A 103,686-nucleotide genomic window follows, 5' to 3' on the forward strand; every position below is an offset into this window, starting at 1 on the left:
CCGTCCATGCTGGCGCTGACCGAGCCGGTCGCCTGCGTCGTGCGCGCCGCGCGCAAGGCCGACGTGCGCTTCGGCCAATCCGTCGTCGTCCTCGGCGCCGGACCGATCGGCAATCTCCACATCCAGATGATGCGGCTGGTCGGGGCGGCGCCCATCATCGTCGTTGAACTTTCTCCGGAGCGTGCCCGCCTCGCAGGGCGGGCAGGCGCCGACGCGGTTGTGACCGATCCCTCGGGAGTCAAGGACACTGTGCTCAAGATGACCGGCGGACGCGGCGCCGACATCGTCATCGAAAGCGTCGGCCTGCCGCAGCTCTATGCGCAGGCCTTCGACTTGATCCGGCCTGGCGGCCATGTCGCCGCATTCGGCATCACCGGCCCTGGCGACAGCATTCCGCTCGCGCTGCTCGACACCGTACTCAGGGAAAATTCGGTGAAAGGATCGGTCGCAGGCATGGGAGAGGACATGCACGACGCGCTGACCCTGCTGCTGCATGGTCGGTTCGATGTCGCGCCTTTCGTGGGCGCCACCTACGAGCTCAGCGCGATCCAGGATGCGTTCGAGACGCTGAAGGACCGGCTGGATGTTCTCAAGACGCAAATCGCGATCTGAGCGGCAGGGAGCGCGCGGCGGCGACGCTTGAAATAACCAAATAGTTACTTATAGTGCGATCGCGGCGACGGCCGGAGGAGAAATACCATGGATCATCAACCCGCCAATTTCTTGCTGCCGTCCGATCCACGGACATTCGGCTTCTTCGTCGACGGCAAGATCGTTGAGGCTGGCGCACGTCCGTATTTCGAGCGGCACAGTCCCGGCCACGGCGTTGCGGTCACCCGCATCCCAAAATGCACCAAGGAAGATCTCGACCTGGCGGTTGCAGCGGCACGGCGGGCCTTCGAGGACGGGCGCTGGTCGCGCATCCCCTCGGTCGAACGGGCGAGCGTGCTGCTGCGGGCCGCGCAGATCATCCGCCGGCGCGCCGAGGAGATCGCCCTTTGGGAAACGCTGGAAAATGGCAAACCCATCAGCCAGGCCCGCGCCGAGGTCGACGGTTGTGCCGGCATCTTCGAATACGCGGCCGGCGCAGCCCGCGCACTGCATGGCGACGCTTTCAACAATCTTGGCGACCGCCTGTTCGGGCTGGTCACACGGGAGCCGATTGGGGTTGTCGGTCTCATCACGCCCTGGAATTTTCCCTTCCTCATCCTGTGCGAGCGCGTGCCGTTCATTCTAGCTGCCGGCTGCACGATCGTTGCCAAGCCGTCCGAAGTAACCTCGGCGACGACGCTGATCCTCGCCGAAGTATTGGCGGAAGCCGGCCTGCCGGCGGGCTGTTACAATGTGGTCACCGGGTCGGGCAGCACGATCGGCCAGGCGATGACGGAGCATATGGACATCGACATGCTGTCCTTCACCGGCTCGACCTCTGTCGGCCGACGCTGCGTCCAGGCGGCCACCGGAAACTTCAAGAAACTCGGCCTGGAACTCGGCGGCAAGAACCCGCAGATCGTCTTTGCCGACGCCGATCTCGAGGATGCCGCCGATGGCGTCGCCTTCGGCATCGGCTTCAACACCGGCCAATGCTGCGTCAGCGGCAGTCGGCTGATCGTCGAGCGCTCGGTGGCGCGCGCGTTCGAAGAGATGGTCGCGGCGAAATTTGCCAAGGTAAAGGTCGGCGACCCGCTCGATCCGGCGACACAGGTCGGCGCCATCACCACCGCCGCGCAGAACGACACCATCATGACCTATATCGCCAAGGGCAGGGCGGAGGGCGCAAGGCTGGTCTGCGGCGGTGACCAGCTCGACTTCGGCCATGGCCACTACATCGCACCGACGCTGTTCGGCGACGTGACCGGCGACATGGCGATCGCGCGCGACGAGATCTTCGGGCCGGTGCTCAGCATCATGCCGTTCGATACGGTCGAGGAGGCGATCGCCATCGCCAACGACACCGTCTATGGGCTGGCGGCCAGCGTGTGGAGCAAGAACATAGACAAGGCACTGACAGTGGCGCGGCGCGTGCGCGCCGGACGCTTCTGGATCAACACAACGCTTGCCGGCGGACCGGAACTGCCGCTGGGCGGCTTCAAGCAGTCCGGCTGGGGGCGCGAAGCCGGCATATACGGTGTCGAGGAATACACCCAGATCAAGTCCGTGCACATCGAACTCGGCAAGCGCGAGCCTTGGGTGTCGTGACAAGCGAACGCGGATACGACTTCGTCATCATTGGCGGCGGCTCGGCGGGCTGCGTGTTGGCCGCGCGCCTGTCGGAAAATGCGGATGCGCGCGTGCTTCTGCTTGAGGCCGGCGGACGCGACACCAACCCTTATATTCACATGCCGGTCGGCTTTGCCAAGATGACCTCCGGCCCTTTGACCTGGGGATTGAAGACCGCGCCGCAGAAGCATGCCAACCAGCGCGAGATTCCCTATGCCCAGGCCAGGGTGATTGGCGGGGGGTCGTCCATCAACGCCGAGGTCTATACGCGCGGTCATCCCGCCGACTACGACCGCTGGGCGCGCGACGAAGGGGCCGAGGCATGGTCGTTCGCCGACGTGCAACCTTATTTCCTGCGCTCGGAAGGCAACACCATGTTTTCGGGCGACATGCACGGCACCGATGGTCCGCTCGGCGTTTCGAACATCCCTGACCCGCAGCCGACGACCCGCGCATTCGTGCAGGCGTGCCAGGAATTCGGCATGCCCTACAATCCCGATTTCAACGGCAAGGCTCAGGAAGGCGCGGGCATCTACCAAACGACCACCAGGAACGCACGGCGATGTTCCGCTGCTGTCGGCTATCTCAGGCCGGCTCAGAGACGCCCCAATTTGACCGTCGAGACCGGATGCCTGGTCGACCGCATTCTTTTCGAGGGGGTTCGAGCCACCGGCGTGGCGTATCGCCGTGCCGGCGAGATGCGTGTTGCGCGTGCCGACAGCGAAGTGCTGGTCACCGCCGGCGCGATCGGCTCGCCAAAGATCATGATGCTGTCCGGCGTTGGGCCGGCGGCGCATCTGAAAAAGCACGGCATCGAGGTCGTCCATGACCTGCCCGGTGTCGGTGAGAACCTCACCGACCATTATGGTGTCGATATCGTCGCCGAACTGAAGGGCCCGACCAGCCTCGACAAGTACAACAAGCTTCACTGGATGCTCTGGGCCGGCCTGCAGTACACGCTGTTCAAGAGCGGCCCGGTGACGTCAAACGTCGTCGAAGGTGGTGCGTTCTGGTACGGTGACCGGTCGTCCGCCATTCCCGACTTGCAGTTTCATTTCCTGGCCGGTGCCGGCGCCGAGGACGGCGTTCCGAGCGTCCCGTCGGGCTCCGGCATCACGCTCAATTCCTACACGCTGCGGCCGAAAAGCCGCGGCACTGTAAGGTTGCGCTCTTCCGATCCCGCCGACAAGCCGATCGTCGATCCGAATTTTCTTGCCGATCCCGCCGATCTGAGAATCTCGGCCGAAGGGGTGCGCATCAGCCGCGAGATTTTCCAGCAGCCGTCCCTGCAGAAATACATCCAACGCCTGCATTTGCCGGGCGAGGACGTCAGGACGCAGAAGGACTACGAGGACTATGCGCGCCGTTATGGCCGCACCTCCTACCATCCGACCTGCACCTGCAAGATGGGCGTCGATGCCATGGCGGTGGTGGACCCGAAACTTCGCGTCCGAGGGCTGGAAAACATCCGCATCTGCGACTCGTCGGTCATGCCCAGCCTTGTCGGCTCGAACACCAATGCCGCGACGATCATGATCGGCGAAAGAGCCTCAGATATCATTCGCGGTAACAGGTAACCGAAAATTTCTCCTGGCTAGAGCCTGTTCCATCCCGATGGAATCGGGATGGGGCTCTATCTCTTTGTTTGAGCATGATCTTTCCCGAAAACCGGATTCCACTTTTCGGGATCATGCTCTAGCGGCAGCCGCGCGGGCTGCCGTCTACGTTCCGAAGCTCGGTCGCCCTGTCAGTCCCAGTCGGGGGCCCATGGCACCAGGTCGGACCCAACTATGCGCTTGTTCGTATGGGTGAGCGCGTCGATGCGCACCATGTCGATGCTGGAAAGCGTGAAATCCATGATGTCGAAATTGGCCCGGATATTCTCAGGCTTGGTCGACATGGTGTTCACCGAAACACCTTTCTGCAGGATCCAGCGCAGCACCACCTGGCCGGCGGATTTGCCATAGGTTTTGCCGATTTCGGCGAACTGCGGATATTTGAAGACTTCGCCGCGGGCAACCGAGGTGAAGGACGACAGCGGAATGCCGGTCTCGTTGGCCGCTCGGATCAGGATGTCCTGATTGAGGAGCGGATGGAATTCGACCTGGTTGGTCACGATCGGGCCGTCAAGGATGTCGCGTGCGTCGCGCATCATCCCGGCAGTGAAATTCGACAGGCCGATATGGCGTGCCAGGCCCTTGTCCTGTGCGCTCTGGAGCAGCCTCAGGAGCGACGCGATGTCACCGTCAAGCGGCGGCCAGTGCAGAAGCAGCGCGTCGACATAGTCCAGCCGCAGATCCTTCAAGCTCTTTTCGACGGAGGCCAGGAAGAGCGCTTCAGCGTAATTGTCGGGATGGACCTTTGTGGTGACGCAAAGATCCTGGCGCGGCACGCCGGCCTGCGCGAGGGCTTCTCCGACCTCGGCCTCGTTGCCGTACATCTGCGCGGTGTCGAATGCCCGATAGCCGGCGTCCAGCGCCACCGCAATCGCGGCCATACAGGCGTCATGGCGTAGCGGGAACGTGCCGAAAGCCCTCTGGTGCGTCTTCTGGAAAAAGATGTTCACGACTTTGCCTCCAGCGTCGTCGATTGCTCTCAGTAAATAACTGAATAGTTACTTATATCACCTTGTGCACCATTGGCAAGATCGCCGGCCGCCGATCCCGAAGTGATTTTTGGTGCCCGCGCACGACCGTTGCCGATCGGTCTTGACCAAACTCGGAGGCATGGTAATAACTAAACAGTTACTTTACTCGATGCAGGCAGGCGGCTTCATGTCCAAGGTTACCAGCGCGGCGGACGCGGCAAGGGCAGTCAAGGACGGCGCGATCGTCGCGGTCAACTCGTCGAGCGGGCTATGCTGTCCCGATCTGGTCCTGAAGGCGCTTGGCGAGCGCTATCGTGATGAGCGCCATCCAGCCGGACTGACGATGGTCCACCCGATCGCGGCCGGCGACATGTTCGGCACGAAGGGCATCGACCATCTGGCGCAGGATGGCATGATCGACACCATCATCGGTGGGTCCTACCCGTCGGGACCGTCCTCGTCCGAGCCGCCGCTGATCTGGCAGATGCTCGGCGAAGACCGGATCGCTGCCTACAACGTCCCAAGCGGCATCATCTTCGACATCCTGCGTGAAGCGGCCGGACATCGCCCGGGCGTGATCACCAAGGTCGGCCTCGAAACATTCGTCGATCCCAGCCTGGACGGCTGCGCCATGAACACACGCGCACGGGCACGGCCAATCGTGCGCAAGATCGAGTTCGAGGGCGATGAATGGCTGTATTTCCCGTCGATCAAGCCGGATGTCGCGATCATTCGTGCCACCACCGCCGACGAACGCGGCAACCTGACGTTCGAGCATGAAGGCGCCTATCTCGGCGCGATGGAGCTTGCGCTTGCCGCGCACAATTGTGGCGGGGTGGTGATCGCCCAGGTCAAGCACGTCGCCCAGTCCGGCACGTTGCGCCCGCATGACGTGCGGGTGCCGGGCGTTCTGGTCGACATGATCGTCGAGGATCCCGAGCAGATGCAGACCACCGCGACATCCTACGATCCAGCCATTTCAGGCGAATTGTTCAGGCCGCTCGATACCTTCCGGCTGCCAGCCTTCGATGCGGCCAAGACGATGGCGCGCCGGGTTGCGATGGAGCTGCAACGGGGATGGGTCGTCAATATCGGCTTCGGCATTTCGGCCAACGTGCCGCGTATCTTCCTTGAGGAGGGCCGCCACGGAGAAGTGACCTGGGTGATCGAGCAGGGCGCCGTCGGCGGTATTCCTCTGCTCGATTTCAAGTTCGGCTGCTCGGCAAATGCCGAGGCCTTCGTCGCCTCACCGCACCAGTTCACCTATTTTCAGGCAGCGGGCTTCGACGCGTCCTTGCTCTCATTCCTGCAAATCGGTGCCGACGGATCGGTCAATGTCTCGAAACTGTCGGCGCGGCCGCACGTAACCGCCGGCGCCGGCGGCTTCGTGGACATCACCGCACGGGCGAAGAAGATCGTCTTTTCCGGCTATTTCAACGCCGGAGCAAAGCTCTCGGTCAGCAACGGAAAGCTCTCCATCGACAAGGAAGGCAAGGTGGCCAAGCTGGTGCCCTCCGTCGAGCAGGTATCTTTTTCCGGAAAGCGCGCAACGGCGCAGGGGCAGGATGTGACCTATGTCACTGAGCGCTGCGTGCTTCGGCTCATCGACGGCAAGGTCACGGTGACCGAAGTCGCGCCTGGAATTGATCTGAACCGGGACGTCCTTGCCCAGGCGGCGTTTCCGCTGGCGGTTGCCGACACCATTCGCCCGATGTCGGGACATCTTTTCATGCCCGATCGCATGGATGGCCATTTTCGTCTCGCCGTGGCTGCCGAGTGATGCCGGATAGCCGGATCGGCCTCGAGATCGACAGCCGGGTCGCGGTGGTGACACTCGACCGTGCCGAAAAGCGCAACGCGCTGGATGCGGCGATGATCGACGGGCTTGCAGCTGCCTGCAGGACCATCGAGCACGATGCGGCGGTCAGGGTCGTGATCCTCACCGGCGCGGGCAACAGGGCCTTTTCGGCAGGCGGCGACATCCAGGCCTGGAGCGGCAAGGCGCCGGATGATTTCGGCCGCTTCTGGCTGCGCGAAGGGCATGATGCCTTCGCGGCCGTCGCCCGGCTTCGGCAGCCGGTAATCGCCGTCCTCAACGGGGATGTGTTCGGCGGCGGACTGGAATTGGCAGTTTGCGCGGACCTCCGGATTGCCGAGCAGCATGTCAGGATCGCTCTGCCGGAAACTGGGCTCGGCATTATTCCGGGCTGGTCGGGTACGCAGCGCGCGGCGCGTCGTTTCGGCGCGCAACTGGTGCGGCGCATGGCGCTGTTCGGCGAGGTCTTCGATGCAGACGCAGCGCTTCGTCTCGGCATCATCGATCATATCGTGGAGAGTGGTGCGGGAATGGCCGCGGCACGGCAGATCGCCGCGCAGGTCTGCGGTCGCGCACCGCTGGCGACCGAACTGACAAAGATGCTCGTCAACGCCGCCGAAGGTGAGGAATCAGAACGCGTTCTCGAAGCGCTTGCCGGCATTGCGGCTGCGCGATCGGAGGACCTCCAGGAAGGGCTGGCCGCCTTCCGCGAAAAACGGCCTGCGCGTTTTTGAGAACGGCCAATTTGCCGGGCGGCAAATGCCTGGCCGAGACCAAGAAAATATCGTGACAGGGGAGACGAGTTCCGATGATCCGCCATTTTGTGCTGCTGCGTTTTCGCGCCGATGTGAGCGCCGAAACCAAATCCGGGCTCTATGAGGAATTGCGCCGCTTGCAGGATCATCTGCCGGGCATCGTCGCCTTTCACGGCGGACCGAATGTCAGCGTGGAAACGGACCTGATCCGCGGCAACCACGACGCATTCTGGGTCGATTTCGCCGATGAGAATGCGCGTGATGACTATCTCCGCGATAAAACGCACCAGGAGATCGGGGCGCGGATCGTGGCCCACACCGAAGGCGGCATTGACGGCGTGACGGTGGTCGATCTTAGATTCTAGTGGTAGGTCGACTGACCGGCGCGATACGACCTAGCGATAGACCATCAGCTTGTTCTCTCCGGACTGGACCGTTTCGCCGCGCTGGTTGGTGACGACGAAGCGCAGCGCCAGGATCCCTCGCGCTAAGTGCCGGGTCTCCCGTTTGTTCGCAACGACGATGCGTGCGTGGATCTCATCGCCGGCTAGGACAGGCGCCACGAACGTCCAGTCCCAGCCCAGCGAAGCGATTGCCCGAAACCCGGCCGGTGCCTGGTTCTTCAATCCGTCCACCAGCGACAGCACCAGCAATCCATGCGCGACGCGGGCCTGGAAGCCATGGCGTTGCGCGCCAGCCGTGCTCATATGGATTTCGAAACGATCGCCTGTCAGTTCGGCGAAAGCGTCGATCATCTGCTCCGTGACAGCCACGGCACCGGTCTCGAACCAATCGCCGACGGCGACCTCCCCATAGGACAGGCCTTGCACCGTGAGCTGGCGGCCCGGCGCGGTCTCTGCCGTCATGCCGGCACCGGGGCATCCTCCCGGATCAGCTTGCGCTGCTTTAGGTCGGCCCAGAACGCGGTCGGGATCGGATGGCTGAACCATGTGAGGTTCTGGGACAACTGCTCCACCGTTCGTGTGCCGGCGCAGAAGGAGGGAATAGCAGGGTGGGCCACCACGAATTGCAGTGCGGCCGCAGGCAAGGGCACGTCGTAGTCGAGGCAGACGGCCTCGATCCTGGCGACCTTTTCCATGACGGCTGCGGGCGCTGGCGCATAATTGTACTTGGCGCCCTCTACCGCGCCTGTCGCCAGGATGCCGGAGTTGAAGCCGCCGCCGACGATCACCGCGACGTTGCGCTCTTCGCAAAGCGGCAGGAACTCGTTGAGCGCATCCTGCTCCAGGAGCGTATATCGCCCTGCCAGCAGGAAGCAGTCGAAGTCGCGTTGCCTGAGCGCTTCGAGGCAAACCTCCCACTCGTTGACGCCAACGCCGATCGCCTTGACCAGGCCTTCCCTGCGTAGTTTTTCCAGCGCACGCCAGCAGCCGTCCATTGCTTGCCTGAACACTTCGGGCTGGGCGTCGCCACGCGTAAAGCGATCGATGTCATGGATGAACAGCATGTCGATGTGCTCCAGCCCCAGGCGCTGAAGCGAATCCTCGAACGACCGCATCGTCCCATCATAGCTGTAATCGAAGATCATCTCGTTGGCCGCGGCGTTCTTCCATGGCGAAAAGTCGATCTCGGATCGTTTCTTCGCCTTCAGCACGCGTCCGACCTTCGACGCGAGCACGAAATCCGAACGGTTCTTCCAGCGCAGCGAATGGCCGAGGCGCAGCTCCGAAAGTCCGTGGCCGTACATCGGCGCGGTGTCGTAGAACCGGACACCGGCGTTCCAGGCATGCTGGACCATGACATCGGCCGTGGTTTCGTCGATTTCCCTGAGAAAGTTCCCGATCGGCGCGGTGCCGAAGGCGAACGCCGTGACATCGAGATCGACCCGACCGAACCTGCGCCTGTCTGAAGGCTGCATCCGATTTCCTCCCGTTAGTAACCATCTGGTTATTTTTTATCGTAACTTCTCATGCTGGGCAAGTCGTTGTTGTAACGTTGATGGGACGCTTCGATTTTCCACGCTTGACGGAGAAGCTGGATCCGCGTTAGGAGTAACTAGATAGTTACAAACGATGGATGCGATGCTTATCACGGACACCCAGCGCCAGGTGCGGGACATGGCCCGCCAGTTTGCCGACGAGGTCATCAGACCGGCGGCCGAGGCCCTCGATCGTGACGAGCGATTCCCGGTGGAAATCTACGAACAGATGGGCGCGCTTGGCCTGTTCGGCGTCGGCGTTCCCGAGGAGATGGGTGGCCCTGGTTTCGACACGCTCACCTACGCGCTGGTAATGGAGGAACTGTCACGGGGCTACGCCTCGGTCGCCGACCAGTGCGGCCTGGTCGAACTGATCAGCACGTTGCTGGTGCGCCACGGCACGCCGTCTCAGCGCGAGCAATGGCTGGGTCCGGTGATGCGCGCCGAAACCAAGGTCGCCTACTGCATCACCGAGCCGGAAGCCGGCACCGACGTCTCCGGCATCCGCACCACGGCAACGCGTGATGGAGGCGGCTGGCGTCTGAATGGTGGCAAAATCTGGATCCACAACGCGCCGGTCGCCGATATCGGGTTCGTGCTGGCCCGCACCGACAAGGAAGCCGGGCATCGCGGCATGAGCATCTTCATCGTCGACCTGCATGCCAAGGGCATCGAGCGCGGCCCGAAGGAGCACAAGATGGGCCAGCGGGCCAGCCAGGTCGGCGCGCTCAATTTCGCTGATGTCATGCTCGGCGAAGAGGCCCTGCTCGGAGAGGAGGGCAAGGGCTTCCACATGATGATGAGCGTGCTTGACAAGGGGCGTGTCGGCATTGCTTCGCTTGCGGTGGGCATCGGTCAGGCCGGATTGGAAGCGGCCGTCGATTATGCCCAGCAGCGCAGACAATTCGGCAAGGCTATCGTCGAGTTTCAAGGCGTCCAGTGGCTTTTGGCCGACATGGCCAAGGACATCGAGGCAGCGCGCCTTCTGGTGCAGAGTGCGGCCGCCAAGATCGACGCCGGCGAGAATGCGACCAAGGCCTGCTCGATTGCCAAGTGCTTCGCCGGCGACATGGCTGTCGCCCGTACCGCGGATGCGGTGCAGGTCTTCGGTGGCTCCGGCTATATCAGAGGCTTCGAAGTCGAGAGGCTCTATCGCGACGCCAAGATCACGCAGATCTATGAAGGCACCAACCAGATCCAGCGCATGATCATCGCCCGTGAACTGCTGAAGCATGGGGCTCGGGCATGAGTGCCGCGCCGCGCCATGCGGTCCTGATCACCGGCTCGAGCCGTGGCATCGGGCTCGCCGCAGCGCTTGAACTGGCCAGGATCGGTTTCGCCATCGCGCTTAACGGGCCGGCCGACGACGACGAATTGCACGAGGCCGAGGCGACGGTCGCCGCGACCGGCGTCCCTGTGGTGCGGGTGGCTGGCGATGTCGGCGATCTTGCATCGCACGATGTGCTGCTCGACCAGGCCGAGAATGCAATCGGCCCGTTGTCGACCTTGATCAACAATGCCGGCGTGTCGGTGATGGATCGCGGCGACCCGCTCGACGTTTCGGAAGCGAGTTATGACCGCTGTCAAACGGTGAACGCCAAGGCGCAGTTCTTCCTCGGCCAGCGCTGGGCCCGGCGGCTGCTGACACGCCAGCGCGACGACGGCCGCTTCTACAGCCTCATCAACGTGTCGTCGTCCAACGCTTCCGCGGTGGCCGAGCCGCGCGCCGAGTACTGCGTCTCCAAGGCCGCGTCAGCCATGATCAGCAAGGTTTTCGCCGTGCGGCTCGGGCGCGAGAACATTGCGGTTTACGACATCCAGCCCGGCCTGATCGAGACGGCGATGACCAGGCATGTCTCGCAGACTTATCAGCGGCGGATCGATGAGGAAGGCCTGACCCTGATCCGCAGGCTCGGGCAGCCGCAGGATGTCGGCCGCATCATGGCGACCCTGGCGTCGGGCGCGCTGCCCTATACGACCGGCCACGTCATCTCGGCCGATGCCGGGATGCTGGTGCCGCGTTTCTGACGCGGGCTCCCGAGGCGGTGTGAGACAGGAGACGACCTGATGATGATCAGTCTTCCGGATGCAAAGGGCGCCTTTTCCGGCTATCGCATGAGCGGAAAAACCGTTCCGGTGGCCAGGCTCTCGAAGCGTTCCGCGCGCGTCGTCTTTTCGGCTGCTCATGTCGTCGCAGACCCCTTCACCGACAATGATCCGATGGGACCGGCCAGCGTGGACTGGCACGCCACCATGGCATTCCGGCGCTATCTTGCCGATATGGGCCTGGGCATCGCTGAAGCGATGGACACGGCACAGCGCGGCATGGGGCTGGATTGGCCCGGTGCGCTCGAACTGATCCGCCGCACCAGACAAGAGCTTCCTGGAGCGCTGGTGTTCAATGGTTGCGGCACCGATCATCTCGATCCCGCCGCCACGCGTTCGCTTGACGATGTGCGGCGTGCCTATTTCGAGCAGGTCGAGGCGATCCAGGCGCTCGGCGGACGCCTGATCCTGATGGCGAGCCGCGCTTTGGTGGCGGTCGCCTCCTGCCCGGACGACTATGTGTCGGTCTATCGCGACGTGCTTGGCCGATGCGACAAACCGGTGATCCTGCATTGGCTCGGCGACATGTTCGATCCGGCTCTTGCGGGCTACTGGGGAACGGACAGCTTCGAACAAGCGATGGAAACGGTGCTTGCCATCATCGCCGAGAACCAAAGCAAGGTGGACGGCATCAAGATCTCGCTGCTCGACAAGGGCAAGGAGATCCAGATGCGCCGCCGGCTGCCGGCAGGCGTCAAGATGTACACGGGCGATGATTTCAACTATCCCGAACTGATCGCTGGCGACGAGCATGGCTTTTCGCATGCGCTGCTCGGCATTTTCGACCCGTTGGCGCCGGCGGCCGCCTATGCGGTGGCAAAGCTCGGAGACGCCGACCTGAAGGCGTTCCGCGACACGCTCGACCCCACCGTGCCGCTGGCGCGGCTCATCTTCCGGGCGCCTACGCAACACTACAAGACCGGCGTGGTCTTTCTCGCCTGGTTGAACGGCTTCCAGGATTATTTCGTCATGCTCGGCGGTGCGCAGGCGAAACGTCCGCTGCCCTATTTCGTGGAGGCCTTCAAGCTCGCCGATGGCTGCGGGCTGCTGCGCGATCCCGACATGGCCGCCAACCGCATGCGCCGGCTGCTGGCGCTCTACGGCGCCTGAATCAGACCGATGCGCGATTTTTCGAACGATCATTCTGCATTGGCCCTCAACACAGCCACGCTTGGCCACAATGTCGACGGGCACGGGGCCGGCTGGCCGGTCGAGCGGGTCATCGATGCCTGCGCCGAGCGGGGCTTCGGCGGCATCGTCTTCTGGCGGCGCGAGATCGGCAGGCGGGCTGTCGAGATCGGCGATCGTGCCCGCGCGGCCGGGCTCGCCGTGGCAGGCCTCTGCCGGGCGCCGTTCCTCGTCGGTCCGCTGGCGCTGCCAACGAGATCCGCGATCATGGACGATTTCCGCGCCGCCATCGATATGGCGGCGGAACTCGGAGCTCCGGTCCTGACCATCGTGGCCGGCGGGGTCGAGCCCGGTACGCGCGGCGTTCCCGAAAGTCTGAAGCGTGTCGCGGATCGCGTCGCCGAGGCGGCCCCCTATGCAGCCCGACACAAGGTGAAACTGGCGCTCGAGCCTCTGCACCCCGTCTATGGCGGTGACCGCTCCTGCCTGGTGACCGTGCGCGACGCGGTCGATCTCTGCGATGCCATTGGGCACGCCAATGTTGGGGTGGCCGTTGATATCTACCATGTCTGGTGGGACACCACTCTCGGCGTCGAATTGGAACGTGCCGGTGCCGGACGCATCCTTGGCTACCATCTCTGCGACTGGCTGGCCGAGACGCGCGATGTTCTGGTCGATCGCGGCATGATGGGCGAGGGCGTCGCCGATCTGAAGGCGATCCGGACCGCCGTCGAAACGGCCGGCTACCAGGGTCTGTGCGAAGTGGAAATTTTTTCCGCCGGGAACTGGTGGAAGCGCGATCCGGCCGATGTGCTCGATGCCTGCGTCGAGCGCTTTCGAACGGTTTGCTGAAGAAATCCACGACGAGACTTGACCCCTTTGCCCGTAGATGGGGATGCCGCGTCACTTCCGCTGCCTAAATCGCGGCCTGCAACTGCTCGGCATCGACACACCTGTCGGTGACAGCAAGGACGACTTCGGGCTTGGTGCGCTGGCCGGCAGGCAGGCCGGGAAGAGTTTTCATCAGGCCGTGGGCTGCGCGCGCCTTGCTGCCCTTGTCGAAGCCTCACCGCGCGATAATTCCCTTGAAGGCGTGGGCGCTTCTCCCTCTCGACAGGAGCCAACCATGAAACATCAGACACTCGATCAACTGCATGCGGTCGCCAAGATTGAATCTTCGGCCGCATATTCGGCAATGACACGGAACCAGCGTATCGAGCGCTGGGCGGAACTTCTCGAGCAATATCCCGAGCGATGCCTTGCAGCGTTTGCAGGTACCGAATATCTGCCCCTGGAGGAACGTGCCGGCGTGCGTGGGGAAGGATCACCAATCGCTGTTGCCTTCGAAGACCCGGTGCTGCGCGCTTCGGGCCTGAAAGATGACACGTATGGCGAGGCCAAGCGCTTCTTCGAACTAAGCGACTGGCAACTGCACGAGATCGTCTGCGATTGCCATGCAGGTGCTACCATGAAAGCGCGTTGGGCTGCCGCACGAGTCCGCGCAACAGTTCGAGGGAATGGATTTTTTGCATGGCTGAGGCAAAGGATCATGTACTGAATTGGCCGGCTTGAGGTGAGGATCGTTGCGTGTCTGTGACCGCGATATGATCCCCCCGGACCCCGGTTTGCAGAGTGAAGTCGATGCATGCCCTCGCGCTCGCGGCCAACAAGCTCGCGAGCCCTTCAGCCTTGTGCCCTGAAGTTCCCGGTTTCCCGGTCGACTTATCACATGATGCCGAAGGTCCTGTACGCTTCGACCGCGCTCATGCCCTCCCGGATCGCCTTGGCGACCAGCCGTTCACCGCGCACTTTTTCGAGGGCCAGCCGAACCACGCGGCCGCGAAAATAGTTGGTGACGTGGGCAACGATGTGGGTAGCACCAGCCTGCCGGGCGAAGCGGAAATTGTCTGGGGTCAGCGACTCCCGGTAAAGGCCAAGACCGATCTTCATGGTTCTACTTCACGCCAATGCCGGCGGTCAGGCCGCCATCGATCTTGTAGTCCGCGCCGGTGCAGAACCCGGCTTTCGCCGAACACAGGAATGCGATGAGTTCCGCCACTTCTTCCGGCTCGCCGATGCGACCGATGGGATGCGCTTCGCCGAAGCGCTTGTAGGCGGCCTCGACATCGGCATCGCTACCATTGTCGCCGCGCGCGGCCTTCTCCAGGATCGGGGTGCGGATCGAACCCGGGCTGACGGAATTGACGCGGATGCCGGAGCGCGCATGGTCGAGGGCCAGAGCGCGCGTCAGCGTGTGGATGGCGCCCTTGGTCGTGGCATAGGCGGCGACGTTCTGCTGGCAGGCGAAGCCCTGCACCGAGGCCACGTTGACGATGGCGCCGCCGCCTCGGCGGCTCATTGCAGGAATGCCGAAATGCGCGGTCAGATAGATCGAACCGACATTGACCGACATCGCCTTGTTCCAGGTTTCGAAATCGGTGCTTGTCGCCGTTCCATACGGATGGACCGCCGCCGAATTGACGATGATATCGAGGCCGCCGAACCGTTCGACGCCGGCCGCCAGCGCGTCGCGAACCTGATCAGGCACGGAGACATCGGCGCCTATGATCAGCGCCTCGGCTCCGGAGCCTTCCAGTTCCGCTTTCATCGCCGCGTTTGCCGCGCGGTCGATGCCGCAGGCGATGATCGCGGCACCCCCCGACGCAAGGCGTCTGGCGGTTGCGAGTCCGATCCCGGTCGTCCCCGTAACCAATGCCACCTTGCCGTCGAACTCCTTCATTGTCGGAACTCCTTCATTGACGATTGGAAGCCGGCTCTTCCGGCAGGAAACGCAAGGCGAAATCGAGATGGCGGCTCATCAGGTAGGCGTAAGCCAGCCTGTCGCGCGCGCGCAGCGCCGCAATGATCTCGCCATGTGCAGCCCTTGTATCGGCCAGCACCGGACGCATTTCCTTGCCGATGGTCATGATCCGCAGGATCACGGGGGAAAGGAAGGAATACATGTCCGTCAGCATGCGATTGTCCGCCAGACTGATCAGCGCCATGTGGAAATTGAAATCGTTCTCGGCGGCCTCTTCGATCGAGCGGCTCGCAATGATCCGGGCGTTGATTTCGTCGAGCGCCTCGATCCGCTCGTTCGAGGCATGCAGGATGATATGGTCGCCGATGCCGACTTCGATGATGCGCCTGTAGCCCTGTATGTCGGCGAAGGACGAGCGCGAAATGTCCATGTGCGCGGCGAAAAAATTCTGGATGGCGATGCTCTGCCCGTTGGCCAGGACGGCGCCGACGCGGGGCTTTGGCTCGATAAGCCCATAAGTGCGGATGGTGCGCAACGCCTCGCGCACCGTATTGCGGCTGGCCCCGGTGAGCTCGCTGAGCTCACGCTCGGTCGGCAGCACGTCGCCGACATTCAGCTGCCGCACGCGGATGAGATCAAGAATCCGCCCGGCCGTCGTGTCCACCGCGGACCGGCCGCTGACGCGCCGCGCGGCGGCATTCTCGCGTACGGCTTGAGAGTCTTTCAACGTCACGCTTTCCTCTAATTGTTGGACCAACATATCGCAGACTTCGCGGAAAACAACCGATTTTGGCCTTTGTTCTTCAGATTTATGATCGGGATGGACAAAACTCTCAAGAGTTTGTGCTCGAATTTTTAGTTTGACTCCCATTGTGGTCCAACAATAGATTGCCGACGTCTCGCAGAAGGAAAGTCGCAATGGAACAGTGCTGGCGCTGGTATGGACCGGACGATCCGGTAACGCTCGATCATGTCAGGCAGGCAGGTGCGACAGGCGTGGTCTCGGCCTTGCACGATATCTATGACGGGCGCGCCTGGCCGCTCGAGAGCATCCTGGAGCGCAAGCGGATCATCGAGGCGGCAGGGCTGACCTGGTCGGTCGTCGAGAGCATTCCCGTCCATAACTCGATCAAGATCGGCTCGGCGGAAAGGCTTCGCTATGTCGGCTGGTACAAGGAAACGATCCGTGCGCTTGCCAAGGCCGGCATCGCGACGATCTGCTACAATTTCATGCCGGTGGTCGACTGGACCCGCACGGATCTAGCCTATCGGCTTCCGACGACCGGTTATGCGCTGCGTTTCGATGCGATCGACTTCGCCGCCTACGACCTGTTTGTGCTGAAGCGCAGGAATGCCGAGGCCGGCTACACTGCCGCCCGTATCGCCGAGGCGGAATCGCGACTGAGGGAACTGAGCGACGAGAACATCGACAGGATCGAGCGCAACCTCATCGCCGGCCTGCCGGCGACCGAGCGCAGCTACAACCGTGACAGTTTTCGCGAGGCCCTGGCCGAATACGATTCGATCGGGCCGAAGGAATTGCGTGACAACCTTGCCTGGTTCTTGCGTGAGATCATTCCGGTGGCCGAGCAGGAGGGGGTGCGCATGTGCATCCATCCCGACGATCCGCCATTCTCGCTCTATGGCCTGCCGCGCATCGTCTCGACCGCCGAGGACGCGCGGTTCATCCTCAATGCCGTCGACAGCCCGGCCAATGGCCTGACGTTCTGCACCGGTTCCTACGGCACGCGCGCCGACAACGACATTGTCGGCATGGTCAAGGAATTCGCCGACCGCATCCATTTCGTCCACCTGCGCAACATCACCATCGAGGATGACGGCTCGTTCCATGAAGCCGAACATCTCGAGGGTGGCACCGACATGGCGCATGTCATTCTCGCCTTGATGCGGGAAGAGGCGCGCCGTCGCGGCGAAGGCCGTGCCGACTGGCGCATTCCGATGCGACCAGACCATGGCCATCTGCTCGCCGACGATATCGGCAAGACCAGGATCAATCCCGGCTACTCGCTGATTGGCCGGCTGAAAGGTCTCGCCGAACTGCGCGGCATCATGCGCGCCGTGGAGCGGTTCGGGCTGGCCTAGGGGCGCCAGGCGGACGAGGGATCGCTGTTTTCGCCTCGTGTCGTGCTCTGTCTACGAAGGCCCCATCTCCAGTGATGTATATGCCGACGGGGACATCCCGTTGGATCCTCATGCTGCAGGCTGCATGGCCGCCCTCAGCAGCATGCCGAACAGGTCTCGAGGCTCGTCGGGGTCAGCGAGCAGATCGAGTTCCTCATAGAGGCCTGTGGCCTGCAACTGGTCACGAACATACCGCAGTGCCGAAAAGTCCTCGATCGCGAAGCCGACCGAATCGAACAGCGTGATCTGCTTGGCGTCCCGGCGTCCTTGGGCCTTGGCGGCAATCACTTCCCAGAGCTCGGTCACCGGATGGTTGGGATCCAACTGCTGGATTTCGCCCTCGATGCGTGTCTGTGGCGGGAACTCGACGAAAATATCGGAGCGCAGCAGGATGTCCTTGTGCAGTTCGGTCTTGCCCGGGCAATCGCCCCCGACGGCGTTGATGTGGACGCCGGAGCCGACCATGTTGTCAGTGAGGATGGTGGCGCACTGCTTGTCGGCGGTAACGGTGGTGATGATCCCGGCACCTTCAACCGCTTCCTGCCCGGTCCCGCAGATGGTGATGTCGAACCCCATGCCAGCAAGGTTCCTCGCGCATTTCAGCGAGGCTGACCGGTCGATGTCGTAGAGCCTGAGCCGGTCGATGCCGGTCAGCGCCTTGAAGGCGATCGCCTGGAATTCCGATTGGGCGCCGTTGCCGATGATGGCCATGGTGCGCGCGCCGCTCGGCGCCAGATACTTGGCCGCGACAGCAGACGTAGCGGCGGTGCGCAGCGCGGTCAGGATGGTCATTTCGGTGAGCAGCATCGGGTAGCCGCTGCCAACATCGGCGAGCACGCCGAAGGCGGTGACCGTCTGCAAACCCTGGCGCATGTTCTTGGGGTGCCCGTTGACATATTTGAAGCCATAGAGGCGTCCATCGCTTGTCGGCATCAGTTCGATGACGCCGTCGTGGCTGTGCGAGGCGATGCGAGGCGTCTTGTCGAAGAGTTCCCAGCGACGGAAGTCTTCCTCGATGTAGCCGGCGAGTTCAGTCAGGAAGCGCTCGACACCGATGGCAATCACCAGCTTCATCATGCGGTCGACGCTGACGAAGGGGACGATGTTCAGTTTTGCCGTGGTCATGATCAAAAGCTCCCGGAATGGCTACGAGTCGGGCGTTCCATGATGCGACGTCCCATCAGGCTCGCCGTCAGGTCGACCATCAGCGTCGCGGTTCTGCCACGCTCGTCCAGAAAAGGGTTCAACTCCACTAGGTCCAGGCTGGAAACAAGGCCGCTGTCGGACAGCATCTCCATCACCAGATGCGCTTCACGGAACGTCGCGCCGCCGGGAACCGTGGTGCCGACCGCGGGCGCGATCGACGGGTCGAGGAAGTCGACGTCGAGACTGACATGCAGCAGCCCGTCTTCGGCAGATACCCGCGCCAGGAAGGCGCGCAGCAGCGGCGCGATGCCATGCTCGTCGATGGCGCGCATGTCGTGCACGGTGACCCCCGCCTGGTTGAGCGCGTTGCGCTCGGCCGGGTCGACGCTGCGCAGGCCCATGGCGCAGATGCGCTTGGGGTCGACCGCTGCCGGCAGATCTGGGAAATAGCCACTGAAACCCGGCTGACCGCTGGCATAAGCGAGCGGGACACCGTGCAGATTGCCGCTGGCGGTGGTGTCGAGCGTGTGGAAGTCCGGATGCGCGTCGAGCCACAACACGAACAGCGCGCGCCCGGCCTCTGTGGCGCGGCGGGCGAGACCCGACAAGGTCCCGGCCGAGATCGAATGATCGCCGCCGAGAAAGATCGGCATGCCGTCCTTGCTGGCTGCGTAGGCGGCCTCCGCAATGGCGGATGTCCAGGCCGATACCTCGGGCAGGGCCTTCAGCGCCAAATTGCCATGCACAACGCGCCGCACCGGAATTGCCTGGACGGCGCCCATATCCTCGACAGAGTGGCCGAGGCCGGACAGCACCTCGGCAAGTCCGGCGGTCCTCAGGGCACTCGGCCCCATCTCGCATCCCATTCTGCCAGCGCCGTCCTGCACGGGCGCCCCGACGATTGTGCAACGCATTGTTTTTCCGCGGCTCAAGTTGAATGGCGCGAGGGAACCATGGCGAGCCGGCGATATGAACAGGCACAATTGGCAATTCGAAAAGCCTACTTTATCATAATGGCACCACAACTGATCAGATTGGTAAGCCTCCATGGATGCGCTGGACGAACGGCTCGTGACCTTGCTGCGGCATGATGCGCGTCGCAGTGTGTCGGACCTCGCCGTCGATCTCGGCGTCTCGCGCGCCACGGTCAGGGCGCGTATGGAGCGCCTGGAACGATCCGGCGAGATCATCGGCTACACGGTGGTGCTGCGCGCCGACGCCGTCGATCAGCGCATCCGCGGGATCATGCTGATTGAGATAGAGGGGCATGCCGCCGACCGCGTGGTTCGGGCGCTGGGCGGCTTCCCCGAAGTCTCGACCATCCATACCACCAATGGCCGCTGGGACCTGGTGGTCGAACTCGGGACCGCCTCATTGACGGATTTCGATGCCGTGCTACGGCGCATCCGGCTCATAGCCGGCATAACGGGCAGCGAAACGAGCCTGCTCCTGGCCACGCCGCGCACGACGCGGGCACGACTGACCTAGCTGCTGCGAGACGACGAAGACTGACGGCCGACTCGAAAAGCCGAACACGAAGCCTATGGAACGATGATAGGTGGGGACCTCCTGGGGAAACACCCACGCGGCCAGAAATCGTCAATACGGCCGCATTTTCCCGCCAGACCGCCTTTGACTGCAATTCGACCCCGAGCCGGCTCCGCCATGGGATCACCACTCGGCGAAGGAGCCGTCCTTGTGGCGCCAGATCGGGTTACGCCAGCGGTGTCCTTCCTTGGCGCGCTCCTTGACATAGTCCTCGTCGATCTCGACACCCAGGCCCGGGCCATCAGGAATGGCGACATAGCCATCCTCGTAGCGGAAGACATCCTTGTTGGCGGCATAGTCGAGCAGGTCATTGGCGCCGTTGTAGTGGATGCCGAGGCTCTGCTCCTGGATGAAGCAGTTATAACTGACCGCGTCGAGCTGCAGGCATGCGGCAAGCGCGATGGGCCCGAGCGGGCAGTGCGGCGCCACGGCCACGTCATAGGCTTCTGCCATCGCCGCGATCTTGCGGCACTCGGTGATGCCGCCAGCATGCGACAGGTCGGGCTGGATGATGTCGACGACGCCTTCCTGGAACACGGATTTGAAGTCCCAGCGGCTGTAGAGCCGTTCGCCGAGCGCTATCGGCGTCGAACCAAGGGCGGCGATTTCCTTCAACGCCTCGCGGTTTTCGCTGAGCACCGGCTCCTCGATGAACATCAGCCTGTAGGGCTCCAGTTCCTTGACCAGGATGCGCGCCATCGGCCGGTGCACCCGGCCGTGGAAGTCGACGGCGATGCCAATGCCGGGGCCGACCGCCTCGCGCACCATGGCGACCCTCTCGACCGCCGCATCGATCTTGTCGTGGCTGTCGACGATCTGCAGTTCCTCGGTGCCGTTCATCTTGAGCGCCAGGAAGCCCCGCGCCACCATTTCCTTCGCACCGGCGACGACCTCCGCCGGCCGGTCACCGCCGATCCAGGAATAAACCTTGATAGAATCGCGCAGCTTGCCGCCGAGCAGCTCATGCACTGGCACGCCGAGCGCCTTGCCCTTGATGTCCCACAGGGCCTGGTCGATGCCGGCGATAGCGCTCATCAGGATCGGCCCGCCGCGGTAGAAGCCGCCGCGATGCATCAGCGTCCAATGGTCCTCGATCAGGCGAGGGTCCTTGCCGATCAGATAATCGCCAAGCTCCTTGACCGCCGCCTCGACGGTCAGCGCCCTGCCTTCGACAACCGGCTCGCCCCAGCCGGTGACGCCGGCATCGGTCTCGATCTTCAGGAACAGCCAACGCGGCGGCACGATATAGGTGGTGAGCGAGATGATTTTCATGCGGTCTGTCTGTCTCAGTTGTTCTTGAGTTTTTTTGCGCTGACGAGGTCGCGCGCCGCGAGGTCGAGAATTCGATTGGCCGCGCCGCGCGCCGCTTGGGCATCGCGCATGCGCAGCGCCTCCACCACCTCGCGGTGCGCCGCCACCGCTTCCATGCGCCGCTCGAGCGAAATGGTCGCCGTCGCTTCCAGCGAGAATTTAAGCCCGGTGTCGATCAAATTGCCGATCTGGCGAAAGATCGGGTTGTGGCTCGCGGCATAGACGATCTGGTGGAAGGCGATGTCGGAGCGCGAGAACATCGCGAGATCCTCGCCGGCGCCTGCCATGCCTCGCCAGGCCGCTTCGAGATCGGCGATCTCCTGCAGTGTTGCGCGCGTGGCGGCAAGCTCGGCGACCAGCGGCTCGATGGCGCGGCGTGTTTCGAGGATGGCGTCGAAAAGCTTGTCGTCCAGCGCATGCGGTGCGTGCCAGGCGAGCACTTGCGGGTCGATGATGTTCCAGTCGTCCTCATTGCAGACGATGGTGCCGACACGCGGCCGTGACAGCACCAGTCCCTTGGCGGCCAGCACCTTCAGGGCTTCGCGGATGACGGTGCGGCTGACGCCATACTCGACGCCAAGTTCGTTTTCGGTCGGCAGGGAGGACCCGGCCGGGTAGCGTCCGGAAAAGATGTCCGAAGCAATCGCCTTGGTCACGTCGGGCATGACGCGCGGGCGACGGATGACCGCTTCGCCCTGTGCCTTCTTCAAGATATCGGTCACCTCGGCCCTCCTCCAAAGGCGGCGAATCCGCTGGTTTCGCACAATCTGTCCGGCCTTAACGGATGCGGATCAATTGCGCCAGCGATCGCTGGTCCGAGCATGTACATTAATTATCATACCAGATCAATTGACGAGTATGATAAAAGCGAATAAACACTCCGGCACCCGGGCTGAGCGCCCGGTCTATCGCTGGGAGGTAATCATGCGACTTTTGAAAACCGCGCTCGTCGCGGGCGCGCTTGCCGTGCTGTCCGTCACGACGATCGCTTCTGCCTATGCTCAGGACACCAAGATCGGTTTCATCGTCAAACAGCCCGAGGAGCCGTGGTTCCAGGACGAATGGAAGTTCGCCGACCAGGCCGCCAAGGAAAAGGGCTTTACCCTGGTCAAGATCGGCGCCGAGGACGGTGAGAAACTGATGTCGGCGATCGACAATCTCGGCGCCCAGGGCGCCCAGGGCTTCATCGTCTGCACGCCGGACGTGAAGCTTGGCCCCGGCATCGTCGCCAAGGCCACCGCCAACAATCTCAAGCTGATGACCGTCGACGACCGCCTGGTCGGTGCCGACGGCAAGGCGCTGGAAGACGTGCCGCATATGGGCATCTCGGCAACCAAGATCGGCGAGGCCGTCGGCCAGGCGATCGTCGACGAAATGAAGGCGCGCGGCTGGAAGGCCGACGAGGTTGGCGCCATCCGCGTCTCCTATGACCAGCTGCCGACGGCGGTCGATCGTGTCGAAGGCGCCATCTCGGTGCTGAAGGCGAACGGCTTCAAGGCCGAGAACATCTTCGACGCCCCGCAGGCCAAGACGGACACCGAAGCCGCGCTGAACGCCGCGACGGTCGTGCTCAATGCCCATGCCGACATCAAGAAGTGGGTCTCCTTCGGCCTCAACGACGAAGCGGTGCTGGGCGCCGTGCGCGCCTCCGAGAGCGTCGGCATTCCGGCCGACGGCATGATCGGCGTTGGCATTGGCGGCGCGGATTCGGCAATCAACGAGTTCAAGAAGCCGACCGCCACCGGCTTTGTTGGCACGGTGATCATCTCGCCGAAGCGCCACGGCTATGAGACGGCGCTCAACATGTACGATTGGGTTGCCAACAACAAGGAACCGGAGAAGCTGATCCTGACCTCCGGCGCGCTGGCCAAGCGCGACGATTATCAAAAGGTCCGGCAGGGCCTCGGCATCGAATAATCCTCCCTGTACAAACAGGCGGCGGCTCATCCCGCCGCCTGTTTGGCATGGCACAAGAAGGATCGGCGCGGTGTCCTTTCTCGAATTCTCCCACATCACCAAGACCTATCCGGGCGTCAAGGCGCTGTCGGACGTGTCGTTCGGCGTCGACAAGGGTGCGGTGCATGGCCTGATGGGCGAGAACGGTGCGGGAAAATCCACCCTGATCAAGATTCTTTCCGGCGACCAGCATGCCGACGAGGGCGAGATACGCATCGAGGGCAAGGTCCAGACCTATGCCTCGACCAGGGATGCTTTCGACAATGGCGTCATCGTCATCCACCAGGAACTGCAGCTCGTTCCTGAACTCACCGTTGCCGAAAACCTCAGCCTTGGCCGTTTTCCCGCCAGCGCCGGCATCATCGCCGGCCGCCGGATGCTGGACGATGTCGGCGCGAAGCTGAAATCGGCCGGCATCGACATCGAGATGCGCCGCAAGGTCAAGACGCTGTCCATCGGCGAACGCCAGATGGTCGAGATCGCCAAGGCGATCATGCTCGACGCCCGCGTCATCGCGCTGGACGAGCCAACCTCGTCGCTGTCGTCGCGCGAAAGCGAAATCCTGTTTGCCCTGATCGACCGCCTGCGCGGCGAAGGCAAGGTCATCATCTATGTCTCGCATCGGCTCGACGAGGTGTTCCGCCTCTGCGACAGCCTGACCGTGCTGCGCGACGGCAAGCTCGCGGCGCACCACGTCTCGCTGAGAGGTGTCACCCGCGACCAGGTCGTCGCCGAGATGGTCGGCCGCGAAATCTCCGACATCTGGGGTTTTCGTCCGCGTCAGGCCGGAGACGTTCGCCTGAAAGTCGACACTGTCGCCGGGGCAAAGCTGAGGGCGCCGGCAAGCTTCGAGGCGAGGGCCGGTGAGATCGTCGGCTTCTTCGGCTTGATCGGCGCCGGGCGCTCCGAACTGATGCGGCTGGTTTTTGGCGCTGACCCGCGCTCGGGCGGCACCATTACCGTCGACGGCAAGGTCGTTCATGCCACCGATCCACATGACGCGATCCGGGCCGGCATCGTGCTGTGCTCGGAAGACCGCAAGCATGACGGCATCATCCAGGGCCGTTCGATCGAGGAGAACATCAACATCTCGTCACGGCGCCATCACACGCGCTTCGGCGTGCTCAACCGCGCCAGCGAGATCGCGACCGCCGAGACCTTCATCAAGAAGCTCAAGGTGCGCACCCCCTCACGCAAGCAGGACATCATAAACCTCTCCGGCGGCAACCAGCAGAAAGTCATTCTTGGCCGTTGGCTGTCGGAACAGGGCGTGCGGGTTCTCATCGTCGACGAGCCGACGCGCGGCATCGATGTCGGCGCCAAATCGGAAATCTACGAACTGCTCTACCAGCTTGCCGAAGACGGCATGGCGATCGTCGTCGTCTCCTCCGAATTGCCGGAGGTGATGGGCATCTGCGACCGCATCCTGGTTATGTGCGGCGGGCGCATCAGCGCCGAACTCGTGCGTGACCAGTTCGCCGAAAGGGCGATCCTGGCCGCCGCTCTTCCCGACACGAAAACCCCCGACGCGATCGCATCCTGAGGACTTCTGCCGATGACCGACCAGTTGAAGAAAATCCTGCTCGGCGAACAGGGGCTCGTCGTCATCTTTCTCGTCGCTTTCGCGCTGGTGTCGGTTCTGGTGCCGAACTTCCTCACCGACCGCAACATGCTTGGCCTTTTGCAGTCGGTGGTCACCGTCGGCATCGTCGCCTGCACCATGATGTTCTGCCTTGCCGCGCGCGACTTCGACCTCTCGGTCGGCTCGATCGTCGCCTTTGCCGGCATGGTCGCGGTGATGGCGTCCAACGCCACCGGGTCGATCCTGCTTGGGCTTCTCGCGGCAATCGCTTGCGGCGCGTTCGTCGGTTTCATCAACGGCATCGTCATCGCCAAGTTCCGCATCAACGCGCTGATCACGACGTTGGCCACCATGCAGATCGTGCGCGGCCTGGCGCTGATCGCGTCGGACGGCCGCGCAGTCGGCATCAACAGCCCGGATTTCTACCAGCTGGCACTATCGAAATTGCTCGGCATACCAACGCCGATCTGGGTGCTGGCCCTTCTGTTCGGCATCTTCGGCTTTGTGCTCAACCGCACCGTCTTCGGCAAGAACACGCTGGCCATCGGCGGCAATCCGGAGGCCTCGCGGCTGGCCGGCGTCAATGTCGACAGGACGCGCATCTGGATCTTTACACTGCAGGGCGTCGTCTGCGGCATCGCCGGCATCCTGCTCGCATCGCGCATCACTTCGGGCCAGCCCAACGCGGCGGTCGGGCTCGAGCTCTCGGTCATCTCGGCCTGCGTCCTCGGCGGCGTCTCGCTCGCCGGTGGCCGCGCCACGATGTCGGGCGTCATCGTCGGCGTGCTGATCATGGGCATTGCCGAGAACGCGATGAACCTGCTCAACATCCCGGCCTTCTACCAGTACATCGTGCGTGGCGTGATCCTGCTGCTCGCCGTGCTGCTCGACAATCTGCGTTCGTCGGCACTGGGGCGGCGTTGAGCAAGGGCAGGGCATGTCGGTCCGCAGCCGCGCTATAAACGGCGCACGGCGCAAGATTTGAAGGACCGTCGTCGACCGGAGTGAGAACCATGACTGAGCGCCTGTCCGGCAAACGCATCTTCCTGACGGGCGCGGCGCAAGGCATCGGGCTGGCCATTGCCGAGGCCTGCCTTGCCGAGGGAGCAAAGCTGTTCCTGGTCGACCAGGACGGCGCGCTGCTGGACAAGACCGTCGCCGGCCTTGCCGCACCGCAAGGCCATGTCGGGCATGTTGCGGCCGACATCAGCGACGGCGCCGCGATTGCCGCTGCCGTCGGACGGGCAGCCGACGAAATCGGCCCGATCAACGCGCTGATCAACAATGCCGGAATGAATGTGTTCTCGACGCCGCTCGACACCAGCGAGGAGGAGTGGAACCGCAATTTCGACGTCAACGTCAAGGGTGCCTGGAACTGCAGCAAGGCGGTGTTGCCGGGCATGATCGCAAGCGGCGGCGGGGCCATCCTCAACATCGCCTCGACGCACAGCTTCACCATCATTCCGCACACATTCCCCTATCCAGTCGCCAAGCACGCGCTGCTCGGCCTGACCAAGTCGCTGGCGCTCGAATATGCGGGGCAGGGCGTTCGCGTGAATGCGCTGGCGCCCGGCTATGTCGAGACGCAGAAGGCCATCGACTATTGGAACAGCTTTGCCGATCCGGCCGAGGCGCGCGCCAAGACGATGGCGCTGCACCCCGGCGGCCGCATCGCCTCGACGCGCGAGATCGCCTTGGCCGCGGTATTCATGATTTCCGACGAGAGCCCGTTCATGAACGCGGCCTGTCTCGTTGTCGATGGTGGGCTCAGCCAATTGCAGCACCCTGCTTGATTGCGGTCGAGGAACACCATGGCCTCACGATCTCGCAAAATCGCTCCCTCCCAGGGCCGCAATTGGTAAGGTCCACTGAGGGCGCGTCGATCGACGGACATCTCATCCAAACCGGCTGGTCGGCGTGCCTCGAACGCCCGTCCGCACCGCGAACAATCCGCCTTCGTGCGGGTTTGCCTGCAAGTATCCAACAGTCATGGTAAATCGCGCCGACGTGACGAAGAGAGTATCGAGGTTCTCGCCACCAAATGCGCAACTCGTCGGCCAGCTGCAGGGAAGTTCCACGACCTTGTCGAGAACGCCATCGGGAGAAATGCGGACGAGGCAGCCGCCGCCCGCAACGCGACAATTCCAGACATAGCCCTCCGCATCCATGCACGACCCATCCGGCAGACCGCGCGGAAAACCCGAGAAGAAAAGGCGCCTGTCGGTTATTCGCGATCGCACTCTATCCCAGCGATAGCGGAAGATCTGGTTCTTCGTCGTGTCCGCCGTGACGAAGGTATCATCCGCCGCCCAGACCATCGTGTTGGTGATACCGAAACGATCGGCGCTGAGCGCCTCCACGATGCCGGTCGTGTCGACACGATAGATCCGCCCCGCATCTCGCGAAATATCGCGCGGAAGATCGTCCGGGCCGATGTTGTTTTCCATGGTCCCGACCCAGAATGAGCCGTCTGGGGCGACCACGCCCTCATTCAACCGTGTGTCCGGGCTATCCGGTTCGATCTTCGCGATCGTCCTGAAAGTTTCCCCGAAATCCCACAGGGCTACGTCCTTTCGCAGCCCTACGATTGCGCCGCCGTCGTTGCGGAGGCCGATCGAGGTTGCCAGGTCCGGTGCTTGCCAGCTCTGGTGATCGAGAGTGTCCGGATCGAGCTGGTGGATACGCCGCCCGATGATATCCACCCAGATCAGTGTCTTCCTGTTTTCGTCCCAGATCAGGCTCTCCCCGACGACATCCCTGGCATCGAACACGAGAATTGCCTGCATCTCTCCGCGATCCATTCGTTCCCTCGTTTGTGCTGTCGACTTCACTTGACAGACAAAATTCCACAAAGATATATGCATTTCAAGAAAACATGTCATACAGGTTTGGGGCAAATGGTGAGCGATCGCAGCATGACACCAGAGGAGACCAATCCCGGCCTGGTAAGCGCCGCCATTCAGGCCATCACTCAACACATTCGCGTCGAGGGACTCGGCCCTGGTGACCTTTTGCCCAGTGAAGCCGACATGACCCGCAAGCTCAGCGTCTCGCGGACTGTGGTGCGGGAGGCGTTTCGATCGCTGTCTGCGATGCGTCTGATCGATATGAGCGCCGGTCGGCGCGCCAGCGTCGCCAAGCTCGACATTGGTGCCATGTCGATGGTGATCGAGCACGGCGTCACCACCGAACAGATCAGCGTCCACCAGGTTTATGATGTGCGCCGCACCATCGAAATGCGCACCGTAGCGCTCGCCGCACTGCGGCGGAGCGAAGCCGAGGCGACTGAGATACAAGAATACGCGCGACTGATGCGCGAGAACTGTCGTGCGCCCGAGATCGTCATGGAGCACGACATCGCATTCCATGAGGCGATCGCGCGAGCCTCCCACAATCCGGTGTTCTCGTTGATCATCAACGCCTTCAGCGGTGTCACGCGACGCACCTGGGTGATCGGCTGGCGCACGCGCGCCACCGAGGAAGAGCAGATCAAGATGATCGAGGGTCACGGAGACATTGCTCGGGCAATCATCGCGGGGAATCCGCAGCTTGCCGCCGAACATATGGCCGCGCATTTCGACAAAAGCGTCAAGGCGCTGATCGATGCGGGGATCGCATGAAAATCCGCTCGATCGAGACCATTCGCATCGAAGAGCGGCCCAATCTGCTCTGGGTCGAGGTGCATACCGACGAAGGCATCACCGGCCTTGGCGAAACCTTCTTCATGGCGCGCACGGTCGCGGAATACCTGCACGAATATGTTGCGCCACGCGTAATCGGCCGCGATCCTCTGCAGATCGATCTGCTTTCCGCGGATCTGGTTGGCTATCTCGGTTTCCGCTCAAGCGGCGCCGAGGTTCGCGGCAATTCCGCTTTCGATATCGCGCTCTGGGATATTTTCGGCAAGGCGACAAACCAGCCGATTGCGCAGCTTCTTGGAGGCTTTTCGCGACAGTCGATCCGTACCTACAACACCTGCGCCGGCACCGAATATATCAAGGACGGCAAGGGACAGACCACCGCGAACTATGGTCTCGGCGCAAGGCAGGGTTATGACGATCTGAACGGGTTTCTTCATCGCGCCGACGAATTGGCGGCGGAACTCCTTGAAGACGGTATCACGGCCATGAAGATCTGGCCCTTCGACCATGCCGCCGAGAAAAGCAGGGGGCAGGATATTGCCGCCGCCGACCTCAAGGCCGCGTTGCAGCCTTTCGAGAAGATCCGCAGGGCCGTCGGCGACAGCATCGACATCATGGTCGAGTTCCATTCGATGTGGCAGCTCCTGCCCGCGATCAAGATCGCCAAGGCGCTCGGACCCTATGGCACATACTGGCACGAGGATCCGATCCGCATGGACAGCCTCGCCGATCTCAAGCGCTATGAGGCCGCGAGCCCGGCGCCGATCTCGGCGTCGGAAACTCTCGGCAGTCGCTGGGCATTCCGGGATCTGCTGGAGACTGGTGCCGCAGGCATCGTGATGCTGGACATTTCCTGGTGCGGCGGACTTTCGGAAGCACGCAAGATCGCCGCGATGGCGGAGGCCTGGCATTTGCCAGTCGCCCCGCACGACTGCACTGGGCCAGTGGTTCTGGCGGCGTCCACGCATTTGTCCCTCAACGCGCCCAACGCACTCGTACAGGAGAGTGTGAGGGCATTCTACCGGACCTGGTACCGGGACCTTGTGACCGCGCTGCCGGAAGTCAAGCACGGCATGATCACCGTGCCTCCCGGTCCGGGCCTCGGGCTGGAACTCAATCCCGACCTCGGTCGGGCCTACACCGTCCATCGCCGCGTCTCCGACAAGGCGGACATCTGAAGAACACTCAACGGGAGGAATAGTAATGAAACGACTGACTGCAACGCTTTTGCTCGCTACGACGCTGTTCGCCGGGCCTTCCATCGCCAGCGCCGACGGGCTCAACATCGTCTTTACGCACCATTCGTCGGCCTCGAACACCTTCTGGCAGGCGGTGAAGAAGGGCTTTGACGATGCCTGCGGCAAGGTCGAGGCCAAGTGCAACATGATTTTCACGCAGACCGAAGGTTCGGTCGAACAGCAACTCGCCAACATGCGCGCAGCACTGGCCGCCAAGCCGGATGCCTTGCTGACCTCGATCGTCGACAACAAGGCGTTCGACGACGTCATCAAGGAAGCGCGGGACGCCGGCGTATTGGTGATTGCAGTCAATGTCGATGACACCGAAGGCGCCAAGGGCAATGCCCGGCAGGCCTTCATCGGGCAAGGTTTCGTGCCGGCGGGCTATTCGCTCGGCAAGGCGATTTCCGAGAGCTTCCCGAAAGAAGGGCCAATCAAGGTTCTGGTCGGCATTTCCGCACCAGGCCAGAACTGGTCGGAAAGTCGCGGCGCAGGCGTGATGAAGTTCCTTGAAGAGTACAAGGCCGCCCATCCCGACCGCCAGGTCTCATGGGAGCGGATCGACAGCGGAACAGACCTTGCGGTCACATCCGATCGTGTCGGCGCCTATCTCAACGCGCATCCCGACACCACCGCCTATTTCGACACCGGCTTCTGGTGCGCGGGCGTTGCGCGGTCCCTGCAGGATCGCGGTGTCGCGCCCGGCAAGGTCCTCCTTGGCGGCTTCGATCTGGTGCCGGAAGTTCTGCAGCAGATGCAGAAGGGCTATGTGCAGGCCTTGGTGGACCAGGAGCCCTACATGCAGGGCTTCATGCCAGTGATGGAAGCCTACCTGAACAAGAAGGTGGGTCTGGCACCCTCCGATATCGATACGGGCCAGGGCATCGTACGCCCGGACCAGGCCGACGCGATCATGACGCTTTCCGCGCAAGGTCTGCGTTAGGCCTGCACGCGCCATGTGTTCATCCGGCGGCGCTCGCGCCGCCGGGTGGCCCCTCGCCTCGAATTCCTGGAGCCTGCCTTGAAACGCCTCTTCAAGACCTATCTGGAAAAGCCGGAATTGGCGGGACTGATCCTGCTGGTGCTTCTGGTGGTGATTTTCGAGATCCGCTCGGATGGCGTGTTCCTGAACCAGGACAACCTTCGTGGCATACTCGGCATTCTGCCGGAAACGGGCCTCGTCGCCATTGGAGTCACGATCTTGATGATCAGCGGCGAGTTCGACCTTTCGGTTGGATCGGTGTTTGCGCTGATGCCGATGTCCATGGCCGTCCTCATGGTCGAGGGGGTCCCTTTCCCTCTTGCCTTGCTGGCCGGCCTGGTCGTCTGCGCGGTGATCGGATTCATCAACGGCTATGTCACGATCTGGTTCGAGATACCAAGCTTCATCACCACGCTCGGCATGCTGTTCATCGCCCGGTCGCTGACGATCGTCGTCTCGGGCGGGTTTCCGCCCCTGCTTCCCGTCGATCTGCCGAACTGGCTGTTCACCTCGTTTGTCGGTCCCGGCCACATGTTCCGCATGTCGTTCCTGTGGTTTGTCGGAATTGCCGTGCTGTCGTCGCTGATGCTTTCCCGGACCAATTTCGGCAACTGGATAAAGGCCACCGGCGGCTTCCATCCCGCTGCCGCCTCGATGGGCATTCCGACCGCCAGGGTGAAACTCGCATGCTTCATGCTTTGCTCGATGCTGTCCGGTTTCGCCGGCATGTTGCAAGTGCTGAGACTAGGCTCCCCTTTGCCATCCATCGGCGAGGGTCTGGAACTCCAGGCAGTCGCCTCGGCTGTCATCGGCGGTGTTTCGCTCGCGGGCGGCATCGGTACGGTCGCAGGCGGTATAATCGGCACGATCCTCATCCGCATCATCGACAACGGGCTTGTGCTCTCCAACGTTGACGCAAACTGGTTCAAATTTGCGATCGGCTTCCTGACTATCTTCGCCGTCGTCGCCAACGCCTGGATGCGCAAGCGCGCCAAGGCGATCAAGATGGAGGGCTGAGGCATGGACGACGCAATCATCTCCGTCCGCAATCTTCACAAATGGTACTCCGGCGTCCATGCGCTGAAGGGCGTGAGCCTCGACTTCAAGCGGGGCGAGGCACTCGGGCTGATTGGTGACAATGGTGCCGGCAAGTCGACGCTCATCAACATTCTGTCTGGCGTCCATACAGCCGATGAGGGCGAGATACTGGTCGACGGCAAGCCGGTGCGGATCGCCAGGCCGCGCGATGCGATGAACCTCGGTATCGAGACCATCTACCAATACAATTCCATGGTTCCCACCATGTCGATTGCCAGGAACCTGTTTATCGGCCGGGAACCCACGCTGTTTTCCGTATTCGGCGTGGGCATCCTCGATCAGAAGAAGATGGGCAGCGAAAGCATCAAGGCGATCGCCAATGTCGATCTGCATCTGCGCTCGCCCGATGCGCTGGTCGGTGAACTCTCAGGAGGCCAGCGGCAGGGCGTCGCCATCGCGCGCGCCATGCACTTCAAGTCGAAGGTGATGATTCTCGACGAGCCCACCAACCATCTGTCGGTCAAGGAGACGCAGAAGGTGATAGGCTTTGTTCGTGGCCTGAAGGAGCAGGGTGTCACCGGCGTTTTCATCAGCCACAACATGCACCACGTTTTTGACTGTTGTGATCGTGTGGTCGCGATGGCGCGCGGCGAGGTCGTGCTCGATAAGCGCATCGAGGAAACCTCCATCGACGAAGTCCACAACGTGCTTTGAGAAGCGGGGAATGGTGATGACGGACCTTTCCGGCAAAGTTGCACTCCTGACGGGCGGTCTGGGTTCGCTCGGCCGTGCGCAGGCTGCCGCGCTTGCTCGCGCCGGCGTTCGCGTGCTTTTGCTTGACCGCCCTGAGAATGTCGAAGGCCCCAGGATCGCAGCTGAATTGGCGGCGGCAGACAAGGGTGCGGTCGTCTATATCGGTTGCGACTTGAACCAGTTGGCCGAAGCCGAAGCGGCGGTCAAGGCGCTCGCCGACGAAGAGGGCGCGATCGATATTTTGATCAACAACGCGGCGCTTATCATCAACCGTCCGTTCGAGGAATTTTCGCTCGCCGAATATGAGGACCAGATCCGCGTGAATTCCTCGGCTGCCTTCGCGCTGGCGCGCGCCTGCGCTCCTGGAATGAAGAAGAAGGGCCACGGGAGGATTGTCAATTTTTGCTCGGTGACGCTGAACGGCCGCTGGGAGGGTTACGTGCCTTACGTCGCGTCGAAGGGCGCCATGCTGGGTCTCACGAAGTCGCTGGCGCGGGAACTGGGCCCGCACGGCATCACCGTAAACGCGGTGTCGCCGGGTGCCGTCGTTTCCGAGGCGGAAGTGCGCGTTTTCGGAGAACGGCTCAAGGAATACAACGACTGGATTCTGACCAACCAGAGCTTGAAGCGTCGCATCGAGCCGCGGCATGTCGCCGATCTCGTGCTGTTCCTTGTCTCCCCAGCGTCGGACATGATCAGCGGCCAGAACATCAGCGTCGATGGTGGCTGGTAGCCGTGGCGCTCGCAGACAGTGATGCGGTCGAACTTGCCGACGGGCGCGCAAGCCTGGTGGTGAGCCCTCGCGAGGGCGCCGCCATCCTGCGCTACGACGCACTGCGCCCCGGCCGGGCGCCCACGCCGCTCATCAAGCCCTCGACGGGCCTGCTGAAGTTCGGGTCTCAACTGCTGATTCCGTGGTCGAACCGTATTTCCGGCGGAGGCTTCGAGTTCGAAGGACGCTTCCATGCGCTCGAACCCAATGTCGAAGGCGAGCCGTTCCCGCTCCATGGCGACGGTTTTCAAAGACCGTGGCGGCTGACACGGCGAACCAGCACTGAAATGGAGCTGGTTTTGGAAGACGGGGCAATCGGGCCCTATCGTTACCATGCAAGCGTCCGCTACGCGCTGGAGGATGGCGCGCTGGCCGCGGTCCTGACGGTCGAGAACCGGGCCACTATCCGCCTGCCCTACGGGCTGGGCTTCCATCCGTGGTTTCCGCGCAGCCCGCGCACCTTGCTCCAGGCATCGGCGAGAAGGGTCTGGCTGGAGGACGAACGCCACCTGCCGACGGCGGTGGTGTCGCTCACCTCCCGCCCGGACTGGGATTTTTCGCAAGCTGCGCGCCTTCCCGACACCTGGGTCAACAACGCCTTCGAAGGCTGGGACGGCCGCGCCTCGATCGCCCAGCCGGATGACGCCATCATGGTCATGGTCGATACAGTGTCGACGCTGGACGTCTTCGTGCTCTATTCGCCCGCGCGAGATGCCGATTTCTTCTGTTTCGAACCCGTTTCGCACACGGTGGACGCCCATCACACCGGTGGCCTGGCCACACTCGAGCCGGGTGGGTCGATCACCGCGCATATGCGTATTGGTTGGAGTGATCTGTAGCATCGGTCGGCAAGCGCGATGCGCCAGGATCGGATTTGTGGTGTCGAGCAGCGATCCAGGATCGCAGGGGCAGGTTCTGCAGGATCTGTCAGTGCTAGATAATTTCTGGGGCTCTAAGCGCCCCAGACGACTGCCTGCTCATGGCGCTTGATGAGATGCTTGAGATTGTCGAAGCTCTGGCGGATGTGCCGGGCGAAAGCATCCACGGCCGGCGCACGCGGCGTATCGGCTAGCCTGAGCAGACCGAGTGCCCGCTCAGGATGCGGAATGGCCACCGGAAGCGCGGTAATCGACTTCTCCTTGCGAAATGCGAAGACGACGCTGTGTGGAAGCACGGTCAGCGCGTCGGTTTCCTTCATGTAGTTGATGGCGCTGGTCAGCGATCCCCCGGAATAGCGGATCTTGATCTCCGTGGCGCCAAGTGACAGCAGCAGGCTGCGCAGGTCCTCCAGCAGCGGGCTGCCGGGCGGTGGCGCGATCCAGGGATAATCGAGCAGGTCGCCGGTCTTCAGCTTGCGACGCAGCAGCAGCGGATGCGTTGCGCGGCAGGCAACGACATTGCGGCCGGGCAGGATCTCGCGGAATTCCATGCCCGACCCTTCTTCCAGGATGTCGATCGGACACACGGCAAGATCGATGCGGTCGGCATTGATCGCGGCGCGCAAATCCGAGAGATAGCCGTAGCTCTGGTCGACGCGTACATCCGGATAGGCGTTCTGGAAGTCGGCGATCATGCCGGAGATCAGCGCGTCCATGAAGAACGGCGTGCCACCGACCCGCACCACGCCGGAGCGGCCCTGGCTGAAATTGGCCACGATGTCGGAGGCTTTGCGCGATGCCGCCAGCATCACTTGGCCATGATCGGCCAGTGCCCGGCCAAGCGGCGTCGGCTGCAACGGTCGGCGGCCTCTGAGGAACAGCGGTTCACCCAGCCGCTTCTCCAGCATCGACAGCGTGCGCGACACCGCTGGCTGCGACAGGCCGATCAGGGCCGCCCCCTCGGTGACGCCGCCGGCCTGCACCACGGCCGCCAGCTGGATCAAATGTCTTTCGTCGAGCCTCATAACGATATGATATATTAAACCAGGCAGAAATCATCAATTTCGTGTCCGGCCTGCGGTATTGTTCCTCCGTGAGATGAAACCGGGGAGGAACATGTCACAGACCGGCATACCGTCGTTCAACGAGGCCAACTCTGCGGAGATGGTCGCCCAGCGCCTGTCGAAGGCCAAGGCCGGGCCATTGCCGCGCTTCCTGGCAACCGTCGTCGACCATCTCCATCAGATCGTCAAAGAGACCCGCCCCACGGCTTCGGACTGGCGCCAGGCGATCGCCTTCCTCACTGAAATCGGCCACGCCAGCGACGACAAGAGGCAGGAATGGGTGCTGCTGTCGGATCTGCTCGGCGTCACCGCGCTGGTCGAGGACATCAATTCCCGCCGCCCGAATGGCGCCACGCCCAACACGGGGCGCGGTCCGTTCTATCGCGCCGATGCGCCAAGGCTGCCGCTCGGCGCCAACATTTCGCTCGATGGTGTCGGCGCGCCGCTCACCGTGTCGGGGCGGGTCATCGATCTGGATGGCATGCCGATACCAGGCGCGACGGTCGAAACCTGGCAAGCCAATGCGCAAGGATTCTACGAAAACCAGCAGCCCGACCTGCAGCCGGAATTCAACCTGCGCGGCGTCTTCATCACCGACAGAGACGGCCGTTTCCACTACCGCACGGTCAAGCCGACCGGCTACGGTGTGCCGGATGACGGCCCGGTCGGGCAGATGCTTGGCCGGCTAAATTATCCGCTCAGCCGTCCGGCGCACCTGCATTTTCTCATCCGCGCCGACAATTTCGAGACGCTGACCACGCAAGTGTTCGAGCGTGGCGACCCGCGTCTCGGCGAAGATGCGTTGTTCGGTGTCAAACCGGAACTGGTCGGCGACATCAAACACGTCGGCGACGGCTGGTCGCTCGACTTCAGCTTCGTCATGGCGATGGCACGCAAGGGGAACTGGGCTGCATGACGAGGCAATTCACCTACTCCGGCAGCCCGGCCCATATCGTCTTTGGCAACGGTGCGTCATCCGAGGTCGGCACATGGGTCGAGAAGCTCGGCTGCAAGCGTGCGCTGGTGCTGTCGACGCCGCACCAATCGGCCGATGGCGAGGCGCTGGCGAAGCGGCTTGGATCCCTGGCGGCAGGGGTCTTCTCGGGTGCGGCCATGCATACGCCGGTCGAGGTGACCGAGGCTGCATTGGCCATGGCGCATGACGTCGATGTCGACTGCGTCGTCGCACTCGGTGGCGGCTCGACCACGGGCCTCGGCAAGGCGATCGCGTATCGCACCGACCTGCCGCAGATCGTCATCCCGACGACCTATGCCGGCTCCGAGGTGACGCCAATCCTCGGCCAGACCGAGAACGGCGTGAAGACCACCGTGCGTGATGCAAAAATCCTGCCGGAAGTGGTGATCTACGACCCGGAACTGACCGTCGGTCTGCCAGTGGCGATGAGCGTCACCTCCGGCCTCAATGCCATGGCGCATGCCGCCGAGGCGCTCTACGCGCAGGATCGCAACCCGGTTTCGACGCTGATGGCGACCGAAGGGCTGCGCGCGCTGAAGGCGGCACTCCCGGTGCTGGTGCGGGAGCCGAGGAATCTCGTCGCACGCGGTGATGCGCTCTACGGCGCCTGGCTGTGCGGCACCGTGCTCGGCACGGTCGGTATGGCGCTGCACCACAAGATCTGCCACACGCTGGGCGGTTCGTTCGACATGCCGCATGCCGAAACCCATGCTGTGATGCTGCCGCACACGATCGGCTTCAATGCCGTCGCCGTGCCCGAATTGCTCGAGCCGGTCGCCGACATTCTTGGTAACGGCGCCGGTAGCGGTCTGTACGATTTCGCCAAGTCCGTCGGGGCGCCACTCACATTGCAGGAGCTCGGCCTCAAGCAGGCCGATCTCGATCGCGCCGCCGAGATTGCCACCAAAAATCCATACTGGAATCCGCGGCCCTTCGACCGCGCCGCAATCCGCGCCCTGTTGCAGGACGCGTGGGAGGGAAGACGCCCGCAGGACTGAAGACGAACAAAGCTGAAGGCAACAAAGGGAGGAACAGTAATGATCACCAGACGCGAATTCATCAGGAATACCGCCGCGACCGGCATGCTTGCCGGCACATCCGGTTTAGCGATGCCGGCGATCGCGCAGAATGCGCCGATCAAGCTCGGCTATGTCAGCCCGCAGTCCGGCCCGCTGGCGGCCTTCGCCGAGGCCGACAAATTCATCATCGACGGCTTCCTGGCGGCCACCAAGGCGGCTGGCCTCAACTACGAGGTCGTGGTCAAGGACAGCCAGTCGAACCCCAACCGCGCGGCGGAAGTCGCCAAGGAGCTGATCGTCAACGACAAGGTCAATCTGATGCTTGTCGCGTCGACGCCGGAGACCACCAACCCGGTCGCCACCACCTGCGAAGCCGAAGAAGTGCCGTGCCTGTCGACCGTGGCTCCATGGCAGCCCTGGTTCATCGGCCAGCAAGGCAATCCCGGCGACCCAGCCTCTTGGAAGCCGTTCAACTACGCCTATCATTTCTTCTGGGGGCTGGAGGACGTCATTGCCGTCTTCACCAACATGTGGGCGCAGGTCGAGACCAACAAGAAGGTCGGCGGCCTCTTTCCCAATGACGGCGACGGCAACGCGTGGGGCGACGGCACGGTCGGCTTCCCGCCGGTGCTGGCCAAGGGCGGCTACGGGCTGACCGACACCGGCCGCTACCAAAACCTGACCGACGATTTCTCGGCGCAGATCAGCGCCTTCAAGGGCGCATCGTGCGAGATCATCACCGGCGTGATGATCCCGCCCGACTTCACCACCTTCTGGAACCAGGCCAAACAACAGGGCTTCACGCCCAAGGTGGCGTCGATGGGCAAGGCGCTGTTGTTCCCGCAATCGGTCGAGGCGCTCGGCAAATCCGGCCACAATCTGTCGTCGGAAGTCTGGTGGACGCCGAACCATCCGTTCAAGTCGTCGCTGACCGGCGAAAGCTCGGCGCAGGTGGCCGCGGGGTTCACCAAAGCCACCGGCCGCCAGTGGACGCAGCCGATCGGCTTTGTCCATGCCTTGTTCGAGATCGCCGCAGATGTCATGAAGCGGGCGGGCGAGGCTGGCGACGGCGACAAGGTGGCGGCGGCGATCGCCGCGACCAGGCTCGACACATTGGTCGGACCGATCGCCTGGGACGGCGCCAAGCTGCCGCCCTTTGCCGCCAGGAACATTGCCAAGACGCCGCTGGTCGGCGGCCAATGGCGGCTGAAGGACAGCGGCGGCTACGATCTCGTCATCACCGACAACAAGACCGCGCCAAACATCCCGACCGGCGGCAAGATGGAAGCGATCGGATGAGTGGGACGGTAGAAACAGCGTCCTTCTCCCCGTTCACGGGGAGAAGATGCCGGCAGGCAGATGAGGGGCGGAGCCAGCCCAGCAGAAGTCCGCGCTGCCCCTCATCCGGTCCTTCGGGCCACCTTCTCCCCGTGAACGGGGAGAAGGAAGTGCGGGCTTTCTAACCATGCCCATCCTCGCGCTCTCCAACGTCTCGAAACGCTTCGGTGCCCTGACGGTCGCCGATGCGGTTTCGTTCGAGTTGCGGCAAGGCGAGGCACTCGGCATCATCGGTCCGAACGGCGCCGGCAAATCGACGCTGTTCAACCTGATCACCGGCAACATCGCCGCGGACGCCGGCACCATCGTCTTCGGTGGTCGAGACGTGACAAAACTGCCGCCGATGCAACGCTGCCTTGCCGGCGTCGGCCGCTCCTTCCAGATCCCGCAGCCATTCGAGAAGCTGACCGTGTTCGAAAACCTCCTGGTCGCCGGCGCCTTCGGGGCGAGAAAGACCGAAGCCGAGGTTGGCGACCGCTGCGCCGAGATCCTGGTCGAGACCGGGCTGATCGGCCGCGCCAACCATCCGGCCGGCGGCCTGAGCCTGCTGCAGCGCAAGCGGCTGGAGCTTGCCCGCGCACTGGCGACCGAGCCCCGGCTGCTGTTGCTGGATGAGATCGCCGGCGGCCTGACGGAAGACGAATGCGGCATGCTGGTCGACACCATCCGCACCATTCACGGAGCCGGCATGTCGATCATCTGGATCGAGCATGTGCTGCATGCGCTGAACTCGGTCGTCGAGCGGCTGCTGGTGCTCAATTTCGGCAAGATCATCGGCATGGGCACGCCCGATGCCGTCATGGCGTCGCGCGAGGTCCGCGAAATCTATCTCGGGATCGAAGTCTGATGGCCTTGCTCGAGACCAAGGGGCTGACTGCCCGTTATGGCGACTTCCAGGCGCTGTTCGGCGTCGACATCGCGCTGGACCCAGGCGAGACCATCGCCATCATTGGCGCCAACGGTGCCGGCAAGACGACGCTGATGCGCTCGATTGCGGGCATTCTCACCAACCAGCCGAAAGCAGTGCTGTTCGACGGCGAGGAAATCGGCGCGCTGCCTGCCCCCGACATCGTCGCGCGCGGCATTGCCATGGTGCCGGAGGGGCGAAAGCTGTTTCCTTCGCTCAGCGTCGAAGAGAACCTTCTCATTGGCCGCTATGGCCGCGCCGTTGCCGGGCATTGGACCCTCGAAACGGTCTACGAGCTGTTCCCGATCCTCAGGGAAAGACGCGCCAATCCGGGCACGGCGCTGTCCGGCGGCCAGCAGCAGATGGTCGCGATCGGCCGCGCGCTGATGTCCAACCCGCGCGTACTTTTGTGCGACGAGATCAGTCTTGGCCTGGCACCGCTCGTCATCAGGGATATCTACGCCGCCTTTCCGCGCATTCGCGACGCGGGCGCTTCCATCGTCGTGGTCGAGCAGGACATCGGCCAGGCGCTGAAAGTTTCTGATCGCGTCTACTGCATGATGGAAGGCCGCATCACGCTTTCCGGTGCGCCGGCTGCGCTGACGCGTGAAAAAATCCACGCCGCCTATTTCGGGGTGGCCTGACATGGCCTGGCTCGACACCATCATCCAGGGCATTCTGCTCGGCGGTCTCTACGCCCTGTTCGCGGCGGGCCTCAGCCTCGTCTTCGGCATCATGCGGCTGGTCAATCTGGCGCATGGCGACCTCATCGTGCTCGCTGCCTTCCTGATTCTGGTGCTGGTCTCGGCCCTCGGTCTCAATCCGTTCCTTGCGGCCCTGTTGGCGATGCCGCTGATGTTCGCCATCGGTTGGGCGTTGCAGTTCTTCCTGCTCAACCGCACGCTCGGCACCGACATCCTGCCGCCGCTGCTGGTTACCTTCGGCCTCTCGATCGTCATCCAGAATGGCCTGCTGCAAGGCTTTGCCGCCGACAGCCGCCGCATCTCGGTTGGCGGACTGGAATCCGTGTCCGTGGCGCTTGGCCCGATCAATGTCGGCGTCATGCCGCTGCTGACACTCGCCTCGGCCATCGCCGTGATCGTCGGCCTCAACCAGCTCTTCTACCGCACATCGCTCGGCCGCGCCTTTCGCGCCACCTCCGACGATCCGGTCACCGCCGGGCTGATGGGCATCCAGCCGAAACGAATCTTCGCCACCGCCACCGGCATCGCCATGGTGGTGGTGACGATTGCAGCACTCTATCTCGGCACGCGCGCCAATTTCGATCCGACTATCGGACCGGCGCGGCTGATCTATGCCTTCGAGGCGGTCATCATCGGAGGCCTGGGCTCGCTCTGGGGAACGCTATTCGGCGGCATCGTCATCGGCATCGCGCAGACTTTTGGCGCCGCGATCAACCCGGAATGGCAAATCCTGGCCGGGCATCTGGCCTTCTTGGTCGTGCTCCTTGTCAGGCCGCGCGGGCTCTTTCCAAGAGCGGTGGATTGAGCGCCATGACCGACCTCACACTCACACGCTGGAAGGTTGAAACCCGGACGAAAGCATCGACTGCTTTCGCCATCGTCGCCGCACTCATCATCCTGCTCGCCTTGGCCGCACCGCTGTTCCTCTCGCGCAGCGTGCTGCAGGATCTGTTCTTCATCCTCACCATGCTGGTGCTGGCGCAGAACTGGAACCTGCTTGCCGGCTATGCCGGGTTGGTCTCGGTCGGCCAGCAAGCCTTTGTCGGCTTTGGCGCCTACGCCATGTTTGCCCTGGTGATCCTCGGCGGGGTCGACCCACTGGCCGCGATCCTGCTTGCCGGCATCGCCAGCGCCCTGCTCGCGATCCCGACCGCCTTCTTCCTGTTTCGCCTGCAGGGCGCCTATTTCGCCATCGGCAGCTGGGTTATCGCCGAAGTGGTTCGCCTGGCGTTGGCGCAATGGAAGATGCTGGGCGGCGGCACCGGCACGTCGCTGCCGCGCGAGGCGACCCGCGATATGCCGGCGCTGAAGCTCATCGGCGAGCTGTTCGGCGTCAAATCCTCGGGTGCCGGCGACATCCTGACCTACTGGCTGGCGCTGCTCCTGGCCATCGCCACCATCGGCCTCGTCTACCGCCTGCTGCGCTCCAAGCAGGGACTGGGGCTCGCCGCCGTGCGCGACAACCAGGAAGCAGCACGCTCGGTCGGCGTCGACGCGCGCCGCATGAAGACACTGGTCTATCTGGCCGCGGCCTTCGGCACCGGGCTCTGCGGCGCGCTGATCTATGTCCAGAAAGCCCGCATCTCGCCGGACGCTGCCTTCTCCGTCATCGACTGGACTGCCTATGTCATCTTCATCGTCGTCATTGGCGGCATCGGCACCATCGAAGGGCCGATCGTCGGCGTTATCGTCTTCTACATCCTGCAGAACCTGCTGGCCGACTACGGCTCCTGGTATCTTCTGATCCTCGGGTTGATCGGCATCGTCATCATGCTGTTTGCGCCGCGCGGCCTGTGGGGCCTGTTTGCCGAGCGCACCGGCATCCAGCTTTTTCCGGTTCGCCGCCGGTTGACCGGCGGACCTGTACCAGTAGCCAAAAAGGGAGGGCCGCATGGCTGACATTTCTACCGACGTGCTGACCATCGGCACCGGGCCTGCGGGCTCGGCGACGGCAGCGCTGCTTTCGACCTATGGGGTCGAGAACATGGTCATCAACCGCTATCGCTGGCTGGCCGCGACGCCGCGCGCGCACATCACCAACCAGCGCACCATGGAAGTGCTGCGCGACCTCGGCAAGGATGTCGAGGCGGAAGCCTACATGCACGCCACCGAGCAGGATCTGATGGGCGAGAACGTGTTCTGCACATCGCTCGCCGGCGAGGAGATCGGCCGCATGCGCAGCTGGGGCAAGCACCCGCTCAGCCGCGCCGAGCATCTGTTGTCCTCGCCCTCGCACATGAACGACCTGCCGCAGACCTTCATGGAACCGCTGCTGTTCAAGACCGCCTGTTCGCGCGGCACGCAGTCACGCATGTCGATGGAGTATCTGTCGCATGTCCAGGACGCCGACGGCGTCACCACAACCTGCCGCGACCGCTTGACCGGCAAGGACATCACCATCCGCTCGAAATACCTGGTCGGCGCCGATGGCGGCAATTCGCTGGTCGCCGAACATGCCGGCCTGCCCTTCGAAGGCAAGATGGGTGTCGGCGGCTCGATGAACATTCTCTTCAAGGCGGATCTGTCGAAATACGTCGCCCACCGCCCCTCGGTGCTCTACTGGGTCGTGCAGCCGGGCGCCGATGTCGGCGGCATCGGCATGGGCCTGGTGCGCATGATCCGGCCGTGGAACGAGTGGCTGATCGTCTGGGGTTACGACATCAATCAGCCGGCGCCCAAGGTCGACGACGCCTTCGCCAGGAAGGTGGCGCGCGACCTCGTCGGCGATCCGGAACTCGAGATCGAGATCCAGTCGGTGTCGACCTGGACCGTCAACAATATGTATGCCACGCAGACTTCCAACGGTCGCGTCTTTTGCATGGGTGATGCCATCCACCGCCACCCGCCGTCGAACGGGCTCGGCTCCAACACCTCGATCCAGGACGGCTTCAACCTCGCCTGGAAGCTCGCCCACGTCATCAAGGGCAAGGCCGGCCCGAAACTGCTCGACAGCTATTCGCAGGAGCGCGCGCCGGTCGCCAAACAGATCGTCTCGCGCGCCAACAAGTCGATCGAGGAATTCGGTCCGATCTTCAAGGCGCTCGGCCTGCTCGATTCCATCGACCCGGTGAAGATGCAGTCCAACATGGATGCGCGCTGCGACGACACGCCGGCGGCCGAAGCACAGCGCGCCAGGATCCGCGAGACCATCGCTTCAAAAGTCTATGAGTTCGACGCGCATGGCGTCGAGATGAACCAGCGCTACAAGTCGAACGCCATCGTCACCGACGGCCAGAAGGAGCCGGCCTTCGAGAAGGATGCCGAACTGCACTACCAGCCGACGTCCTGGCCAGGCGCCCGGCTGCCGCATGTCTGGGTTCACCCCGACAAGGGCGACAAGGCTTCCACGCTGGACCTGACCGGCCACGGCAAGTTCACCGTTTTGACCGGCATTGGCGGTCAGGGCTGGCTCGACGCGGCCAGGACGGTCGGCAAGGAACTGGGCATCGACATCACTGGCCATCTCATAGGCCCGCGCCAGCCCTGGCAGGACTTTTCCGGCGACTGGGCGCGTGCCCGTGAAGTGCGTGACAGTGGCATTCTTCTGGTGCGCCCGGACCAGCATGTCGGCTGGCGCAAGGATGCGATCAGCAGCGACCCGGCAGCCGACTTGCGCCGGGCTCTGACGGCAATTCTGGACAGGTGAGGGCGGATATGGAAGCGCACGAGAAAGGCTTCTTCACCGAAGAGAATTCGGTCGAGGTCGTCACCGGCCGCAACAAGAACGCGAAGAGCGAACGGCTGAAGACGGTGATGGAGGTCATCACACGGAAGCTGCACGAGGCGGTCAAGGAGATCGAGCCGACGCAGGATGAATGGTTCGACGCCATCCAGTTCCTGACCAGGACCGGGCAGCTGTGCACAGACTGGCGGCAGGAGTTCATCCTGCTCTCCGACGTTCTCGGCGTCTCGATGCTGGTCGACGCCATCAACAACCGCAAACCGTCTGGGGCTTCGGAATCGACGGTGCTCGGGCCCTTCCATCTCGCCGACGCGCCGGAACTGCCGATGGGTGCCAACATCTGCCTCGACCACAAGGGCGAGGACATGTTCATCCATGGCCGCATCCTTGATACCGAAGGCAAGCCGATCGCCAACGCCGTGCTCGATGTCTGGCAGGCCAATGACGAAGGTTTCTACGATGTGCAGCAGAAGGGCATCCAGCCCGACTTCAATTTGCGCGGCGTCTTCCGCACCGGCGCCGAGGGCCGCTACTGGTTCAGGGCGGTGAAGCCGAAATTCTATCCGATCCCAGACGACGGCACCGTGGGCAAGCTGCTCCACGCGCTCGGCCGCCATCCCTTTCGGCCCGCGCATCTGCACTACATCCTCAAGGCCGACGGCTTCGAGACCCTGACCACCCACATCTTCGACCCCGACGACCCCTACATCAATTCGGACGCGGTGTTCGGCGTGAAGGAGAGTCTGTTGGCGCAGTTCAAGCGCATCGACGATCCGGCACGCGCCAAGAGCCTCGAATTCGCCAATCCTTTCTGGGACGTTGAGCACGATTTCGTGTTGGCGGCAGAAGGAGCCTAGACGGGGCACTTTCGCACAGCTTGACGGTCAGGTTCTCTGCCGCCTCACTTGCTACAGAGGCGTGGATTTTCGGGGGCAGCACCGAACTCCGACCCGTCCCGGGCGCCTCGGCCTCATCCATTCGCCGCGCGCTTTTTCGGGATGGCACCAGCCCATGGCCTGGTCGGTGCGTGAGCTGGCGAAGGCGGGACGCGAGGATAAGGATGCCTGGACTCGACGGTGTGGCTTGCGCAGTAAAGCTGGCAGAGGGTTTGCCGGAGATTGGCCTAAAGACTTCCAAGTTGCGCGGCTATGCCAGGCCTTGTCGAAGGGATATGAACTTCGGCGGTCATGGTCGAGCTGCAGAACATCCAGTTCTCGAATCGGAAATCGCTCCTTGACCACGCAGCTCTACATAATTCTGACCGCGCAAGCGTTGTGATACTTGATGGTCCGGCCGTAGGGTGGCGAGATCGTCGGCTCCATGGTGGCTACCCGGGAGATCGTTGGCTGGTTGAAGCTCGGCCGGTATTTCCGTCCGCATGGTACGAGGAGGCGACACGTTGAGTCACGAGCGCATTGGGTGTGACGGACTACGCAGCAAGATAACGAGCGCGGAACACGCGGCCTCGTTTATCGATTCCGGCACCACCGTCGGAATGAGCGGGTTCACGGGGTCCGGCTATCCCAAAGCCGTTCCGCTCGCGCTTGCCGCGCGGATCAAGGCCGAGCATGCGGCCGGAAACCCGTTTCGCATTCGTGTGTGGACCGGCGCCTCGACCGGGCCGGAACTCGATGGTGCCCTTGCCAAGGCGGACGGCATAGAATTCCGCCTCCCCTACAATTCCGATCCGGTCGCCCGCGAGATGATCAACCGCGGCGAAATGGAGTATTTCGACATGCATCTGAGCCAGGTCGCGCCGATGGCGTGGCAAGGCTTTCTCGGGTCGCTCGATACGGCAGTGATCGAAGTCGCCGGGATCAGGCCCGATGGCTCGCTTGTTCCGTCCTCCTCGGTCGGCAACAACAAGACTTGGCTCGACCGCGCGCGGCAGGTGATCCTGGAGGTCAACAATTGGCAGAATGCCGCCCTCGAAGGCATGCACGACATTTACTACGGCACCGCATTGCCGCCCCACCGCCTCCCCATCCCACTCGTTCGCCCCGACCAGCGCATCGGCGAGCCTTACTTCCGCTGCGATCCTGAAAAGATCGTCGCTATCGTCGAGACCCACGCGCCGGACCGCAACCTTCCTTTCGCGCCGCCGGACGAGGCGGCTCGGTCCATCGCCGGGCATCTCCTGGAGTTCTTCCGTCATGAGGTGGCGAAGGGAAGACTTCCCGCATCCCTGCTTCCGATTCAGTCGGGTGTCGGCAACATTGCCAATGCCGTGCTTGGCGGTCTCGTCGATGCGGCGTTTGAGGACATGACCGCCTATACCGAGGTGATCCAGGACGGCATGCTGGACCTGCTCGAGTCCGGCAAGCTTCGCATGGCTTCCGCCACGGCGTTTTCGCTGAGCCCCGAAGCCGCGGCACGGCTCAATGCCGACATGGCGCGCTTCCGCGACAAGATGATCCTTCGGCCCCAGGAAATCAGCAATCATCCGGAACTGATCCGGCGTCTGGGCTGCATCGCGATGAACGGTTTGATCGAGGCCGACATCTACGGCAACGTCAATTCCACGCACATCATGGGGTCGCGGATCCAGAACGGCATCGGCGGGTCGGGAGATTTCGCGCGCAACGCCTATGTTTCCGTCTTCATGACTCCCTCGACGGCCAAGGGTGGCAAGATTTCCGCAATCGTGCCGCAAGCGAGCCACGTGGATCACATCACCCAGGATGTGCAGGTGATCGTGACCGAACAGGGCCTCGCCGACCTGCGCGGTCTCTCGCCCAAGCAGCGCGCCGAGGTCATCATCGCCAATTGCGCGCATCCTGACTACAGGCCGGCATTGTCCGACTATTATCGGCGGGCCAGGGAGCATTCCTACGGTCAACAATCACCGTCGCTGCCCGGTGAAGCGCTTTCCTGGCACCAGCGGTTCATCGAAACGGGAACCATGTTGGCTTGAAACCGCAACATGGCGGGTCGGCAACAATGGTCCCATCATTGACAACCGGCAGCCAAGCGTGGCCGATGCCTCGGCCTGCGATCTGCCGCTGATCGTGGTAGAGCTTTCGCCGAGACCCTGTTAGAGTTCCCGACACGACAGGTCGGCATCGCGTCGTACCTGCCAAGGATCTTCTCCCAGCAAAGCGGCGAAATGTTCAGGAGCGGGTAGTTGCCTGGGCTGGGGCAGAACCAGAAGGGACCGGGGGCACGAACATGGCTGAACGGAATTACACCCGTCAGCTGGCGACAATCATTTCTATCGACGCCGTCGGATTCTCGCGGCTGATGGGTCTTGACGATGAATCGGCTGTCGCCGCATTCGAGGAACGGCGCGACATCATCGCCGACAGCTGCAGCACTTTTGGCGGCCGCACCTTCGGTGATGCCGGCGACAGCATCATGGCCGAATTCGGCAGTCCGATCGAGGCGCTGCGCGCGGCGTTCGATTTTCAGGACCGCATTGTCGCGCTCAATTCATCGGTCGCCGAAGCCATGCGCATGCCCTTTCGCGTCGGCATCAACACCGGTGACGTCATCGTTCGGGACGGCCGGCTCTACGGTGACGACGTCAACATCGCCGCCAGGATCCAGGAATTCGCGCCGCACGGTGGTCTCGCCGTGTCGGAAACAACCTGGCACCACGTGAAGGACCAGACGGCGGCCGAATTCACCGATCTTGGCGAATTCATGCTCAAGAACATCGCGCTGCCGGTGCGCGTTTTGATCGCGGGGCGCATTGGCAGCGGGTTGTCATCCGCGCCGTTGGTCGCGGCCGTGCCGCCCGTCAATGGTCAGCAGAAGCTGTCGTCCAAAGGTCCGCCCGCGATCGCCGTGCTGCCGTTCCAGGGCGATGGAGGCGAGCGCGACGTCGGTTATATGGCCGACGGCATAGCCGAAGACATCATCTACGGCCTTTCCAACAGCAAATGGCTCTCGGTGATCGCCAAGAGCTCCAGCTTCCAGTTTCGCGATGACACTTTGGGAACGCGGGTAATCGGCAACGCCCTTGGTGCGCGCTACATCGTCAGCGGCACGCTGATGCGCAATGGCGGTCAGATCCGTCTGAGCACCTCGCTTGCCGACGTCTCAAACGGGCGATTGGTGTGGTCGCAGCGCTTCGATCGCAACCTGGTCGACATCTTCAGTCTGCGCGACCAGATCGGCGCGGAGATCGTCTCGATCCTCGACAAGGAGGTCGACCGCGCCGAACAGGCACGGACCTTCCAGGTGCCGTGGGAAAGCCTGGAAACATGGCAATTGGTGCGGCGCGGACGCTGGCATATGAACCGGCGTACGCGCGGCGACACGGAAATCGCGCTGGAGTTCTTCGAAAAGGCCTACCGGGAAGACCCGAATTCGAGCGCGGTGCTGAATGAACTGGCATGGTGGTATTTCTGGCGGGCCTGGCTGCGGTTCGGCGACAGCGACGATCTGGACAAGGTCCAGCAATATGCGCGCAAGGCCTTGCTGATGGACAGCCTGGATGCCCGCCCGCACGCTCATCTCGGCGTCACCGACATCATGAGGGGACAGCCCGGATCGGCGGTCGATCATCTCGAGGAAGCGCTCCACATCAATCCCAGCTTCGCCTTTGCGCGCTCGGCGATGGGCAGTGCGCGCCTGCTGCTCGGCGATGCGGCCGGCGCCATACCGTTCTTTATCGACACGGAGCGGCTGAGCCCCTTCGACCTCTACCGGTTCCACAATCTGGGGGAATTGGCCGCGGCTTACAGTTTCGTCGAGGATTGGCCATCCGCGATCTCCACGGCGAACCGATCGCTCGATCTGTCGCCCGGCTATTTCTATGCCCGGGTCCTGAAGATCGGCGCCTTGGCGAGAAGCGGGCGCAAGGAAGAGGCCAAGCGGGAGCTGGCCATATTCACGACGAGACATCCGGATTTTTCGGAGCAAAGGGTGCGCTGGATACCGTTCGCGGACAAGGCGGCAAACGAATTTCTCTTGGCCAATTTCGAACTGGCCAAATAATGTGCCGCGAGCGATGCGCAATCGAGGTGGCCGAAGACCGATAACTGTGAAAATATTCACATACGCGGAACGGCTGCAAACCTAGGCCATGGGTAGCCGGCATCGCAATGACGTGGACAGCCGGGGGGCCTGAACGCGCATGATCAGGATAAAGTATTTCGACGCCATCCGCGCGGCAGAGAAAAGCCAGCGTCCGCTGTCTGAAATGCCGCCATTCGACTTGGGGCGTCTCCGCTCCAAGGGCGTTGCGTCGCGCATCGCCGGCTTTCTCTTCAATGATCCGCGCTGGGCGCTGGCGCTACTGCGCCGGTTCTGGCCCAATCTCGCCATAGGCAATTTCCTGCTCGTGACCAGGAATGCCGACGTTCGCGACATATTGGAGCGCGGCGATGAATTCGAGACGCCGTACGGGCCGGAGATGACCGAACTGGCGCGCGGATCGAATTTCATTCTCGGCATGCAAGATGGCGCCGACTATCGGCGCATGAAATCGTCGGTGCTGAGCGCTTTTCCACCGGCGGAAATCGAGGCCCTGGTCAGACCGATTGCCGCGCGGCATTCACAAGAAATCATGACGCGCGCCAGCCCCGGCTTCGACGCGATCGCGGACCTGATGAAGATCGTTCCGGTGCGCATCTGCCGCGATTATTTCGGCCTCGAGATCGACGACGAATCCGAGTTTGCCGACTGGGCCATAGCATTGAGCGCGCTGTTTTTTTCGGATCCGACGGCGAGCCCCGCCACGCGCCAGCTGGCGGTGGTGGCTGGCGACCGGCTGATCAAGGTCATCGACCGCTCCATCGACGCGAACCGGGAGAGGGGGGCCAAGGATGAGCAACCGCTGGCAAGGCTGGTCCGTCTGCTGGACCAGGATCGCCTGTCGCTGCCCGACATTCATTCGATCATGCTTGGCATGATCGCCGGCTTTGTTCCAACCAATGTGCTCGCCGGCAGCAACTGCCTCGACGTGATCCTGTCACGATCCGATGCGCGGCAAGCTGTCGACAAGGCCCTGGCCAACAACGACACGGGCAGGCTGGACAAGGCGATTTTGGAGGCCATGCGCTTCAAGCCGATCTGGGTTGGTCCCTGGCGCTACACCGCGCGCGACGCAACCATCGCCAGGGGAACGCGCCGCGAGCGTCTGGTGAAGGCCGGAACCGTCGTCATGCCGTCAACGCTGTCGGCGATGTTCGATCCCGAGGCGGTGCAAAGTCCCAACCGCTTCGACACGTCGCGCCCGCATCGCGACTACCTGGTCTTCGGCTACGGCATTCATCAGTGCATCGGCGCTGAAATCGCCAGGATCCAGATTGGCGAAAGTCTTCGCGCCCTGTTCCAGAAGCGCAATGTCCGCCGCGCGCCCGGCAGAGCCGGGAGGATGACGCAGGTCGGCGCTTACCCGGACAGCCTCAAGGTCGATTTCGATCGGCCCGCCCTTTGCAGCACGGTCACTCATTCGATGATAACGGTGGTCTGCCCGATCACCCGGGCCGCGTCGCTGGACGCCATCCGCGACAGGGTCGCCGGGCTCGGCAACCCGGCCAGCGACGAGGTTCGCGCCGCGCTCGATGCCGCCGGCACCATCCATTTCGCCAGCCTGGCTGTTGTTGCCACTGGCGAGGCCGACGATGCCTCCGGCGGTGAGGAAGGAGCGCTTGTTCTCGAAATCTCTGGCGACGGCAGCACCGAGGACGTCATCAACGCCGTTACGCATGCCATCGGACATAGGCTGCAGCCGATCTTCAAGGACGTGTGCGACCTGCGTGACGGCGATGCGCTGGACAATTTCCTGCGCAAGCACAATCTCGAGATATCACCGTCTTTCGGCAGCAACGCCGGACTGGTTTTTTCCGGCACGCCGGGCCATTCCGTGCAGCGCATCCTGGCAGAAGCCGAGCTTGCCGATGCGGTTCGGCCCGTGGCCGAGCAACCGCGCGCCACCAATGGCGGGGCGGCCGCCATCCTTGACGAAGCCCGCCGGCATGTCCGGTCCCTGGGAAAGTTCGGTTGGGCATTCGAGCCCGCCGAAAGCCTGCTCGAACGGCCACCCGGAAAATGGTGGCAAGCCATAACGACGACGCTGCTGGCGCCGGCCGTGCTGGCCACGGTCGCCGTACTGGTGCTCGCCTGCTGGCGGATGACCTATGTGCTGGTGTTCGGCAATCCGGCCGGCGTTACCTTTGGCACCATTGCCATAGCGGGCACGGCGCTTCTGCTGACCGTGCTTGGAATTCTGGCGCTGGCAGCGCTGATCCTCGGCCTGTGCTTTCTCGCCTTGCGGCGCATGGAAGACATTGATCGCCCGCACAGCACGCCCGTCGACCTTGGCGCCCTCGACAAGATCCTGGTCCATGAAGACCAGCCTGGACAAGCCCAGAACCATCTGACGGCGATCTCGACGATGAAGGTTGGAACATTGCGGAGGCTGGCGCTCAGGCTGTCGTTCTACCTGATCTCGATCTCGGCACAGAAGGTTTTCAAGCCGGGGTTCCTTGCCACCATCAACACCATCCACTTCGCCCGCTGGGTGCTGTTGCCCGGCACCAACAGGCTGATGTTCTTCTCCAACTATGGCGGCAGCTGGGAAAGCTATCTCGAGGATTTCATCGCCAAGGCCGCCGCCGGCCTGACCGGCGTATGGAGCAACACCGAGGGCTATCCGCGCACACGCTGGCTCTTCCTCGACGGCGCACGCGACGGCGACCGTTTCAAGCGCTGGGCGCGCCGGCAGCAGATACCGACCCTGTTCTGGTATTCGGCCTATCCTGGTCTCAACACCACGCGCATCCGGGCCAATTCCAGGATCAGGCGCGGGATCGCCACTGCAACGGGCAATGAGGCGCGCGACTGGTTGAGCCTGTTCGGATCGTTGCCGCGCCCGCAGGCCAGGAAGGCGGAGGCCGTCGGCCCCGCGGCGCCCGCACCGCTGCCCATCGAACAACTGGAAACCGGCGAGATCCAGTCCTTGTTCTTCGGCCCGTTCGGATCGCTGGGTCATGCCCATATGCTGGCGATCGCCGTGCCCGAAGGCCTTTCCAGGGCCAGGCGCAAGGCCTGGCTGGAATTTGTCGTCAAGCAGACCAGCTTCGGGGACGGCGTGCCGGCTGCGCGGGCGATGACCGTTGCGTTCGGTCCCGATGGCCTTCGCCGTCTCGGATTGGAAGGCGGCGTCGACGACAACCCGCTTGACACATTCCCCGTCGCCTTTCGCCATGGCATGGGCAATCCCGAGCGCAGCCGCATTCTGGACGATCTCGGCGAAAGCGTGCCCCAGAAGTGGCAATGGGGTTCGCCGCAGAAACCAGTTGATGTGGTGGTTGTTTGCTATGCCGAAAGTCCGGAGAAACTGAAGACCGAGATCGGTACCGCAAAGAGAAAGATGACGGCCGCGGGCATGAAGCTCGTCTCCGAACTGCCGCTGGCGGTAAAGCGCGACGGCAAGCGCGCGGTCGAGCATTTTGGCTTCGTCGACGGCGTCTCGCAGCCGATCGTCAAGGGAACCGCCCGCGCCAACATCGGTGCGCCACCCATGCACCTTGTCGCGCCCGGCGAGTTTCTGTTCGGCTATCGCGACGAGCATGGTTTCTATCCGGCGTCGCCCTCCGTCGACGCGTCGCTCGACCGCACCGGCATCCTGTCGCCGGTGCGCCGCAACCGGCAGATACCAGGTCTGCCGCCGCCGCCGCGCGACTTTGGCCGCAACGGCACCTTCCTCGTCGTGCGCCAGTTCGAGCAACACGTCGACACCTTCCACGACTATTGCAAGGCGGCCGCCATGCAGGCGGCCAGCGAAACCGACAACCCGGCGATTACCCCGCGCTGGGTCGCCGCCAAGATGCTCGGCCGCTGGCCTGACGGCACCTCGCTGGTGCGCAATCCCGACGGCCGCCCGGGTCGCAGTGCCGATAATGATTTTGCTTTTGGCGTCGAGGATCCTCAGGGGCATCGCTGCCCGCTTGGCTCCCATGTCCGGCGGTCGAATCCCCGCGATTCGCTGGGCGAGGACCGCGAAACGCAGATCAGGATCGGCAAGCGCCACCGGATCATCCGGGTGGGCCGCAGCTACCAGAAGCAAGACAAGAAGGGCGGCAAGGTCGAAAAAGGGCTGCTCTTTATGTGTCTCAACGCCGATATCGAGCGGCAGTATGAATTCATCCAGCAAACCTGGGTGTCGTCGACCTCATTCCAGGGGCTTGTAGCCGAAAAGGACCCGACGATCGGTTCGCGCGACAGCGCCGGCAGGTTCACCATACCATCCTGGGAAAAGGTCACGGTGCTGAAGGGCATCCCGCAATTCATCACCACCCGGGGAGGCGGATATTTCTTCATGCCGAGCCGGTCAGCACTGCGCTTTCTGATTTCGCGGCTCTGATTCGCCCCGGCGCCTCCGCGGTCAGTCGTCGTCCTGCGACTCGGCGATATGGCGAAGCGCGCCCGCGTCGGTTATGCGCAAGCCGCCGCGCTTGATGGCGATGATCTGCCGGTTGCGCCAGTCGTTGAGCGTCTTGTTGACCGACTCGCGCGTGGCGCCAAGGAACTCACCCAGTTCCGACTGCGAGATCGGTATCCAGCCTGCGCCGTCAGCCAGGATGCCGCCCAGAAAGACCAGTCGTTTTGCCAGCCTTGCTTCGATGCCGAAGAAGGCCTGATCCCCGAGTTCGCCGCTGACCCAGCGCAGCCGCGCACACAAGAGTTCGATCATGGCGCGCGCCAGAGATGGGTTTTTCTCAATTCGATCAAACAGTTGTGTTCGGCTGAGCGAAACCAGCTCGCATGCGGTAAGACAGATCGCCGTGGCCGTGCGTGGGCGTCCGTCAAGTGCCCCGATCTCCCCGACCAGACTGCGCGACAGCTCGATATTGGCCACCAGCTTCTGGCCGCCAGGCGAATAGAGCGAGATTTCCACCGTGCCCTTCATCACACCGTAGATGCGGTCGGCGGCATCTTCTTGAACGAACAAGTGCTGGCCGGCGGCGTAGCGTTCGAGTTTGCAACCAGCAAAAAGGAGATCGAACTGGCGCGGATCGATACGCGCCGGGCGCGGCAGATCATTTCTGTCGTTCGCGCTGGCGGTTGGCATGCGGCTTCCCGGTGTTGTTGTGACATGGACAACTGTAGGGCAACGGCGCGACCGATCAAAGCAAATGTGTCTTGAGGCGCAGCCCCACTTTGGGCCACACCCTGTCGAAACGTCGTTGCGAGGTTAACCACGTCGCCATCAGCATGGGATCCAAAGCGGGCGTCGAACGTTTCCTATTCATGGAAAATCACCAACACAGATTTTATTGTCACATGGAGACAGGCGGAACCTGGGCGGTCTGGGACCGCATTACCGATGCTCCGGCAAGCTTGGGAGGCCGCGACCTGCTTGGCTGCACATCCCAGCGAGCTGACGCAGCGGAAGGCGTGCTGACGCGAATCTATGACAACGGATTGGATGCGCTTGCCGTTCGCATATCAGGGATAGCGCATTCTCGACGCGACTAACGCAGGCTGGCCCACCGACGATGGCGCGGCGTGCGGTTGGCGCGGCCATTCCGCGATCGCACTATTTTCCCTTTTATTTAGAATCGGCTAATTTTAGAGGGCGGCGGGGCCCCAATCCCGCCGAAGGCCAGCGCGGGTTTCAGGCAACTTTCCATAAGTGCCGCGCTGGCCGCCAGCGGCGCTTCGCTTTCTTCGGACGTCATCCGCGAACGGACCGACATTTATCTGCGAGAAAGCCAGAGGCTCGGCGCACGTCAGGCGCGCCGGACCGTGGCGGGCTCAATTTTGTCCCGGTGGCAAGTTTTCAGAATTCGAGGGTTGCTCCCCGTGGATTCCCCAAGCCTTAAAGCCGTGGACCAACATATCGGGCGGCTTCCATCCACAATGCAAGCGCGATTGCGGGGGAACGTCCCTTCACTTCGAAATCGCGGCCCCGATAGCTTCCTGCCGCAATCCACACCGTCTTTGAACGCTGATAGATCGTGATGCCCTGGGCACTCGCCCAGTCACAAAGGTCTTCGCCCTTTCGATACATTATAGCGCCGGCCCAGTTCGGTGCCTCTCGAACTGGCAATGCCGCTTCACGGTCCGATAAAAACCACACGCCGCCGACACGCAAGCGATGCGCTCCTGGTCTTTCTTGGTTGCCACCATTTTCCCTGCCCCACCCAAAGGTCCCTCAAGGATGTAGCGCGAGGCTTCTCCCGCCTATGAAGAACTTCACATTGTCAGGCAGATCTTCGCTCCATGGCGATAGCCAGCCACAAGGAGATATTCGATGGCGGCTTCGTCGATGAGGGCGCGGCCATCGACGGGCTGGCAAGATCAATCCCGATCATCCCGAAGTCGCCCGCGCGCCCGCAAATTGTCCTTGCATCCTGACGGAAAGCACCTGGTAGAGCGCCGCGTGGCTACGCAAGGCCAACACCTCGTCAGATAGTTAACAAATCGTTGCAGGTGAACTCCAGGCGGTGACAGTCGGAGAACAAGAAAGTGACGAGCAGTCAGGTCGCCTTGATGACCGAACTCTCGGCAATTCATAATAGATAAGCCAATTTCTACTTCGCGGTAGAACGCGCTAGACCTCTGGTCATTGCGGTCGATGCAGACGACTGTTGCCGCCTGCCACATTGATCGGCAAATTTTAAGCCGTTATCTCAGATGTAGCTAATATTCGTTTTTCGAAGAGGAAGTAAATAAATTTTCGTCTAAAATTTGTTTCATCAATTATAAAACGGTCTGATAACCTCGGTTTCGAACAAGACTCGATCTTCCAAAAAAAATACACCACAAGCTTCTCAGGGCAAATTGTCGCCCAGTTATGGAGGCCAATCATGATCATTCGCATTCTTACCGCAATTTCTCTCGCCGCGTCTGTCGCTTCCTTCTCGACGGCCAGCTTTGCTGAGACTACGGTCAAGGTTAAGTCTGTCGAGGCAGGCAAGTCGGGCGGTGCTGGCGAAACCGGTGGCAAAGCCGGTGGTGCTGGCGAAACCGGCGGCAAGGCCGGCGGAGCCGGTGAGTCCGGCGGCAAAGCCGGCGGCGCTGGAGAAGGTGGCGGCAAGAGCGGCAAGGGCGGCTGATAGCCCCCTTGGTTTCTGCCAAGACAAGAAGCGCACCCCTGCTGGCCTGAATGCTGGCGGGGGTGCTTTCACAGCGTGCGGAAGTCCCGCCGCGCACGATCCAGGGCTGGCACCCTCAAGGGGCCTGGGGCCTGAGGGGGCGCGTAAAGGCTCCAGCCACCTATTCAGGATTGGGGTCGCAATCGATTTGCGATGCCGCTCCAATTCACTGACGAAGATCATTCCGGATCGGGATCCTGCAATTGAACCGCGGCGCCCGGAAGGGTCCAGCTGCTGCTCTCGACCCACGCACAGTGATTCAAATTGGAGATCCACATACGCTCGTGCGCGCGTCGAAATTCCAGCAGCGCTTGCAGTTCCGGCTTGCCCCGCTCGTAGCTGGATTCCGGACCGCCGAGCGTAAGTTTGCTGGCGGCTTGCGAGCACAGCTTCGCGTGCTGCAGTCCCAATTGAAGGAAGTTCACCCGCATGGACGCTTCCGGGTCCCCCTTCGCAGAGGAGGCCGCGCTGTCGAGCAGGGCTTCGGCCGGCGCGAAACTCTCCTCTGGATAGATCACATGCGCCGCTTTCGCCCAGCTTCGCCAACGGGAGGCCCCAAGGGCCTCGAACGTGTCATGCAGCCGTGCGCGCCCATTCGACGTATACGCCTCCCAGAAATGGAAATATTTCTTTACGTCGTCCGCAGCGGGTCCGAAGGCCGAATAATATTCCGACAAGATCGAGCTGGCGGATACATCTGGATGGGTCTGCAGGCGCATCAACAGATAGATATTCGGGCCTTGTGTCGCCCAATGACCTGTCAGGGAATCAAAATCGGTTCCGATCATTCCGCTGCTTGATGCTTTTTGAAACTCATCAGAGAACTGGTTTGTGAAGATATGTGGCATGCAATAGCCATCGAGAAAGTAGTTCGTCCTCATGAGAAGGCTTGCATCCGTCTTTGCCCATCCTTGCCACTGATCCTTGATCCAACCTTGCTCCTCATTACTTCTTGGATAAAACCAGGATGACGGGCAAAATCCGATTATGACATTCGAGCCCAGCTTTACGCCCGAGGTCGGCGCGGCGAAGTAGTTCATATAGGCGTAGCCCACGACGACCGCGTTCGAATTGTATTTCGCGGCGATCTGCTGGATCGCTTGCCATGAACGCGCGTAGCGGTCGGACACGAAAGGCTTGCCAGCGATCTTCGATTTCGACGGAATGAACTTTCGATAGTTCGACGGCTCAGGGCCATCCAGCGCCTTGCACACGTCGCATTCGCATTGGCCAGGGATGTCATTCTCAACCGCGTTCACGAAAAGTGGGAGGTGTTCCAGGGGCGCGCTTCCATGCTGGCGCCACTGTGAGACAATCTCTTCGCGCAAACCCGGATTGGAAATGCACATCGAGAAGCGCCCACCCGGCCTCGAAGGTCCCCTTTTGCCGTTGACCAACTGAAACCATTCGGGATGCTCAGCGCCATACTGTTGCCACCAGTCGACGAAGGCATGTCCGTAGTTCGCCGGAATTCGGCGGCCCATGCGGTTGCGGCGCAGAAATGCAGCCTGTGCGCTCATGTATTCTGCAGCCGCAGCGGCGGTGAAGCCCATTTCGGGATGATCCTTAGCCCTCAGGCCCGCGGCTGAGCGCACGTGACGCTGCACGAACCGAGGCGTTACGACACAATCTTGAGCAGGGACGACTACGGACTCCGCTCTTGGAACAAACGTTCCCAATTCGCCTGGCCACAGCCACCGAACCGCGAAGTAGCGATCGAGAAGCTCGTATACGCCGAAAAGTGTTCCCGCGGACGTGTTTTCATCGAGAGGGCTGCCGGTCGTGTCGTGCCCGGCGATACACAGGTGGCGGCCGATGGTCCGAATAGCGCATGATTCCGGCCCCAAGGCGTCGACATTGATTCCGGCCTTTCGGGCAAAATGGGTGTCGCCCAGAAAGATGTGGGCTTTGTCCAGGCTGGCCGAGCTTACCTTGCTCTCGGTCACTATCGCGGGTTGGAAGCCGGTCGCTTTCTGAATATGCCAGCCGAGTTCCGCGGCAGCATACCGCACGCAATCATTCGGCCTGTCCGACGTGACAAGTGTGAAGGCCGGTTTGCCTCTCGCCACCAAGGTCACGCCATCGCCTAGTTGATCGTGTGCGCCGGCCTGAAGATCGTGCGCGCCAGCCGGCCCGCAAACGCCTAACCAGTGTAACAGGCCTAGGAGGGTTCCCTGCGCAAACGTCCTTCGCGACAATGTTCGCATGCCAGGATCTTACCTGCACACGATCATACGGCAAGGTAACCACGTCTGTGTCGATATCCTTGGCGGCTCGCGCATCGGTGCCATCTCGCAAAAGAGACCCGCCGCACAGTCTGGCGCGGCGGGCGATCAAGCGTTGCGCATCAAGCGGGGGTGGGTGCCTGCTGCGTGCAGATCATGACGTGAACGGTACCGCGATTAGGCGACGTGATTCCAGATAGGCCTCTGGGCGTCCTCGCTAAACTTTCGGGTAGGGGCGAGGATATCCTTGCTTCAAGGCTTCGGCGCATCCTGGGTCGAGCGGGCGATTGGCTCGTGCCCAACGCCGGATCCGCGCGGCAAAGGTCCCAGATCCGCGTGGCGAAGGTTTTCGGCGGCTACGCGTCCCAAAATGGTGGTGAACGTCGGAGATCCTCGAGCAGTCAGGTCGATGTCGCTGTGACAATACGATGTGAGCAATCTCAACTGCGTGGTTCCATATTCACCTTGCTCCGTGTTTTCGCAGCGGGGGGTTGTCGCTGGCCGTTGCCGCAATAGCTGTTGTGGCTGGGGCCGAAGACAACGGTTCCAGTTATGGCCTCGCCCGAGGGAGGTCGAATGATGATGGGCCAATGGGTATGGGCAGCCTGAGGGGGGTAGGTGCGGCTCGGACCAGATGTCCGATCGAATTGACGACGCCCTGCGACGGAGCCCGAATGAATGCCTCGAAATTACGAAGAATGGCGGACGCTGGCTAACGCTCTTGGCGTTACCGTCTACCAGCGTTCAAAGACCGTTTGGATTGCGGCCGGACGCTACCGAGGCCGAGATATCGAAGTGAAAGGCCGGTCGCCAACAATTGCGCTGGCTTTGTGGAAGGAAGCAGCGCGTTACACCGGCTCGGGCAGGTAGTGCGGAACGGCGCGAACAATGCAGGGACGGTTGTCCCGCCCTGCGCGAAATCAAAAAATTCAAAAGCGGCTTGCCTTGGCCCTGCCCAGTGACGAGCCAGGCCACGAATGTCAGGCAAGCCTGGTACCGCTCGCGAACCCATTTTATTCGGGCGATTTCGAAGCAGCCAGACGGTCGGGCTCGGCAAACGGATGCCGGCGGGCGAGCATCCGCGCGCCGGCATCCGATAAGCCTCAGATTTTGTCGTTTAGCCAGCGCCTCCGGTCTTGCCGCCGGTTTCACCGCCGCCGCCGGTCTTGCCACCGGTCTCGCCAGCGCCGCCAGCCTTGCCGCCGGTCTCGCCAGCACCTCCGGCCTTGCCGCCGGTCTCGCCAGCGCCTCCAGCCTTGCCGCCGGTCTCGCCAGCGCCGCCGGTCTTGCCACCGGTCTCGCCAGCCCCTCCGGTCTCGCTTAGCGTAGCGGCCGTGCTAAGGGTAGCGCCGCCGCCGGTCTCGCCGCCAGCCTTGCCGCTGGTCTCGCCAGTGCCTCCGGCCTTGCCACCGGTCTCGCCGGCGCCGCCAGCCTTGCCGCCGGTCTCGCCGGCACCTCCGGCCTTGCCACCGGTCTCGCCAGCACCTCCAGCCTTGCCGCCGGTCTCACCGGACGAACTGACTTTGACACTGGACTCCGCGCCGGCATGAGAAATCCCGACCGTTCCCAGAGCAAAGAATGCCCCCACCAGCAACTTCGCCATAGATGTAATTTTAGTGGTCATATCATCTCCTGATATCCGAGCCCCCCGCATAATTACTAATAGGATTCTCCCGTGAAGGTTATTCAAAACCTTGATCGAATTGGACACATTTAATGACAGTATGATACAAGGTTATTTTTGCCATCGTGCCGATTTAAGTGAGTAATTAAAAGACATTATTTATCATATGTTTCTGGTAATTGTGTAGCAGTCGGCGGAGGTGACGACTTCGACCCTTTCAAAAGGCCAAATATATATGGAGTATCTGATGATTCTTCACGTATAAGGCGTGGTTGGGTCAGCAAATTCCAAGAAAACGCCGAGCAAGCGCAGCACGACGCGCTTGTCCCCCGGCCGACGGTGTACCTTGACCGTCACGGTCGCTTACCACTTTTGGGTGGATTCGATACCACCAAGGGCAATTGACAGAAGTGGCACCCAGGGATGCCATTGGAGGCTCCAAGCGCGGGGGGATCAGGAGCATATGCTCCCGATTTGATGTTGGATAATTCGGCAAACGAGTGATCCAAAACCTGCTCCGCATTTGCCACGGACGACAATCGTCAGTCGAGAGCGGATTATGGACCCTGAACCCGTCGATCATTTGGAATTGACCGTCAAGATCGTTTCGGCCTTTGTCAGCAGGAACCAGGCCTCCCGTTCTGATTTGGTGGATCTGGTCCAGAATGTCGGCCGCACGTTGCAGGCCCTCTCGGCAGGCGCGGAAAAACCCAAACCGAAACTCGTTCCCGCCGTGCCGATCAGCAAGTCGGTGACCCCCGATTTCATCATCAGCCTGGAGGATGGACGCAGGATGAAATCATTGAAGCGGTACCTGGCTTCGATGGGAATGACCCCGGCGGATTATCGCAGGAAATGGGGTTTGCCGCCGGACTACCCATTGGTCGCGCCGAATTTCACCGAATTGCGTTCGCAAGCGGCCAAGAGGATCAGGCTTGGACAACGGCATGCCAGTGATCAGACTTCCGCAACCTGACCCAATGGGCTGCCGCCTCAGGCCTCGACGGCTATGATAGCTTCGGTCGTGTCATTGCAAACTGTCTTGCGCGGATTACAAATTCGATCCGCTGCCCGATGCAATGCCGGCAAACAGCTGGATCGGGGGTGGCTGAAGTGTGGAGATGGCCGCCCACTGCCTCGTAAGCCTGTTGCTGTTTCCTCCCGATCGGCACCGCCATGATTGAAGACTGCAAGGATTTTCCGCAAGGCGTCCGGCTGAAGACGGATTTGTGCATAGTCGGAGCGGGCGCGGCCGGTCTTGCGCTGGCCTCGCAGTTGGCGGGAACGCGGCATCGCGTCTGCGTCATTGAAAGCGGCGGCCTCAACTATGAGCATCGGCGTCAACGACTGTCGCGGGGTCAGTCTGTAGGCAGGCCCTATGAGGCGCTGGACCTTTGCCGAATCCGCCAGTTTGGCGGCAGTACCGGCAAGGCCGGCTGGGGCGGATGGTGCAAGATGCTCGATAGCGTCGATTTCGAACATCGGCATTGGATCCCGATGAGCGGGTGGCCTGTCGATCGCCAGTCGCTGCTTCCTCACTATGAATCGGCCGCCGACTTGCTGGGGATCAAGAACCTGCTGGCTGACGAGCCGGCCTCTGGGGCTCTACGCACGAATGGACCGCTTTTTTCCGAACGCTGCTTTCTCAGCCCCGTCCCGGATCTCGGGGCAACGCTGCGTACAAGATTACGCACGGCAAGGAACGTGCAGGTTATCCTGCACGCCACAGCCCTTCGGCTCGACACCGACGACTCTGGGAGGCGGGTTCGCTCCATCGAGGTAGCCAGCGCACCGAACAATCGATTCCAGATAGAAGCGCGTTTCTTCGTGCTGGCCTGCGGCGGGATCGAAAACGCACGCCTGCTCCTGGTTTCCAACCGACAGACGCCGAATGGGATCGGCAACCAGCATGACCTGGTTGGCCGCTATTTCATGGAGCATCCGCGAGTAAGGTGGGGGAGTCTCCAAGTCAGCCAACCTGACAAAACCGTTGCCCTTCACGTACCCTCGGTCGGGACTCGCATGGCTGATTTGCCGGGGCCGGCGGGCGGCGGCATCAACGATGCATTCGGGCTTGTTCTGCGCCCAGAGATCCGCGCAAGCGAAGGCCTTCTCGGCTCCCGGACGTGGATCAAGCCGGGGCCTTGCGTCAACGATATGGATGGCTCCGAGGCCCTGCAGTATCTTGCCTTCTGGTTGCGCAAGGGTCGCCTGCATCGCGACCTTATCAAGAGTGGCCGTACGATCTTTCGCCATCCCGCGGGATCAATCTCGTCAGGCATCGAACGCATCTGGCACTCGCGCCACCGCGCAAGGCATTTTCACTTCGACACCATCCTCGAACAAGAGCCGGACCCGGAAAGCCGGGTTACCCTGGATACAAAGCGCGACGAATTCAATCTCCCGCGCGTGAAGCTGGAATGGAAGGTGGGACCTCTCGTCCGGCGCACACTTGAGCGGATGCAGACCATCATCACGGAAGAGATGCGGCTGCTGGGCCACAGAAGCGACGTCCAGGCCGGCACCGACCAAACCCCGACTGGGGAAGACGTCTCATACCGCTGGGTCAGGCACCACATGGGTACGACGAGGATGAGCAACGATCCGCGAACGGGTGTGGTCGACAGCAAATGCCAGGTGCACGGCCTCGCGAACCTCTTCATCGCCGGCAGCTCGGTCTTTCCAACCGGGGGAAACGATATGCCCACCCTGACCATTGTGGCACTCGCCATTAAATTGGGCCAGAACCTCCAACAATGCCTTGAGTAAAGATCAAATCCAGGTTGACGGAGCGCCCAATTGACCTGTGGCGACCGTTGTCCGGAGATCGGACTGCGAGCATTTCCGAAGTAACCACTTCGTTCCACAATGGTACATTTGCAGCTTTGCTTGAGCCCTTTGGAGATAGCGGCGAACGTTGCAGCTTTGAAAGTGGCAATGCGTCAAAATATCGGTTTGCAGTATGGGGCATAGACTGCATCCGGCGTAGCCGGCTATCCATCCTGTTGGTGGCTACGCCTTTCGGTGGGGCCGACTCGACGCTTCGACACCTGTCCGCTTCGGTACAGAGCTTCACAAATACGCGATTATATTCACGCTGTGCGTTTTGTCACACCGCGCTCCCAATCCACAAGTTATTACTAATGCATTAAGAAGGTAGGTTCCTAATGGATTAAGGAGGTGGGTTCTCGAAGTTGAATTCTACGTTGGGGTGAATTCTACGTCGCAGTGAAAATTCGGGTTGGGGGTAAGCCATGACAATTCTGTCGAACAACGATCAGCCGATCACTACCGATCTGGCTCTCTATTCTGCTGTTGCCAATACCAATCATATAGGATCCGCTCCCGCACGGGAGGGGATGGAGATCGCGATCATCGATGATCGGCCGCTGATGTGCGACTGCTTCGCCAGAAGCCTCGAGCTCATCGAGCCATCGTTTCGCATCCAACGCTATCCGACCGTCGAAGCGTTCGACGCCGCGAGTCCGGAGGAGACCGATCGGGTTTCGACGGTCTTGCTGTGCGTCATGTGGTCGAACTCTCACGCGGACTATCATCTTGCGCGGATTGCCCATCTCAAGGCAACCAGACCGTCTCTGGGAATCGTGATGCTGTCGGATATCGAGAACTTTGACGATATCGTCAAAGCGGTAGAAAGCGGCACGCGCGGCTACATCCCCACGAGCGTCAGCTTGCAGGTTGCGGCAAAGGCGATCCAGCTTGTCGCGGCGGGCGGGACCTTCATTCCGCCCAGTGTTCTCTTCAGTTCGGGCCAGGCAATCAAGGACAGCCAGCCAGCCAAGCAGCCGCAGGGCGACAACGTCTTTACGTCACGCCAGATGTCGGTGATCGAAGCGTTGCGTCGAGGCAAGGCAAACAAGGTTATCGCGTACGAACTCAACATGTGCGAAAGCACAGTCAAGGTGCACATCCGCAACGTGATGAAAAAGCTGCGCGCCAGAAATCGCACCGAGGTAGCCTATATCCTTAACACGACGCCATATGATGGTGTTACCATGCGAAATTGAGGCATGGGCAGCCGCGTCGGTCAAACGGTGATGTTTTCTTACACGCGGCAACCATGCTGTATGGCATTGTCAGGCCCTCAACTTTGAGGGCCTGCAGGGGGTTTAGACATTTTGCGAGGGGCGAGGAAAGGTGAAACAGCCGCCTGAGCGACATTCCGTTCCGCGGACTGAGAGGGAGGCTGCTCCCGCGGCTGATCGGAACACGTTACAAAGCCTGGATTTGAGCGGTATCGAACATTTCCACGCAGTTCGTCCATCCACCCTGGCCGAGATGAACCGCCGCTGTCATTGGTTCCATCTCGATGACGGTGATGTCTTGATCCCGGCAGGCGAAAAAGTCGATCGGGTTTTCTTTCTTCTGGATGGCGAACTCCGCTTCCCTGTTTACACCCGCACGGGCAAGATCGTGTGGCTCCCATCGGCGCACCAGGGATCGCTCGTGAACGGAGCAGCTCTGAGCGGCGAACTTCCGCTGGTGCCTTATTCGATTGAAGCAGCGGGACCATGCACGATCGCTTCCATCGGAAGTCGGACCTTCCTGGATATAATCAAGAACGATCCCGAGGCGCTTCAAGCCCTCGTCCAGATGTTGGTCGAGCGCCAGCACCTGATTGTCGAGCACATCGTTGAACTCTCGACACTCAGCGTGCGATCGCGCGTTCATAGCGAATTGCTGCGCTTGTGCGCTGAAAATATCGAAGCGGGCGGTTCGGCTGTCATTTCTCCCATTCCCACGCACACGGATTTGGCCAATCGCATCGGCACGCATCGTGAGGCCGTGGCCCGCGAGCTCAGCTACCTGCAGAGTGTCGGAATAGTCCTGCGGCGCGCAAAGGAGCTTCTTGTGCCCGATGTGTCCCGCCTGACGGACTTGCTGGCAAGGTCCGACGATTAATCGGCCATATGGTGGTTTCAAACCGGTGCTGCGGCGGCGCTCTTATCCCCGCAGCCAGGCGGATCGTTTTGTGTTCAAGGCCAGCCACAGCCGCGCGGCACTGGGTTGCGACGTCGAGCGATAAATCTTCTGATGATAGACGAACTCATAGGGCCACAGTTCGAGGGTGCGGTTCGCGAAATGCGTGAGGATCCAGGTGATCGCGCCTGTCACGACAATGAAGGCGCCCATCGAGACTGCGACGTTGGCGGTGAAGAGATGAGCGTGCGAGAAGGCCGCGCGGGTTAAGAAATACGTGTAGGGATGCACCAGATAAAGGCTGTAGCTGACCGTCCCGAAGTAGCGAAGCAGCCGGTTGCCGAGCAACAGCGCCGTCAAGCTGTTCCGCGATACCGCGAGGCAGAAGTAAAGCGCCGTCGCCGCAACCAGCAAGGGCACCTCGGCATTCTGGAAATCGGACCAATGATAGTCGTAGTGGCCGCGGGTCGACAGAAAGACGCAGGCTGCGAAGGCCGCACTCTCGGCAAGGCGGTGATGACCGCGACTTACCCATTCGTATCGGTCGTGGGCGAGGCGGATCAGGCCCCCCGCGACAAAATACAGGGCGATCGGATACCTGGCGATAAAGAGCGCGGCAAGGAGGGTTAGGACGGCCAGGCCAAGCTTGCTAGGGCGACGAACAGCCACGAACACGAACGCTGCCATAAACACGTAGAACCAGACTTCGAAAGTCAGGCTCCATGCATTCGGAGTCAGCTGTTCGGTGCGGGCGAGAAGGTTCAGGAATGTCAATCCAGCCAGAACCGACGTGAGATTGTTGGTTTCAGGATAAAGGTTCGTTGCGGCGTTCATCACGATGAAAAGCACGCTGAACGCGAAAAACAGCGGGTAGAGGCGCATGAAGCGTCGGGCGGCAAACTCAGTTGGACTGTAGCGAATGGCGCTCGGCAGGATGACGAAGCCGCTGATGACGAAGAAAAGACAAACCCCGAAAGTGCCGAAATTCCAGAACGGCGTGATGCCGTCGACATAGCCCGCATTGGAGGCGTAGACGTGCTCTGCCGTGCCACCCAGGAGATGCGCGAAGAACACCATGAGCGACGCGATGCCGCGCAGCCCATGCGCGGCTATATTGAACGAATTGTCGCCAATTGGCTTCACGGATGGCTTCGCTGACGCTTCAGCGGTCAAATGCTGGGTATCCGATAGTCTCGCAGGGCTGGAATGGGTGGCAGCCATCTTGAGCTTTCAAACCTGACCTTGGCAGATCGTTTCACCCTACAGCAGTCCACGTCTTGCAATCCTTGGGGAAATAGGCGGATACCCCCAGCCAAAAGTGGGGGGCAGCCAGGATCACTTGACCGGAATGGTTATACCTGGGCGGGCTGCGGGAGCCGTCGACGGAAGATCCGGTCGAGACACGGATCAAGATCGTCCGGCGTGGTGATCGCGGCATATGCCAGATGGCGGTCGTCGGGAACTGTCCCGGGGATGGGATGCGCTGCCGGCGCCGGATGTGGACGGTGCCCAACCGCAGCTTGGGCGTTGCAAAATCCTTCAGCGGATCGTCGGTCACGCAAACGAGGCGCACGCTCCGCGGCTCTGCCCAGCTTTCGATCATTTGAAAAGCAGGCGGATGCGGCTTGCCGAACCCGAATCCCAAGCGGCCCGTGCAGACAGTAAGTCAAATGCTGTCGAGAATGCGGCTCCTGCCGGCGTCAGGAATGGCCAGTCGCCCTTCGCCCGCTAGTCCGATTTAAGGCACGGACTACCCCTTTATTGCGGGCGGGTATCAGCATGTAGGCGCGCTATACAAGACCAGTATGCCAAGTTACCAAGATCATAGGCCCAGGCTCGCTGCTGATGTGATGTTGGACTCTCGGAAACTCCCGGGGTCGGCATCGCAACATGCAACCCTGGCGGCCCCAGCCTACCGAGCCGACATTGATGGTTTACGCGCCATCGCTGTCGTTTCGGTTGTGCTGTTCCACGCCGGTTTCACCGTGTTCAGCGGCGGATATGTCGGCGTCGATATCTTCTTTGTCATCTCCGGCTACCTGATAACCCAATTGATCGCCAGGGACTTGCGAGCAGGCGAGTTCTCCGTCTGGCATTTCTACGAGCGGCGGATACGCCGCATTTTTCCGGCGTTGTTCGCCATGCTGGCGGTCTGCACGTTGGCATGCGCCTTCATCTTCCTGCCCGATGATTTCAGGCGCTTCGGTCGCAATTCCGTCTCCACGGCGCTCTTCTCGTCCAACATCGGGTTTTGGCTGAAGACGGGTTATTTTGACGGGGAAACTTACGACCAGCCACTCATCCACACCTGGTCACTGGCGGTGGAGGAGCAGTTCTACATCCTGTTTCCTTTGTTTTTGACATCCATCTGGTGGCTGGGAGTTCGCAATGTTCGCATCCTCCTGGCGAGCGCGGCAGGAATTTCGTTCCTCGCGACTGTCATGGTGATGCGGTACGACGCTACTGCCGCCTTTTACCTCACTCCGTTCAGGGCGTGGGAGTTGCTGCTGGGCAGCCTCCTGGCGCTTGGAACCTTCCCACGTCTCGCCAGGCCCTGGCAGTGCGAGGTGGCGACAGGGGCCGGATTGCTGCTGATCCTTGTTGCCGTGCTGGGTTATTCCGATGTGACTTCATTCCCCGGCGTCGCGGCACTCCTTCCATGCGTCGGCGCTGCCCTTGTCATTCACGGAGGAAGTGCTGCGAATGGCTCGGTCACACGCCTGATTTCAACAAGGCCGTTCGTCGGCGTGGGTCTGATAAGCTACTCCCTGTATCTTTGGCATTGGCCGCTGATTGTTCTGGTTGGTTATCTGGCAATCGATCAGCTCAGTTCGCTTCAGTCTGCCGCCCTGGTGGCTGCCTCATTCACGCTGGCGTTCATGTCTTGGCGATACATCGAGCGCCCGTTGCGGGCACCGTCGCGGATAGCCCGCCCAGTGCCCGTCCTGGCTGGAGGCGCTTTGGCCATCGTCGCCGTGGCCATGACCGGTTCAGTCATCTATCTGGACAATGGCTGGCCAACCCGCTTCTCCAAGGATGTGAATGTGTTGTCCAGCTATGCTTTGTCCGCCAACCCCGAGGCGGATGAATGCGCAAACGTGTCTCTTCAGCTCGCTGCCAATTCCCCCTGTACTATAGGCGCCACTGCCAATGCCCGGATCTTTCTATGGGGAGATTCTCATGCGGGGGCGATGTTCGGTGCAATGTCGGAGCTGGCCACGCATGGCGCAAGCACGGTCTACGGCGCGACCCCGCGCTGTCCCCCCCTCCTGGGCGTCGGAACGGACCGAAATTGCATCCGGGGCAACGATTTGCGGCTTAGATACGCACTCGGCCACCCCGAGCTGAAGACCGTCATAATCGCTGCCAGATGGTCGCTTTATCTCGAGGGCCGCGCGATCGAACTTGGACCAGCGGAACGAAACGGCAATCTTCCGCAGTTGCAGGACCGGGATGGCGTTCAATTCGACCGGTTCTCCATCGAGGCGCGTCACGCGTTCGAAACATCGCTCAGGAGAACCGTGGGTCGGCTCCTGCAAGCCGGGAAAAAGGTGGTCATCGTCTACCCCGTCCCGGAGGTGGGTTATGACGTGCCCTCCACGGCTGCCCGGCTCGTAGCGCAGGGTCATGCCCTGCGGGGCCATGCCCTGTCCAGCTTCAGCATACCGGAGAGCCTCTATCGGGAACGACAGCAGATTGCGTTTGGTATTTTGGACAGGCTGGGCCGACATGTCGGCCTCGTTCGCGTATATCCGACGCAAGTACTCTGTCCGCAGGACCGCTGTGTTGCCATAATGGATGGGAAACCGCTGTACTTTGACAGCCACCACCTCAGCATTCCGGGTTCCAGGACACTCGTGCCATTGTTTGCAAGAGCTTTGCGACGAGGCGCCTGACGCCTCGACGGGCACCAGAGCAGCTCACCGTTTCACGGAAACGGCAAACCGCTCCAACTCCTTGTTTTGACGCAATTCCCCAGGGAAAGCGCTGTGCGCTTTTCCCGGGAAAACCGTTTCACACTTTTCCTGGAATTGTTCTAGCGGAGGTGTCGGCGGCCCTGAGCGTCAACGATGGTATTGTCTCCGACGTTGGCGCTGATGTGCGCGCCGTTGTGGATCAGGCAGTCGGCACCGATCTGGACGCCCAGCAGCACGGTTGCGCCCATTCCCACGACAGTCCTCGCTCCGACGCTCACGCCGCCGGCGAGGATGGCGCCCGGGGTCAGGTGCGCATTGTCCTGCACGATGCTGTCGTGGCAGACGATACTTCCCTGGTTGACGATGACGTTGTTGCCGATCGTACAGCGCGGACCGATGCTGGCGCCGGCCAGAATATGACAGCCATGTCCAATCCTGGTTGCCTTGGAGACGATCGCGGAAGGATGGATCACAGGCGGCAGAACGAAGCCCATGGCCAGCGCGCGTTCGAACATCGCCCGCCTGACCTCGCTTGACTGCGCACCCCCGATGCCGATGAAGGCGTAGCGCGTGCCCTCGGCGAGCAAACGCTCCAGGCACTCTTCCGTACCGATCACGGAAATGCCGCCGCAGACGTGCTGCCCAACGGGCAGAGCCTGATCGGTGCAGCCGAGGATGTCGTATCCGGATCCATCGAGAGCATCGATCAAGCAGGCGGCGTGGCCGCCGCCACCGATGATGACGGCTCGCCGCAGGGACGCGGAAGGAATGACGGGCTGGAATTCGTCCGGTCCCGCCACCATGGCCCCGGATCGGCGGCTGGCTGCCGCGCGCACCTCGGCTTCGCCGATGCGGCCGTTGGAGGGACTGACATCCGCAAGGTCGATCCCGAGCTCGGACGCGGCCTTGCGGGCCTTGGCCGTTATCGCGATCTCGTTGACGCCGGCAGTGGCCGTGCTGGCCATTGCGGATGCGGCGTTCGCATTTTCGTTGACGATTTCGCACAGCACCGCGCCGACAGTGACGAAGTCACCGACCTTGCTGTCGAGCCGGCCGATAATCCCCGCCTCCGGAGCATAAACCTCAACCGCGGCCTTCGTGGTCTCGAGGACGAAGAGAATAGCCCCTTCCTCGACCCTCTCACCCTGCGCGACCCTGATTTCGATCAGCTGAAGATTGTCCTCGTTGGCGTTAACCCGCGGGGCTTCGACAAGCACACTCATGAACGCTTAGCCTCTCGTGAACAGATCGATGCAGGCCGCCTGGATGGCGTTCACACCCGGCAGCAGATCGTCCTCCCATTCGCGGCTGGAGGGAATCGGATGATCCGGTCCGGCCAATGCGCTGAAGTGCTTGACCCGGCCGATCAGGGCTCGGGCACATTCGGATGCGAAGCCCCAGCCGGGAGAGCCTTCCTCCACGGCGATAACCCGGCTGCAATTGCCCACCTGGCTCAGGATATCCTCGCCAGGAAATGGCGACAGCTGTTCAACGGCCACCACGGCGGTCGCGATTTCCTCCTCTTCAGCGAGCTTGTTTGCGGCCGCAACCGCGTGCTCGACGCAACCCCCATAGGTCAGGATCACGATGTCTGCATCCGGCGGAGATGGAAGCGCGGCCGCGCCGAGCACGGGCCTCGAATACATGACCTTGTTTTCGATGATCAGGTGAGGGGATCGGGAAGCGAAGGCCCGATGCAACAGCGCACCCGGATCCGCATACTCATGCGTGGCAAGCACTGTAAGGCCGGGCACGCCGCAAAAATGCTTTTCCAGACTTTGCGAGTGCGTCGGCCCGTAGCCGCGCCGTCCACCCATGGGTGCGCGGATAATGATGGGGACCTCAACCTGATCGTTATACATCCAGCGGAACTTGGCAGCGTGATTGATGATCTGGTCGGCGGCTAGGGCGATGAAATCTCCGAACATCAGCTCGACGATCGCAGGCCTGCCTTTGAGGGCCAGTCCAGCCGCCATGCCGACAATGCTACCCTCGCTGATCGGCGTGGTCCAGACCCGATCCTGATAGGCCGAGGAAAGTCCCTTGGTGACTTTGAATGCGCCGCCATAGGGATCGATAATGTCCTCGCCCAGGATCACCAGGCGCAGGTTGGCTTCCATGAGATCGTGAAGCGCGCGATTGATCGATTCGACGACACGCATGGGTCAGCCTCGCGCCATGGCGGCCGCGGCGGCGGATTCGACCGCGCGGTCGACGACAGATCGACAAAAGGCGTCGATCTCCTCGAAGTTCGCGACGCGCCGGCGCATCGGGGGGATCGGATCCCTGGCTCGAGCTTGCTCGAGACGCAAGGCTGGCCGAGTGTCGTCTCCCTTGCTGTGGGGGCCAATCCGTTCGGTTCGCAAGTAGAGCCAGCAGGGGCGGGATTCGGCGCGGACATAGCTTACCGCCTCTTGGGCAAGCTCGCATATCTCGACTGGATCGTTGCCATCATAGGCGAACGTGCGGATACCGAACGGTTCGGCCCTGGCGACGATCGAACCGGAGACGGTCAGATTTTTTGGGGTCGTCTGGGCGATTTCGTTGTCCTCGATCACAAAAAGGACAGGGGCGCCGAAAATGGCAGCGAGGTTCAAGCTCTCGTAGACGGCTCCCTCACCCATCGTGCCATCGCCCAGGAAGACCACAGCGACAGCGCCCTCGTCCTTTCGCGCCAGCGCGCTGCCAACCGCTACGGGTGCTATGCCCCCCTGGATGCCATTTGAGTGGAAGTTGCGGAAACACAGATGCTGACTGCCGCCGCGTCCCCCGCAAATGCCGGTCACTCGTCCCATGATCTCGGCGATCAGGCCTTCGACTTCGCCCGAATAGGCAATGAAATGACCATGGCAGCGGTGGTTGCTCCAAATAATGTCACGATCCCGGTCGAGGGCGTTCACCACCCCCACCGCGTTGGCTTCCTGTCCAATGGACGTGTGCGTCGTGCCGAAAAGGAGCCCCTGGGAAAAAAGATCGAGCAAGCGCTCCTCGACGAGCCGGATGAGCATCATCTGCTGATAAAGCCGGACCTCCATCGGCAATTCGAACCCGAGCAGCGTATGGCCTGCCTTGGGAAGGGCAAGGTTCTGCAATGCCGAAGACGTCACGATTCTCAGCTCTCCAAGGGAAGACGCTGGAACGTCTCTATCTTTCCTGATCGCATGCTCGTTCATCATGCCGCCTCGAGCTGGCGAGCGGCCGCCACCAGGATGGATCGCGTCGTCGATGCCGCCGCCGTCGTCTCCTCGGTCGTCCAGGACGGATCGACCAGGAAGGCTATGCTTGTTTCCCCGAGCTGCCGCGCGACCGGAAGACGTTCGGGAGGTGCCACGCCGGCATCCGCGAAGGCATGCTCCAGATAAATCTCGGAGCAGCTTCCCGAGAAGCATGGAACGCCTGCCGCATTGATGGCCGCGATCAGCTCGTCACGCGACCATCCCGAGGAGAGCATCTCCGGCTTGATATAGAAATAGCATCGATACCAGGCATGCCGGTGCGCCGGATCGAGCCGGGGCGCGCGCAGCATCGGCAAATCAGCAAGCGTCCTTAGCCAGATGTCGGCATTTTGCTCGCGCTGACGAACCCAGTCGGGCAGGCGTTCGAGCTGCCGCAAGCCGAGCACGGCCTGGATCGATGTCATGCGCCAGTTGGTGCCGATGCTGTCATGCAGCCAGCGAAACCCGGTCGCCCGATGTGGGGCAAAGACCAGATTGTAGTTCTTGCCATGGTCCTTGAGACTCCAGGCGGCGAGCCACAATTTCCTGTCGTCCATCGCGACAAGTCCACCCTCACCGCCGGTCGTGATGATCTTGTCCTGGCAGAACGAAAACGCCGCTATGTCACCGAAGGAGCCGATTGGTCGTCCGTTGTATTCGGCTCCATGCGCTTGGGCGCAATCCTCGATGACCTTGATGCCGCTGCGCTTTGCAAGTGCCATGATCGGCGCCATGTCGCATGGCCACCCGGCGATATGCACGACAATGACAGCCTTTGTTCGCGCCGTTATCTTCGGCGCGATCGTTTCGGCGGAAAGGTTGCCCGAGATCGGATCGACATCCGCGAAAACAGGCGTAGCGCCGGCAAACATGACGCAAGCGGCGGAGGCGACGAAACTGCGGGGCGTCACGATGACCTCGTCGCCGGGGCCGATGTGGAGAATTTTCATGGCAAGATCCAGCGCGAGCGAGCCATTGGCCAGCGCCACTGCATGACGTCGGCCGAGGCTGCGCGCATAGGCTCGTTCGAAGGTCTTCACATGGTCGCCTGTCCAGGCGTTCACCCGGCCCGATCGCAGAACCTCGACCACATCGGCTATCTGCTCTTCGTCGTAGATTGGCCAGCGTTTCATCTCGGAACACTCCAGCTAGAACTTAGATGACATTTCTCAGAAGGACGAAGGCCTCGGCCGCCCTCAAATGGACGGCGGTGCCCCTGACAATCGCCAGCGCCCGCAAGGTTTCGATCGAGCGCTCGTGCGGGAAGGCCTTTATCTGCGAGGCGAACATCGACGCGGCCTCGAGTTTGCGGGCGAGCGTCGCTTCGATGTCCATGAAGACGTTCGGCACGAAACTCGGCGTCACATAGGGTGCATTCCAGTTCGTCTCGGACACCGTCTCGTAGGCCATGATCGTCCGCGGGTATTGGGCTTGCACGGGACGAGCCGCTACCAGTGACGACAGGAAGATCAACTGGTGGTCCATGTGCACATCGCCGACGAAGGGGATAAGCAGCGTGTCCGGCATGACCTCCCGCAACAGGGTCTGCAGTGCCGTGTTGAGGGTCGTGTGCGGCGTCTCGGCGATCTGGGCTGCCGGCAGGTCGAGCCAGTGCGTCTGGCGTACGCCCAAACAGGCATGGGCCGCCTTCGCCTCACAGCGAACCCGTTGCGTCATCTCCTCGGTGAAGGCCGGTGGGCAGCCTCGCGTAACCACGGCAACATGGACTTCGCCGCCTTCTGCAGCCACCCGGGCTATCGTGCCACCACACCCCAGGACCTCATCGTCCGGATGCGGCGCGATCACCAGAACTCGACCGAGGGCAGGGCTCATGACCGAACCGTCCCGGCGGGCATCGCCTTCACAGCGTGGTCGACATGGCGGCGGTCGACGCGTTCGCCAAACAGTGCGACCTGCACGGTCAGAACCAGTATGCGCAGGTCGAGCCACAGGCTGCGGTTGCGCACATACCAGAGGTCAAGCGCCAGCTTCTCGCTGTTGGTGAGACGGGTGTTGCCGTTCACCTGTGCCCATCCGGACAAGCCGGGACGGACCGTGCCACGAATACGCCCCAGCTCGCCGAACTCGGCGATGGTGGCCGGGAGCAACGGGCGGGGCCCTATGAAGGCCATGTCGCCCCTGGCAATCGAGAGAAGTTGCGGCAGCTCGTCGATGCGCATGGAGCGCATCAGCCGCGTGGCTGGAGTCTCACGCAAGGCGTCGGGGAGCAGCGCGCCATCCGCATCTCGCCCCTCATGCATCGTGCGAAACTTGCAGATCATGAAGGGGCGAGCTCCCAGCCCGCTGCGGGACTGGCGGAAAAACAGTGGACGGCCCAAGCTCGCCCAGACAATCGCGGCAGCCACGATCCATAGCGGCAGGCTGAGAACCAAAAGCACCACCGAAGCGATCCGGCTGGGCATTGCCCGGCCGAGCGGCGCTCGCGCAGCCCAGTCGGCGGAACGGGCCATCGGGTTGCTCAGGCCGATCATTGCGTCGGTCCGACCTGGACCGTGGAGGGGGCAGCCGCCGCGGTGGCGTCCAGACGGTTTGCCATGTCCAGGGCACCGTCCAGGCGGTTTATTGACACCAGGATCGTGTCTCCGGCCGCAACCGGGTCGTCGAGGGTCACGACCTTCGTGGCGGTCTGGCCATTTACCTTGCGGCGGATCTGGTACGTGAACGCGATGGTGTTGTTGGTTCGTGTCTGCTCCGCGGCCAGTGAGCTCAACAGCAGGATCTGCTCCTCCGTCGACTCGCGAACCGCGATCAGACGTTCGATTTCAGAGTTGTGGGCTTGAAGATCCGTCAGCGCCGTGTGCGTCCAGATCTGGGTGGCATCGTCCAGGTCACGCTGCAACTGGCTCAACTCTCGGCGCACCGTCGAAGCCTGATTGTAGATTTCAAGCAGATGCGACTGCTGCGTGGTCGCCTCGCGCTCGGCGTTCGAGAGGTCTGTAATTGTGACGAGACCCTTTTTGTTGAGGGCCCTGATGCGATCGAGATCGGCTTGCGCCGAAGCGATCACCGTCTTCTGGATATCGGAAAGCTGTTGAATGTTGGTGAGGGCGACGTTCACTTCGTCGATCCCCGCCGAGAGCTGCTTGCGGCGTGTGCTCAGCGCGTGTTGATCCGTTTCAAGGATGCGCTGCTCCGTGGGAAGCAGCGTTGCGATCAGACTGGCATTGATGAGGCCTTTGATCTTGGCCGGCAGATCCAGTTCCGAGATCTTGTCGCTGTTTGCCAATTGAGCCTTGATGCGCGCCGCGGCGATCGCTTCCTTGGCGATCTGCACCACGCTTTCATCGAGGGTTCCGCGCAGCCGGGCGCGCGTCACCACGCGGTCCTCGGCAGTGGCTCCGCCTGTCGATTGGCCGCCGGCAAGCGCCACCGCCTGCTCGACATTCAGTGCTGGCTGGTAAGGAAACGAGCCCGGCGCCTTGACATCCCCAAGGACGAAAATCGGCCGGAAGCTCACCACCGCCAAAGAGATACGGGGATCGTTGAAGAACTGACGGTCGATGAAGGTTTTGCGAATCTGGCCGAGGGCTTCCGGCACTGTCAGGCCGGCGACCTCGAAACTGCCGATCAGCGGAATAATGACGGCGCCATCACTGGCCACTGTCAGCTGTTCGGCAGGAAGCGAATCGTCAATGAAATCAAACGACACTACGTCGCCGACCGAAAGCTTGTAGTCATCGCCGGTGGCGGCCCAGGCAGCAATCTGGGAACCCGCAAGGATCGCCGCAATCGCGAAAACCGCAATCCCTGCGTGCCTCAACGCCTTCGCGACGAATGTGCTGGTCCAGGCGCCTATCGGCCGCCCGCTCCACCCGGCATTGCAATAAAACCCCATAGCAGCCCGCCACACAAATTTCCTGTGAAAGACCCTAGCGACACCTGCGCGAGCACAATGAGTCATACCTTTGGTGGAGCGGTGATAACCTTCGGTCTCGTGCCCACCCAATTTGGCTAACTGGATGTGAGCCGCAACCAACGTATGGTGCGGCTGGGTACTGTCGGCCGATTGAACGCTTCCTCGTGGCGTAGCGTTGCAGACAGCTGGGAAGCTTCCGTGCACACGAGTGTTCTTCACACTATAACCGGTCTCAACGTCGGCGGTGCCGAGATCATGCTTGCCCGTTTTCTGGGCAAGCTCGACCAGGATCGCTTCTCGTCTTCGGTTCTATCCCTGCTTTCTCCCGGACCGTTGGCTGCACAGGTGGAGCATACAAAATCCAAGGTCATTTCGCTGGACATGGCGGAACGGCCGCGTCCGGGCGATGTCGTTCGGCTGACACGGTCGATAAGCAGGGCGGCGCCCGATCTCCTTCACGGCTGGATGTATCATGGCAACGTCGCGGCAATGCTCGGTTCGGTGCTAGGGCTCAATTTCTCACCGGTAATCTGGAGCATCCACCACACGATTCGCGATCTCGCCGACGAGAAACCGTTGACGCGCCAGCTGATCCGGCTCTCGGCCTGTCTGTCGAGCCGCACCAGCGCGATCTCATATTGCTCACGCGTCGCCGCCGCCGATCACGAGCGTCTGGGCTTTGATCCGCGCCGCAGGGTGGTCATCCCGAACGGGACTGATTGTGATCAGTTTTCTCCCTCGGCCGACGCCGGCGCGAAGCTGCGCCGCCTGTTCGGCTTGCCGCCCGGACGGTTGATAATCGGACATGTGGCACGGTTTCATCCCATGAAGGACCAGGTCAGCCTGGTCCGGGCCATCAGCCGTCTGTTGGCACTGGGGCACGACGTTCAGGGCGTGTTTATCGGAGACGGACATGCCGACGGCCCGGTGCGGCTCGCCGCCCGTGAGCTCGGCATAGACGACCGCATTACAACGCCGGGCATCCGCGGTGACATCGCCGACCTCATGCCGGGCTTCGATGTCTACGCGCTTTGCTCGGCTTGGGGTGAGGCCTTTTCCCTTGCCGTGGGCGAGGCGATGGCGAGTGGCGTGCCGGCGGTGGTTACGGAGGTCGGCGACTCCGGCTGGCTGGTCGGCGACAGCGGAGTGGTCGTTCCGCCGGGGGATAGTGACGCACTGGCCGCGGGATTGATCAGGCTTCTAGACCTCAAGCCGGCCGACCGCCGCGCTTTGGGTCAGCAAGCCCGCAGCCGCGTCATGGAGAACTTCTCTCTTCCACTTTACGTCGGTCGGCACCTGGAACTCTACGAAGCGGCTCTGGCGCGCCGTCGCCGTATCCCGGATCGATAGGAGCGATTGGTGGTTGCTGTGCATATGAATGGCCGAGATCACCCGCCGTCCGCCGCGGACAATGCGGCGCGCCGCAAGCGGATCGTCGTGGTGGCGAGCCTGACGCGTTCGCTTGTCAATTTTCGCATCGAGCTGCTGAAAGCCATGGTCGCCGCGGGGCATGAGGTCATCACGCTGGCCCCGGATGCGGATGAACAGGCGATCGCCAGGCTCCAGGAAATTGGCGTGGCCTTCCGACAAATTCCGATGGCCAGGGCAGGTACAAATCCGCTGGCCGATCTGCGAACGCTCAAGGCGCTTTACAGGCTGATGCGCCGCTTGGCCCCGGACATCGTCCTGGCCTACACGATGAAGCCGATCATCTATGGCGGGCTGGCCGCCCGCCTTGCCGGAGTCCCTCGGCGGTTTGCGCTCTTTACCGGGTTCGGCTTCATATTCAGCGGCAGCATGACGGGACTGCGCGCAACTGTTCTGCGCCGATTGAGCATTGGTCTCTACCGCTCGGCGCTTGTCGGCTGCGAAGCTGTTTTCGCCTACAATGATGCCGACGCTTCCGACATCAGGCGCCATGGGATGGTCTCTGCGACGACGCCGGTGATCATGGTTCCAGGTTCAGGAGTGGACCTGACGCTGTTTGCCGCCAGCCGTCCACCGTCGGGACCTCCCGTCTTCCTTCTGATTGCCCGCCTGCTTCGCGAGAAGGGGATTGCCGAGTTTGCCGCCGCCGCGCGCATCCTGAAAACCAGGTACCGCACCGCCCGTTTCCAGATTCTCGGGCCGTTCGATCCCAGCCCTCTCTCCATCTCGAAGGCCGAAATGGACGAGTGGACCAGGGAAGGCGACGTGGAATATCTCGGCGAAACACACGATGTCGCCCCCTATCTGACTGCATCCACGGTGTTTGTGTTGCCCTCCTACTACCGGGAGGGCATTCCCCGCAGCGCGCTGGAGGCTTTGTCGACAGGCCGGCCAATAATCACGACCAACGCGCCTGGCTGTCAGGAAACGGTCATCGACGGCGAGAACGGTTTTCGGGTCGAGCCACGGGACGTGGATGCTCTCGCCTCGGCGCAGCGGGCTTTTCTTGAAGATGAGCATCTCGCGGCAAAAATGGGCGCCAATTCAAGAAAGCTCGCGGAAGAACGCTTCGACGTTCACAAGGTGAACCACACCTTGCTCGAGGCTATGGGAATATAGCCGGTCGAGAGCGATCGGCTCCGCGGCCATCGACAGTCAAACCGACAATCAAGCGGGGAAATAGCGCTTTATCTGCTGCCGTCTCAGATAGGCTTTCCGCAAGGCGCCACGAGCCAGTTGGAAAGGGTCGACCCGATTCAACACCCAGCCGATCGATGGGCCGCCGGCGAACCGCAGGCGCTCGACAACCTGGGAAAGAGCCTCTTGCGTTGTGCTGTCGCATGCGGCCACGACCACGATGGTGTCCACCGAGGCGGCAATCCTGATTGCATCTTCGACAAAGAGCACGGGCGGTGCATCGATGATCACCACGTCGTATTCGAGCCGGAATGCCTCCAGCAACTTGGCGAGTTGGCTGGAGTTGAGCAATTCAGGCGAAGTGTGATCGTCGGCGGATGGCGCCAGCACATCCAGTTGCGGAATTTCAGGCAGCGTCTGAACGATTTCCGCCAGAGCGCAATCACCGTTCAGATAGTCGTTGAGTGTCTTGCTGGCGGAGCCAAGCCTCATGGCGCCGTGGAGGCTGCGGGTTCGCAGGTCCAGATCGATCAGCGCTGTCAGGGCGCCATCCATCCCAGCTGCCATGGCAAGGCCCATGGCCGTCGTTGTCTTGCCTTCCTGCGGCAAGCCGGAGCTGACCAGGATAATATGTTTGCCTCGCCCACCATTCATCCGGGTGCAGGCACCGTAAAGCGATCGGAACGCGTCGGAAAAAGCCGACCGCGGTTGCGACAGCAAGGTTTCAAGCGGCGGCAGCGCGCGTTGCAGGAACTTCTGGGGCAACTGCGGAATTGACGCCAGAAGGGGAGCGCGGATCAGCTTCGATACCCGTCGCGAATCCCGTACCCGCACATCCATGCTTTCGAGGGTCAGCACGAGGATCAAGGCCAGGACAAGCGATGCGGTGAAACCGCCAGCAACCATCAAACGAAGCTTGGGAAAGGAAGGACTCGTCGGGATCTCAGCGTCGGAGACGGTGCGCACACCAGGCGCGACCGCTTCTGAAAACGGATCGAGGCTGCCGAGCCTGCCGGACACGAGGTCGTAGAGCTTTTGCTCGGTTGTCAGGTTGTTGTTGAGCTCACGCAGCTTTGCTTCCGCCAGGCTCCTTTGGCGCAGTTCTTCGTTGGAAGTCTCCAGGCTCTTGGTGAGCTGGTCGACCCGGCCCTCGTCGACACGGACGTCATTTTCGAGGATGGCAATCGTCCGCAGCATCTCTTGAGAAATCATCGCACGGACGGCCGCTATCTTTGCATCGGCCTCCTGGACCAACGGGTGATTTCGACCGTAGTTGCTGGCCAGCTGCGCGCGGTCCCTCATTGCGGTCGCTTCGTCGTTGCGCAGCGACGTCAGAAAATCCGACGAGAGCAGGGGATCGACGCTGGCCCCCGTGTCGCCAGTCTTGGCCGCAAGCCTGACCTGGGCGAGGCGCGCTTGCGCTTGCGTGTACTCACCTCTGGCGGTGCTGAGCTGCTCGTTTGCCTGCTGGATCGAGGCGCGCAGCAGATCATCGCGCGGATCGCTGGAGACACCATGATCATTCGCGTATTTGGCGATCTGGCCTTCGATCGCGGCAATCCGTGACGCAACCTCGGTCGATTGCTGCCTCAAGAAGCCGACGGCGTCCTTGATGTCCTGCCGCTTGTTGTCACGAGACCATTCCACGAACAGCCTGGCCGTTGCATTGGCTATCTTGGCTGCGGTCGCTGCGTCGTCGTTGAAGAACGAGATCGTCATCGCCGCGCTTTCGCCAGAACGATCAACCGACAGGCTCGCCAGATACAACGAAATCGCCCGGTCCTGCTGCACAGCCTTGGGCGGGAGAGACGTATCTTGCGCGTTGCCGCCGGTGACAAGAGAGAAAATCTTCTGCGGTACCCAGGCGATCAAGCCGACGGCCTGTGACAGCACTCCAGTGCCCGAAGTCCCACCGGCTGCGGCTGGGGGCAGATAGGTGTTGAAGTCAGGATCCTCGATGAGGTCGAGCCTGTCGACAACCAGGCTGGCAAATACGCGAGAGGTGATCAGATCCGCCTCGGTGTCCATCCGCGACTTGTCGGGCTGCTGGTTCGGCTGCGCCTGCGCGGTGTCGAGAGGATTGGGGTTGTCGGTTTCGACAACGATCATGGAGCGAGCCGTATACGTCTTGGGAAGTTCGAGGGCGGCGACAAGAGCAAGAGCGGTGCCGGCAATGATGAGCGCAATGATCAAGGGGAGGCGTCTGCGGAAAAGAGTGTAGAGCTCACGAACGCCGAATGTTCGTTCCTCCAATGGCTCGGGCGAATCCTGAAGGAATGGTCCCAGTCGGTTCCACACGCTGTTTTCGTCTATCAAGCTCACAGATTGCGCCCCTTAGATTTATCCTCGTCGGTCTCACCGGTCTTCCAAAAGCCGAGTTTCGAGACCGAACCCAAGCGACAAGTTTTTACCATGGATGCGCGGGCGCGAGCGCGTTCAAGAGGCTTAGTCGCGGCAACGGTATTATCCGAAAGGATAGCGTGGTTAGCCGGGGGCCCATCTTGGCAGATACACCGAACTGCATGTCCATGAGGCTGGTTAAAAGAAGCCTCAAATAGATTTCAGGAGTGAGGATGAATCACGCCGGGGTCCCTCGCGGGTACTGGGCAAAGCCCGACCGCAGGCCGGCTGCTCCGACCTTGCCAAAGGTGACTGGGAGAATCGGGCTCTGGTTGGCTGCCGCGTCCGTCTTCCTCGCTCCCTTCAACATCCTGCGCGTCGACACATTCTACTTTACCGCCAGCGACGCCTTCGCTCTGGCGGCTGTCTTGGCGATGGTGCTCGGGAAATCCTTTCCGCTCGCCCCCTTGGCGGCAGGGACGCTTCTGTGGAATGCCGGGATCGCGCTGTTGTGTGGCATGCTGCTGCTAAGCAGCCTCGTCGTCGGAGATCCAGGGCGAGGCTTCATCATCTCGGCGCAGTATCTGTACGCCTACTTTCTCCTGGCCTTCATGCTCGTGTCGCGCCCCTGGGCCGAAACCGTTGTCTTGATAAAAGCGTTCACCTGCTCGATCGCCTTGATGTGCCTGCAGGGAATAGTGGTGATCGACGTCCTCAAGGGACAAGGCTCGAGTTTCGTCAGCGGCAATGGCCGTTTTGTCGGCTGGGTCGAACGCGAAAACGAATGTGCGTCGCTGATTGCACTCGCGGTTCCCCTGTTGTTGTGGATGGTGGCCTCGGGATGCGCACGGCCTCGCTGGGCCTGGATCGGAGTGCCGCTCTTTGCGTATGGTATTGTTCTGACTGGATCCAATACTGGCCTGATCGGTCTCGTCTTCGCGCTCACCGTCTTCGTTGTCATGACCGGCTCGTGGCGCCGGATCATCTTGCTGGCGGGATCGTCCTTCGCCACCTTCTTTATCGCCGTCACATGGGGCCGCGACTTTCTGCCAGCCGTCTTCCAACGCCGTGTGCTGAATGCGTTGCAGAATGGCGACATCGACGAGGCTGGCACCTTTGCGGACCGTATGCGGCTTATCAAGGAGGCCATCGGCAAAGCGGACAACAATTCGCTGCTTGGCATCGGTGCGGACCAGTATCGACAGGTCAGCGAACTGCATGCTCCTGTCCACAACACCTTTCTCTTGATATGGGTCGAGGCGGGGTTGCCTGGGTTGATCGGCTTTCTGCTCCTGCTGGTAGCCGGCATAATCGTCGGGATGCTTGCTGCCAGGCCTCGCGAAGGACGAATAGCCGCCATTTGCACGCTGGCGACGGTCCTCCTCTTCGCAGCGTTGGCCAATGCGCTGCCGCATCTTTACGGTCGGTTTTTTGTCGTGCCTCTCCTGCTTGGGATAGCGCCCAGTGTTGCGATTTTGCGCGACGGCCCGGCTCCAAGATCGGTCGCCCGCTTCCTTCGTCGTGCTCGCTCCGAGCGGGTTCGTTTGCAGCCTGCCCAACGCAGACCGATCTGAGGCACGCCAACTGAGCTTGCCAACCTCACAGGGCCTAATCGACGCTGACGGAAGACCTGGATCAGGATCTGCAAGAGCTAGCGGCGTGCAGTAACTACTTGCCCGATGGTGACGCTTCCGGGGAGATAAAACGAGCGAGGGCGAACACGCCGTCGACGAAATCTTCCCCCTGGATAAGCCGACCCACGACCCAGCGTCCCTGGGCATCCTGGCTATCGATGAGTTGGCGCACTTTCGAACTCAGTTCGTCAGCGCTCAACTCATCCGCGGCACTGATCCACAGCTGTTGAGGGGAAACTGTCGAGCCACGCTTGGCAAGCTCCAACCGGGCGAAAACCGGCTCGATCTCGGCACCAGTTTTCATGCCGTAGTGTTGCCAGAGGTTCTTGTAATCGAAGGTCACCTTGCCACCATCATCAATGTAAAGCGGCCGATTGGTGTTGAGTTCGTAGAAACGTGCCCATTTGCCATCGGGCAGGCGCGCCGCCTTCAGCCAAATGGCCGCGGACACCGCAGCGTCAAGCAATCGCGCATCCTTGTCTTGTTCGTTCAGCTCGATCAGGTAATCGATGTTGCCGGCGGTTTCGCGCGAGACGACGCCAGGCGGCTCGAACTTGCGGCCCCATACTGGCTGCATCGAACGATCGTAACCCTGCGCCCAGCCCTGTTGTGGCTCAGGCAGCTGGGCCGCAAGGAGAAAATCACCGACCTTCTCCGCTGTCTTGAGATATGCGGGATCTCCATATGTGCGGTAGGCGTTGAGAAAGAGACGACCCATATCGCGAGGAAGATTGTCATTGATGATGAAGTAGGGCGGACTGTCAGGCTTCTGCCATTCGTGAGACCAACTGGCAGGGATACTCGCCTTGGCTGCTGTCTCTACGTCCGCACCAGGCGCGGATCCAGTGAAGAAGACTGGAAAGGCCCCATTCGGGTACTGCGCTTTCATCAGTCGGCGGAGCGCCTTGTCGATGCAGGTGCGGACGTCCGGATCCGAACCGCCGCTCGCCCGGTCGAACCACATCAGAAAATTCAGCACGCTCTGTGTGTTGTTGTCGTCGAGTACGGTCTCGTTGCGATGCGGATTGTCCTTGATATCGTGACAAGACTTCCCGCTCACCTTTAGTGCGCGGTAGCACCATGTCGCCGCCTTTTGCGGGTCGGTCTCGATCTTGTAAAACCATCCGCCGGATTCCAGCTGCGTATTCACCAGGGCCGTCGCAACGACCTGGGCAGACTGAAGCCATTGCTTGTCGCCGGTAACTTCGAAAATGCGCAGGAAGGCAGCTCCGACAGCCGGCGTGCCCGGCGGCTGCACCCAGCCAACGCTCGCGGGCACGGCACCGCCTTCGCCCACCCTTTTCAGGCCATCGAGCGAATATTTCCATACATAGGTTCCCGCTACGCCGAGATGATCGCGGAAGTAGGAGCCCGCGCGCTCGATCGCGCGCCGCGCCTCGGCCACGGTCGGTTGAGGTTCTCCGGCGAGTGCGGTACCGCACGACAACGCGACAGCCAGAACCAAGGCGATATGTCTTGGCACGGCAGCGCTCCCGCCGGGCATCAAGCGGCAGCGTCGCGTGGAGGCATGGCTGCCTTGGCCGAACCGCGTATCACATGAGGCACGAATGACGCCGAGGCGGCCGCCGCGGGTTTTGCGTCCCCCCTCCGGTAACTGGGGAGGAGCTCGGCAACGAGGTCTAACACTCCCGCGGTGTCGCCAGCCCTGGCCAAGCGGCGCAATTGCGAAAATGCCTTGCGAAGCGTGTCAAGCGGCACCGGGTTGGGCACGGCGCCCAAGACCCCGGAAATCGGAACGTCGACACGTCTTTCCCTCTCGTCAAAAAGCTCCTCGAACAGCTTTTCTCCAGGCCTGCAGCCAACAATTTCGATCTTGATGTCTTCGTCCGGCCGATACCCCGCGAGCTTGATCATGCGGCGCGCCATGTCGATGATCTTGATCGGCGCGCCCATGTCGAGAACGAAGATTTCGCCTTGGCCAAGTTTCTTTTCCAAGCCGTGGGCCGATGCCTGCAAGGTCAGCTCGACCGCCTCCCTTATCGTCATGAAGAAGCGTTTCATCTCCATATCGGTCACGGTCAGCGGACCGCCGCGGGCGAGCTGGCGCTTGAACAGCGGGATCAGCGACCCGCTTGAACCCAGAACATTGCCGAAGCGAACAGTCATGAAGCGGACCGGGGTTTCGCTCGCGACAAAGGCGAGGTCCAGGGACTGGCAATAAAGTTCGGCCAAACGTTTGGTGGCGCCCATGACGTTTGTCGTGTTCACCACCTTGTCCGTCGATATCTGGACCATTGCCTTGGCACCGCAGAGGCGGGTCGCTTCCGCCACGTTCATCGTGCCGATGACGTTGGTGAGAATGCCCTCGCAGGGATTCAACTCGACCATCGGCACATGTTTGAGCGCCGCCGCATGGAAGACCAGGTCGACGCTATGTCGCTGGAAAATCTCGCCCAGGCGAACTGCGTCGCGCACGTCACAGATATACGGCTTCCGGCTCACACCCGGAAATTTCTCCGCCAGCTCCAGATCGATAGCGTAGAGATTGTATTCGCTGTTATCGATCAGGATCACTTCGGCAGGACCAAGCGCGGCAATCTGCTGCGTAAGCTCGCCGCCGATCGAGCCTCCGGCGCCGGTGACAACGACGCGACCGTTTTCGATCATTCGGGACAGCGCGCCTTTATCAAGCACCGCCTGCGGCCTCTCCAGCAGGTCGGTAAGTTCGATGGGGCGCAGTTCGAAGCGACTCTCGTGTTTGGGATTGCGCAGTTCCAGGACGGGGGCTGGGCGAGAAACGGCAATGCCCAGCCGTTCGGCCCGGTCGATCAGCGCGTCGAGCGCCGGGTCGACGAGACCAGGCATCCTTTCGGTGAAGATCACGTGCCTGGGCTTGATGCCGCGAGCCTCAAGATCGCTGACGACCGCGTCGAAGTCTTCGATGCTACCAAGAACCGGCACGCCCCGCAGGAAATAGCCCTCTGTCGTCGCGCCCCTCTCGAGCAGGCCGACTGGCCAGTGGCGAGCATCCTGGTCCCGCTGCAGGGCACGAATGTAGAGGTCCGCGGCATCGCTTGCGCCGACCAGCAACACCGGTACCATATCGCGTCCATTGCCTGCTCTACTCGCTGCCGGACCAAATCGGCGTACCTCGAGGAGCTTGGAGCGGATCCGAACCGAAATGAGCATCGGCACCAGCAAGAGTGCCTCGATCACAATCACCGAGCGGGGAATTGAATCGAGCCGTGTCGCTACAAACATCACGAACACGAATGCCAGCGATGCAACGAGCACCGCGCGAACGATGCCGAACATGTCGCCGATAGACGCGTATCGCCAGTTGCGGGTGTAGAGGCAAGTCACCGGAAAGATGACGACACAGGTGAGAAAGAAGCAAGGGAGCGCGAAAAGCAGTGACTGGAAGCTCTCGGGATTGTTGACTTCGCCATCGAGGCCCAACCGCATGAAAGAAGCGAATGACAGCGCCGCGAGAGCCATCGACAGATCGATGACGTAGAGAGGAAGATTCTTGCCAACGGCCTTGGTGCGCCCGGTCAGACGTCGACGGAAATATGAAAGGACATGAAGGATTGTCCGCGGTTTGCTGACAAGACGGCCTAGAGCGATTGCGGAGGCTATCAAAAGGGATGGCCCCCCGAGCGGACCGACTGTTTCCAGTGGTTGTTCTAACTGGCTCATTACCAGGACCTCGACAAAGCTTCGCCGTCGCGCGTCAAGAGAGCGCGCTAAAATGAACGGCTGTTGAATTCGCGGACACAGATCCACGCGTGCCAACTCTTGTTCATTCAAGAACAAGCTGGCCCGAGCTCATCTGTCTCCGAGGCTAACGACTTTATGGTTGCTATGGAAAGCCTTGCGGACGTCCGGCGCAACACCTGCTTTTGTGCATGAAGCAACTACCCAGATCACAAGAGAGACTTTAGCGGGCTCAATCCAAAGAGGTACTTCCTCCAACCTGGCCCAGCCAGCCCGACAGGTCCCGCTGCACCAGCGCACCCAACTTCTCGACATCGGCCGCATAAAAATTGACCAGTCGGGATCGCAGCCTCGGGGTAAACGGCGGATAGGCAATCTGGCCGGCCAGTGCGCCCCGTGCGGCGGCGAAAACTGAACTGTCCCTGAAGGGACGAACCAGCGGCTTCAATGGTTTCATGATCTTGCGCAGCCGCGGCCCAATCATTGGCTCCCTGCGGTCTTTCACCTTTTTCGCCACGGGCACCACCGCCGTTTCGGCCGCGGGGAGGCCCAGAAACTGCCTGACCTTGCTCAAATGCTCCACAGGCCTTGCCACCATTTCCTCGAAAAAGAGAACCTGCACCCGATCCTTCGGATAGAGATCGAGATAAGCCTGCAACTGCGCGCAGTAGAGGCCGCCGACAAGAAAGCGCCCCAGGGAGCCCATGCCCGCATCGAGATAGGAATCTATGTCACGGCCGACCTCGCCGCGGCGATAGAGCATGCAATAGTCTGAATAGGCGCGTTCGACGGGGTTGCGAAGCTGTACGATTAGCCTGACATGCGGCAGCAGGTCGTGAACCCTTTGTGGAGCAGAGGGGGTGTCCAGGTAGGAATTCGACTTTTCGCCTACGAGTTGTCCGGCTTGGATCTCCGGAAACTGGCTGAAGTACCAGTCGTCACCTCGATCATAGAAGCGGCTGAAATAGTGCAACTCGGGATCTGGCATGCAGACGGCCGGATCTGCCTGCAGGGATTGCTGGAGCCAGGTCGTGGCACTTTTTGCCGCGCCGATAATAAGAAAGTCGATGTCTTGCGCCTGCATTTATCAAACCCTTATGTGCCGATCTTGACTTGCAACGTCACGCGCCAGGTTGGTGCCGCGAAGGGGAGTGAAGCACCCCTTCGTAGATTTCCGTGACACTTTCGACATGCTGGTCGGTGCCGTAGGAGACGAAGGCCTGGTCTCGTGCTGTCTGGCTGATCTTGGTCCAAAGCAGCGGGTCCGAGAGCAACCGCCACAGCGGCTGCATGAACCCCCCGGCGTCTTCGGGGGCAACCAGGAACCCTGTCCGTCCATTCTCGATTGCCTCGGGATTGCCCCCATGATCGGTCGCAACCACCGGCGTGCCAAGAAACATCGCCTCGATCAGGGTTCTTCCAAAAGGCTCTCCGACGGCGGGAACGACGAGAACATCCGTGGCCGCCAGGAAAGGCTCGATCGGGCTGCGGAAGCCCATGAGGCGGACCGTTTGGCCGAGCCCGCGCTCGGCGCAACGCGCCTTGGCGGCGGCTTCAAAATCCTGCGAGCCAGCCGGCGAGATCCCGAACACGCAACCGACAATCGGGATTTGGGGATACTCGCTCGCGAACCGTTCAATGATGTCGATGAAGAGAAGGGGGCGCTTTCGCTCGATCAGGCCACCGATGAAGCTCAGGACTCGTGTGCCCGGCTCGAGGCCGAGCTCGTCCAGGAGTGCGGCCTTGGCGGCGGCCCTGTCAGGAATTGCCGATGGGTGATCGAAGGGGCTGTGGATGACGCTCAATCGTCCATTCAGGGACCTGATCGGATGTTTCGGCCGCGAAAATCGGGACACTGTCACCATACGATCCGCGATCAGCGGCCCAAGAACGTTGGCGCCCTTCGCATCGGGATCGCCGCGATGATGCCAAACCAGCCGTGCGCCCGCCAGCCGTGCGGCAATGCCCCAGTTGACATGCGTTCTGCCATCGTTGGTATGAACGATGTCGAACCGTTGCTCCCTGATGAATCGGCGCATGCAGGGGAGCGTGGTGGTCAGGTAGTTTGCGATGTCGCCTAGGGTCGTTCCTTTCGCCGGCAGCGTTTTCGACAGCGGGAGCCCCGTGAAAGGTTGGCCCTGTCGTTGCAGAAAGGTCGCCAGGGGTCCGGTCGGCTCCTGCAGCACCAGGACCGGCTCGACCCTCGATCTGTCCAGATTCTGGATAAGCTTCAGTGCCGAGATGTGACTGCCCCCGATATCGTCACCGACAAATGGAAAGCAAACCCGTATCGGCTCCTGGCCAGCGCCATCGCTCATCGCCCGCTACCCGGTTGCGCTTCCGAGATAACAGCCTCGGTCAAGATGGCTGACGATCAGCTCCGCGGCCTCCTCGGCGTTCAGATCCGGGGTAATCGTTATGTGCGGAGCTTCGGGACGCTCATAGGGACTGCCAATGCCGGTGAAATTCTGGATCAATCCGTTTCGGGCGCGTTTGTACAGGCCCTTTGGGTCACGACCTTCCGCCACCTCCAGCGGCGTATCGATGAAGATTTCGATAAATTGTCCGGCGGCAAAGAGGTCGCGCGCCATCCGGCGTTCCGCGCGGAATGGTGAAATGAACGAAGCCAGCACTATCAACCCGGCATCGACCATCAGCTTGGCGGCTTCTGCCACACGACGAATGTTCTCGACACGGTCAGCGTCGGTAAAGCCAAGGTCCCTGTTCAGGCCGTGGCGAACATTGTCGCCATCCAGAAGATACGTGTGCTTGCCGATTGCATGAAGACGCTTCTCCACGAGATTTGCGATCGTTGACTTCCCGGCACCCGAGAGGCCGGTGAACCACAGCAGCGCCGGTTTTTGGCCTTTGGCGATCGCTCGCGCGTTCATGTCCACGTCCAGCGCCTGCCAATGGATATTGCTTGCCCTGCGCAGACTGAAGTCAATCATTCCAGCCCCGACCGTGTGATTGGTTATCCGGTCGATGATGATGAACGCGCCGGTTTCATGCACTCGGCTGAAAGGGTCGAAAGCAAGCGGCGCCTGGGTCATTATATTGACGAAGCCGACTTCGTTCTTTTCAAGGGTTTTCGTGGCGAGCTTCGCGAAATTATTGATGTCCACCCTGTGTTTTATATGCGTGACGCTTGCACCTACGGCGCTGGTGGCGAGCTTGATCAGATAAGGACGGCCGGGGATCAACGGATCGTCATGCATCCAGAGCACATGCGCCGCAAACTGATCGGACACTTCCGGGCGTTCGGCCGCGGCTGCCAGAACGTCGCCGCGGGAGACGTCGATCTCGTCTTCGAGCGTCAGTGTGACCGCCTCGCCGGCGCCTGCTTCGGGCAGGTCTCCATCCTGGGTGACAATACGCTTCACCAGGGTCGTCACGCCTGAGCGCGCCACCGCCACGCGGTCTCCGGGCCTTACCACCCCGGCTACAATGGTGCCGGCAAATCCGCGAAAGTCGAGGTTGGGACGATTGACCCATTGCACCGGCATGCGGAAAGGGGCGGCGCGACGGTCGCTCTCCACCTCGATCGACTCCAGGTATTCGATGAGTGTCGGCCCATGATACCAGGGGAGTTTCGCACTTCTGGAAAGAACATTGTCTCCATAACGGGCGGACAGGGGGATGGCCTGCAGCGAAACGAAGCCGAGCGGCTCCGCAAAACTTCGATAGGCCGTCTCGATCTCGTCGAATACAGCCTGCGAGTAGCCAACCAGGTCGATCTTGTTGATCGCAAGAACGACGTGCCGGATTCCGAGCAGGGAAACGATGAAGGAATGTCGGCGGGTCTGGTCGAGGATTCCCTGCCTTGCATCGACAAGGATGATCGCAAGATCGGCGTTGGAGGCGCCGGTGGCCATGTTGCGGGTATATTGCTCATGGCCGGGTGTGTCGGCGACGATGAACTTGCGTTGCTCGGTGGCGAAGAAACGATAGGCCACATCGATCGTAATGCCTTGTTCGCGCTCACTGGCGAGGCCGTCAACGAGAAGGGCAAAGTCGAGATCGTCGCCGGTCGTGCCGTGCCGGCGGGAATCCGCCGCAAGTGCCGCAAGTTGATCTTCCATCAGCAACTGGGTGTCGTAGAGCAGCCTGCCGATCAGTGTCGACTTGCCGTCGTCCACGCTGCCGCAGGTGAGGAACCGCAACAGGCTCTTCCGCTCATGGGCATGAAGGTAGTCCGAGACGGTCTCGGATTTCGACGAAACTTCGAGTTCCTCGGTTTGAGCAAAACCCAGCATCAGAAGTACCCCTCACGCTTTTTCTTTTCCATTGACGCCGCCTCGTCATGATCGATCAGGCGGCCCGATCGTTCGGAAGTCCTCGCGACAAGCATTTCCTGGAGCACTTCGGGAACAGTCGCGGCAGTGCTTTCGGTGGCCGCGGTGAGTGGGTAGCAACCAAGGGTGCGGAAGCGGACAGAGCGCATTTCGGGCACTTCGCCCGGGCGTAGCGGCAGACGGTCGTCATCCACCATGATCCACTGTCCGTCGCGTTCCACGACCGGGCGCTTCGCCGCAAAGTAGAGCGAGACGAGGGGGATGCGCTCCCTCATGATATATTGCCAGATATCGGTTTCGGTCCAGTTCGAGAGGGGGAAGACGCGAATGGATTCTCCAGCCTTCAGCCGGCCGTTGTAGAGGTTCCACAATTCCGGACGCTGGTTCTTCGGATCCCAGCCGTGGCTGTCGCTGCGAAGCGAAAACACTCGCTCTTTCGCGCGGCTTTTTTCCTCGTCTCGCCGCGCCCCGCCGAAAGCGGCATCGAAGCCGAACGAGGACAATGCCGATTTCAACGCTTCCGTCTTCATGATCTGCGTGTAGATCGATGAGTTGTGGGTAAAGGGCGTGATGCCCTCGGCGAGACCGGCTTCGTTGCGACGCACCAGCAGGTTCAAACCAAGCCGCGCAACGGTCTCGTCGCGGAAGCGGATCATCTCCTTGAACTTCCAGGTCGTATCGATGTGGAGCAGGGGAAACGGCAATTGCGACGGGTAGAAGGCCTTCATCGCGAGGTGCAACATCACCGCGGAATCCTTGCCCACGGAATACAACATCACAGGGTTACGCAGCTCGGCCGCCACCTCTCGAATAATGTGGATCGATTCAGCCTCGAGCCGCTGCAGATGGGTAAGGGACGGCGACGAGGGACTGGGGCGTCGCTGCGCTATGGGCAAAGTGGCTAAAGCTTGAGGTGCAGGAGTCATCTAGATTGCCTTTGAAGAGGAAAGACTTGCCGGATTGAGGCCGTCCGATGGCCGTATTTGCCTGTCGGTGTGAATAGTTTTGAACGCTTGTTGCAATGAGAGCGCCAAACCTGTGGTCCACAGTATGCCCAAGACGATGTGGGCGATGTTGCCGCCCATTGCACCGATCCGCGGGATCAGCAGGAGTGCCGTCACGTGGAAGGCGACAGTCGCAAGGACAACGATTCGCAACACCTCGCGCTGCTTGCCCATGGCCAGCAGCGCGGATCGGGCGGCAGAGCCGGAAAGCACGAAGGCGACCGCCACCATCTGCACGATGACGAGATTGGCTGCGCCGAGAAAATCAGGCCCTGCGGTCCAGATCAGCAGCGGCCGAATGAGCGCCGCGACAACCAGGATGCAAAGGATTCCAAAGACGAGCAGCATGGCTTCGGCTTGAAAGATCGCCCGCTTGAATTCCTTGATGCTTCCCTTCGCCCAAAGGCGGGCTACATCAGGATAGAGGACATTCTGCACCTGGGGGCCGACTTGCTGGCCGACGCGTCCTATGCGCTTGGCGATTTGGTACAGGCCGGCTGAAGCCGGGTCGGCGAGGAAACCGACCAGCAACGTATCGAGTTCCTGCGCGCTCACGCGCAAGGTGAGCGAAATGTTTGAAGACCACGCGAAATTCCAGATGCCAGGAAAGCGGCTTGTGATTCCGGCCAGGGGCGCGCGCAGGATATTGTGGACGCCCTGCCGGTGCAGCGCCCGCATCGTCAACGTCAACAGCGTCAGGGAGCCGAGTATCTGGGTTCCTCCCCAAACCGCGGCGAAATAGACGAGATCAGCTTTGAGCAGCACGCCGAGGAGGCACAGCAATACCCGCAAAACCGCGTTGAGCAGCTGCCCATAGGCCAGGAGGCGGAAGTTGCCGGCCATGCGCTGCACCGCGACCGGAACGCCTGAGATCTGGAACAGCAGGACGCTGGAATACAGAACGAGAAGATGCACGATTTCTGCGGACCAACCGAAGAATGGTGCGACGAGAAGGGCGACGCCCACGGCGATGACCCAGGCGCAAACGGCGGCGCCAACGTCGATAAGCAGGCCGAATTTCATGAGAATGCGCAGCCCATCGCGGTCTTCGGACGCGTTCAGGCCCGCCGCATATTTGATGATTGGCTGCCAAGATTGGAAACTGACAACGCGCTCGACGACCCGCGTGAACGCGATAATCAATGCAAGCTGGCCATAGTTTGCCACGCCAAGTGCTCGCGCCGAAAGCGTAAAGGCCACAAGCCCGAGCAATGAGCCGAGAAAATTGCCCGTCAAAAGGTGTGCGATGTTGGCCAGGCGCGTGCGGCCGGCGCTCCTTTGTTTGAGGGCCTCCATCACACGTCCAGCCAGTCCTCTGATCATCGCAATCGTTGCCAAACTCACCCCACACCCCGTCTTTGCGGAGCACACAGATCCCAAGTCCACGCCAGAGCACTGCTGACGCCTTCCATCATCGGCGGAAAAGAAGAACCCGCCACAACCAAGTTCGGCTCTGTTGCAACCTCAATCAGTCAGAACCCGATCATTGCTACGACTGATGGCCTAGCCCATTAGCGGTAAGGAATTCACGGCCCGCCGGACCTGGTCATGCATCTGAATTCAACCGCTTCCGTCACTCGCGCTGCGGGTCTGCCCGCTCGCGCCGGATTGCCAGGACGATCGAAGTTGCGCGCACGGACCGCCCACCGGGTTTCAATCCGATGGCACGCCTTCAATTGTACCGCGAGAAATGGGTTCCACCGCGGCAAAGCAACTCCTTCGCGGCCGGGGTCAACCATTCGGTGCAGGTTCGCTCAATCAGCTCGGCCTGTGCGTCCGTGAGGTAGTCGGCGAAGCCACCGACCTTTCCGCGACGCATGCGACGACTTTCCGCATCGCCCCGGTCATAAACATGTGCCGGCAGGCCCCCCGCCACCTCATGTTCACGCATCGCTTCAAAACGGGAAGCCTCGATAGCCTCCTCAAGGTCCGGCGCGGACGGGACATGCCCGAGAAACCGCAGAATGCGCGAGGATGTGCCGACAGGGTCGTCCGTCAGTTCTTCATAGCTCAACACGGCATGCCGGTGATGCGTCAGGCCCTTCGCCCAGTTGTTCAGATAGACAATGAGAGCGGGCAGACCTTGCCGGTAATCATAGATGAAGGCATCCATGTCGCCTTCGAAGCGATGCTTGTGGCGCGTGGCGTGGAAATAGGCCGATACGACCACGTCGCGCGGATCGCGAACCATGAAAATGACTGGCCGGCGAAAGAACAGCGTTCGCCTGTAGTCGAGATGCGAAACGAGGATGAGCGGCACCCGGGGGCGCTGTTCCGCGTAACGGAAGGCAGGAATCCCGCGCTCCGGATCAAGGTCGAAGTTCGGAAGAACTTCGAACATGCGGAAGAGATCGACATTCCCGTCATGCGCTGTCCGGCTGAAATAATCCGATAGGATATGCCTGAACCAGGTTCGCCCCGATTTGGGGTAGGAAACAAGGAATGCATCTGCCCCGGAGCCAGCCCAGGTCATTTTGATGCGTGTTTCCATCTTGCGCAAAGCGCGACCGGTGGTCAGCATGGCGAGAGCTCTTTGTTGCCGCGCGACGCCAGGGCAGCGCGAATGACTTGGTCCCAGTTCTGCATCACATATTCGGGAGTGAACCTGGCAGCACTTACTCCCGCCGCCGCGCCTAGCCTCTGGCGCAGGTTTTCATCGCCAAGCAGCCGTCGCAGGCCCGCCGCGAGCGCATCGACATTTCCGCTTTCGACGAGAAGTCCGTTCTTCTCATTTTCAACCATCTCCCGAGGCCCCCACTGACAGTCGAAGGATATGACGGGCAGGCCGGCTGCCATGGCCTCCAGCAGCACGATCCCCCAGCCCTCGTAGCGGGACGAAAGCACGAAGGCATCGGCGGTCTCCACCCAGATGCCGGGTTGGCTGGTTATCCCGGGCATTTCAAGGCAGTCGTGCAGGCCCAGGCGATCACGCTCGGCCTCAAGCTCGGCGCGGTCAGGACCCTCGCCCCAAATTACCAATTTCCATTCGGGGAAATCGCGGCGGATGTTGGCGAATGCCTTGAGCAGAAGGTCGAAACCTTTCTGCGGGACCAGCCGGCCGACGGCGACGAGCCGGTTGCCGCCCCGGCGCGGTTTGCCTGCCGCGGGAAGATCGACCGGATTGGGAATGACCCAGCTTCGCTTGCGCATGGCAGGGCTGAAGTAATTCAGCGCTCCATTGGTCATCGTGACCAGTCCGAAGGCCGATGGATAGAGCTTGGCCCGAAGAAAGCGCCAGATCGGGCCCACGTCCTGCAGGGCAGGATTGTTGCGCTCCGAAACCACAACGCTAAGGCCGAGCCCCCGGCTTGCTGCCAGCGACATCACGTTGGTGCGCGTGAGAAAACTCAGGGTCACATCCGGGGCCAGCCTCTTGAGCGCTCGGCGCAGCAGAAATATCCGACGCGCGCTTGCGACAATTGCCCCTAACTTCGATCGTTTCACCTGTGGCAATCCCAACCGCTCTATTCTGACCGCTGGATCGAAACGATAGTAAGGCGGGGGACCGGGTGGCTCGAATGTAACCAGAGTCACGAGCCAGCCTCTTGCGGCCCACTGGTTGGCGAGAACGTTGACGACATGTTCGGTGCCGCCGGCGCCCAGTCCAGGCAGCACGATCAGCACATGCGGCCGGCGCGAGCCAATGCGCAGACGCTCGGCCGCAACGGCATCGCCATCCAGAAGTGCCAAGCCGACGCCGACGCCATAGTCCATCGACCGTTCCAATCCCAAAGCCCCGATCCCCTTACTATCCGGCCTTTTGTCTCTCGGAAGAGTTGGACATTGGGATGCCTCGCAGAGGATCGGTTACCTCTAAAGGCGGACTTGGGCGTAGAAGCGAAGCGAACAATAGAAAAGGGCAGCGTCCGCTGTCGCTTGCGGCCGTGAATTGGAGTCAGGATTTCATGCGCATAGCCTTTGTCGGCGCGGTGGAAGGATCGCGTGTTGCTTTCGATGCCCTCGTCGAAGCGGGTATGCCGCCGTCGCTGCTCGTCACCCTTGCGGTCGACGCTTCCGCACGCCACTCCGATTTCGTCGATTTGGCAGGTCCGGCGCGCGCAGCGGGAATAGAAGTCCACCTGACCAAGAACATCAACGCGCCCGACACAATCGCGAAGCTTCAAGAAGGGCAACCCGATTTGACGCTCGTGGTCGGCTGGTCGCAGATCTGCCGCGCCGAATTTCGTTCTGTCGCCCGCTTCGGCTCGGTGGGCTTCCATCCGGCGCCGTTGCCGCGCTTTCGAGGCAGGGCGGTGATCCCCTGGACGATCATCGCGAATGAGAAGGAGACTGGGTCGACATTCTTCCGGCTCGATGAAGGCGTCGACAGCGGTCCGATTGTGCTGCAGAAGCTCTTTGCCGTCGCGCCGGACGAGACCGCGCGTTCGCTCTATGAAAAGCACAAGCAGGCCCTGTTGGAGATGACACCCCTCGTTGTGTCGGCGATCGCCCGTGACAATGGGGTAGGTGTTGCGCAGGACGACTCCCTCGCCAGCTACTGTGCCAAGCGTTCGGCGGACGACGGGATCATCGACTGGACGCAGCCGGCCGAAAGTATTCTGCGTTTTGTCCGTGCTGTCGGCGATCCCTACCCGGGCGCCTTCACCCTCGATGCCGGGGCCAAGATCGTGGTCGACAAGGCACGCATGTTTGCCGGGCGAGGGCGCTACATAGGGCTGACTGGCCAGGTGCAAACGCATACCGACAGCGGTTTTACCGTGCTTTGCGGCGACGGAGAAACCATTGAGGTGACATCCTGGCGCGGCGCCAGCCCCAAGATACACGCCAAGCTGATGTCGGCCTGAGAGGGTCCCATGTTGGCCCTCCCCGTGTACCACGGTCAGACGCGCGGAATCCAAAGCAGCGCACATGGGCGCCCGGTGATTCCGGTTTGCGACGATCCCTAGGCGGCGATTGTCGGCCGCGATGGCCATTCTTCCAGATACCAACGTATGAAGGCAGCTACCCCATCCTCGACACTGGTCCGAGGGCGATAGCCCGTAAGCGCCTCCAGGAGGCGAGGGTCAGCATAAGTCGCCTGCATGTCGCCAGCTTGCATCGGCTGCATCTTGCGGATAGCGCGTTTGCCAAGGCAGTTCTCGATTGTCTCGATGAAAGGCAGCAGCCCGACCGGCTCGCCGCCGCCTATATTGACAATACGCCACGGCGCCACGGGCGACAGCGTGTCGACGACATCCGGGCCAGACACCGGCCGGCCAGCCACAGGCACGCATCCGATGAGCCGGACGATGGCTTCGACAAGATCGCCGACATAGGTGAAATCGCGTTTCATCCCACCTTCGCCATAGACTTCGATCGGACGCTGGTTCTCGATGGCGTCGACAAACTTGAAGAGCGCCATGTCGGGTCGACCCCAGGGGCCGTACACGGTGAAGAAGCGGAAGGATGTCGTTGGGATCTGGAAAAGATGCGAATACGAGTGTGACATCGCCTCCACCGCCTTCTTGGTGGCTGCGTAGAACGTCAGCGGCCAATCGGTCTTGTCAGTCTCGACGAACGGGGTTTGTTCATTCGCGCCATAGACCGAACTGGTGGAGGCCAGCAGCAGATGTCTTGGCTTCAGATCACGGGCAAGTTCAAGGACGTTGAAGGAACCGACCAGATTGCTTTCGGTGTAGCTTCGCGGGTTGTCGATCGAGTACCGCACGCCAGCCTGCGCGGCCAGATGGACAATCACATCGGGCATGGCCGAGTCTGCCGCCCGCCGGAGGGCATCCATGTCTTCCAACTGCCCGATATGGAAGCGAAAGGCGTCGTACCGCTGCAGCAAGGCATTTCGGGAATGCTTCAAGGCAACGTCGTAGTATGGCGTCATCCCATCGAAGCCGGTCACGGAGTGACCTTCGTCCAGCAGGCGGCGCGCCAGATGGAAGCCGATAAATCCCGCGGTTCCGGTGACGAAATACCTCATTCGGCGGCCGCGGCAAACACAAGGCTGTCCCCTGCCACCCCCTCGCCGATGTTCACGTATTCAAAGCCATGCTTGCAGATATCGTCCCGCCTGTAGATGTTACGAAGGTCGACCACGACGTGCTTCGACATGGTGCGTGACAGTCGTGCAAAATCCAGGGCACGAAACTGGTTCCACTCGGTGACAATCACCAGGGCATCGGCACCCTTGGCGCATTCATATGCTCCTTTCGCATACTCGACGCTCTCGCCAAGCATGAGCCGTGCCTGTTCCATGCCTTCGGGGTCATACACTCGAACATGTGCCCCGAAATCGATCAAGGCCTGGATAATCGAGAGGGAAGGCGCGTCACGGACATCGTCTGTGTTGGGTTTGAACGTGAGGCCGAGTATGGCCACTGTCTTTGCTCGCACATTGCCGCCGCAGGCCAGTACGATCCTGCGGGCCATGGTGCGTTTTCGCTGGTCGTTCACGGCGACCGTCGTTTCGATTAGCCGCAGCGGCGCGCCGCTGTCTTGCGCCGTCTTGACGAGAGCCAGCGTATCCTTCGGAAAACAGGACCCGCCATAACCAGGGCCCGCATGCAGGAATTTCGGACCAATGCGGTTGTCGAGCCCGATGCCCCGCGCCACCTCCTGCACGTTCGCACCCACGTTCTCGCAGAGGTCCGCAACCTCGTTGATGAATGTAATCTTGAGCGCCAGGAAGGCGTTGGCCGCATACTTTATCAGTTCCGAGGTGCGACGTCCGGTGAACATGATCGGCGCCTGGTTGAGATAGAGCGGCCGGTAGACTTCCGCCATCATTTCGCGGCTGCGTTCGTCCGACGGCAGACCGATAACGATCCTGTCCGGACGTTTGAAGTCGTCGATAGCAGCTCCTTCGCGAAGGAATTCCGGGTTCGATACGACTGCCACATCCGCCGCCGGATTGCTGCCGCGAATAATGCGTTCGACTTCATCTCCGGTTCCTACCGGCACCGTGGATTTGACCGCGACCACCGTAAAGCCGCGTACCGCCGCCGCGATTTCCCGCGCCGCCTCGTAAATATAGGAAAGGTCGGCGTGACCGTCGCCTCGCCTCGAAGGCGTCCCGACGGCAATGAACACCACATCCGCGTCTGCGACTGCCGGCGCCAGCGCACTAGTAAAGGCGAGCTGCCCTGTCGCGGAATTCTTGCAGACAAGTTCTTCGAGACCTGGCTCGTAGATCGGCATTCTTCCAGCTTGAAGATCGACAATTTTGGCCTCTGCCTTGTCGATGCAGACGACTTTGTGACCAAAGTCAGCCAAGCATGCCCCAGACACAAGACCGACGTAACCTGAACCAACGATTGCAATGCGCATGAGCTCGCCACTCTGATGATGATATCCTTCTTCGATTAAGCCAGTAGCGATCAAGAAAATGGAGCGCGAAATCGGATATGGCATTACCTCTTCCGAGACCGCCCCGATCTGAAAACCCCGGCCGGCGCCATTTGATTGCGCTAAATGCGGATAGCCTTCCAAAGGGGTTAGGCCCGGGCGACACCTCCCCGCCAAAACGCCAATGAAGGATATGTGCTCGGATACCTTCAGCACTTGTTGGCAAGCGCTGAAGAAGTGCTCACTGGGACCCGTTTCCGTCCAGCGCCTTTACGAGGCTGCATTGAGACGAGGGAAATTTCGCTGCGTTTGCCGCAGCAAACGCTTGATCTATGGCTGATTTCCGGCTCACGCCATTGTGCAGGAACATTTGCCCTTTTTTTCGAAACAGACCTCGTTGCTCGCAAAAGACGGCAGCTGACCAACCCGGGCCGCTCCGATCAATCGAATTGGATATGTACGAACAATCGTCGGGCCGGGACGATTTCTTCTGGCATCCTGCCAGAGCTTTCTGGGCCGCCTCCACGCCGGAGCGGTGTCCCCAAACTGCGGTCCAACTCCCGTCTATTGATCCGGATATCGCCTCCCAGGCATGTTTGCCAGGATCAAACCGCATCAACTGATTGAACTCCTTCTTCGTCAAAGCGCTGGTCTGCGGCCGCTTCGTTTGTTTTTGCCATGCCCTTAAGGCGTCCAGCGTTCGCTGATCAATCTTGCCATCTGGAATGCGGGACAGGAAATTACCCTCGAATAGCTTTGCCTGGGCTTGAGAGACCTCTGTCTGGTTCAGCTCCGACTGCGCAACGGAGCGCTCCGGCATCACCAGCAGCGCCAGGCAGAACGCGGCGACGCTCACACGGCGACTTTCCATCTCTCCCTCCGCTCTGGCTATATCGGTTGTAGCTGTGCCCTCATTGCCAGTGGCCGCAATGGAACCTGCCATCGAGCGAGGTTCCATTGCGGCGGAAATGCCGGACAATCAAAGTGCGTAGTTGGCCGCACGGTTTGTCTTCGAACCGTCACTTGCGGCGGCGGTCGGTTTTGCGAAGAGGAAAGCCCCATCCCTGGAGACCAGATCCGCCGGCATCATCTGGAATTCGCGCTGCGAATGCGGGACCTCCAATTCCCTGTCGACGATATGCCAGAGGTTGTCGAAGAACGACCCGTCGGCGAGCCGCAAACTCCCCCCCTTCAGCGGCTTCGTGGACGAGAAAACTGTTGCGGGATTGGCCCACATGTCGGCAATCGCCACGTCGTAGTAACCAGGATGGGCGGCGTTTGGCTTGATGATGGCGAAGGGCGTGTTCTTTTCAGGCCAGCCTATCCGTCCCACGGTCAGGCATTCGCCTGGCTCGGGCAATCTTGCCTTCACCAGATAGGCCAGTGCCGCATCGATGCCTCCGATTTCCGAAACGACGTGTGCCGTCAATCCCGCGCGGGCCAGCTGCATCAGCTCTCTGGCCTGTTGCTCGTAAATACCAGCCAATGTCAGGAAAGCCAGCCATTGCTGGTGCGGGCAGTCATCCTTGGCCTGGCAGAGAAGTCGCCCTGCCTCCAAGGCGGATTCGATCCTTCTTTTGTCCGCTTCCGCGAACGCTTCTCGCGCCGGACGAATGTGTTCGGCTAGCTCCATCAGTTCCTTTGAAATGTTCTTCATTTCCTCCCTCTCCCCGATCGATATCCAGCCTGCACCTTATTATTACGTTGGTTTGGCGTTGTGTAGAACTCGTCCAAGGGTACTGCGCGAGATGCTATCGAGGCTCAACCAACCTATTCCGTCGGGCATGGCTCCACTTTTGGCTGTAGCTGCCTGTTGACCTTCGTGCCGACATTCTACTGATGAACTCCGCATGTCGGGCATGGTAAGTGCTGACGCGGCAAGCCGTTGCTTGGGATGTCACGCCGCATATTTATGCAGGCGCTTGTTCCCGGTGGTAGAGTATGAGCGATTGAAATGAGGCCGACCTTATCATTTCGGGGAGGGTGCCTACCCGACCTGACCTAAATGTCCGCGCACTAAGTGGTAGTCGCACGACCCCAGAAATTCCGAATGGCGATGAAGGATGAAATGCCACTGGGCGAATAGACGTAGTGGCAGGGATCGTTCAAACAGCTTGCGCATACAAACCGCTTCGAGCCATAGCGGATGCAATCTTGGTTGAGCGAGAGGGACTTCCCTGAACTCGATGACCGCAGCATTCGTAACCATAGCACCCGCTCCAGCGGGGTGGCGGTTCAGACAGCCGAGTGTCATTCCGGGTTTCGGATTGACGCTCGGCTTCTCGCTTGCCTACCTCACACTGATCATTCTGATACCCTTGTCGGGGCTGGTGTGGCGCTCGGCAGCACTTGGCTGGACCGAGTTCTGGGCCATCGCCACCGACCGGCGCACCGTCAACGCGCTGGAGATCAGCTTCGGCACCGCCTTCATCGCGGCCGCCGTCAACGTCGTCTTCGGCACGCTCGTCGCCTGGGTGCTGGTGCGCTACCGCTTTCCCGGCCGCCGCATCATCGATGCCATGGTCGACCTGCCCTTCGCGCTGCCGACGGCGGTGGCCGGCATCGCGCTGACCACGCTCTACGCGCCCAACGGCTGGATCGGCAAACTGCTGATGCCGCTCGGCATCAAGGTCGCCTACACGCCGCTCGGCATCGTCATTGCGCTGGTCTTCATCGGCCTGCCCTTCGTCGTGCGCACCGTGCAGCCGATCATGGAGGAGATCGACAAGGAGGTGGAGGAAGCCGCCGCCACGCTTGGCGCCAGCCGCTTCCAGATCATCACCCGCATCCTGTTTCCGGGCCTGGCGCCGGCCATCGTCACCGGCTTCGCGCTGGCCTTCGCCCGTGGCGTCGGCGAATACGGCTCGGTCATCTTCATCGCCGGCAATCTGCCCTACAAATCCGAGATCGCGCCGCTTCTGATCGTCATCCGGCTGGAGGAATACAATTACCCGGCGGCGACCGCGATCGCCGCGCTCATGCTGGCCCTGTCGTTCATCATGCTCCTGGTCGTCAATCTGGCGCAGTCATGGAGCCGCAAGCGCTATGGCTGATCCCGAGATCAAATCCTACGAACCGCACCATGAGAGCCAGTCGGCGGCGGTGACCGAAAGCCGCCCGGCGCAGGCCGTGCTGATGGCCATCGCCTTCGCCTTCCTCGGCATCTTCCTGCTGCTGCCGCTGATCGTCGTCTTCAACGAGGCGCTGGCCAAGGGCATCGGCGCCTATACCGAGGCGCTTGGCAATCCCGACACCCGCTCGGCGATCCGGCTGACGCTGCTGGTGGCGGCGATCTCGGTGCCGCTCAACATCGTCTTCGGCCTCTCCGCCGCCTGGGCGATCGCCAAGTTCGAGTTCAAGGGCAAGGCCTTCCTGACCACGCTGATCGACCTGCCCTTCTCGGTTTCGCCGGTCATATCGGGCCTGGTCTATGTGCTCCTGTTCGGCGCCCAGGGGCTGCTCGGCGGCTGGCTGAAGGCGCATGGCATCGTCATCCTGTTCGCCGTGCCGGGCATCGTGCTGGCCACCATCTTCGTCACCTTCCCCTTCGTCGCCCGCGAACTGATCCCGCTGATGCAGGAACAGGGCAGTGGCGACGAGGAGGCGGCCCTCTCGCTTGGCGCCAATGGCTGGCAGGCCTTCTGGTATGTGACGCTGCCCAACGTCAAATGGGGGCTGCTCTACGGCGTGCTTTTGTGCAACGCCCGCGCCATGGGCGAGTTCGGCGCGGTCTCGGTGGTGTCGGGCCACATCCGCGGCCTGACCAACACCATGCCGCTGCATGTCGAGATCCTCTACAACGAGTACAACGCCGTCGGCGCCTTTGCCGTGGCTTCATTGCTTGCCGGCCTGGCGCTCGTCACGCTGGTCTTGAAAACACTTCTGGAGATGCGCTACGGCGCCGAGATCGCCGCGGCGCGCGGACACTAGATGCCTGTCGCCCAAGAATGTGTAGCGGTTTTGGGACAATGACAGGCATCGCCTGCTGAGGGACTGTAGATGGAAGTTCGCGTTGCCAACGTGCGCAAGGAGTTCGAGCGGTTTCCGGCGCTCCACGACGTCTCGCTCGACATCAAGTCGGGCGAGCTGATCGCGCTGCTGGGGCCCTCCGGTTCCGGCAAGACGACGCTGCTCAGGCTGATCGCCGGGCTGGAGCGGCCGACGCGGGGAAAGATCTTCTTCGGCGACGAGGACGCCTCGCACAGGTCGATCCAGGAGCGCAATGTCGGCTTCGTCTTCCAGCACTATGCGCTGTTCCGGCACATGACGGTGGCCGACAACATCGGCTTCGGCCTGAAGGTCCGGCACGGACCCTCGCGCCCGCCGGCGCAGGAGATCCGCCGCCGTGCCTCCGAGCTTCTCGACCTGGTGCAGCTTTCGGGGCTGGAGAAGCGCTATCCGGCGCAGCTCTCCGGCGGCCAGCGCCAGCGCGTGGCGCTGGCGCGCGCCATGGCGATCGAACCCAAGGTGCTGCTGCTCGACGAGCCGTTCGGCGCGCTCGACGCGCAGGTGCGCCGGGAACTGCGCCGCTGGCTGCGCGAGATCCATGACGCCACCGGCCACACCACCGTCTTCGTCACCCACGACCAGGAAGAGGCGCTCGAGCTGGCCGACCGCGTCGTGGTGATGAGCCAGGGCCGCATCGAGCAGGTCGGCACCGCCGACGACATCTACGACACGCCGAACTCGCCGTTCGTCTACGGCTTCATCGGGGAATCGAGCTCGCTTCCCGTCAAGGTCGACAATGGCGAGGTCTGGATCGCCGACCGGCCGATCGGGCTTGCCGCGCCCAACCAGCCCTCGGGCGAGGCGACGCTGTACTTCCGCCCGCACGATGTCGAACTGCTGGAGGGCTGCAGCGGCTGCATCGTCGGCACCGTGGCCGCCAGCCGCCGCGTCGCCGGCACCAGGCGCGTCGAACTCGAAATCGGCGGCGACCGCCAGCGCGTCGAGATCGAACTGCCCGTCGACCATCCCGCCGCGCAGAAAAGCCGCGTCGCCTTCCGACCCGGCCGATGGACGCTCTTCCCGGC

At 61.7% G+C, this 103,686-nt stretch carries 87 protein-coding genes (1 of these 87 running past the window's edge); 50 read left to right on the top strand and 37 right to left on the bottom strand.

Features of this window, described 5'->3' with window-relative positions; all coding sequences use genetic code 11:
• From NR193_RS22715 to NR193_RS22725, 3 genes are all read left to right on the top strand, one after another.
• A protein-coding gene (locus NR193_RS22715; protein ID WP_256752991.1) for a zinc-binding dehydrogenase crosses the window boundary here: on the top strand, positions 1 to 612 show its 3' portion. Its footprint begins 417 nt before the window's first position; the window shows 612 of its 1,029 coding nt (coding positions 418-1,029); the start codon falls outside the window, past its left edge; the stop codon is at positions 610 to 612.
• Positions 613 to 699: 87 nt separating this feature from the next.
• Positions 700 to 2,199 carry an aldehyde dehydrogenase family protein gene (locus NR193_RS22720; protein ID WP_256752992.1) on the top strand — a complete coding sequence of 500 codons (1,500 nt, stop codon included), beginning with the start codon at positions 700 to 702 and terminating at the stop codon, positions 2,197 to 2,199.
• Positions 2,196 to 3,797: a GMC family oxidoreductase gene (locus tag NR193_RS22725; protein WP_375162731.1), complete on the top strand. Its 1,602-nt coding sequence runs from the start codon at positions 2,196 to 2,198 to the stop codon at positions 3,795 to 3,797. The genes NR193_RS22720 and NR193_RS22725 overlap by 4 nt, the downstream gene beginning before the upstream one ends.
• Positions 3,798 to 3,967: 170 nt before the next feature.
• On the opposite strand, the gene NR193_RS22730 is transcribed toward NR193_RS22725, so the two are convergent.
• Positions 3,968 to 4,786 (bottom strand): aldo/keto reductase, encoded by an 819-nt coding sequence (locus NR193_RS22730; RefSeq protein ID WP_256752994.1) that lies wholly within the window; start codon positions 4,784 to 4,786, stop codon positions 3,968 to 3,970.
• Positions 4,787 to 4,994: 208 nt separating this feature from the next.
• Between NR193_RS22730 and NR193_RS22735 the strand changes: the two genes are divergently transcribed.
• The 3 genes from NR193_RS22735 to NR193_RS22745 all read left to right on the top strand — a co-directional run bounded on the left by NR193_RS22735 (position 4,995) and on the right by NR193_RS22745 (position 7,743).
• Positions 4,995 to 6,587 (top strand): acyl CoA:acetate/3-ketoacid CoA transferase, encoded by a 1,593-nt coding sequence (locus NR193_RS22735; protein WP_256752995.1) that lies wholly within the window; start codon positions 4,995 to 4,997, stop codon positions 6,585 to 6,587.
• Positions 6,587 to 7,357, top strand: a complete 771-nt coding sequence (locus tag NR193_RS22740) for an enoyl-CoA hydratase/isomerase family protein (RefSeq protein ID WP_256752996.1) — start codon at positions 6,587 to 6,589, stop codon at positions 7,355 to 7,357. The genes NR193_RS22735 and NR193_RS22740 overlap by 1 nt, the downstream gene beginning before the upstream one ends.
• 74 nt (positions 7,358 to 7,431) lie before the next feature.
• On the top strand, positions 7,432 to 7,743 hold the full coding sequence (locus NR193_RS22745) for a Dabb family protein (RefSeq protein ID WP_256752997.1): 312 nt from the start codon (positions 7,432 to 7,434) through the stop codon (positions 7,741 to 7,743).
• A 30-nt stretch (positions 7,744 to 7,773) separates the two neighbouring features.
• Here NR193_RS22745 and NR193_RS22750 read toward each other — a convergent pair whose 3' ends face one another.
• Positions 7,774 to 8,244, bottom strand: a complete 471-nt coding sequence (locus NR193_RS22750; protein WP_256752998.1) for a MaoC/PaaZ C-terminal domain-containing protein — start codon at positions 8,242 to 8,244, stop codon at positions 7,774 to 7,776.
• Positions 8,241 to 9,257, bottom strand: coding sequence for an aldo/keto reductase (locus tag NR193_RS22755; RefSeq protein ID WP_256752999.1), 1,017 nt, complete (start codon positions 9,255 to 9,257; stop codon positions 8,241 to 8,243). The genes NR193_RS22750 and NR193_RS22755 overlap by 4 nt, the downstream gene beginning before the upstream one ends.
• 163 nt (positions 9,258 to 9,420) lie before the next feature.
• Here NR193_RS22755 and NR193_RS22760 point away from each other — a divergent pair, with 163 nt between their 5' ends.
• The 5 genes from NR193_RS22760 (at position 9,421) to NR193_RS22780 (ending at position 14,109) form a co-directional block, all read left to right on the top strand.
• A complete protein-coding gene (locus NR193_RS22760) occupies positions 9,421 to 10,566 on the top strand; it encodes an acyl-CoA dehydrogenase family protein (protein ID WP_256753000.1) in 1,146 nt (381 codons plus the stop codon).
• Positions 10,563 to 11,345: a 3-ketoacyl-ACP reductase gene (locus tag NR193_RS22765; protein WP_256753001.1), complete on the top strand. Its 783-nt coding sequence runs from the start codon at positions 10,563 to 10,565 to the stop codon at positions 11,343 to 11,345. The genes NR193_RS22760 and NR193_RS22765 overlap by 4 nt, the downstream gene beginning before the upstream one ends.
• Positions 11,346 to 11,384: 39 nt before the next feature.
• Positions 11,385 to 12,533 carry a dihydrodipicolinate synthase family protein gene (locus tag NR193_RS22770; protein WP_256753002.1) on the top strand — a complete coding sequence of 383 codons (1,149 nt, stop codon included), beginning with the start codon at positions 11,385 to 11,387 and terminating at the stop codon, positions 12,531 to 12,533.
• A gap of 9 nt (positions 12,534 to 12,542) precedes the next feature.
• Positions 12,543 to 13,403 carry a sugar phosphate isomerase/epimerase gene (locus NR193_RS22775; RefSeq protein WP_256753003.1) on the top strand — a complete coding sequence of 287 codons (861 nt, stop codon included), beginning with the start codon at positions 12,543 to 12,545 and terminating at the stop codon, positions 13,401 to 13,403.
• 274 nt (positions 13,404 to 13,677) lie between these two features.
• Positions 13,678 to 14,109 (top strand): hypothetical protein, encoded by a 432-nt coding sequence (locus NR193_RS22780; protein WP_256753076.1) that lies wholly within the window; start codon positions 13,678 to 13,680, stop codon positions 14,107 to 14,109.
• A gap of 167 nt (positions 14,110 to 14,276) precedes the next feature.
• Here NR193_RS22780 and NR193_RS22785 read toward each other — a convergent pair whose 3' ends face one another.
• The 3 genes from NR193_RS22785 to NR193_RS22795 are packed head-to-tail and all read right to left on the bottom strand — an operon-like array spanning position 14,277 to position 16,231.
• Positions 14,277 to 14,501, bottom strand: a complete 225-nt coding sequence (locus tag NR193_RS22785; RefSeq protein WP_256753004.1) for a hypothetical protein — start codon at positions 14,499 to 14,501, stop codon at positions 14,277 to 14,279.
• Positions 14,502 to 14,505: 4 nt separating this feature from the next.
• On the bottom strand, positions 14,506 to 15,291 hold the full coding sequence (locus NR193_RS22790) for an SDR family NAD(P)-dependent oxidoreductase (RefSeq protein ID WP_256753005.1): 786 nt from the start codon (positions 15,289 to 15,291) through the stop codon (positions 14,506 to 14,508).
• Between the two features lie 13 nt (positions 15,292 to 15,304).
• Entirely contained in the window at positions 15,305 to 16,231 is a 927-nt protein-coding gene (locus tag NR193_RS22795; RefSeq protein WP_256753006.1) for a FadR/GntR family transcriptional regulator, read from the bottom strand.
• Here NR193_RS22795 and uxuA point away from each other — a divergent pair.
• A complete protein-coding gene (gene uxuA, locus NR193_RS22800) occupies positions 16,231 to 17,415 on the top strand; it encodes a mannonate dehydratase (RefSeq protein WP_256753007.1) in 1,185 nt (394 codons plus the stop codon). The genes NR193_RS22795 and uxuA overlap by 1 nt on opposite strands.
• Before the next feature lie 108 nt (positions 17,416 to 17,523).
• Here the strand turns inward: uxuA and NR193_RS22805 are convergent, their stop codons facing one another.
• Entirely contained in the window at positions 17,524 to 18,579 is a 1,056-nt protein-coding gene (locus NR193_RS22805; protein ID WP_256753008.1) for an ornithine cyclodeaminase, read from the bottom strand.
• 2 nt (positions 18,580 to 18,581) lie between these two features.
• Positions 18,582 to 19,514, bottom strand: coding sequence for an arginase (rocF, locus tag NR193_RS22810; RefSeq protein ID WP_256753009.1), 933 nt, complete (start codon positions 19,512 to 19,514; stop codon positions 18,582 to 18,584).
• 133 nt (positions 19,515 to 19,647) lie between these two features.
• On the opposite strand from rocF, the gene NR193_RS22815 reads away from it, so the two are divergent.
• Positions 19,648 to 20,088, top strand: a complete 441-nt coding sequence (locus tag NR193_RS22815; RefSeq protein WP_091582685.1) for an Lrp/AsnC family transcriptional regulator — start codon at positions 19,648 to 19,650, stop codon at positions 20,086 to 20,088.
• A gap of 183 nt (positions 20,089 to 20,271) precedes the next feature.
• Here NR193_RS22815 and dgoD read toward each other — a convergent pair whose 3' ends face one another.
• The gene (gene dgoD, locus NR193_RS22820) at positions 20,272 to 21,420 is read right to left on the bottom strand and encodes a galactonate dehydratase (RefSeq protein ID WP_256753010.1); all 1,149 of its coding nucleotides are present in this window, start codon (positions 21,418 to 21,420) and stop codon (positions 20,272 to 20,274) included.
• A 14-nt stretch (positions 21,421 to 21,434) separates the two neighbouring features.
• Positions 21,435 to 22,124, bottom strand: coding sequence for a FadR/GntR family transcriptional regulator (locus tag NR193_RS22825; RefSeq protein WP_256753077.1), 690 nt, complete (start codon positions 22,122 to 22,124; stop codon positions 21,435 to 21,437).
• A 259-nt stretch (positions 22,125 to 22,383) separates the two neighbouring features.
• Here NR193_RS22825 and NR193_RS22830 point away from each other — a divergent pair, with 259 nt between their 5' ends.
• The 4 genes from NR193_RS22830 (at position 22,384) to NR193_RS22845 (ending at position 26,790) form a co-directional block, all read left to right on the top strand.
• Positions 22,384 to 23,376 carry an arabinose ABC transporter substrate-binding protein gene (locus NR193_RS22830; protein WP_256753011.1) on the top strand — a complete coding sequence of 331 codons (993 nt, stop codon included), beginning with the start codon at positions 22,384 to 22,386 and terminating at the stop codon, positions 23,374 to 23,376.
• 70 nt (positions 23,377 to 23,446) lie between these two features.
• Entirely contained in the window at positions 23,447 to 24,958 is a 1,512-nt protein-coding gene (gene araG, locus NR193_RS22835) for an L-arabinose ABC transporter ATP-binding protein AraG (protein WP_256753012.1), read from the top strand.
• A gap of 12 nt (positions 24,959 to 24,970) precedes the next feature.
• Positions 24,971 to 25,921 (top strand): L-arabinose ABC transporter permease AraH, encoded by a 951-nt coding sequence (gene araH / locus NR193_RS22840; protein WP_256753013.1) that lies wholly within the window; start codon positions 24,971 to 24,973, stop codon positions 25,919 to 25,921.
• 89 nt (positions 25,922 to 26,010) lie between these two features.
• Positions 26,011 to 26,790, top strand: coding sequence for an SDR family oxidoreductase (locus NR193_RS22845; RefSeq protein WP_256753014.1), 780 nt, complete (start codon positions 26,011 to 26,013; stop codon positions 26,788 to 26,790).
• Positions 26,791 to 26,892: 102 nt separating this feature from the next.
• On the opposite strand, the gene NR193_RS22850 is transcribed toward NR193_RS22845, so the two are convergent.
• Entirely contained in the window at positions 26,893 to 27,798 is a 906-nt protein-coding gene (locus NR193_RS22850) for an SMP-30/gluconolactonase/LRE family protein (RefSeq protein WP_256753015.1), read from the bottom strand.
• A 96-nt stretch (positions 27,799 to 27,894) separates the two neighbouring features.
• On the opposite strand from NR193_RS22850, the gene NR193_RS22855 reads away from it, so the two are divergent.
• The 7 genes from NR193_RS22855 (at position 27,895) to NR193_RS22885 (ending at position 34,260) form a co-directional block, all read left to right on the top strand.
• Entirely contained in the window at positions 27,895 to 28,617 is a 723-nt protein-coding gene (locus NR193_RS22855; protein WP_256753016.1) for a FadR/GntR family transcriptional regulator, read from the top strand.
• Positions 28,614 to 29,816: a mandelate racemase/muconate lactonizing enzyme family protein gene (locus NR193_RS22860; RefSeq protein WP_256753017.1), complete on the top strand. Its 1,203-nt coding sequence runs from the start codon at positions 28,614 to 28,616 to the stop codon at positions 29,814 to 29,816. The genes NR193_RS22855 and NR193_RS22860 overlap by 4 nt, the downstream gene beginning before the upstream one ends.
• Positions 29,817 to 29,841: 25 nt before the next feature.
• Complete coding sequence (locus NR193_RS22865) at positions 29,842 to 30,819, top strand: sugar ABC transporter substrate-binding protein (RefSeq protein ID WP_256753018.1); 978 nt, start codon at positions 29,842 to 29,844, stop codon at positions 30,817 to 30,819.
• 78 nt (positions 30,820 to 30,897) lie between these two features.
• Positions 30,898 to 31,875 carry an ABC transporter permease gene (locus NR193_RS22870; protein WP_256753019.1) on the top strand — a complete coding sequence of 326 codons (978 nt, stop codon included), beginning with the start codon at positions 30,898 to 30,900 and terminating at the stop codon, positions 31,873 to 31,875.
• Between the two features lie 3 nt (positions 31,876 to 31,878).
• Positions 31,879 to 32,610, top strand: a complete 732-nt coding sequence (locus NR193_RS22875) for an ATP-binding cassette domain-containing protein (RefSeq protein ID WP_256753020.1) — start codon at positions 31,879 to 31,881, stop codon at positions 32,608 to 32,610.
• Between the two features lie 16 nt (positions 32,611 to 32,626).
• Complete coding sequence (locus tag NR193_RS22880) at positions 32,627 to 33,382, top strand: SDR family oxidoreductase (protein ID WP_256753021.1); 756 nt, start codon at positions 32,627 to 32,629, stop codon at positions 33,380 to 33,382.
• 2 nt (positions 33,383 to 33,384) lie between these two features.
• Positions 33,385 to 34,260 carry an aldose 1-epimerase gene (locus NR193_RS22885; protein WP_256753022.1) on the top strand — a complete coding sequence of 292 codons (876 nt, stop codon included), beginning with the start codon at positions 33,385 to 33,387 and terminating at the stop codon, positions 34,258 to 34,260.
• A 113-nt stretch (positions 34,261 to 34,373) separates the two neighbouring features.
• Here NR193_RS22885 and NR193_RS22890 read toward each other — a convergent pair whose 3' ends face one another.
• Complete coding sequence (locus tag NR193_RS22890; protein WP_256753023.1) at positions 34,374 to 35,324, bottom strand: LysR family transcriptional regulator; 951 nt, start codon at positions 35,322 to 35,324, stop codon at positions 34,374 to 34,376.
• 91 nt (positions 35,325 to 35,415) lie between these two features.
• On the opposite strand from NR193_RS22890, the gene NR193_RS22895 reads away from it, so the two are divergent.
• The 12 genes from NR193_RS22895 to NR193_RS22955 all read left to right on the top strand — a co-directional run bounded on the left by NR193_RS22895 (position 35,416) and on the right by NR193_RS22955 (position 53,305).
• Complete coding sequence (locus NR193_RS22895; RefSeq protein WP_256753024.1) at positions 35,416 to 36,279, top strand: dioxygenase; 864 nt, start codon at positions 35,416 to 35,418, stop codon at positions 36,277 to 36,279.
• Positions 36,276 to 37,337 (top strand): maleylacetate reductase, encoded by a 1,062-nt coding sequence (locus NR193_RS22900; protein WP_256753025.1) that lies wholly within the window; start codon positions 36,276 to 36,278, stop codon positions 37,335 to 37,337. Before NR193_RS22895 ends, NR193_RS22900 begins: the two co-directional genes overlap by 4 nt.
• A 39-nt stretch (positions 37,338 to 37,376) precedes the next feature.
• Entirely contained in the window at positions 37,377 to 38,657 is a 1,281-nt protein-coding gene (locus tag NR193_RS22905; RefSeq protein ID WP_256753026.1) for an ABC transporter substrate-binding protein, read from the top strand.
• A gap of 166 nt (positions 38,658 to 38,823) precedes the next feature.
• On the top strand, positions 38,824 to 39,543 hold the full coding sequence (locus tag NR193_RS22910; RefSeq protein ID WP_256753027.1) for an ABC transporter ATP-binding protein: 720 nt from the start codon (positions 38,824 to 38,826) through the stop codon (positions 39,541 to 39,543).
• On the top strand, positions 39,543 to 40,247 hold the full coding sequence (locus tag NR193_RS22915; protein WP_256753028.1) for an ABC transporter ATP-binding protein: 705 nt from the start codon (positions 39,543 to 39,545) through the stop codon (positions 40,245 to 40,247). Before NR193_RS22910 ends, NR193_RS22915 begins: the two co-directional genes overlap by 1 nt.
• 1 nt (position 40,248) lies before the next feature.
• The gene (locus NR193_RS22920; RefSeq protein ID WP_256753029.1) at positions 40,249 to 41,112 is read left to right on the top strand and encodes a branched-chain amino acid ABC transporter permease; all 864 of its coding nucleotides are present in this window, start codon (positions 40,249 to 40,251) and stop codon (positions 41,110 to 41,112) included.
• Positions 41,113 to 41,117: 5 nt separating this feature from the next.
• Positions 41,118 to 42,206, top strand: coding sequence for a branched-chain amino acid ABC transporter permease (locus NR193_RS22925; protein ID WP_256753030.1), 1,089 nt, complete (start codon positions 41,118 to 41,120; stop codon positions 42,204 to 42,206).
• A complete protein-coding gene (locus tag NR193_RS22930; RefSeq protein WP_256753031.1) occupies positions 42,199 to 43,953 on the top strand; it encodes an FAD-dependent monooxygenase in 1,755 nt (584 codons plus the stop codon). Before NR193_RS22925 ends, NR193_RS22930 begins: the two co-directional genes overlap by 8 nt.
• An 8-nt stretch (positions 43,954 to 43,961) precedes the next feature.
• The gene (locus NR193_RS22935; protein ID WP_256753032.1) at positions 43,962 to 44,846 is read left to right on the top strand and encodes an intradiol ring-cleavage dioxygenase; all 885 of its coding nucleotides are present in this window, start codon (positions 43,962 to 43,964) and stop codon (positions 44,844 to 44,846) included.
• Positions 44,847 to 45,367: 521 nt separating this feature from the next.
• Entirely contained in the window at positions 45,368 to 46,903 is a 1,536-nt protein-coding gene (locus NR193_RS22945; RefSeq protein ID WP_256753033.1) for an acetyl-CoA hydrolase/transferase family protein, read from the top strand.
• A 254-nt stretch (positions 46,904 to 47,157) separates the two neighbouring features.
• Positions 47,158 to 48,930, top strand: coding sequence for an adenylate/guanylate cyclase domain-containing protein (locus NR193_RS22950; RefSeq protein WP_256753034.1), 1,773 nt, complete (start codon positions 47,158 to 47,160; stop codon positions 48,928 to 48,930).
• Between the two features lie 139 nt (positions 48,931 to 49,069).
• Entirely contained in the window at positions 49,070 to 53,305 is a 4,236-nt protein-coding gene (locus tag NR193_RS22955) for a cytochrome P450 (RefSeq protein WP_256753035.1), read from the top strand.
• Positions 53,306 to 53,326: 21 nt separating this feature from the next.
• On the opposite strand, the gene NR193_RS22960 is transcribed toward NR193_RS22955, so the two are convergent.
• On the bottom strand, positions 53,327 to 54,013 hold the full coding sequence (locus NR193_RS22960) for a Crp/Fnr family transcriptional regulator (RefSeq protein WP_256753036.1): 687 nt from the start codon (positions 54,011 to 54,013) through the stop codon (positions 53,327 to 53,329).
• Between the two features lie 1,154 nt (positions 54,014 to 55,167).
• Between NR193_RS22960 and NR193_RS22965 the strand changes: the two genes are divergently transcribed.
• Both NR193_RS22965 and NR193_RS22970 read left to right on the top strand, forming a co-directional pair.
• Complete coding sequence (locus NR193_RS22965) at positions 55,168 to 55,302, top strand: hypothetical protein (protein ID WP_256753037.1); 135 nt, start codon at positions 55,168 to 55,170, stop codon at positions 55,300 to 55,302.
• A 452-nt stretch (positions 55,303 to 55,754) separates the two neighbouring features.
• Complete coding sequence (locus NR193_RS22970; RefSeq protein ID WP_256753038.1) at positions 55,755 to 56,003, top strand: hypothetical protein; 249 nt, start codon at positions 55,755 to 55,757, stop codon at positions 56,001 to 56,003.
• 218 nt (positions 56,004 to 56,221) lie between these two features.
• On the opposite strand, the gene NR193_RS22975 is transcribed toward NR193_RS22970, so the two are convergent.
• Both NR193_RS22975 and NR193_RS22980 read right to left on the bottom strand, forming a co-directional pair.
• A complete protein-coding gene (locus NR193_RS22975) occupies positions 56,222 to 58,120 on the bottom strand; it encodes a DUF4838 domain-containing protein (protein WP_256753039.1) in 1,899 nt (632 codons plus the stop codon).
• A gap of 1,264 nt (positions 58,121 to 59,384) precedes the next feature.
• Positions 59,385 to 59,891: a hypothetical protein gene (locus tag NR193_RS22980; protein WP_256753040.1), complete on the bottom strand. Its 507-nt coding sequence runs from the start codon at positions 59,889 to 59,891 to the stop codon at positions 59,385 to 59,387.
• Between the two features lie 559 nt (positions 59,892 to 60,450).
• On the opposite strand from NR193_RS22980, the gene NR193_RS22985 reads away from it, so the two are divergent.
• The 4 genes from NR193_RS22985 (at position 60,451) to NR193_RS23000 (ending at position 64,814) form a co-directional block, all read left to right on the top strand.
• Positions 60,451 to 60,867 carry a MucR family transcriptional regulator gene (locus NR193_RS22985; protein WP_256753041.1) on the top strand — a complete coding sequence of 139 codons (417 nt, stop codon included), beginning with the start codon at positions 60,451 to 60,453 and terminating at the stop codon, positions 60,865 to 60,867.
• A 200-nt stretch (positions 60,868 to 61,067) separates the two neighbouring features.
• On the top strand, positions 61,068 to 62,660 hold the full coding sequence (locus tag NR193_RS22990) for an FAD-dependent oxidoreductase (protein WP_256753042.1): 1,593 nt from the start codon (positions 61,068 to 61,070) through the stop codon (positions 62,658 to 62,660).
• Positions 62,661 to 63,145: 485 nt separating this feature from the next.
• Entirely contained in the window at positions 63,146 to 63,919 is a 774-nt protein-coding gene (locus NR193_RS22995; protein ID WP_256753043.1) for a response regulator transcription factor, read from the top strand.
• A 220-nt stretch (positions 63,920 to 64,139) separates the two neighbouring features.
• Entirely contained in the window at positions 64,140 to 64,814 is a 675-nt protein-coding gene (locus NR193_RS23000) for a Crp/Fnr family transcriptional regulator (RefSeq protein WP_256753044.1), read from the top strand.
• Between the two features lie 42 nt (positions 64,815 to 64,856).
• Here the strand turns inward: NR193_RS23000 and NR193_RS23005 are convergent, their stop codons facing one another.
• Entirely contained in the window at positions 64,857 to 66,005 is a 1,149-nt protein-coding gene (locus NR193_RS23005) for an acyltransferase (protein ID WP_256753045.1), read from the bottom strand.
• A 632-nt stretch (positions 66,006 to 66,637) separates the two neighbouring features.
• Between NR193_RS23005 and NR193_RS23010 the strand changes: the two genes are divergently transcribed.
• Positions 66,638 to 68,728 (top strand): acyltransferase family protein, encoded by a 2,091-nt coding sequence (locus NR193_RS23010; RefSeq protein ID WP_256753046.1) that lies wholly within the window; start codon positions 66,638 to 66,640, stop codon positions 68,726 to 68,728.
• A 140-nt stretch (positions 68,729 to 68,868) separates the two neighbouring features.
• Here NR193_RS23010 and NR193_RS23015 read toward each other — a convergent pair whose 3' ends face one another.
• From NR193_RS23015 to NR193_RS23045, 7 genes are read right to left on the bottom strand one after another with little or no spacing between them, the layout of a single operon-like run.
• Entirely contained in the window at positions 68,869 to 69,966 is a 1,098-nt protein-coding gene (locus NR193_RS23015) for a NeuD/PglB/VioB family sugar acetyltransferase (RefSeq protein WP_256753047.1), read from the bottom strand.
• Positions 69,967 to 69,978: 12 nt separating this feature from the next.
• The gene (locus tag NR193_RS23020) at positions 69,979 to 70,911 is read right to left on the bottom strand and encodes an alpha-ketoacid dehydrogenase subunit beta (protein ID WP_256753048.1); all 933 of its coding nucleotides are present in this window, start codon (positions 70,909 to 70,911) and stop codon (positions 69,979 to 69,981) included.
• A gap of 3 nt (positions 70,912 to 70,914) precedes the next feature.
• Positions 70,915 to 71,925, bottom strand: a complete 1,011-nt coding sequence (locus tag NR193_RS23025) for a thiamine pyrophosphate-dependent dehydrogenase E1 component subunit alpha (protein WP_256753049.1) — start codon at positions 71,923 to 71,925, stop codon at positions 70,915 to 70,917.
• The gene (locus tag NR193_RS23030; RefSeq protein ID WP_256753050.1) at positions 71,922 to 73,097 is read right to left on the bottom strand and encodes a DegT/DnrJ/EryC1/StrS aminotransferase family protein; all 1,176 of its coding nucleotides are present in this window, start codon (positions 73,095 to 73,097) and stop codon (positions 71,922 to 71,924) included. The genes NR193_RS23025 and NR193_RS23030 overlap by 4 nt, the downstream gene beginning before the upstream one ends.
• 22 nt (positions 73,098 to 73,119) lie before the next feature.
• The gene (locus NR193_RS23035) at positions 73,120 to 73,797 is read right to left on the bottom strand and encodes a PIG-L deacetylase family protein (RefSeq protein WP_256753051.1); all 678 of its coding nucleotides are present in this window, start codon (positions 73,795 to 73,797) and stop codon (positions 73,120 to 73,122) included.
• Positions 73,794 to 74,456 (bottom strand): sugar transferase, encoded by a 663-nt coding sequence (locus tag NR193_RS23040; protein WP_256753052.1) that lies wholly within the window; start codon positions 74,454 to 74,456, stop codon positions 73,794 to 73,796. Before NR193_RS23040 ends, NR193_RS23035 begins: the two co-directional genes overlap by 4 nt.
• Positions 74,453 to 75,820 carry a polysaccharide biosynthesis/export family protein gene (locus NR193_RS23045; RefSeq protein WP_256753053.1) on the bottom strand — a complete coding sequence of 456 codons (1,368 nt, stop codon included), beginning with the start codon at positions 75,818 to 75,820 and terminating at the stop codon, positions 74,453 to 74,455. The genes NR193_RS23040 and NR193_RS23045 overlap by 4 nt, the downstream gene beginning before the upstream one ends.
• A 219-nt stretch (positions 75,821 to 76,039) precedes the next feature.
• On the opposite strand from NR193_RS23045, the gene NR193_RS23050 reads away from it, so the two are divergent.
• Both NR193_RS23050 and NR193_RS23055 read left to right on the top strand, forming a co-directional pair.
• On the top strand, positions 76,040 to 77,191 hold the full coding sequence (locus NR193_RS23050; RefSeq protein ID WP_256753054.1) for a glycosyltransferase: 1,152 nt from the start codon (positions 76,040 to 76,042) through the stop codon (positions 77,189 to 77,191).
• 24 nt (positions 77,192 to 77,215) lie between these two features.
• A complete protein-coding gene (locus tag NR193_RS23055) occupies positions 77,216 to 78,388 on the top strand; it encodes a glycosyltransferase family 4 protein (RefSeq protein ID WP_306280435.1) in 1,173 nt (390 codons plus the stop codon).
• A gap of 48 nt (positions 78,389 to 78,436) precedes the next feature.
• On the opposite strand, the gene NR193_RS23060 is transcribed toward NR193_RS23055, so the two are convergent.
• A complete protein-coding gene (locus NR193_RS23060) occupies positions 78,437 to 80,728 on the bottom strand; it encodes a polysaccharide biosynthesis tyrosine autokinase (RefSeq protein WP_256753056.1) in 2,292 nt (763 codons plus the stop codon).
• A gap of 350 nt (positions 80,729 to 81,078) precedes the next feature.
• Between NR193_RS23060 and NR193_RS23065 the strand changes: the two genes are divergently transcribed.
• Positions 81,079 to 82,320: an O-antigen ligase gene (locus tag NR193_RS23065; RefSeq protein WP_256753057.1), complete on the top strand. Its 1,242-nt coding sequence runs from the start codon at positions 81,079 to 81,081 to the stop codon at positions 82,318 to 82,320.
• Positions 82,321 to 82,414: 94 nt separating this feature from the next.
• On the opposite strand, the gene NR193_RS23070 is transcribed toward NR193_RS23065, so the two are convergent.
• From NR193_RS23070 to NR193_RS23110, 9 genes are all read right to left on the bottom strand, one after another.
• Positions 82,415 to 83,863 carry a pectate lyase gene (locus tag NR193_RS23070; protein WP_256753058.1) on the bottom strand — a complete coding sequence of 483 codons (1,449 nt, stop codon included), beginning with the start codon at positions 83,861 to 83,863 and terminating at the stop codon, positions 82,415 to 82,417.
• Positions 83,864 to 83,883: 20 nt separating this feature from the next.
• Positions 83,884 to 86,040, bottom strand: coding sequence for a nucleoside-diphosphate sugar epimerase/dehydratase (locus NR193_RS23075; RefSeq protein ID WP_256753059.1), 2,157 nt, complete (start codon positions 86,038 to 86,040; stop codon positions 83,884 to 83,886).
• Positions 86,041 to 86,290: 250 nt separating this feature from the next.
• Positions 86,291 to 87,142 (bottom strand): sulfotransferase, encoded by an 852-nt coding sequence (locus tag NR193_RS23080; RefSeq protein ID WP_256753060.1) that lies wholly within the window; start codon positions 87,140 to 87,142, stop codon positions 86,291 to 86,293.
• Between the two features lie 37 nt (positions 87,143 to 87,179).
• Positions 87,180 to 88,376, bottom strand: a complete 1,197-nt coding sequence (locus tag NR193_RS23085; RefSeq protein ID WP_256753061.1) for a glycosyltransferase family 4 protein — start codon at positions 88,374 to 88,376, stop codon at positions 87,180 to 87,182.
• A gap of 6 nt (positions 88,377 to 88,382) precedes the next feature.
• On the bottom strand, positions 88,383 to 90,314 hold the full coding sequence (cysN, locus tag NR193_RS23090) for a sulfate adenylyltransferase subunit CysN (protein WP_256753062.1): 1,932 nt from the start codon (positions 90,312 to 90,314) through the stop codon (positions 88,383 to 88,385).
• On the bottom strand, positions 90,314 to 91,279 hold the full coding sequence (gene cysD, locus NR193_RS23095) for a sulfate adenylyltransferase subunit CysD (RefSeq protein ID WP_256753063.1): 966 nt from the start codon (positions 91,277 to 91,279) through the stop codon (positions 90,314 to 90,316). The genes cysN and cysD overlap by 1 nt, the downstream gene beginning before the upstream one ends.
• Positions 91,280 to 92,653 carry a lipopolysaccharide biosynthesis protein gene (locus tag NR193_RS23100; protein ID WP_256753064.1) on the bottom strand — a complete coding sequence of 458 codons (1,374 nt, stop codon included), beginning with the start codon at positions 92,651 to 92,653 and terminating at the stop codon, positions 91,280 to 91,282.
• Between the two features lie 376 nt (positions 92,654 to 93,029).
• Positions 93,030 to 93,878, bottom strand: coding sequence for a sulfotransferase domain-containing protein (locus NR193_RS23105; protein ID WP_256753065.1), 849 nt, complete (start codon positions 93,876 to 93,878; stop codon positions 93,030 to 93,032).
• Positions 93,872 to 94,981 (bottom strand): glycosyltransferase family 4 protein, encoded by a 1,110-nt coding sequence (locus NR193_RS23110; protein WP_375162732.1) that lies wholly within the window; start codon positions 94,979 to 94,981, stop codon positions 93,872 to 93,874. The genes NR193_RS23105 and NR193_RS23110 overlap by 7 nt, the downstream gene beginning before the upstream one ends.
• 281 nt (positions 94,982 to 95,262) lie before the next feature.
• Here NR193_RS23110 and NR193_RS23115 point away from each other — a divergent pair, with 281 nt between their 5' ends.
• On the top strand, positions 95,263 to 96,162 hold the full coding sequence (locus NR193_RS23115) for a formyltransferase family protein (protein WP_375162733.1): 900 nt from the start codon (positions 95,263 to 95,265) through the stop codon (positions 96,160 to 96,162).
• 98 nt (positions 96,163 to 96,260) lie between these two features.
• On the opposite strand, the gene NR193_RS23120 is transcribed toward NR193_RS23115, so the two are convergent.
• The 4 genes from NR193_RS23120 to NR193_RS23135 form a co-directional block, all read right to left on the bottom strand.
• On the bottom strand, positions 96,261 to 97,289 hold the full coding sequence (locus NR193_RS23120) for an NAD-dependent epimerase/dehydratase family protein (protein ID WP_256753068.1): 1,029 nt from the start codon (positions 97,287 to 97,289) through the stop codon (positions 96,261 to 96,263).
• Positions 97,286 to 98,635, bottom strand: coding sequence for a UDP-glucose/GDP-mannose dehydrogenase family protein (locus NR193_RS23125; RefSeq protein WP_256753078.1), 1,350 nt, complete (start codon positions 98,633 to 98,635; stop codon positions 97,286 to 97,288). Before NR193_RS23125 ends, NR193_RS23120 begins: the two co-directional genes overlap by 4 nt.
• 259 nt (positions 98,636 to 98,894) lie before the next feature.
• On the bottom strand, positions 98,895 to 99,524 hold the full coding sequence (locus tag NR193_RS23130; protein WP_256753069.1) for a hypothetical protein: 630 nt from the start codon (positions 99,522 to 99,524) through the stop codon (positions 98,895 to 98,897).
• A gap of 108 nt (positions 99,525 to 99,632) precedes the next feature.
• Entirely contained in the window at positions 99,633 to 100,310 is a 678-nt protein-coding gene (locus tag NR193_RS23135; RefSeq protein WP_256753070.1) for a hypothetical protein, read from the bottom strand.
• A gap of 529 nt (positions 100,311 to 100,839) precedes the next feature.
• Here NR193_RS23135 and cysT point away from each other — a divergent pair.
• From cysT to NR193_RS23150, 3 genes are all read left to right on the top strand, one after another.
• Positions 100,840 to 101,706 carry a sulfate ABC transporter permease subunit CysT gene (gene cysT, locus NR193_RS23140; protein ID WP_256753071.1) on the top strand — a complete coding sequence of 289 codons (867 nt, stop codon included), beginning with the start codon at positions 100,840 to 100,842 and terminating at the stop codon, positions 101,704 to 101,706.
• A complete protein-coding gene (gene cysW / locus NR193_RS23145) occupies positions 101,699 to 102,583 on the top strand; it encodes a sulfate ABC transporter permease subunit CysW (RefSeq protein WP_256753072.1) in 885 nt (294 codons plus the stop codon). Before cysT ends, cysW begins: the two co-directional genes overlap by 8 nt.
• 69 nt (positions 102,584 to 102,652) lie before the next feature.
• Positions 102,653 to 103,686: sulfate/molybdate ABC transporter ATP-binding protein (locus NR193_RS23150; RefSeq protein ID WP_256753073.1), on the top strand; the 1,034-nt coding region annotated here is incomplete at its 3' end.

Source organism: Mesorhizobium sp. Mes31 (assembly GCF_024519675.1).
In the GTDB taxonomy this organism is placed as follows: Bacteria; Pseudomonadota; Alphaproteobacteria; order Rhizobiales; family Rhizobiaceae; genus Mesorhizobium.

Excerpts from the sequence above, each read along its gene's own strand:
- NR193_RS23130 (WP_256753069.1), bottom strand. The coding sequence starts at position 99,524 with ATGGAAAGTCGCCGTGTGAGCGTCGCCGCGTTCTGCCTGGCGCTGCTG.
- NR193_RS22915 (WP_256753028.1), top strand. The coding sequence starts at position 39,543 with ATGGCCTTGCTCGAGACCAAGGGGCTGACTGCCCGTTATGGCGACTTC.
- NR193_RS22850 (WP_256753015.1), bottom strand. The coding sequence starts at position 27,798 with ATGGATCGCGGAGAGATGCAGGCAATTCTCGTGTTCGATGCCAGGGAT.
- NR193_RS23120 (WP_256753068.1), bottom strand. The coding sequence starts at position 97,289 with ATGAGGTATTTCGTCACCGGAACCGCGGGATTTATCGGCTTCCATCTG.
- NR193_RS22815 (WP_091582685.1), top strand. The coding sequence starts at position 19,648 with ATGGATGCGCTGGACGAACGGCTCGTGACCTTGCTGCGGCATGATGCG.
- NR193_RS22910 (WP_256753027.1), top strand. The coding sequence starts at position 38,824 with ATGCCCATCCTCGCGCTCTCCAACGTCTCGAAACGCTTCGGTGCCCTG.
- NR193_RS22980 (WP_256753040.1), bottom strand. The coding sequence starts at position 59,891 with ATGACCACTAAAATTACATCTATGGCGAAGTTGCTGGTGGGGGCATTC.
- NR193_RS22935 (WP_256753032.1), top strand. The coding sequence starts at position 43,962 with ATGGAAGCGCACGAGAAAGGCTTCTTCACCGAAGAGAATTCGGTCGAG.
- NR193_RS23030 (WP_256753050.1), bottom strand. The coding sequence starts at position 73,097 with ATGAAACGCTGGCCAATCTACGACGAAGAGCAGATAGCCGATGTGGTC.
- cysD (WP_256753063.1), bottom strand. The coding sequence starts at position 91,279 with ATGACTCCTGCACCTCAAGCTTTAGCCACTTTGCCCATAGCGCAGCGA.
- NR193_RS22945 (WP_256753033.1), top strand. The coding sequence starts at position 45,368 with ATGGTACGAGGAGGCGACACGTTGAGTCACGAGCGCATTGGGTGTGAC.
- NR193_RS23105 (WP_256753065.1), bottom strand. The coding sequence starts at position 93,878 with ATGCTGACCACCGGTCGCGCTTTGCGCAAGATGGAAACACGCATCAAA.
- uxuA (WP_256753007.1), top strand. The coding sequence starts at position 16,231 with ATGGAACAGTGCTGGCGCTGGTATGGACCGGACGATCCGGTAACGCTC.
- NR193_RS22965 (WP_256753037.1), top strand. The coding sequence starts at position 55,168 with ATGGCGATAGCCAGCCACAAGGAGATATTCGATGGCGGCTTCGTCGAT.
- NR193_RS22745 (WP_256752997.1), top strand. The coding sequence starts at position 7,432 with ATGATCCGCCATTTTGTGCTGCTGCGTTTTCGCGCCGATGTGAGCGCC.
- NR193_RS22895 (WP_256753024.1), top strand. The coding sequence starts at position 35,416 with ATGTCACAGACCGGCATACCGTCGTTCAACGAGGCCAACTCTGCGGAG.
- NR193_RS22960 (WP_256753036.1), bottom strand. The coding sequence starts at position 54,013 with ATGCCAACCGCCAGCGCGAACGACAGAAATGATCTGCCGCGCCCGGCG.
- NR193_RS22780 (WP_256753076.1), top strand. The coding sequence starts at position 13,678 with ATGAAACATCAGACACTCGATCAACTGCATGCGGTCGCCAAGATTGAA.
- cysT (WP_256753071.1), top strand. The coding sequence starts at position 100,840 with ATGACCGCAGCATTCGTAACCATAGCACCCGCTCCAGCGGGGTGGCGG.
- NR193_RS22950 (WP_256753034.1), top strand. The coding sequence starts at position 47,158 with ATGGCTGAACGGAATTACACCCGTCAGCTGGCGACAATCATTTCTATC.
- NR193_RS22880 (WP_256753021.1), top strand. The coding sequence starts at position 32,627 with ATGACGGACCTTTCCGGCAAAGTTGCACTCCTGACGGGCGGTCTGGGT.
- NR193_RS23040 (WP_256753052.1), bottom strand. The coding sequence starts at position 74,456 with ATGATCGGCCTGAGCAACCCGATGGCCCGTTCCGCCGACTGGGCTGCG.
- NR193_RS22790 (WP_256753005.1), bottom strand. The coding sequence starts at position 15,291 with ATGAAGGAGTTCGACGGCAAGGTGGCATTGGTTACGGGGACGACCGGG.
- NR193_RS22785 (WP_256753004.1), bottom strand. The coding sequence starts at position 14,501 with ATGAAGATCGGTCTTGGCCTTTACCGGGAGTCGCTGACCCCAGACAAT.
- NR193_RS23125 (WP_256753078.1), bottom strand. The coding sequence starts at position 98,635 with ATGCGCATTGCAATCGTTGGTTCAGGTTACGTCGGTCTTGTGTCTGGG.
- NR193_RS22970 (WP_256753038.1), top strand. The coding sequence starts at position 55,755 with ATGATCATTCGCATTCTTACCGCAATTTCTCTCGCCGCGTCTGTCGCT.
- NR193_RS22720 (WP_256752992.1), top strand. The coding sequence starts at position 700 with ATGGATCATCAACCCGCCAATTTCTTGCTGCCGTCCGATCCACGGACA.
- NR193_RS22860 (WP_256753017.1), top strand. The coding sequence starts at position 28,614 with ATGAAAATCCGCTCGATCGAGACCATTCGCATCGAAGAGCGGCCCAAT.
- NR193_RS22875 (WP_256753020.1), top strand. The coding sequence starts at position 31,879 with ATGGACGACGCAATCATCTCCGTCCGCAATCTTCACAAATGGTACTCC.
- NR193_RS22805 (WP_256753008.1), bottom strand. The coding sequence starts at position 18,579 with ATGACCACGGCAAAACTGAACATCGTCCCCTTCGTCAGCGTCGACCGC.
- NR193_RS23100 (WP_256753064.1), bottom strand. The coding sequence starts at position 92,653 with ATGGAGGCCCTCAAACAAAGGAGCGCCGGCCGCACGCGCCTGGCCAAC.
- NR193_RS22740 (WP_256752996.1), top strand. The coding sequence starts at position 6,587 with ATGCCGGATAGCCGGATCGGCCTCGAGATCGACAGCCGGGTCGCGGTG.
- NR193_RS22995 (WP_256753043.1), top strand. The coding sequence starts at position 63,146 with ATGACAATTCTGTCGAACAACGATCAGCCGATCACTACCGATCTGGCT.
- NR193_RS22735 (WP_256752995.1), top strand. The coding sequence starts at position 4,995 with ATGTCCAAGGTTACCAGCGCGGCGGACGCGGCAAGGGCAGTCAAGGAC.
- NR193_RS22905 (WP_256753026.1), top strand. The coding sequence starts at position 37,377 with ATGATCACCAGACGCGAATTCATCAGGAATACCGCCGCGACCGGCATG.
- NR193_RS23020 (WP_256753048.1), bottom strand. The coding sequence starts at position 70,911 with ATGCGTGTCGTCGAATCGATCAATCGCGCGCTTCACGATCTCATGGAA.
- NR193_RS23035 (WP_256753051.1), bottom strand. The coding sequence starts at position 73,797 with ATGAGCCCTGCCCTCGGTCGAGTTCTGGTGATCGCGCCGCATCCGGAC.
- NR193_RS23025 (WP_256753049.1), bottom strand. The coding sequence starts at position 71,925 with ATGATGAACGAGCATGCGATCAGGAAAGATAGAGACGTTCCAGCGTCT.
- NR193_RS23080 (WP_256753060.1), bottom strand. The coding sequence starts at position 87,142 with ATGCAGGCGCAAGACATCGACTTTCTTATTATCGGCGCGGCAAAAAGT.
- NR193_RS22865 (WP_256753018.1), top strand. The coding sequence starts at position 29,842 with ATGAAACGACTGACTGCAACGCTTTTGCTCGCTACGACGCTGTTCGCC.
- NR193_RS23075 (WP_256753059.1), bottom strand. The coding sequence starts at position 86,040 with ATGAGCCAGTTAGAACAACCACTGGAAACAGTCGGTCCGCTCGGGGGG.
- NR193_RS22845 (WP_256753014.1), top strand. The coding sequence starts at position 26,011 with ATGACTGAGCGCCTGTCCGGCAAACGCATCTTCCTGACGGGCGCGGCG.
- NR193_RS23085 (WP_256753061.1), bottom strand. The coding sequence starts at position 88,376 with ATGAGCGATGGCGCTGGCCAGGAGCCGATACGGGTTTGCTTTCCATTT.
- NR193_RS22920 (WP_256753029.1), top strand. The coding sequence starts at position 40,249 with ATGGCCTGGCTCGACACCATCATCCAGGGCATTCTGCTCGGCGGTCTC.
- araH (WP_256753013.1), top strand. The coding sequence starts at position 24,971 with ATGACCGACCAGTTGAAGAAAATCCTGCTCGGCGAACAGGGGCTCGTC.
- NR193_RS22930 (WP_256753031.1), top strand. The coding sequence starts at position 42,199 with ATGGCTGACATTTCTACCGACGTGCTGACCATCGGCACCGGGCCTGCG.
- cysN (WP_256753062.1), bottom strand. The coding sequence starts at position 90,314 with ATGCTGGGTTTTGCTCAAACCGAGGAACTCGAAGTTTCGTCGAAATCC.
- NR193_RS22985 (WP_256753041.1), top strand. The coding sequence starts at position 60,451 with ATGGACCCTGAACCCGTCGATCATTTGGAATTGACCGTCAAGATCGTT.
- NR193_RS22900 (WP_256753025.1), top strand. The coding sequence starts at position 36,276 with ATGACGAGGCAATTCACCTACTCCGGCAGCCCGGCCCATATCGTCTTT.
- NR193_RS23045 (WP_256753053.1), bottom strand. The coding sequence starts at position 75,820 with ATGGGGTTTTATTGCAATGCCGGGTGGAGCGGGCGGCCGATAGGCGCC.
- NR193_RS22760 (WP_256753000.1), top strand. The coding sequence starts at position 9,421 with ATGCTTATCACGGACACCCAGCGCCAGGTGCGGGACATGGCCCGCCAG.
- NR193_RS22755 (WP_256752999.1), bottom strand. The coding sequence starts at position 9,257 with ATGCAGCCTTCAGACAGGCGCAGGTTCGGTCGGGTCGATCTCGATGTC.
- NR193_RS22770 (WP_256753002.1), top strand. The coding sequence starts at position 11,385 with ATGATGATCAGTCTTCCGGATGCAAAGGGCGCCTTTTCCGGCTATCGC.
- NR193_RS22990 (WP_256753042.1), top strand. The coding sequence starts at position 61,068 with ATGATTGAAGACTGCAAGGATTTTCCGCAAGGCGTCCGGCTGAAGACG.
- dgoD (WP_256753010.1), bottom strand. The coding sequence starts at position 21,420 with ATGAAAATCATCTCGCTCACCACCTATATCGTGCCGCCGCGTTGGCTG.
- NR193_RS22775 (WP_256753003.1), top strand. The coding sequence starts at position 12,543 with ATGCGCGATTTTTCGAACGATCATTCTGCATTGGCCCTCAACACAGCC.
- NR193_RS23135 (WP_256753070.1), bottom strand. The coding sequence starts at position 100,310 with ATGAAGAACATTTCAAAGGAACTGATGGAGCTAGCCGAACACATTCGT.
- NR193_RS23010 (WP_256753046.1), top strand. The coding sequence starts at position 66,638 with ATGCCAAGTTACCAAGATCATAGGCCCAGGCTCGCTGCTGATGTGATG.
- NR193_RS22765 (WP_256753001.1), top strand. The coding sequence starts at position 10,563 with ATGAGTGCCGCGCCGCGCCATGCGGTCCTGATCACCGGCTCGAGCCGT.
- NR193_RS22830 (WP_256753011.1), top strand. The coding sequence starts at position 22,384 with ATGCGACTTTTGAAAACCGCGCTCGTCGCGGGCGCGCTTGCCGTGCTG.
- rocF (WP_256753009.1), bottom strand. The coding sequence starts at position 19,514 with ATGCGTTGCACAATCGTCGGGGCGCCCGTGCAGGACGGCGCTGGCAGA.
- NR193_RS22955 (WP_256753035.1), top strand. The coding sequence starts at position 49,070 with ATGATCAGGATAAAGTATTTCGACGCCATCCGCGCGGCAGAGAAAAGC.
- NR193_RS22890 (WP_256753023.1), bottom strand. The coding sequence starts at position 35,324 with ATGAGGCTCGACGAAAGACATTTGATCCAGCTGGCGGCCGTGGTGCAG.
- NR193_RS22925 (WP_256753030.1), top strand. The coding sequence starts at position 41,118 with ATGACCGACCTCACACTCACACGCTGGAAGGTTGAAACCCGGACGAAA.
- cysW (WP_256753072.1), top strand. The coding sequence starts at position 101,699 with ATGGCTGATCCCGAGATCAAATCCTACGAACCGCACCATGAGAGCCAG.
- NR193_RS22855 (WP_256753016.1), top strand. The coding sequence starts at position 27,895 with ATGGTGAGCGATCGCAGCATGACACCAGAGGAGACCAATCCCGGCCTG.
- NR193_RS22750 (WP_256752998.1), bottom strand. The coding sequence starts at position 8,244 with ATGACGGCAGAGACCGCGCCGGGCCGCCAGCTCACGGTGCAAGGCCTG.
- NR193_RS22825 (WP_256753077.1), bottom strand. The coding sequence starts at position 22,124 with ATGCCCGACGTGACCAAGGCGATTGCTTCGGACATCTTTTCCGGACGC.
- NR193_RS23055 (WP_306280435.1), top strand. The coding sequence starts at position 77,216 with ATGAATGGCCGAGATCACCCGCCGTCCGCCGCGGACAATGCGGCGCGC.
- NR193_RS23115 (WP_375162733.1), top strand. The coding sequence starts at position 95,263 with ATGCGCATAGCCTTTGTCGGCGCGGTGGAAGGATCGCGTGTTGCTTTC.